Genomic DNA, 95,240 nt, shown 5'->3' with positions numbered 1-95,240 from the left:
TTCGTAGATATAATTTTCATAACGAATTGTGTAATTACGTCCCATTTCTTTAAATGGTAGCCGTTCCGTTGGTGATTTTTTACACTGAACACAATTAAATTGGCGGCGAGGGACTTCTAAGTAAACTCCTTGGCCACAAATGGCTAAATCTCGGACTAAATTTGGTCGATTTTGGTGTAACTTATCAGTATAGTGTCCGCAAAATGGGCAGTTAATTCCTTCATTTAACAACTCTAATTTCAGAATGAAGAATCCTTCTTTTTGATAAGCGGTGAAAACCGTAACGTTCGGTAAGTTTAATAAGGTATCTAGATGAAAGTCCATTGTTCTTTTTGGGTAAAATGTAGCGATTGCTACATTTTACCCCATGATGCCGCAAGACCCCTTATGACATCGTTGGGGCTGTTCCTGATATACACGAATTTTGGATACCTAAATTTGAAGAGCTAGCCGCAGGTAGTGAGCAGATTGAAAGAATCATTTGTAAGGAATCAAATATTCAAGAAATTTTTAAAAAGGCTTCAAATACATTCAGTAAAACTCCAAGGAAAAGCATCTCAGGAAACGAGTTAAAAGCCCTTCCAGCTTCTAAGGAAGATGTAGAAAATAATACAGAAAATGAAAGTAACCCTTGAACCTCAACAAAAACTCCTACCGTTTTAGGGAAAGATATTTCAGTCCCAGAGATCGCACTTCAGCGTTGGCGAGAATAGGGATATTCCCACTCCAATAGATACAGATACTCATGAAAATAATTCTAGTGCGATCGCCTACCGCCGTAGCTTGGGTTGACGCTCTTGTAAGCCAACGCCTACTCCCGTCCAATATCTACGCCAAATGCAGCGATCGCATTTCAGCATTGACGAGGATAGCGATCGCTTAATTTATCAATCGCGCCAGATCCTAATTGGTAGGCATCAGAAATGCACTCGGTAAAGATGGCATTTAAGTCAAATCCACCGAAAAATTGACTCTGCTGAACTAAAATGTAGCGCTCATCTTGAAACTGGTAAATTTCAATTTTCTGTCGGCGGATGCTCCAGAGTTCACTGACTCGATAGGGCAGATAATCATTAACGCTGGTGAATGAAGTAATATCACACTCAATTGCCAAATTGGGTGGAGGATCATTACTCCAGTCAATTCGACGTTTTCCTACTACTGGTAACTCACCGATATAGAAAAAATGGTCAGGGATGACACCACTATGCTCAGGCAAATCCATCGTGGTTTCATGGTAAGAATCGAACCTCAGCCCCCGGTGGCGTAGCAACACCTTTACCATATCCACGATAATGTCGAGTTGCTTACCATGTTCAGGCAAAGGAACCATCAGTAATAGTTCTCCATCGCGGTACTTGATGCGAGGGGAAGTGCGATCGCCTAAATGTTCAAGCATTGCTTGATAATCCTGCCAAGTTCCAGGGACTCTTACCACTGCCCCTGCTGGCAATTCGATGGCATCGGGTTTAACGATCACGTTAATCATCGGCAGCCTGCTCGATCACTTAAGAATTATTATCGCTCTTTAGTAGATGTTAGGTTTCGCAATGCCTAACCCAACCGACAGGCGATATTCGATCTGCTTGGCTTTACTAGCGCGATCGCACTGCACTCCTCTCCGACTATCCCTCTTGCACCCGATCTCTGAAACTCATAGATGGAGCCATTCCATCTTGACAAACTACTCTCAAAATGAGAGTATAAATTTATGTGTTTTTGCTTATTGCGTATGAAAGTAAAGACAAATGCACCTAATTTCGATTCGCAACCTCCGCGTTGATGCGGCCCAGTACCCCGATGTCAAAAAGCAAATCGACGCATGGTACGCAACCGTTAACAAGGCAGAATGGCAGAACTTGGAGGACGTTCGTAAGATTTACCGAGATGCTGAAGCAGTTGGGAACTTCACCGTCTTCAACATCAAAGGCAATGACTATCGCCTGATTGTCGGTATGGACTACGAAGACCAAACGGTTTTCTACAAATATTTTTTAACTCATGCCGAATACGACAAGGGCAACTGGAAAAATGACCCTTACTTTTGATCAAGCCGCTTATCGCAATCTACTAGCAGAAGTCGCTCCCAAAGTGATTGAGACAGAAGAGGAGTACGCTCGCATTTTGGCAGTGACAGAAAGGCTTACGTTTGCAAAAAACCGAACTCCAGAGGAGCGAACTTTGCACAAGTTGCTAGTGATGTTGATTGAAGCGTATGAGGCACAGAACTATCCGATGGATCAAGCTGCACCTCATGAAATCCTCCAACACATTCTGGAATCCAGTGGCACTCGTCAAGCTGACTTGGTGGGTGTTATTGGATCGAGTGGCGTAGTGTCCGAGGTTGTGAATGGCAAGCGCTCAATTAGTAAGGCACAAGCCAAGGCGCTTGGCGATTACTTTAAAGTGTCGCCGACGCTGTTTATCTGATGCGTCTGTCAAATTACTGAGCTTGATATTGGAGGGATAAATCTTTCTGAACCATTGGAAAAATACTATCCATCATCCCAAAATCTTGCTTGCCTGGATGTGTTTGACTTAATTGCGATCGCATTTCAGGATTGAGGGGGATAGCGAAGCTGCTACGCTAATGCTCAATTTATCAATCGCGCCTGATCCCAATTGATAGGAATCAGAAATGCGCTCGGTAAAAGCCTATCTCGCTACGCTCAACTGTTGACTCAAAAAAATTCATTTCCTAATCTCTATCTAGAGAGATATTGACCCAGTTACATCTAACTTGTAAAAACTGGACGGGAGCGTATTTGCTGGCTCTTCATTACCGCAACGCTACCGCGCCTTTAGACAGCGAAAGCACTGAAGGATACACCACCAACAACAGAAAGGGAGAAAGCGATCGCACTATGGCTAAACCCGTAATTATGACAGTTGATGATGATCCGGAAGTCCTCAGAGCGATCGCCCGCGACTTACAGCGAGAATATGGCGATCGCTTTCGCGTGTTGCGTGCCGAGTCGGGAGCAGTAGCACTGGAAGCACTGCAACAATTGAAACTCCGCAACCAATCCCCCGCACTGTTTCTAGTAGATCAAAGAATGCCGCAAATGTCCGGCGTAGAATTTCTCGAACAAGCACTCTCACTATTCCCAAATACAAAACGCGCCTTGCTCACCGCCTATGCAGACACGGATGCAGCCATTCGCGCCATCAACACAACCCAGATCGATTACTACCTGATGAAGCCTTGGGACCCGCCAGAGGAAAGCCTGTATCCAGTTCTAGACGATTTGCTCGATGACTGGCTGGCAAGCTTCCGGGCGCCCTTTGAAGGCATTCGCGTGATTGGGAACCGCTGGTCGCCCCATTCCCATCAACTTAAAGACTTCCTAGCTCGAAATCAAGTGCCTTTTGAATGGTTGGATATCGAATTATCACAAGAAGCACAACAACTCATTACCTACGCCGACTGTCATCAGCGACACCTGCCCCTCGTACTCTTCCCCGACGGTACGAGAATTGAAAAGCCAACAAACATACAAGTTGCCGAGAAGATTGGGTTACAGACGCAAGCTGGAAAGCCATTTTATGACCTAATTATCGTTGGTGGCGGCCCCGCAGGCCTAGCCGCAGCAGTCTACGGCGCATCCGAAGGGCTGCACACCGTCATGGTGGAACGAGAAGCCCCAGGTGGACAAGCAGGGACAAGTTCCCGCATTGAAAACTATCTCGGCTTTCCAGTCGGTTTAAGTGGAAGCGATTTGGCGCGGCGTGCAGTGACACAGGCGAGACGCTTTGGCGTGGAAATTCTCACACCCCAAGAAGTAACAGGCATTCGCGTCCAAGACCAGTATCGTTTTATTACCTTCGCAGATGGTAGCGAAATTAGTTGTCACGCCCTGATTCTGGCGCTTGGCGTGTCGTGGCGAAGGCTTGATGTGCCTGGGCTTGACCGTCTGACTGGGGCAGGTGTTTACTATGGTGCAGCCCAGACAGAAGCGCTATCTTGTCAGGATGAAGATGTTTACATCATTGGTGGGGCAAACTCAGCCGGACAAGCGGCGATGCACTTTTCTAAGTACGCCCGCCAGGTGACGATGTTGGTGCGGGGCGACTCTCTAACTAAGAGTATGTCTCAGTACCTGATTGACCAGATTGAGGCGACACCGAACATCACAGTACAGGTGCATTCCAGCGTTGTTGAGGCAAAAGGCGAGACGAGTTTGGAAGGTCTTACTATCGCCAATACTATGACTGGGGAAATGCAAAGTGTTGGGGCGACTTCCCTGTTTATTTTTATTGGCGCAGTACCGCGAACCCAGTGGTTAGATGGCGTCGTGCAGCGAGACGAGCGCGGTTTTATCATAACTGGGCCAGACTTGAAACAGGATGGACATCGCCCGAAGGGATGGACGCTGGATCGCGATCCGTTTTTGCTGGAAACGAATATTCCCGGTGTCTTTGCAGTGGGCGATGTGCGTCATGGTTCGGTGAAGCGGGTAGCTTCGGGAGTGGGCGAAGGTTCAATTTGCGTTCAGTTTGTTCATCAATATTTGAGTAAAGTTGTGTGATGGAGAATTGGCTAGCTCGAAAAAGTAATGCTTTCCCAGGCATTCAGGGAAGCATTAACGTGTTCACCCTTTCATCTTAAACGCCCTAAAATAAACCATACAAGCGCTCGTTCTGTTGAAGAATGTTTGCGATCGCTTTGACAATAGCAGATAGCGGTTGAGAGGTTAGCGATCGCTCTGGTGTCTGCGTACAGCAAAAGCTAATCTATGCGCTCGCTCTGTTGAAGAATGTTTGCGATCGCTTACAGATAACTGGCAATCTTAAGCTCTTTAAGTTCTTGCTCTAGATATGGGCTGCTCAAACCCATGCTGGTGTCGGAATTATAGTATGGGTGAGCGCTCTCCAATCTTAGGTAGCTTGCATAAGCAATGGGAATCTAAGAATACAAGCTGCTAATCATGCCAACGGTCTATAAATTTCAGCATATTGTTTTCAGATATTAGCTTGACTGATCTATTTTTCTGCTGTTCCCTCAGTATCTCCGATATCTCGCTAAAACTCTGGAAAGGCTTATGATTTTTACACTTGCTAACTTCTTGTGCTTGCGCTATTATTTTTTTTGCTTTGTTGGCACCTAGAAATTCCAGCTTGTGTTGTACCCGAAGGGCAATTTGTGGTTCTAAAATGCGATTAAACGCATCCAGAGGAGGTATAGGTTGAGGTAATTTTGCCTCAAATTCTGCAAGTAATTCAATTTTAAGTTGTTCAAGCGCCGTAGAAAAATTATGATTAATGTTATTGATGGAATACTCTATATTCTTAATCTGTAAATCAATTTCAGACTTATTTAAAATTGTAGACTGAGATGGTTTTTCTTGAGTATCTTCAATTACTTTCAATATCTCTAATTGCTGACGAATAGCTGCTTGGTTCTTAGTGTTGGACACAAAGACCGTGATACGCTCAGGCAGACGAGGATTAAGTTCACGTGCTTTGAGGTAAGCATAATATTCCAGATAGCCTGAAATCAGTTCATAGTCATCGATGCTAATCTGCTGTACTACTGGCACATTGACTAAGCCACTTAAATCGATAATCGTATTTGCCAAAGCCTCAATTTGAGCAGCTTTTTGTACAGGATCAAATGGTGGGCTTTTTATCTGGATACTGTCGAGGTCAACAATTGAGGTTAAAAGATCCATTTTTATTGCCTTGAACTAACTAGATGCGTACAAGCTGCATGACTTCCTGCGCTAATTTCTCAAATTCCTCCGCTGCTTGAGATTTAGGGTCGTAATCTAAGATAGAAATTGGGTCAGGGATTATCAGATCACCAACCTCTATTGTTCTTTCAATTGCTTCAGAGGTTTTGCGACGCTCAAAAATTTTTGAATTCAGTACTCGAAAACCATAATGCTGCTCAACAATTTCTATCATTCGAGGTAGCGTATATTCTACAAATTTTGGCGCAGTTCCTAACTTAGAGGCAATCACACCAAGAATCTCAATTGGCTCTTTTTTGATTGAATCTCGAAATTCATTCACGTCGTTTACAAAACGACGAACATTTCGTAAACCTTCATTAGCAAAAGGGCGGAGATCGGATGGAATCAACAGATAGTCTGCTGTAATCAGTGCAATTCGCGCATATAGATTGAGTGATGGCGGCGTATCAATTAAAACCACATCATATTGACTACGAACATCAACCAGCTTTTTTAAAATTCTAGTGAGAGCTTGTGGCTGCTGAATTAATTCTTGTTCATGTTCCATTAAATCAATATGACTAGGAACTACATCAAAAGGTGGTTTTGAAAATTCCGATTTTTGAGCAACCGCTGCGATTGAATAATCATTTCTTGATGCGATTACTTGGTAGATATAGTTCTCTTTCAATGTGTCATTTAGATCATATTGAAATTTAACCAATCCGGTTGCAAAAGTTGTGTTAGCTTGACTGTCCAAATCAATTACTAAAACTTTCTTATTCTTCTTACTTAGTGCCGCAGCCAGATTAATGACTGTTGTGGTTTTTCCAACGCCACCTTTATTGTGGTAGACCGCAAGCACTTTCATTAAATTACTCCTTATCAATAAATATCTTTTGATGAACTAGCGTTTTGGGAGCTTAAATCTGTTCATTTATGACTCTTGGAGCTTATTGCTGTAAGAATGCCATATCATTGTACACGGTTTCTTTTCCAGTCTTCGAGCGCACTAATGAAAAAGCTGGCTGCCGGATGATTGAGGAACTGTTCTAGTGCAGAAGTACTTCCGGCACTAATTGCGCTAAGGATGCGTTGAGCAAGAGAGGGATTACCATTGATAAGCTGAATTGCCTCATTTGCCAAAGCGAATTTTGCTACTGGGGTATCGGTAGAGTAGGTTTGAGAGAGTTGATCTAGGAGCGCTTGAATTTCCTTAGCTGCGTCAGCAAGGCTTTTAGTTTCTGGGCTGTAGTTATACTGATTGGCTTGTTGGCAAGCCTTATCACTTATCTGGTTAGCAAAGTTAGCGATATTTGCACCTTGTAAGTTATTGGTAAATCCCTCAGCATTCGACATGGCAGTTGCCTCCAAATTAAAATTGATAGAATTGGCAGCCTGGAGTTTTGCTATCTCTACAAGTTCAGTATTTTGTCGTTTATACAACTCGATCATTTGAGTACTTGCCTGGAGTGCATAAGTTACTTTAGCAAGTTGAAGCTGTTCTTCATAGAAATTTTTAGTATCTTCTTTATTAGTTGTCGGTAAGAATTCTAAGCGGACAGCAATCGCACTATCATTTTTCGGCTCAAGCTCCTGAATAGCCATCACTTTATCAGTATAGTGCTTTTGTAGCTCTTGGAAGGACTGGAAAAATTCTGTGAGTCCATTAGAGAAAAAGAGTTCTGTGATTTCCGAGGTTTGCTGAAATTGTTTCGTAAATTCTCCACGTTGAAACGTCCTATCTTTAGGGTAGCGACTGCTAAACCCGAAACTGTAAGCCTTCTTGAGGTAAACATAATCACATTGCACATTCCCCAGATTTGTCTTACTATTGATATTCCAATCTTGTATGCAAGCTCCAGTGAGATTTGCTCTCATGAAATCGGTTTTCAATACTTGAACCGCGCTCAGATCAGCATTCTGAAGATTAGCTGCTTCCATGACAGCTAAACTGAGATCAGCTTCACTTAGGTTGGCTTTACTAAGATTGGTGAAGCTGAGCTTGGCTGCTTTTAGTACAGCTTTACTAAGGTTAGCTTCCTGGAGAAAGGCTTTTCTGAGATAAGCTTCGCTAAGGTTAGCTCCGCTGAGGTTAGCTTTGCCGAGGTTGGAACTGCTAAAATTAGCGGATCTCAAATCAGTTTTGCTGAGGTTCGCGCTGTTCAGATTAGAGTTGCTGAAGTTGGCAAACCTCAAATCAGTTTTGCTGAGGTTCGCGTTGCTCAGATCAACTTTACTAAGATTAGCTGACGAGAGGCGAGTGCCGCTGAATCTTGCTCCGTTGAACTTAGCGCTTCTAAGGTCGGCAAAGCTCAAGTCAGCTAAGCTGAGATCGGCTTTGCTTAAGTCAGCTCCGCTGAGATTAGCTTTTGCGAGGTCGGGAATTATACACGGGTTTTCTCTTCTCCATTGGTTCCAGCTTTTAACCCCTTTGTTTAGCTCAGCAAGATGCTCTGGATTAGCCACTTCAGCATTCCCTAATATCAATTATTTGCATCTGTGATATCGGCATATTTAACAAGATGACACAACTGCCATCGAAGCTGCTAGCCCAAGGCGCGATCGCACTGATGGATGTGGAGGAAGAACGGGGCGATGCGATGGACACAATCAGTAAAGTAGGCGGATGTTTTGATAGCGGAGATATTAGGATGCGGTTATCGAACAAAACCTCTCGATGTTGACAGTGAGGAAGGACGGCTCGAGTTGGAACAAGAACTATAGCTTCAACTGCCTCTGGGAAAGGATTTAGTGAAGGCGATCGCTAATAATCTTTGATGGATTTTGGAAAGTCTGGGTTAGGTGAGATAGCACCTTGCTCTCTAGATGTCGTGCAGTTGCCAGTCGGTGACATCTGCAAGCGAAGTTCTCTCGCTTGCGGATATCCGCATGGGTAAACTATTCATCTGCAACCAAAAACAGCGTTTTGGCAACCTTACGATAGCTAATCCTCAGTTTCAATTAAGGTTATCCGTGATTCTACTTAAAATACCTTGATGCCTCAGTTTTCCTAATACAACAATTCCAGATTACTGATTGAATGATTCCTGTTAATAATAAACTTTTTAGTATATATAAATACCTGTAGACTATTAATCGTTAATTTCATCACTACGCTAAGCGATCGGACAGCTAACTTATCATTCAAACTTATGAAATTGCATTTCATCCCTAGAGGTTGGTGGCGATCGCTCAAGTATCTCTTGTTACTGTTTCTGGCATCATTCATCGCAGTATTGCTGGCTGGCCACCCCATCTCTGCGATCGCGCAAAGCCCAATGCCAGAACCAGAAGCAATCGAGGAAAGCCCAATACCAGAAGCCACCCCTCAGAAAAGTTTTCAGGAAATTCGCGGGGTTTGGATGACCAACAATGACACTAAAATCCTCAGAGATCGCCCCAAACTGCAAAATGCTGTCAGTCAACTGGCGCAGCTAAACTTCAACACAATCTATCCTGTAGTGTGGAATTCTGGCTATACGCTCTACGAGAGTGCGATAGCAGAACGGGAAGGCATTCAATCTTCTGTCAGCAAAGGCTTACAGGGTCAAGATATTATCGCTGACTTGATTGCCCAAGGCCATCGCCAAGGCTTGCTAGTGATTCCCTGGTTTGAGTTCGGTTTCATGGCTCCCCCGCTCTCGGAACTGACATCAAAACATCCTAATTGGATTACGCAACGCCGTGATGGTAGCCAAACTTGGATTGGCGCTGCGGGTGAAGTTGTGTGGCTTAATCCCTTCCATCCACAGGTGCAGCAGTTCATCACCGATCTGGTGCTGGAAGTCGTAACTAAATATGATGCCGATGGTATTCAGTTTGACGATCACACCAGTTTGCCTAATGAATTTGGCTACGATCGCTACACGCTTGCTTTGTACAAACAGGAAACCAAGAAAGATGCGCCTTCCAATCCCAAAGATCCTGCATGGGTGCGCTGGCGTGCAGATAAAATCACGGCATTCATGACACAACTCAATAAAGCCGTAAAAGAGAGAAAACCCAACGCCATTTTCTCTGTTGCCCCTAATCCCTACGTCACCGCTTACAATACTTATCTGCAAGATTGGCTGACTTGGGTGCGAAAAGATATCGTTGACGAGTTAATTGTGCAAGTTTATCGTCCCAATCTGCAAAGTTTTCTCGACCAGCTTACCCGCCCGGAAATTCAAGAAGTGCAACAAAAAATACCAACCGGAGTTGGTGTTCTCACAGGTTTAAGAAGGAAGCCTGTTGCGATGCAACTGATTCAATCTAAAGTGCGGGCAGCTCGCGATCGCGGTTTGGGTGTAACTTTCTTCTATTACGAAAGCCTTTGGGACGATGCACCAGAACCGATAGCGGAACGGCAATCTAACTTTCAAAGTCTCTTCTATTTCCCAGCTTCCCGCTTTGCAATTAGATAACCTGGCAATCTTTTAAGCAAGCGATCGCACGCTTCGCCTCCATGCAGCCAAAACCCACCGATATGAGCGATCGCTTGCTTCATTCACGCAAGCGATCGCTTTTTGCTTTCAACCTATCAATAAAGCTGATTACCTGACGGGGTGACAACCTCGTCAGTGCCATGCCCCTCCCCTACTGTTTGACCACGATTCAGCCTTCCCTAAGTAAGACTAGCTATAAATTAGAGCCGTCCCTCTGGTAGAGGATCTAGATGAAGGCGATCGCTAATATTTTTAGTGGATTATCGAAAAATTTGGGTCAGGTGAAATAGCACCTTACTTACTTCTGCTGGGTTGAGTAGTTTGGAGACTTGAAGCTATGCGCTGGGAATTCGGTCGTAAAAGCAGCAACGTTGAGGACAGGCGCGGGGGTGGGGTTTCTGGCCCTCTAGTTGGGGGTGGCATTGGGACAATCGTTCTGGCGGTGATTGTTGCCCTGTTGGGAGGAGATCCCGGTGCAGTGTTGCAGCAAGGACAAGAACAAGTACCGAGCGATCGCACTTCTTCCCAGTCTCCTCGAACACAATCATCTGCTGCGAACGATCGCATGGCTGATTTCGTTTCGGTTGTCTTGGCGGATACAGAAGATACATGGGGTACCCTGTTTCGCCAAAACGGAGAAAACTATGTCGAGCCTAAGTTAGTTCTCTTCTCAAATTCGGTACAGTCGGCTTGTGGTTCTGCAAATTCTGCTGTTGGGCCGTTTTATTGCCCTGCCGATCAAAAAGTCTACATTGACTTAAGTTTTTATCAAGATTTGAAGTATAAACTCAACGCACCCGGAGACTTTGCCCAGGCGTATGTAATTGCTCACGAGGTTGGGCATCATGTGCAGAATTTAATGGGAATTTCGAGTAAAGTTCGTACATTACAGCGTCAAGCTAGTCGCGCTGAGGCGAATCAACTTTCAGTCCGGTTGGAGTTGCAAGCAGACTGTTTTGCTGGCATCTGGGCGCATCATGCCAATCGTTCCCGGCAAATTCTGGAAGCAGGGGACATTGAAGAGGCGCTAAATGCTGCCAGCAGTATTGGCGACGATCGTTTGCAGAGTCAGTCAACAGGGCGTGTTGTCCCAGATTCTTTTACTCACGGCAGTTCAGCGCAGCGAGTTCGCTGGTTTAAGCAGGGTATTCAGACGGGAGATCCTGCACAATGCAACACCTTTGCCGCAGCAAATCCGTAACAATATCTGGTGTCTGAATTTTAATAGGAAGCGATCGCATCGAGCTACTCTGGATTAGCAAAGCAACTGCCATTTTCGTAGAATGGTTTGTTACATCAAGCTTCCCGCCTACGCCGTACCTCAAAACAAGCATCAGCCCGATAGAAACACACATCAAATTCTAGGAAAAAGTTTACATGACCTAGAATTACTGGAATGTTCGACGAGCGTGCCCAGGCAAATGCCAAACGAACTGGGGGAATTTCCCCCAGTATCGCTGTTAAGACGATGCCTCGTGCCTCGATATTACTTAAATTACCCGCCAGTTGCAATGCTGCCGTCTGTTGCTCCCATATTGCTCCCAACTGTAATCCCAGTTCGTAAGGCAACACATTCACCGTTGAACCTGTATCCAGCAACGCCTCCAAATCGACAGAAGTGTTTTGATAACTCAATCGCAACGGCAAATAAGGCAACTCCCGTTGATGGAATGAAAAACGTTGTGCTTCAGGCATCCTGCTGATCCTGCTCTGCTGCCAAAAGTTGCATCAAGGTTTTTGCTGCTTCCGGTGCATCACAGGGTATCCATACTTCGTAAAGTTTTCCCGTTTCTAAAGGATGAATGCTGTTTATCCCATCTTTATCTAACAAATTTTGCTGTTGCAGGACGTGTTGAAACTCTTGTGCCGAAACATCTGCTAAATGCTGTGCCTGGTCAAAATTTAGAATCTTCCGCGTGTATAGTTGTAATGCAAGTTCTAGCCGAATTGCTTTTTCTCCTAGCTGAAGAGATGCTGAGGAAACGCTTAAACTAATAGGCTCTTGAACTGAGTTCATGGGTAATAACTAAAAGGCAGTATAACTCTATGCTAGGCGATCGCTCATCGACAACTTGCAAGACAAGCTCTGTAAGTTCTTGCTCCAGACATGGGGCTACTCCAACTAATGCTGGTGCCTGAATTCTAGTATGAGCGATCGCGTCAACGTGCTGGAGACATTCGGTTGAGAATTGCAGATGACTGTTGAGAAGCTAGCGATCGCTATCTTTTATTCATGGTTGCGCTCGCGTAGCTGACAAGAAGCGATCGCGTTAAATTATAGGTGGGAGCAGCCTTTCAAAGTTGTATGTTAGCGCTCAATGCTAAGTTAAAGCTCTGAACCCTTGCCATACGCTCCGTAATAAAGGCAGTTTTATGAACTCGCGCATTCAATCATCTCTACGAGTTGCAGCGAGTCACCAACGCGACACAGAACGAATAGGTTCGTTTCTCGCCACCTTCACCCCTTCCAATGACAATCCTTTTCTCAACTATGCCATTCCCGATGACCATGCCACACCTTCACCCGCAGACGTGACTGCCCTCATCGCGGCTTATGAAAAACGTTTGCGGAAGCCGCGCTTGGAGTATATCGCGCAGTTAGCGCCTGCCGTCGAAGGGGTACTGATCGATTTGGGTTTTCGCATTGAGGGTCATCTGCCGCTCATGACGTGCGCTCCTGGAGCAGAACAGATCCTTCCCATACCTCCAGGTATTGAGTTGGTTTTGCCAGCATCTGATGCTGACTTGCTCTCCATAGTCACAGTTCAGCAAGAAGCTTACGGTGATCCTACACCAGACCCCGCAGCTGTCACCCGACTCCGAAACAGTCTTGCAGCAGGTGGAATCGCTGTCCTTGCTAGGATTGCGGCAACGGGTGAGCCTATAGGAGCAGGTGTATGTTCTGTACCGAGCGATCAAACAACAGAGATTGCAGGTATTGGTGTACGTGCTGCTTTCCGCCGTCGAGGTGTGGCAGGAGCGCTCACAACTCGATTGGTACAGGAAGCCTGCGGGTATCTCTCTACCCTTTTTAATGGCTGCCCATGAAGCAGAAGCACGGATCTACGCTCGTGCAGGCTTTTCGGCGATCGGTGGGATTCTACATATCTCGTATTTACAAGCCTAGACAACGCTGTTCACGTCGAGAGGCGATCGCAGCGGTATAGTTAATAGTTAGAGTGAGAACTTTGTAGGTAAAAGTAAGCTCTCAGACCAGTTAAGTATGCTAAGGGATGTTAAAGATTCCTGAATTGACAGCACAGCAAAAAGCTCTGATTGCTGACTATCGAATGAAATGGTATTCAATGGCAATCTCAACCCAGCCAGTTGATAAAACAAGAGCCTTTTCCGCAATCAAGGCAGTTTACAAGAAAATATCAAACGCAGAAATACCGGACATATACTATTTTGACAGTCCGCGTAGTGTAGCCAACCTCAGCTTTATAAGCCATATTCATCCGGCTGCAAACTTATTCAATCAACGTAAGCTGAACAACATCATTAGAAAAGTTAAAAATCAATTAATCAAACATGGATTTTTTCGTGATTCTTTTCGTAGACATATTGTTTGTCCGCTGATTGAACTTGTGGGACAGCAGTTCGATATTGAGCTATGGAACAGTTTGCATAAACAATTTAGTTTCTCGTCCCCACTCAATAGCTTGATACCTTTAAGCCTACGTGATAGTGAAAAATTATCTTTAATCTGGAAATCCGGTAAACCCAATCATCAAAGGCAAATTGAGCAATTTTGGTTCTATTTGACCACAGGTTTGGTTTCACCAGATACAGAATGTAGTATTTGTGGATTGCTAGATTTCTGCACCTCTGAGCTAGGATGCTTCATAGAAGAAGACTTATGGCACACACTCAGAACATACGTTTCTGAGTGTGGTTGGACATTTTTATTTCAAGATTTCTGTTTCACCTGTCAACGTCCACATAAAGTGCTGCTTGATGAGCAAAATCAACCTCATGCAGAGAATGAAGCAGCCATCGAATTTTTAGATGGTTTCAGTGTATTTGCCAAGAATGGTATGCTAGCTCTCGATTGCGACCAGTCTAACAATCCGCCTGCACCTGACGGAACGTGATTTGTCAGTTTAAAGTAAAAAGATATCTGCCGCCTTGACTCTACACCCCAAAAGAGCGATCGCTATCTTTTATTCATGGTTGCGATCGCATAAATAAGAATTAGCCCCCTGCCTACTGCGTTGAGCCGTGCCGTAGGTTATTGGTGGCAGGTAAACTGAAGTTGAAGTTGGTTTTAACTTCGGAATTTAGTCATGCTTCTTCAAACTGATCGCCTGCTGCTGCGCGAATTTACGGAAGGCGACTGGCCAGCCGTTTTAGCATATCAATCCACCCCTGCATACCAACGCTTTTATCCATCCGGGCGCACTGAGGCGGACGCTCGTGCCTTCGTTAATCGCTTCCTCCAGTGGCAGCAGGAGAAGCCCCGATGGAGGTATCAGTGGGCAATAGCTCTACAAAAACAGGAGAAGCTGATTGGTAACTGTGGCATCCGTAAGAGCTATCCCGATGCCCCAGAAGCAGAAATTGGGTGTGAATTGGCTCCTGAGCATTGGGGTCGAAATTATCCGGTTGAGATGGGTCGCCTGCTACTGCGCTTTGGCTTTACAGAGATTCGCCTGCATCGCATTTATGCACACTGTATCGCTGAAAATAGAGGGGCGGTGTCATTGGCGCAGAAGCTTGGCATGAGCCAAGAAGGTCGGTTGCGAGAGAATGTAAGCATCCGGGGACAGTGGCACGACACCCTCGTATACGGCATCTTGAAGCAGGAATGGGAGGCAAAGGTTGAATAACAGCAGGCTAACAAGGCGCTGTGTTAGCGTGCGACCTTAACCTAATTCTCATTAGGACTCTGACAAATAAAATCAGAACGAACCCAAGCAACCCATTGGTTTGTCCCGGCTTAGATACCAGCGTTCATGTGTGCCGCCATCGGTGGAGGAGTTAGGATCGAGTGTGGGAGCAACAGGAGAGAGCCATGCCCTATATTCAAGGATACAGTCGCACCAAAACACGGCAATTTCCACGTTGAGCAAGTATTTGAATAGCTTAGGGTAGGTTAATGAGAGTAGACGCTTGAGCGGCTTGTCGTCAGACATGGCACCAACAAACATCTACAGTTAAAACCAACCTACGGCAAAATAAAAGGGAGGTCAACACTGGGGCGGCTATGTCTAAGAAGAAAAAGCACAATCTCCAATGGCTTAAGGAAACCTTAGAGCTAAAAGAAGACCACAACTGGAAATCAAAGCCAGGAAATCGGATCTTCGTAGCAGGACGAGGGGCGTTGCGCTTCGATGTCCCTGAGGATTGGCATTTTGAGCCGGATGAGAAGTCATTCCGGTTTCTAGACAAAAAGCCACCGAACGATGATGCTCGCTTAGAAGCTTCTTTTAATTTATTGCCCCCTGGCAACTGGGCAGATTTTCCGCTGGTTCCGCTATTAAGGAAGGTGGTTAAAGATGATGAGCGTCAGCCGATCGCGCAAGGGGAAATTATTCAACTCAAGCGCCAAACTGCCCGCATCGTTTGGACTCAATTCAAATTTATTGATCCTGAAGAAAAGCGCGAAGCTTATTCCCGAATCTGTATTGGGCTAGGTTCTGGTGTTCAGTGTCTGATTACTTTTGACTACTGGGTGGACGATGCAGATCGCCTGATTCCTGTGTGGGATACGGTTATGGATTCGTTAGTTCTAGGGCTTTATATCCGCGATCCTCGAACCGGACTCGCATTACCCGACTAGAGGTTAGGAAGTACAGGAGTGCGTGCAGCAAAAACTGATTTATGCGATCGCATTCTTGATGAAGTTAGAGCGATCGCGCTGGCATTCATTCATAGTTATACCCCTAAGCTTGCTCAGTCCGTCTCGCATCCCCTCAATGCCGTTAGACAGCAGCGCTGACTTGTTGACGGATGGGAATCTGAATCGCAAACTCGCTTCCCTCACCAGGAGTGGAGAAGCATTCCAATTTGCCGCCATGCTTTTCCGTAATAATTTGATAGCTGATGGACATCCCCATCCCCGTTCCCTTCCCAATCGGTTTAGTTGTAAAGAAGGGATTGAATATCCGTTGCTGAACGTCTTTTGGAATACCAACGCCATTATCTGCGATCGCGATTTGCACCCATTGCGAATCAATCACTGAAGTGGAGATAGTAATTTGATCGGGATGGTCTTTTTTCTCCTGATAGGTGCAATTGGCTTTGGTTTCTTCCAGTGCATCAATCGCGTTTACCACGATATTCATTAAGACTTGGTTGAGTTGTCCCGGATAACACTCCACAAGGGGCAACTTTCCATAGTCTCGAATCACTGCAATCGCTGGGCGGTCTGGTTTTGGTTTTAGGCGATGTTGCAAGATCAACAACGTACTTTCAATTCCTTCATGGATATCCACTTCTTTCATGTCCGCTTCATCCAATCGAGAGAACGTTCTTAGCGATTTAACAATTTCTCGTATGCGTTCAGTCCCCAATTTCATAGATGAGAGTAACTTCAACATATCTTCGTTGATAAACTCTAAATCCATATCAAAAATTTTGGCTTCAATTGCAGGTGTGGGAAGGGGATATTCCTCCTGGTAAAGCTGCACTAACTCTAGAAGATTCTGAGCATATTCATCGACAAAGGTGACATTGCCATGAATAAAGTTGACCGGATTATTAATTTCATGGGCTACTCCCGCAACTAATTGCCCCAGACTGGACATTTTTTCGGTTTGGATCACTTGTGCTTGAGTACGCCGCAAATCAGTAAGAGTTTGTGAAAGTTCTGCCGTCCTTGCTTCAACTCGATTTTCCAATTCGGCGTTAGTCTGCGCCAGTTCGTTAAAGGAATCTTGTAACTGAGAAGCCATGTGGTTAAAGGACTGTGCTACCGCATCTAACTCTTTGATGTTGGTCGTTTCCACCGTTTGGTCTAACTGTCCAGTCGCGATCGCTTCGGATGCTTGGCTCAACTTTAAGATCGGACGAGTAATCCAACGTGAGGTGTAGATCCCTAAAATCGTTGCTACTGCCAATGCTCCCAGACACAGGAGAATCGTTGTGCGAGTGTTGGCATTAATTTGAGAATTGAAATCAGATTCCGGCACGGTGACAACCACCAGCCAGTCTAACCCAAAGCGATCGCGCCAGTGAGTTACCTGAATAAACTGGCGCTGCCCGTTGAATTTCACCTCAAGTTCTTGAGTATTTTGAAGGGTTGTGAAATTATTAAATTGTTGTTTTAATTTTTCTGCCACGGCGCGAATCAATGGATCTGGGGTTTCTAGCGCACTCAGGCGTTTTGTCTCACCATTGACTTTGTGTACAACTGGTTGAGTGCTGGAACTGCCAATCAGCAAGCCATCGCGTTCCATGATAAAAACTTGTCCGGAAGGGCTAACTTTCAGGTTGTGAAGAAATTCACTCACATTTGTTAGCAGCAAATCTACCATCAAAAGGCTGCGTAACTTGCCCTTCTGGTCATAAATGGGATATCTAGCAGGAACTGCAACATAGTAATTAAGACCAATATCCGAAGTGCCGCTTTGGCTTTTTATTGCCTTACCTGCTTCCGTAATCTGTACCGTATTCTCAAATGCGTAGGTATAGATAGCAGCCCAGGCTGGCTTACCTTTTTTGATAATGTCTTTCACTCCGGGTGGCAATAAAGGATCAGCCTGATAACTCTGCACCAGGCTTTTCCGGTTTCCCTTTTGATCGGCGGTGTAATCCGATGCTGCACCGTTTCCAGGGAGATTTTCATAAACTAGGAGATTCACGCCATTAACCCAACGCCCAGCGCCTGATTCGGCACCATTCGGTAGAGCATAGCCAATATAGCTAAGTGTTTCAAATGCTCTAGCTTGACTCCAGAAATACTGCTCGCTAGATTTGGGGTCATTCAGATTCAATCGTCCAGAAGCGATCGCATCTGCATTGATTTGGTTCAACTGCTGTGGCAGTGCCAGATATGTATCCAAGTGTTCGTCAACCTGCTGACTGGCTTTGTCAATCAGTTGATTAGCTAGGTCATTGACTGCTTTCTGCCCGTTGATAAATGAGAGATAGCCAACTAGCCCTACCGCGGCAAATATTTGTAATAAAAAAGGAACTATCACAATCAGCCGCAGGGGGAACTGTTGAGTAGCCTTAGCAGCATAGCCAGGTTTGGCATTCATTGGCGTTACTCAGAGAACACAACGTTATACATAATTTTAGAGTTCCCAAATAGGTTAGTTTCCTAACGGCTTTTGAAGATATCGTTCAAATTTAGGGTGAATGGCATTGTCAAGTTAATCATGCAGCAATGCCAAAAGACAATACCTTACCCCAACAAAGCCAAAGTGAGGATTCGGGGCTTGCGGCTTAACAAATCGAAATATTGTGAAGTTAGTGTGAATTTGGTTGCTGATTGGGGAAAACAAATTCCAATATTGTGAAGTTAGTGTGAATTTGGTTGCTGATTTGGGAAAACTACTAATAAGGTCACAAGATTTTCTGCTGCTGGCACTGATAACGTGGCTATACCGTTAGACCTGGGTAAACGTACTTCCAGGTTATTTAGTGCTGGGCGGGGATTTTGGGGCTGATTCAATCAGGGTCATGCAAGCAAAGTTGTAGGTAACTAGCTATGGAATTTTGTGGAACTCACCTTCTTGTTGAATTCAGTGATTGCCGTAACACAGAGCTTTTGGATGATCTAGACCAAATAGAAGAAGTGATGCGAGAAGGATTGAAAGTAGCCAATTTTACATTAGTGCAACTATTCAGCCATAAATTTTATCCAATTGGGGTGACTTCAGTGGCGATCGTCAGTGAATCTCATGTTTCGATACATACTTATCCTGAGACGGGTCATGCCTCAATTGATATCTTTCATTGTTCAGATGGTTCACTTCAACTTTTACGCCTGATGGACTATCTAAAGCTTCACTTTGAGCCATCTCAGTTTTCCTATGCTGAGGCTACACGAGGTCGCCATTTAAAAGTCTCGACAAGCACTTCAGCTTGTTTGCTTCACTCTGTAGCTTAAAAGTCAAGTAGCGCCAACTTTTAGAACTCCACAACTAAAACAACTCTCCGAGATTTCCAAAATGAAAGTATGCGTTCTGCAACCTGACTATTCTCCATCGACGGTAAACTTTGACTCCTACACTTCACCGAGTTATTTCTCAAATCTCAAACCAGAAGATGAAGTAAACTCTGTACTTCTGAATAAAGCGACGATCTACCGTCAGTTAAAAGAGTTGAAGAAAGAGGGTTACGATATCTTTGTCAATCTTTGTCGAGGTTATAGACATTGGGATGTTCCTTCTTGCCATGAAGTAATGAGCGCATTGGAAGCGCTGAACCTTCCTTACACGGGTTCTGCGACAACTTTGTATGATTCTCCTAAGCAAGAAATGAAGCATATTGCTTATTTTGCCGGAGTTGATACGCCAGCATTTTGGGTTGCCCAAACGCTGACTGATGTAGAAAATGCCTCTGTTGAACTAAATTTTCCTTTGTTTGTAAAACCAGCAGCGTCCGGAGATGGTCTGGGAATTGATGCGCGATCGCATATAACTACAAAAGAGGCTCTGTTAAGCAAAGCCACTGAATTAATTGCTGACTTCGACACCATCCTGATTGAAGAGTACATTGCTGGACGGGAGTTCACAGTGCTTTTGGTTGCTAACCCAGACGATGCTTGTTCGCCTATTGTGTATCAACCAATCGAGTTTGTTCCGCCCAAGGATGAGCATTTTCAATCTTACGATCTAAAACTCCGCCAAAGTCATCCAGAATGCTATGTTCCTTGTAACGATCCGCAGCTTGAATTAAGTTTGCGAGATGCGGCTAGACGGCTATTTTTGGAAATGAATCAGGGGGGTTATGCTTCGATTGACTTGAGAGTTGACGAGAATGGAGAAATCTTTTTCCTAGAAGTCAATTCTCCTTGTGCTGTTTTTGGTACTCAGGGTAATGAAACGGTAGCGGATTATATTCTGAAGTTTGATACAGCAGGTCACGCGGGATTTATTAACCAGATAATTGCCGAGGGAATTACCGGACACCAACGCCGTCAAAAGAAATATCGGGTAGGCAAAAGTGCGATCGCAACTTATGGCATTTTTGCGACTCAGGATTTCAAAACTGGCGATGCAATCGTGCCAGGAGAAGCAAGAACACAACGCATTGTCACCCGTTCTCACGTTCAATCTCACTGGACTGAAGCAGAGCAAGGATCTCTATTGCGTTATATCTATCCTTTGGATGAAAATATTCTGGTTTTGCGTGACTCAAATCCAGGGAACTGGATATTACAAAACCACTCTTGTGACCCCAACACCGGGTATCAGGGACTCGATCTGATTGCGCTACGGGATATCAAGGCGGGTGAGGAATTAACCGTAGATTTTGCTGCATTCTGTGGTGAAGACATGGAGGGATTTCAGTGTATGTGTGGATCTCCTAAATGTCGCGGAGACATTCAATTTGCATCTTGTTGCAAACCGGGAAAAAATTCCACCTATTCCCTAAATTTGATGCAGACAGAAATGCTTGCACAACGGGTATTGGAAGCTTCCACTCAGCCTTGATAGTTGTCAATGATACCAACAAAATTCTGTATGCAAATGACAGATCAACATCAAACAAATTCAGCCGAAGTGGAATTGACCCAAGCAGTCCATCACTTGGCATATCGATTAATCAGCCAAGCTGGTCAGCGTGTCAGCGAACGGTTGACCGCGTATATGGCGCTACCCCACCAACTGAATCAACTGAATGCAGACATAGTTGCTGCGGGTCAACTGGATCTCAACAACGCGATCGCTAGCGAGCAGCATTTATGGAGGCTTGCTAAAATCTTCCCCAGTATTAGCTATATTGGTTTTGCCTTAACTGATGGCAGTAAAGAATCAGGCGCTGGAAGATGGATTGAGAGAACCCAATTGTCAGTCTACGAAAATCGGAATTTCAAAGGCTGCGATTATGCAACCGATGAGCAAGGAAACCGCACCCATCTAATCCAAAGCTATGATTATGATGCCCTGTCGCAGCCTTGGCATAAACAGGCGCTTGCGGCAGGTAAACCGATTTGGACTCACATTTTCACGGCTGATATTGATGATGTAGAGGTTGCTGATGAAGAGTCTGTGCAACCTGAAGATACCTCTTCTAATGTCGGTTATCAGAATTATGTGGCGGTTAATGCCGAACGTCCACTCTATGACAAAGATGGCAAGCTGTTTGGGTTAGCAATTGTTGATGTGCTACTAAGCGAAATCAGCAAGTTTCTGGGTACACTCAAAGTCAGTCCTTCGGCACAAATTTTTATTATGGAGCGCGATGGAATGTTGGTTGGCAGTGCTGATGAGCATTCCATTGTCCATAGAGTGGATGGCAGATTGGAACGGTTTAATGCTCTCAACACGCCAAATCTAGGAATTCGTTCCATTGCTGAAGAGTTGCAAAAACGGTTTAACAACTTTCAAACGATTCAGGAGCAACAGTTTGATTTCTCATTAAACGGCGATCGTCAGTTTGTTTATGTAACTCCTTGGCAGGAGGAATATGGATTGAACTGGCTTGTGGTTGTTGGCGTACCTAAATCGGATTTGATTTGATTGCGGATAGCCATCCTGCTTTAATGTGAGCAGTAACATTTCTTTTGTAGAGACGTGCTATGCCCGTCTCTACAAAGATTAAAAGGTCTAATTATTGTTTGAATGTGAGGTTATTAAACAATGCAAGGGTGGATCTTACCAACATTAGGCGCTTTAGTCGTGTGGGGATTTTGGGGGTTTATTCCTAAACTGACCACGAGCTATTTGCAGCCAAGAAGTGCGATTGTTTACGAAGTAGTGGGCGCTTTAATATTAGGGATAATCGTCCTCGTTTCTTCGCGATTCCAACTGGACGTACATCCCAAAGGGATTGCATTTGCTATAACCACGGGGATGCTAGGTTTTCTAGGTGCTTTTTGCTTCCTCATGGCAGTTTCTAAAGGCCCAGTCACTTTGGTGGCAACGATATCTGCTCTTTACCCCGTTATCAGCATCCTTCTGGCGGTATTTATATTACATGAATCAGTCACACTTCAGCAGAGTGTGGGAATTGCGCTGGCTATTTTAGCAATGATTCTAGTAACCGCTTAGGGATTTATCAAAATAGCTAGTTGCAACGGGTCTTTGAGCTAGTTATTAATAGAAGGCGGGAATTTTAAGTTAATTGCTAGGGCGCGATCGCGAAGTGGGGCGTATACTCTCTCGCGCTTCCCAAAGCTACGCCAACGCGCCCTTCAGGGGTTTGATGGTTTGGCGAATGGGTATCTCAATTGCAAACTCTGCTCCTTGTCCGGGTGCGGAATGGCAATATAATTTCCCGCCATGTTTTTCGGTCACAATTTGATAACTGATGGAGAGTCCTAAACCCGTTCCTTTGCCAATCGCCTTGGTGGTGAAGAAGGGATCAAAAAGTTTGCTTCGCACATCCTCAGCCATTCCTTGACCGTTATCGGCTATGCGAACAATCACCCAATTAGAATGACTTAATTCTGTAGAAATTTTAATGGTACTTGGATTACTTGCAATCTCTTGAAAGGTACGTTTTTTATCGGATTCATGCAACGCATCAATTGCATTCGATAGTACATTCATGAACACCTGGTTGAGTTGACCCGGATAGCATTCTACCAACGGCATTTGGCTATAGTCTTTAAGGACTTGAATACCTGGATGATCAGAAGTGGGTTTCAAGCGGTTGAATAAGATTAGTAATGTGCTATCTAATCCTTCATGAATATCCACTTCTTTGAAGTCTGCTTCATCTAAACGGGAAAAGTTGCGGAGAGATTTGACAATTTCCCGAATGCGCTCGGCTCCTAGTCGCATTGAAGCCAACAACTTGGGAAAATCTTGCCTTAAAAAGTCGAGGTCTATCTCTTCGATCTCATCTTGAATGTTTGCAGTGGAATTGGGATATTCCTGCTGATAAAGATTTACCAGATTCAGCAAGCTTTGGGCATATTCTTCTGTATGTATTAAATTTCCATGAATAAAGTTAACCGGATTATTAATTTCATGGGCTACTCCCGCAACCAATTGTCCCAAACTGGACATTTTTTCGGTTTGGATCAGTTGTATTTGGGTATGCTGCAAATCAGTAAGAGTTTGTGAAAGTTCTGCCGTCCTTGCTTCAACTCGATTTTCCAATTCGGCGTTAGTCTGCGCTAGTTCGTTAAAGGAATCTTGTAACTGAGAAGCCATGTGGTTAAAGGACTGTGCCACCGCATCTAACTCTTTGATGTTGGTACTTTCAACCGTTTGGTCTAACTGTCCGGTGGCGATCGCTTCGGATGCTTGGCTCAACTTTAATATGGGACGAGTAATCCAGCGTGATGTGTAGATTCCCAAGAGGGTTGCTACTGCCAATGCTCCCAGACACAGCAGGATAGTTGTGCGAGTGTTGGCGTTAATTTGGGAATTGAAATCAGATTCCGGCACGGTGACAACCACCAGCCAGTCTAACCCAAAGCGATCGCGCCAGGGAGTGACCTGAATAAACTGACGCTGCCCGTCGAAAGTCACCTGAATTTCTTGAGTTTTTGAAAGGGTTTTGAAATTATTAAATTGTTGTTTTAATTTTTCTGCCACAGCGCGAATCAACGGATCTGAGCTTTCTAGCGCACTCAGGCGTTTTGTCTCACCATTGACTTTGTGTACCACTGGTTGAGTGCTGGAACTGCCAATCAGCAAGCCATCGCGTTCCATGATAAAGACTTGTCCGTCAGGGCTAACTTTCAGGTTGCGAAGAAATTCACTCACATTCGTTAGCAGCAAATCTACCATCAGAAGACCCAACAGATTACCCTTCTGGTCATAAACTGGATATCTAGCGGGGACTGCGACATAGTAATTGATCCCAACATTGGAAACGGTGTTTTGGCTTTTCAGTGCCTTGCCTGCTTCAGCGATTTCTACAGTGCTTGTCTCAAACGTAGAGATCCCAGACCAGCCTGGTCTACGTGTTTTTAGCACTTGTTTATTCCAAAGGTTCGCTAACGGATCGTTCTGATAGCTTTGCACAAGACTGACACGATTTCCCTGCTCGTCAGCGAGATAGTCTGATGCCAGACCGCCTCTGCGGGGATTTTCATAGACGAGAAGATTCACGCCATTAGCCCAACGCCCCGCACCTGATTCTCTGCCATCCGGTAAGGCACAGCCAATGTAGCTAAGATTTTTAAAAGCTCTGGCTTGACTCCAGAAATACTGCTCACTCGCTTTGGGGTTATTCAGATTTAATCGTCCAGAAGCGATCGCATCTGCATTGATTCGGTTCAACTGCTGTGGCAGTGCCAAATAAGTATCCAAGTGTTCGCCAACCTGTTGACTGGCTTTGTCAATCAGTTGATTGGCTAGGTCATTGACTGCTTTCTGCCCGTTGATAAATGAGAGATAGCCAACTAACCCTACCGCGGCAAATATTTGTAATACAAAGGGAACTATAAGAATTAGACGCAGGGGAAACTGTTGAGTAGCCTTAGCAGGACGATCTGTTTTGATGTTCAAGGGAGTGGCTCAGCAGAAAGTTTCAAGTAAGTACACAAAAGTAGTCAATCTTAGTTTATAGTTCCCGAATGGAGTGGAAAAATACCATTTGAGCTTAAGTTTCAGTAGAAAGGCTTAAACGAGAGCGATCGCAGCTTAATTCCAGCCCCGTTGCCAGAATTGCCTGGTTTCGCTTCAGTCTGCAATGAAGCAGCCTCCCTGACTTGTCGCCGGATGGAATGGATCGCCAACTCGGTTCTCTTACCACGGGTGGAGAAGCACTTCAGTTTTTTCCCAAGCAAAAGTTAAAGTATGCGATCGCCCCTCACCTTAGATTGAGTTGAACATATCTAAACCCATTGCACTGGATCTAGTTGGTAGTAATGTTGTAGTTGTTCGTAAAGTGCCGGATGCTTCTTCAGCAATTGGTGCGGTTTTTCAAAGAAAGTCTCTGTCGCTACGGCAAAAAATTCTGCGGGATTCGTTGCACCGTAACTATTCATTACCGTCTTTACGCCTCGTTGAATATCATTGCAAAGTTGTTGATATTCTTCCGTCATCACCTTTGCCCAAATAGGATAATCTGAGTTTCGGTGCAAAATAGGAACACCCTCAGCTTTACCATCTTCTTGATCCAACTGATGGGCAAATTCATGAAGCACAACGTTATGTCCATCCCGCCAATTGTAAGTATCGTGTTTCACCTGTTCCCAAGACAGTACCAGTTGGTCATTTGTCCACGATTCCCCCAGTCTGGCTACACGCCTTTCTTCCACAATAAAATTACCTGTATAAGCTGTTTCATTAACAAGATACGTGCTGGGGTAAACTAGAATTGAACGAAGTTTAGGAAAGTAGGTTTCTCGCTGGTTGAGTAGGAGTAAACACGCGACAGCCGCGATAATCACCTTCATTTCTTCCGTTACGTCTAATCCTCCACAACCAATAAATTGTTTTTCTGCTAAAAATACTTGAATGTGTCCCTGAAGCCGTTTTCGTTCAACGGGAGAGAGAAGAAGGTAAATAGGAAGATTATTCTCAACAATCGCATTCCACAGGGGCGGAAAAGGACGATGTTTGAAACGATTTCTGCGTCGTTTAACTAGGGCAGGATTAACTAAAATCCCAGTGATGATCAGTCCAATGATTAGAAAAATAATTATTGCTTCAAACATTGACTTTTAAGCAGTTTATGCTGTCTGATTTACAGATAAGCTTGTGGGATAAAATATCCCTGAATTACTCGATAGGATTACATCTTGATTGTCCGTCAGGAAAAACAGAGCGATCGCACTGATGGGAATGAACGGCCAGAGCGATCGCGGCTCGTCTCCTTGCCGAGCTACAAGATGAGCGAGCGCGGAAGGCGCATGAAGCTACGACAGATGACCAAGGGGATCGTCTAGCCCAGATGGTACATCAGGAAATTGCTGCTGGCTTACAGTTCTCTAAAATTTGTAGTTGCAGACGCGATCGCTCAGTAGACTCTCAGCCCTCAATCCCGGCACCTATTTCATCTATGCATCATGCCGAATAACCTGCCTATTATAGAGAAGACTCTCTTGAGATGGATATAACTTTACTCTCACATGATTGCCCCTAGCGAGTTTCAGTGCTATCTACAAAAAATCTGCCATCGCTACGAGCAGTGGTGGGCTGTGGATGCGTTGACTGAAACAATCGCGGCTCAACAGGCAGCCTTCTCATTTGAGCAGATGGTGCAAACTGAGGAGAAGAAGCCAGGGGAGAAGCCGGAAATAGTCTCGCTGCCAATATTCAAAGGAATCCAGAACTACGTCGAATCTGAGCATATTTTGCTGATAGGTTCACCAGGTGTCGGCAAATCAACCGCGCTTTTGCGTTGTTTGGTCAGTTTTGCAAAAGAAGAGCTTGGGAAAGCAGAACCTCGAATTCCCGTGCTGGTTCCGTTGAAAAGATACAACGTCCGTTTTTCTAGCTCTGAAGATCCTTCAGGCATACTAGGGCTAATTAAAGATAATCTTGAGCCAGAACTCTGGCTAGAAATTTCAGACATTAAAAGACTGCTGTTTCAAGACAAACGCCTGATTTTGATATTGGATGGCTTAAACGAAATGTCAGCAGGGACAGTCCGCACAGAACTTGAGGAATTTCGTAAAAAGTGTGAACGTTGCAACGTCCCTTTCATCTGCACAGCACGAGAAGGCAGCGGCACTCTGGGCATCAAGAGGCGATTGGAAATTCAATCTCTCAATTCTTCAGAAATTGATCGCTTCTTGCGAGAATGTATGCCCAGTCAAGGGCAACAGGTGTTGCAATTGTTGAGCCGAGATAATCGAGAGTTAAGCCGCACGCCCTTTGTTTTGTGGATGCTGTATCACTTGTTTCAGGAGAAGGGCGCTGTTGTAGAGACTTTGGGAGACGCATTCCGTCAATTTTTTCGCTCTTTCAAAAAATACAAGGAAGACGCACCCGTTACAGATGAGCGTCGCGAAGCCTGGAATCCTTGGCTGGAACATCTGGCGTTCACAATGCTGGACTCCCCGGAGCCAAACGATCCTAGCTTGGCAATCGCTGATGAGCGAGCAGAAAAAGTCCTTGCTGAAAAGTTTAACGATCTTCATGGTGCTTCATCCCGGATTGAAGAGTTACTCAAATATCACTTTTTGGAAAGAGTCTCTGATAGGGAAGTTAGTTTTCACCATCAACTAATCCAGGAATACTATGCGGCTGAATACTTACTACAATATTTACCTGAACTTCTGAGGGATGAGAAAGGTGAGACGAAACTGAAGTGTCATTATCTCAACTACCTGAAATGGACAGAGCCGATTGCCATCATGCTTGGGCTGCTGGAGATAACTGACAATGAAAACCAGGCAAAAAAAATAATAGAGATCGGGCTGGATATAGATTTGAATTTAACTGCAAAACTAATCCAATCTGCACGACAGAGCCATCTTCCAAAAATTATCACCCTCTTAGAAAATTGTCATTTGTCACCTCCAGTTCAATATTGGTTATTCGGAAAGGCAAAACTTCAGACAAAAGTTCATGAGTTAATGCAACTAGCAAGTAGTGAAGACCAGGAAGTCTGCTATTCTGCTGCTTCTGCTTTGGTAGAAATATCTTCCGAAATAAATAATTCCGAACTAATTGAATTTCTTGAGAACAAAGGTTTTATTAGAGTTTTAAGATTTGACAAAACTGATAGTACAAGCTTTACGGTTAGAGATATTATCGAAAAACAGAGGCGATTTGAACAGAGTATGACTGTTCGTGAGAAGTTATATCATCTGAGCATTGGTTCCAATATTGCTGATTTAATTTTTAATTTATGGAACATCTGTAGCCCTATAGCAATCCTCACCTTATTAAGAGTGTTATTTGAGGAATGGGGAAATCCATTCTCTCTCGATCATTTTCAGGAGTGTCAGACGTTCATTGGAAGCCTAAGTACAGCTCAAGAAGGAAATTATCGGGATGAAGAGTTACTGCTGGCTCTGAAAAATAAAGAGGGGTGTGTAAGGGATATTTTTGTAACTCTTCTCAGGCTTGCAGAGTTGAATTTACAGGAGGCAATAGATATTTTCGTTTTTGCTGTAAAATTTAAGACTTCTGAAGTTATTCAAGAAGATAATAAAGGCTTATATGAAATTACCTCTGTAGCATTTTCTCAACGTCTTCTTGAAACCCTGAATGAAAGGTTTATTAGAGATATATTTGAACTAATTCTTTACATCCAATCACGCTGCCAGTTTTACAACTATGAAATAGCCCAATCTCCTCCACCAGCAGTGCGAGAGACAACAGATTTTGACCTATCAACTTTAGGAGTCACTATCATGACTGACAAACAACCAATCGTCAACTTCAATCAACATAATCCGACTATCGGTGTTAATTACGCTGCTGAAGGTAGCAATATCAAATTTCAACAAAATGTCAAGAACGTAACCGAACAAGACCTTGCCGAAGCTGCCCAAAAGATTCAAGCTCTCTTAAATCAACTCGCTCAAACCTATCCCATTACTACCGAACCACAAAAGCAGACCTTCATCCAAAAATTCCTCGAACTGATCGAATCCACTCCTGATCTCACCAAAGTTCTCCTTGCAGGTGGCATCGAATGGCTAAAAATTCTATGTCCCCCTGCTGGAATCCCTATTGAAATGTCACGTCGCCTCTACCAAGCTGTGCAAGAACGTCACAATCAACCGTAAGCAAAGGAAAACAAATCATGCAAATCACGATCGAACTCCCTGACAACATCGCCAATCAACTGCAACTGCAACCTGCCAACATCTCCCGTCGAATTTTAGAACTCATTGCGGCTGACAACTATCGCCAAGGACGCATTGGAACTGCCGAAGTCCGCCGAATGCTCAACTTCTCATCCCGTTGGGAAACCTATGAGTTCCTCAAGCGCGAAAAAGCCTACTTACCCTACACTGAAGACGATCTAGAACAAGATGTCCAAGCGATTCGCAATGTTTTAACCAAGGAATGATTATTGTCTCCAACACTTCTCCAATCAACTACCTTATTTTGATTGGGTACATCGATCTATTAACCGAACTGTTCAAGCAAATCATCATTCCCCAGGAAGTTTACAGCGAGTTATCTGATGCGGCAGCACCTCTACCCGTGCAAAACTGGATTGCTACACCACCCGAATGGCTCAAAATTAAACCTGTCAACCAACCTTCGGATGCGATCGCAGATTTGCTCGATCCCGGAGAACGTGCAGCTATCCTTCTAGCCCAAGAACTCAAGGCAGACTTAGTTCTGCTAGACGACATGAAGGCACGGCGCGCTGCGACAGACAGAGGCTTGGTCATCACGGGTATCCTGGGAATTTTAGATCAGGCAGCAACTATGAAGCTCATCGATCTACCTGCCGCTGTCCAAAGCCTTCAAAACACATCTTTTTGGGCATCTGACAGTTTGTTTCAAAGGTTGCTAGACAAGCACTCTTAAAACTTCAGTGTGTAAATTAAGACACCTTACAAGGTTAAGCCTACGTACCATGCAACCAGGCTAATAAATCGATGCAGCCGACCGTATAGAGGTTATCTGTGAGAGTCAAAGGTTATCTGCGGGGACTCATCTAAGTCGTTAAACAATCTTGCACCAAGCCCTCAAAATGGAATTCTGGGGCTATTGCATTCTAAGTCCGCCTGCCTTGGCTAACCGAAAATTAAGGGTTTGTAACCTGCGTAGGCAGGTTTCGTTTGTTTAGCTGCGGTTTCAACCGCCTAGTGCAAGATGTGAGTCGTTAAACAATCTTGCGATCGCTATCTCTACAGACAGATAGCTCAAGAAACGCAACCTTTAGATAGATTATTGTGTCAACCTTTGATCAACTCTAACTTCTGGAGATTAGATTAAAAATAGGTTGAGCGTTGGGAATTCGGGAGGAGTTGTGGCGTGGATAGAACCGCGATGAACGTGCAGGAAACACAGGAGCAACAGAGCATCCGTCCTGGGGACTTTACATGGCATTTCTGGCCTGCTTTGCCACTCTATCCATACGGCACCCGGCGGACACTCCGCAAAGAAGTGGTCAAGGACACCATCTGGACTTTCGACCAAGTGCAGGGCATTCTCTATGCTGTCGTACCGATTCGGATGACCGTCGTTAAGCTCAAAGCAGGCGGCCTTCTCATTTATGCGCCAGTCGCGCCGACAGGAGAGTGTATCCGACTCGTCAAGGAGTTGGTGGAACGATACGGCGATGTTAAGTACATCATCCTGCCAACGCTTTCCGGTTTAGAACACAAGATTTTCGTCGGCCCCTTTGCCAGACGCTTTCCGAACGCAGAAGTCTTCGTGGCTCCGAATCAGTGGAGCTTCCCGGTGAACCTCCCTTTAAGCTGGCTCGGTTTTCCCACTAAACGCACCCACATTCTCCCAGAGGACAGCGCTGAAGCGCCCTTTGGCGATGAGTTTGACTACGAGGTGCTGTACATCAATCTGGGACGGGGGTCGTTTGGGGAAGTAGCATTATTTCACAAGCGATCGCGCACGCTACTTGTGACAGACTCCGTGCTTTCTGTGCCAGAAGATCCGCCGGAAATCGTCCAACTTGACCCGTACCCCTTGCTGTTCCACGCCAAGGACGATGTATTTGATGTCGTTGAGGACAATGAGGAAAGTCGCCGCAAGGGATGGCAGCGTATCTCCCTGTTTGCGTTCTACTTCCGACCGAGTGCGCTAGAGGCGACCAAATTAGGCAAGTCGTTTCGCGATGCCCTGAAAGCGCCAGATCGGTCAAAGAAGGCTTATTTCGGTTGGTTTCCCTTCCAATGGAAGGAAGATTGGAAACAATCGTTTGATGCACTGCGAGGCGGCGGTCGCGTGTTTGTAGCACCGATTCTACAGACGATTATTCTCAACCAAGCACCAAGAACAGTGCTGGGATGGGCTGACAAGGTAGCCCGTTGGGATTTTGAGCGGATTGTTGGCTGCCACTTTGACTCGCCCATTCAGGCAAACCCGCGTCAGTTCCGGCAGGCGTTCGATTTCTTAGAGAAGAAGCTATCCGTAGCTGAAGGAGGATTTGCGAGCCATCAGCGCCTACCTGCGGCGGATTTTGAATTTCTCAGAGAACTTGAGGAGATGCTGACAAAGCTCCGCATCACGTCGCCGCCAAGGGAAAAGCTGTAAGGAATCTGGCAAAAGAACGTCAATCATGACGAAATTTCTGTTACTCGCCTCAGCTGTACGCCAAACTTGAAAAAGACACCGATCGTTGCGCTTTTGGGTGATGAAAACACTAATAACGCTTTTTGGTAAAGAACGCAACCAACTGGAGACAGAGATTGACAAGGCAACTAACCTGGAACAGGTAGTTCAGCTGGTGCAAAGCCGACTCGATAATCTTGAGAGGAATTACATCGGTGAGTTGAGCGTGGGGCAGATTCGTCTAGCTTCCTTTTTTCTGGACACGCTACGACAGTCTATCGCTACTCTCACGGCTGCCAACGAAACGAGATCCCAGCCACAGCCTGAGAAAATCGTTAAGCAAGTCAGAGGTTTCTCCAACAGCTTAATCCTGAAAGTCTTACAGGGACTCATCAGTATAAGCATCTTAGGTTCGTTATTTTCCTTGACTCAAGATACCGTTGGGGCTTGGATGGACATCTTGTTGATGACTGTGCTGGTAGGGCTGGAAGTTGTGTTCCAACTCGAAGGAGGCGGCGAAAATCGTTCCGACTCTCAGCAGCCTGTCGCACCACCCAAGCTGATTATGCAAGTTGATAGCAAGGCCTTTTTGGACAACCTTGGTGATGCTCTCAACACTATCGATCTTGCAGTCGCCTCGGCTGAACAAGTGAAAAAACCACTGGAAGGTAGTGGAATAGAAGAGTTGCCCGAACTCCTGAATGTTGTTCAGAGGCTAACGGGTGCGTCATTTCTGCAAAAACCCCAGATGGCGCTTGAACTGACGAAACTTCTACCCCAGATTTTAATGGAGCAGGGAATACGAACCCAGATTTATCAACCAGGCGACAAGCATAGTGGGCGCGAGTATTTTGACTTTGAGCCAAGTATCGACCCTGAAGCCAGAGATTATGTAACTATAACTCCTGCCTTGATGAAAGGTGATCGCTTACTCCGAAGAGGTCGAGTTGTTGAGCCAGCTTACTCTGAGACTAGAGAGTAAATTGTCTTGTTGTTACAGCTGTGCATGAGTGCCAAAGTCTTCATTTAAAAAGTTTTTTGGTATAGCAATCCTATTTGATTTGTGACTACCTTTTTTAAACGAACCGCAAAGACCCAGAGAACAGGGAGGAAGAGAGAGAATTTGATAAATGGATTAGGATTGCTATAGCATCCCATTTTTTTCAATTCCTCGGACAGACATCTCGCCTGTCTGTGGATATAGCGTAGGCAAGATGCCTGGGGCGAGATTTTTGCAAAATGGAAATGCACCCAGTGTTTCCCCTTCAAAATAAGAATTAGGGGATAGAAAAAGTATGGAAATTTTAGAAACAATTGGTTTCGATTTGGGACACGGTGAAACAGCTGTGGCTAAGGCGAGGGTTGAAAGCATCGAACCTCCAGAGATGCTTGAGGTTAATAATAAGAAGGTTCAAGTAACTGCGCTTGGCTGGCATCCGGAACTGGGTTATCTTGTTGGAGAACAAGCCTTAATTCAAGCTGGCGTTACTCAGCTAAAAATTTCTTTTAAGCAAAAACCCAACAACGATCCAAATTACAGAGAGACTATCCGCAGTTTTGTGGAAACCTACTACCGCCTTTTAAAAGAAAGCAAACAGATTGAAGGTGGAGAGACTAGCCAGTTTTATGTTGGGTGTCCGTCAGGATGGTCGGTAAGCGATCGCGAAGAATACCAAAAGCTACTGAAGGAATCTGGCATTGGTTTACTGAGTGTTGTACCGGAGTCGCGGGCGGCTTTCATGCAAGCCAAGGAAGCTGGTAAACTGGACTTCGACAAGCTCAAATCGTCGGTGCTAATTGTCGATATTGGCTCCTCAACTACGGATTTTACTCTGGTCAAGAGCTTGCACGAGATCCCGATAGATTTCGGGAGCAACGCCCTAGGAGCATCCCTAATCGACAAGGCGATTTTTGCCCGGACTCTCGCCAACCACGAAGAGAAAGCGTTACTCGAAAGAGTTTTTGGGCAGTTTCCTCATCACCAAGCTCGTTGCGAACTCGCCTGTCGCAAAGCTAAGGAAGATTACTTTTCTAACGAACAACTGTACAAGCATCCGCAAACATTTGCACGCGGCTTCGAGTCAATTAACGAACAAATTTACTTTGTTCCGCAAGTTAATCAAGCGATCGCGCAGGAGATTTTGAACCATCCCTTATCTGAACTAGAAGACAAGAGTTGGATTCAATCTTTTCGGGAGGCGGTGACTGAGGCGAAGGAAAAACTCGACCAACAGGGTATTGTTCCGAAAGTTGTGCTGATGACTGGCGGCGCATCTCGCATGAACTTTACCCGCGATATTTGCCAGGAGATTTTCCCCGAACCCGAAACACAGGTTCGCCCAGATCCAGAACCTGAACGGTGCATTGCACTAGGTTTATCGCGGGTAGGACGATGGGATATGCGTGCGAGTGCATTTAAAGAAGAAGTCAAGCAACTGTTCGACTCGAAGAAGCTGAAAGAACTCGTTGAGAGACATATCCCAGAGTTAATCGAACAGCTGACGTTACCTTTATCGCAGGGTTTGATTGAAAATGTAGTTAAACCAGGTCTGAAAGATTGGCGAAACAACAAAGTACGGACTTTAGCCGATTTGGAAAATGCCTTGAAGGGAAGCGCAGAGGAGTGGATTAAAAGCGATCGCGCCAGACTTATCATCAAAAATCAATCCGTCACTTGGTTTAACAGCAAAATTCAACCCGACTTAGCCGCAGAAACCGACCCGATTTGTCGAAAGTTCCAAATACCCAGAAGCAGCTTGAGGTTTGAGGAAGGGATCGACCCTGCCGTAGTCAACCCGGAGCTGTCAATTGGGGATGCTATCCTTGCTGATACAGTGGGATTTATCGTCAATGTGGTGATTGGTGGAGGTACTATCGGTAGCATCATCGCTCTGGTTCTCACGGGGCATTTGACTTGGCCGATTGTGCTAATATATGGTGCTTCTGTACTTGCTGCCGGAGTGGAGATAACTCGGAGCAAAACCCAAGAAGCCATCAAGGAAAATGTGGATGTTCCTAGTTGGAGTCGTGGCGTTCTTTTAAGCGATAGCAAACTTGATTCTATCTGCGAACAAATGAATCCTGAGTTAGAAAATGTTTTTAGAAAACAGTTGACAGAGAATCGGGAGACTTTTAACGAACTGATTGCGAAAGTTGGGCAAGAACTTCAAAAAGCCTTAAATACTAAAGCTCAAGAGGCAATCATTCTGATTCAATAGAAGTAAATTTTGATTAATTCTAGGTTGGGGGTGGCTCCCCAACCTACGGTCACTTGGGGATTTTTAACTTATTCGTGAACCGTATTAGGATTAGAACGCGATCGCTATTTAGCTTGAATAACCTAACCACATGAACACAAAACCTATTCTCCCACAGCCACCTTATGCCGCACTAATTTTTGACTGTGATGGGACTTTGGCTGATACCATGCCTATTCATTTTCAGACATGGACAGCGACGCTGCGCTCGTTCGGTGTAGAGTTAAATGAAGAATGGTTCTTTAAGCGAAGTGGCATATCTGCAAAGGAACTTATCCGCACGCTTAACAGCGAATTTGGTTATAGTCTTGATGAAAAATTGACATTTGCAGATAAGCAGCGTCGTTATATTGCTTTAGCACATACGGCAGTGGAAATTCAGGCAGTAGCTGATATTGCCCGGACTCACTATGGTAAAGTGCCGATGGCTGTAGCTAGTGGTGGTCATCGCCCTCTGGTGGAAGCAACCCTGGATGCTATTGGCTCGCGATATCTTTTCGATACTGTTGTAACTGTGAATGATGTAGCGCAGGGTAAGCCTGCTCCCGACATCTTCTTATTAGCTGCGAAGCGTTTGGGAGTTGCGCCAGAAGAATGTATTGTCTATGAAGATAGCGACGGAGGAATAGAAGCCGCTAATCGCGCTTTAATGCGGGTAATTGATGTGCGCGTCCTCTGGCGTTCTGAAGCTGGTACTTTTTGACACTTATTGGATGCGATCGCATCCACTAAGTGTCGCCAAATTCGCACCAAATAACCGATTTTTGATGTCAAGATAAATCTAGGAATACAGAGGTTATAGCCATGCAGCAAATAAATGTCGAGGAAGCATCTAAACATCTACCCGACTTAATCGAAGCAGCACTTAGAGGCGAAGAAATCGTCATCGCCAAAGACGATCGGCCTGTTGTCAAATTAACTCCAGTGTCGCCAGCTAAACGTCGCCCCCAGTTTGGCAGTGCTAAAGGCTTGGTTACAATATCCGAGGATTTTGACGATCCTATAGAAGACTTTAAGGACTATATGTAATGAGGCAACTGCTGGACACTCATAGCTTTATTTGGTTTGTTATGGGCAATCCTAGAATCAGCCCCAGATTGCGATCGCTAATTGAGGATAACCAAAATCTGCTCAGTACAGCTAGTATCTGGGAGATGGCAATTAAGCATAGCAGTGGTAAACTAAATTTTGGTCTACCCTTTAGGATATTTATAGAGCAGCAACTTAGTTTAAACAGCATCGAGTTGCTTTCTATCAATCTAGACCATATTGATGTTATTGCGGCGCTACCTTTTCATCATCGCGATCCATTCGATCGGCTTTTGATTGCACAGTCTATGGTGGAAAGGATACCGATCCTGAGTGCTGATTCTGCCTTTGATGCTTATCCAGTTACTCGGCTGTGGTAAGTAGCACACAAAAAGAGCGTTCTGAGGCTGGTAATTTATAAACACATTCTGGGCAAATCGCGCATAATCATTGAGAAAGCGATCGCATGGGGAAGGTGTGATAATGCTCGACATCAAAGACGCTTTACGCCAAGTGCCACTCTTTACAGAATTACCGGAAGCAAACTTGGACTGGTTGTGCGAACAGGGTAGAGAAGTATGGCGACAAGCAGGTGAAATTCATCGGGCAGAAGGAGAGCCCGCCGATCATGTTTTTGTGCTGCTAGAAGGTGAAGTGCGGATAACGCAGAAGGTTGGCGAACAAGAAATCGTATTAGCTACCTACGAACCGCAAACGCTGTTTGGCGAGTTACCCGTTTTAATGGGTCAAGAATACTTCTGGGCTAGTGGACGCGCCGTTACTCAATGCCATATTTTTGAGTTACCAAAAGACGCATTTTGGCAACTGCTGGCGGCTTGTTCTTGCGTGACTAAGGTTATTCTCCGCACGATGGCGTTGCGGATGCAAGATTTTCAAAATTTGTCACAGCAGCGGGAAAAACTGGCAGCACTCGGCACTTTGGCAGCTGGACTGGCTCACGAAATGAATAACCCCGCCGCAGCGGTGATTCGGGGTGCAACTAACTTGCAAGATATCTTTGAAGAGTTGCCTTGCATGGCGCTGAAGCTGAATCAACAGCAGATGACAAAAGCCCAACTTGAGTTTCTTGCCGACTTGCAATGCGACGTAACAAAGCGTGCTACTCTAGCGCCTCGCCTCGATCCTCTGACGCAAAGCGACAAGGAGGAGGAAGTTACTGATTGGTTAGACGCGCACGATGTAAGCGATGGTTGGAAACTCGCCCCCACCCTGGTACAAGCAGGACTTGACACCCAATGGCTGGAAACTGTTGCAAAAAACGTGTCCGCCGACTCACTCTCCGATGTGCTGACTTGGATTACAACGACGCTGACAGGCGTTGGGGTGTTATCCGAAATCGAGCAGGGTTCGGCGCGGATATCCCATCTGGTGAAAGCGATTAAGGATTACTCTTACATGGATCAAGCCCCACTGCAAGAGATAGACGTGCATGAAGGGCTGGAAAGTACGCTGACAATTCTCAGTCACAAGCTGAAAAAAGGTATCGTGGTGAGGCGGGAATACGACCTGAATCTGCCGCGCATCACGGCTTATGGCAGCGAACTAAATCAGGTGTGGACGAATTTGATTGATAATGCGATCGCTGCGCTGGGATTGGTGGCTAGGGACTGGGGACTAAAGACTGGGAATCCCCAATCCCTAATACCTACTATTTTGATTCGTACCAAGCACGAACACGATCGCGTTCTGGTGGAAATTGCCGATAACGGATCAGGTATACCGCCGGAAATTCAGCATCGCATCTTTGAGCCATTTTTCACTACCAAAGGTGTAGGAGAAGGCACTGGTTTAGGTTTAGATATGACTTACCGTATTGTCGGCAAACATTACGGCAATATAAGTTTAACCTCAAGTCCGGGTGACACACGCTTTTTGGTTCGTCTTCCTATTGCTGCTAATAACAAGCTCATAGAAAGAGAAATTGCCTAACTAAACGGAAGAATTGCTGTCAGCTTTAACTACATTTCGTCTTCCCCACGGCTTAAGAACAGAAATAGCAATGATTACTAAAAGGCATAAAGTCTGAATTCCGCCACCAATAATTACTCCTTTGACATCAAACATATAAAGCGGATTTTCCAGCGCTTTTAGTCTTTCTGTATCGGAAATAGAGGTCATTGCGTTTGTCCACGGGCCAAGCCAAAAACTACCGAAGGTAATAAGTACAAGTGTGGAAATCCACTTAACAATAACCCAGTAAAATTTCACAAATCCCCAGACTGTTAACCAGGAAAGCAGTCCACCAGTTAACAACGAACCGACTGCGGCCGGAATAACAATAAAGTCATCTAGCAACTTCACTATTGAATTAATCGCGTATAGTTCATCGCCATTTGTTGTATTTCTGTTACTTAAAGCGATGATTACCATGCTTAAAGCTGTTCCAAACCAAAGTCCGATAAAACCAACGTGGGAAGACAATAACCAGTTTTTTTGCTTGACAGTTAGTTTGTTCATGAAGCGTGATGATCTAGGTTGAGATAATTCGCTGCCATACTATATGGCTCCTTACTAAACTACCATAATTTGCCATATAGTATGGCTCCTTATCAAATTATGGTTCGCGCATGGCAGGTGTTCCAGAGCCTAACTTTGCCAGCAACTCAATCAGTGTCTTCTTTTCAGCCTCAGTGAGATTAGCCATCAGGCCAGTGGTGCGGCAAAAGTGATCTGGGAGCATTTCATCAAGCAATTGCTCTCCCTTTTCTGTCAGTTGCACACTCAGCATCCGCCTGTCCGCCGGATGAGGTCGGCGTTTCACCAATCCGTCCCGTTCTAGTCCGTCAAGCAACCCAGTTATTGTGCCTCTAGTGACACCAGCACGTTCAGCGCATTCTGATGGGGTTAGTCCCGACTCGCCTGCTGGCAGTAGCTGCATCAGAAGGGTAAACTTGCCCATTGAAAGGCCATAACGAGCAAAGTGAGTATCAAAAGCTTCATAGACATCAGCAGTGGTGTTCAGAAAAGCTAGGCAAGTTTGTACTGAAGCCATATCTAGTTCTGGGTAGCGACTGGCAAGATTCAGTAGTATCTGGTTATTTGGGAGTGTGCGTAGTATGAACATGAGTTGCTGCTGATTAATTGGGAAGCTTATTTTATGGTGGCTTAATTCAGAACTCACCCAGAAATAAGGGGATTGCCCTATGGTAGAAGTCAGAGTTAAACAAAGGTGTTGCGATGCTGCACGATCCAAACCAGAACGCGCTGTTTCCGAAGTTACCTGATGAGGCGTTGCAGCAGATGAAGCAGCATGGGACTGAGATTCAGCTTAATGCGGGTGATGTGCTGTTTTCAGAAGGTGAGGAGAATTATAGTTTTCACGTTGTCCTAGAAGGTGAAATCGAGATTGTTAAGCTTGTTGGTGGCGAGAAGAGACTGCTGGCTATTCATCGCCGGGGCGAGTTTATGGGTGAACTTTCGATGTTAACAGGTTCTGGATCTATTGCCAGCGCACGCGCGATCGCTTCCTCTCGTGTTCTGCGGATTGACATGGACACTTTTAAGCACATCATCGCCGAATGTTCTCCGATAGCTGATGTGGTGCTTTCGGCTATGGCGGGACGAACTCAAGACGTTGAAGCGCAACTCAGGCAACAGGAGAAACTGGCAGCACTTGGTAAAATGTCAGCAGGTCTGGCTCACGAGTTAAATAATCCAGCTTCTGCGGGACAAAGGGCTGCTGGACAATTGCGCGAGAACTTCCAAAACTTGCAATCTCTGGCTTTGCAGCTGAATTCCTTGTCCCCAGCGCAATTAAATTTTATTGTTGATGTTCATAAGGATGCGATCGCTCACGCTACCACATCATGCCCACTCGATCCTCTAACACAAAGCGACAAAGAAGAAGAGGTGACAGACTGGCTAGAAGCGCACGATGTCAGCAACGCCTGGAAACTCGCTCCGACACTGGTTAACGCCGGAATTGATACCAAAAAACTGGATACTCTTACCGACAATATCACCCAAGAATCTCTTAGCAACGTACTCTTGTGGCTAGAAGCGACACTTGCTTCCTCTGGATTATTAAACGAAATAGAGCAGAGTACCGCCCGCATCTCTGACTTAGTGAAAGCAGTTAAAGCCTACTCCTACATGGATCAAGCGCCCCTGCAAGAAGTCGATGTGCATCAGGGCATCGAGAACACACTGACCATCCTCAATCATAAGCTCAAGAAGGGAATCGTCGTCAAGCGCGACTACGACAAAAGTATTCCCCGCATCTGCGTTTACGGCAGCGAACTTAATCAAGTATGGACGAATTTGATTGACAATGCGATTGATGCGATGGATGGGAAAGGACAGCTGACGATCCGCACGTCCAGAGGCAATAACTGCATACTGGTAGAAATTGCTGATAATGGGTTAGGTATCCCGCCAGCAATTCAATCTCGCATCTTTGAACCGTTTTTTACGACTAAAGGTGTGGGGAAAGGAAGCGGGTTAGGTTTGGAAATTGCCTACCGCATTGTTGTTAAAAGGCACAAAGGCGACATCCACTTTGAGTCTAAGCCTGGTGACACCTGTTTTCGCGTTTATCTGCCCATAGAATGTTTAGATAATTAAGCAAAAATACCAGGAGAAAAGGAAATCGCGGCTACGCCAACCCCCCTTACCCCCCTTCAAGAAGAAGGGGGGCAGAAGTTGCTTCGCTTTTATTCAACAAAGTCCGCCTGCGCGGACTCAATTCAGCCTGGGTCGGCAGGCTTTGGCAGGTTTTGTCAAAAGATTTCTTAGACAAAAGCTACTAAAAATAGGTAATTTCCCTCTTGATTTTATTAGCTAATAATTGCTAAATAGCAATCCTAAATTATTCGTGAACCCCTGAATGGACACGGCGGTACCGTGTCCATTCAGGGTGAATAATCGTTCACAACTTAAATAGGATTGCTATATCAACCCTAATACGGTTCGGTTATAAATTTGCGTATGTTAGCTGAAATAAGATTGCCATAGCTGCCTTCTAAGTGAAATTTACTAGGGTAGATTTTATTTGAATATGCTATTTTAGGTGCTTGAGAGAACGATAGTTCTTAAAACTGTTCTGACAAGCAATCGAGGAAAAGACAAAATTTAGTAATATCCGATAAAATATATTACATAAATATGCAAAACATTTTATTACTCAATGACGATACCTATTTTTTTTGTCCAGAATCTGAAAAATATTCCAAATTAAAGAAGATTTGTCTTATTTAAAGATTTTATTCTTACTTTAGATAGAGGATAGATTCATAATAGATATTACCTGCGAATAGGGGTGAAGTTAGGGAAGTTATGATGAAATATATTCCTTAATAATAAAATTTACCTTAATTGTTAGCAGTCTGCGACATTCAAAAAGAGATGGATAGCCCAATGGCAGGCACTTACAACTTAGGCTTAGTGACGCTTTCCTTTGCGATCGCGCTAATTGCATCTTACACAGCCCTAGACTTAGCAGGGCGAGTAAAATCTGGCTGGGAACGGGGACGGCGGCGCTGGCTGTTGGGTGGAGCAGTGGCAATGGGAAGCGGGATTTGGGCAATGCACTTCATTGCCATGCTGGCGTTCCATTTACCTGAGTCCGTTAACTACAACGTGTGGATCACCTTGCTTTCCCTGCTGTGCGGAATTATTGCCTCTAGCATTGCTTTGTGGTTGGTGAGTCGTAGCTTGATGTCAACACCGCTTTTAATCGGTGGTGGGGTGTGCATGGGAATAGCGATCGCATCGATGCACTATACTGGCATGGCAGCGATGCAACTGCCAGCGAAGATAGAGTATGACTGGATATTGGTTAGTCTGTCTGTTGCGATCGCTCTGAGTGCCTCTTTTGCCGCCCTTTGGCTGTTTCGGCTACACAATCAATCTTCGCAAGGGCTTTTTTGGCAAAAACTCGGCAGTGCCTTTGTCATGGGAGTTGCCATCAGTGGAATGCACTATACCGGAATGCGGGCAACTCACTTTATTCCCAACAAAGTCTTGCCAGTACACCAATCCCCTGCAATAAATCAGTCCTGGCTAGCGGTTGCCATTGGGATTGCTAGCCTATTTATTTTAAGCTTAGCTTTATTAACATCCCTATTTGATAAGCGTTTAACGGCTCAGTTAGTCCGAGAGCAGGCTTTACAGGAAAGCGAGAAAAGCTTTCGGATGCTGATTGGCGAAATGCAGGTGGGAGTATTGCTGCTGAATGCTAATGCCGAAATTCTCGTTTGGAATCAAGCGGCGATAAATCTTCTCAATCTCAATGTAGAGGATGTAAGGCATCAGGTGTTTGGTGTTTGTTGGCATTTGCTACACGAAGACGGTACACCCTTCCAAACAACAGAGTTACCTGTGCAAAAGGCGACCCTAGAGCGGCAACCGATTCATAATATTGTTATGATAATTGCGCCTCCTGGGAAAGAAGAAACTCAGCCTCCAGTCCCCAGTCCTCAACATCCAAATCAATGCTGGCTGCTGGTGAATGCCGATCCGCAGATAGCAGAGGATGGTAGTGTAGAGCGAATTATCTGCACCCTTAGCGATATCACCAACCAAAAACAAGCAGAAGTGGCACTTCGCCAAAGTGAGGAACGATTTGCCTTAGCTGTAGAAGGAGCCAATGACGGGATTTGGGACTGGAATCTGCAAACGAGTCATGCCTATCTGTCCCCGCGTTGGAAAAGTATGTTGGGCTATGAAGGCTCAGAAATTAAGAGTCACATAGATTCTCTGTTCAAAATTATCCACCCAGAAGACTCAGAGCGAGTAATGGGGGTGCTGCGTGACTATTTAGCTAAGAAAATCCCCAGCTACAAAGAAGAGTTCCGGGCATTGCACAAAGATGGCAGCTATCGTTGGATTCTAACTCGTGGAGTTGCATTGTGGGATGAAACAGGCAAAGCCTATCGCTTGGCGGGTTCCCATACTGATATTAGCGATCGCAAGCACACAGAAGAAGCACTGCAATTAATTGTTGAGGGGACAGGTTCTGCAACTGGCAATGAATTCTTTCATACCTGTGTTCGTTATCTCGCCGAAGTTCTAGGAGTTCGTTACGCTTGGGTAAGTAAGTTTGCCAACGATGCTAAAACTAGAGTGCGTACCTTGGCATTTTGGAAGGGCGAAGATGGCGAAAACTTTGAGTACGACCTAGCTGGCACTCCCTGCGAAAATGTCTTGCAGGGGACGAGCCGTTTTTACCCGTCAGAAGTACAAAAACTCTTTCCTGACTTTGGCGATTTAGTTGAGTTAGGCGCACAAAGCTACTGGGGAATCCCGCTGTTGGACTCCGCCGGGAATGTAATCGGCAATTTGGGGGTGCTAGACGTGCAGCCAATGGCTTACGATCCTGGCAAAGAGATGATTTTGAAAATTTTTGTTGCCAGAGCAGGAGCTGAACTGGAGCGGAAATTAGCAGAGGAATTGCTTCAGAAACGAGCGGAAATGGACAGTTGCTTGAGCCGTATTTCCCGGATGTTGATGATTTCCATCCCTAATAGGGATTTAGATCGTAGTTACAATTTACACCAATTCACACATAGGTTTATTGACGAAAACTTAGATAATGCGATCGCTTTCACCCTGCAAACAGTCGGTGAGGTTCTGGGTAGCGATCGCGCCTATCTTTTCCAATACGATAGCAACCACAGCTGCTTAAAAATGACCCACGAGTGGTGCAGCTTTGGCATAGAGCCATTAATCGATAAATTTCAAGGATTGCCAGTTGAGAATGATAACTGGGTTCACAGCCAAATCTTGAGTGGCAAGACTGTCCAAATTCCGGCTGACATCCCACCTGAAGCCACCCAAAAAGCTGAATGGGTTGATATCAATCGACTTGCCGTTCCCACGCTCCATTCTGGCAAAGTTGTAGGATTTCTGGGTCTGGATATCGTTCGTTCCTCGTCAATCTGGAGTCAAGAAGAAATTAATTGGCTCAAATTAGTCACCGAGTTCATCGCCATTAGCCAGGGACATCTAGAAGCACAAGCCGCACTGCAACGGAGCAATACTCGGTATCAGAATTTAGCACAGAACGTACCGGGGATGATTTATCAATTCATTCTTAAACCTGATGGCTCAAGGGCGTTTCTCTATGTCAGCGGCGGTTGCCGAGAACTCTTTGGACTAGAGCCAGAGGAATTGCTTCAGGATGCCCCCCTGTTTTGGAAGCTTACTCATCCTGATGATATCGCTCTTCTAAATCGGTCGATTGCTATCTCAGCTCAAACCCTGAAGCCTTGGGATTGCGTCTGGCGAGTTTTCGTCTCCGGTCAAATTAAGTGGCTGCAAGGAAATTCTCGCCCGGAACGGCAAGCTGATGGCAGTATTATCTGGGATGGTTTGGTGACTGATATTACAGAACGCCAGGAAGCAGAAGAAGCATTACGGGAAAGTGCCGAACGGGAAAAAGCGATCGCTTTCGTAATTCAACGGATGCGCCAAACGTTGGATATTGAGCAGATTTTTAGTGCCACAACCCAAGAACTGCGGCAAGCCTTACATGGCGATCGCGTCGCTGTTTATCGTTTCCACCCTGACTGGAGTGGAGAGTTTGTATCCGAATCAGTAGCAGAGGGTTGGAATTTGCTACTTTTGAAACAAATCGATCAACCCGATCTCAAAAAAGTAGCAGTTAACCAAAGTGATTGTGTTATCAAAACCTTAGATAGCTTACAATACCCAGTACAAGATACTTATCTGCAACAAAATCAAGGCGGTTTTCATCGCCAAAAAACAAGTTACCGCTGTGTCGCAGATATCTACTCCGCTGGATTTGACGATTGTTATCTGCAACTTTTAGAGCAATTTCAAGCACGGGCATACATCATTGTCCCCATCTTCTGTAGCAATCAACTTTGGGGATTACTGGCAATTTACCAAAATTCCGCTCCCCGCCAATGGCAAGAAGCAGAAATCAAGATGGTAGTTCAAATTGGGGCGCAGTTAGGAGTCGCCATCCAACAAGCTGAATTATTAGCGCAAACTCAAAAGCAGTCGGTTGAACTGATAAAGGCTAAGGAAACCGCCGATGCTGCCAACCGTGCTAAAAGCGAGTTTCTCGCTAATATGAGCCACGAACTAAGAACGCCACTCAACGCCGTCCTAGGCTTTACTCAACTGATGAGCCTTGATACCTCGCTATGCCCTGAGCATCAGGAATATTTAGACATTATCAGTCGTAGTGGGGAGCATTTACTGGAATTGATTAACGGTGTTCTGGAAATGTCAAAAATCGAAGCAGGGCGAGTCACCCTGGTCGAAAATAACTTTGATTTGTATAGTCTGCTCGATAGTATTGAACGGATGCTACAACTCAAAGCTACATCCAAAGGCCTCCAGTTAATATGCGATCGCGCCCCCCAAGTTCCTCAATATATCAGAACCGACGAAAGCAAGCTACGTCAGGTTTTAATCAACCTGCTTAGTAATGCCATCAAATTTACTCAAGAAGGTAGCGTCACCTTGCGCGTGTCAGCGGACAAGGGTATAAAACAACTGACACTCTATTTTGAAGTAGAAGATACAGGTTTCGGCATTGCCCCAGAGGAGTTTGATAAGTTATTTGAAGCCTTCGGACAAACTGCAACAGGATTGAAATCAAATCAAGGAACAGGTTTAGGTTTACCTATTAGCCAAAAGTTTGTACAACTGATGGGGGGAGAAATTACTGTCACCAGTGTTCTTGGTAGGGGAGCCAAATTTACTTTTGATATTCAAGTGAGTTTGCTTGAAGAAACTCCGATTGAAACAACTCAACCCACCTTTAAAAAAGTTATCGGTTTAGCCCCTAATCAGCCTATCTATCGCATTTTGGTTGTGGAGGATAGGTTAACAAATCGTCTTCTGTTAGTTGAGCTTCTCAGTCCGTTGGGCTTTGAGGTGCGGGAAGCTTGTGATGGTCAAGAAGCTGTAGCTATTTGGGAGAGTTGGCAACCACACTTAATTTGGATGGATATGCGGATGCCCTTAATGAACGGTTATGAAGCTACCAAAACAATCAGAGCTTCATTGAATGGTCAGGCAACTGTAATTATTGCCCTAACTGCTAGCGCTTTTGAAGAGGAGCGACAAATTATTTTGTCTGCCGGATGTGACGACTTCGTGCGTAAACCCTTTCGAGAAGAGGAGCTTCTTTTCAAAATGAGCAAATATCTGGGAGTGCGATATCTTTATCAAGAGGAAGCACGCCAGATAGAAAGCAGAAAGCAAAACTTACAAGAGGTTCGCAATTGCAGCAAAGAAATTGAGATTACCAGTATGCCCCCCCAGTGGATAGAACAAATACATTATGCAGCTTCCCAAGGCAGCGATCTGCTGATTTTTGAGCTGATTAAACAAATACCAGCAGAAAATTCGGCTCTCATTAATGCTTTGACGGATTTAGCCGAAAACTTTCAGTTTGAGGAAATCATAAAATTAGCTCAATCAAGTGTAAGCTAGCAATTAGAGCATATAAGAAAAGGTCAAAGAAATGGCCAGAACAATACCAGGGATAAAAATAAACTTGAGATGAATTCTCTTGCGATGGGCATGACTAAAGAAGACATCCTTATCGTTGATGACACACCAGAAAACTTGCGCTTGCTCTCGAAGATGCTGACCAAAGAGGGGTATAACATCCGCAAGGCGTTGAATGGGCAAATGGCACTGACGGCTGTGCAAAGTGTTGTGCCAGATTTAATTTTGCTCGATATTATGATGCCAAACATGGATGGCTATCAAGTCTGTAAACATCTGAAAGCAGATCCGAGAACTGCCGAAATCCCCGTAATTTTTCTGAGCGCTCTGAGTGATGCTTTTGACAAAGTAAAAGCCTTTGGTGTCGGTGGCGCAGACTATATCACTAAGCCGTTTCAACTTGAAGAAGTTTTAACCCGCGTTCAGAACCAACTGACTCTGAAAGCAGCAAAAATCCAAAACCAACAAATTAATGCCCAACTTGAAGAGCGAGTTAAAGAGCGTACTCATCAGTTAGAACTAGCTAATCAGGAACTGAAGCGGCAAATTTCTGAACGGATGCTTCTGCAAGAGCAACTGCTGAAAATGGCTCTCTATGATGCTCTGACAGATTTACCCAATCGATTTTTATTCATGGAGCGCCTAGAACAAGCTCTTAAACGTGCCAAGCAACATCCAGATTATCGGTTTGCGGTGTTGTTTCTCGATTGCGATCGCTTTAAAGTTGTCAATGATTCCCTCGGTCATTTCGTGGGCGATGAACTGTTGGTCGCCCTTGCTCGTCGTTTAGAAGCATCTCTAAACCAAACTGATACTCTGGCTAGATTGAGTGGTGATGAATTTGCAATTCTCTTAACAGAAATTGAAAATATTAACAGTGTAACTTTGGTAGCAGACCAAATACTTAAAGCCCTCTCTCTTCCATTCCCGTTAAAAAGACAAGAAGTTTTTATCAATGCCAGTATTGGTATTACCCTAAGTAATCTTAATTACGAGCAGTCAGAATATTTATTGCGGGATGCGGACACCGCTATGTATCGTGCCAAGACGTTAGGAAAAGGTCAATACCAAATTTTTGACGCGGAAATGCACAATGCTGCTATTCAAGTTTTACAACTAGAAAACGACCTGCGTAGAGCTGTCAATCAACAAGAATTTATCGTCCACTATCAGCCAATTGTTGCCCTCACCACAGGCAAAATTGTTGGGTTTGAGGCACTGGTACGCTGGAAGCATCCTCAACAAGGGTTAATTTCTCCAATCTTGTTTATTCCTATAGCAGAAGAAACAGGTTTGATTAACCCTATTGGTAACTGGGTTTTACGAGAAGCTTGCTATCAGCTTCAGCAATGGAATCACCAAAGGCTCACTGATTATCCCCTCACCATGAGTGTCAATCTTTCAGCGCGGCAATTTGCCCAGCCAGATTTGATTGAGCAAATTGATAAAATTCTGGCAGAAACGCAGCTTAATCCCCAAAGTTTAAAGTTAGAAATTACCGAAAGTGTCATCATGAAGAATTCTCAACCTATCAAAGTAATTCTTCAGCAACTTCAAGAACGCCAAATTCAATTGTGTATTGATGATTTTGGCACAGGTTATTCTTCCTTAAGTTATTTACATAATTTCCCTATTGATAATATTAAAATTGACCGCTCTTTCATTAGTTCTTTAGATGGAAAATCAGACAATTTAGGGCTTATTTCAGCAATTATGAATATTGCTCAGGCTCTAAAAATGAGTGTAACCGCTGAAGGCATCGAAACATCGCAACAATTAGACCAACTGAGAGTTTTAAACTGCGATTTTGGTCAGGGATATCTGTTTTCTAAACCTTTAGATGGCAAAAATGCAACAATTTTAATTAAATCGGCTACCCAGTGGTAAAAAATGAGTAGAATTTAGTTAATGCTAAGGTAGTTAAATTATTAATTATTTATAAGCCTTCAATGTAGCGAAAAATTATAAACAACTCTTATGCTAATCCTATCTAATTTGTGACAACCACTTTTTTAAACAAAATACTACAAGCGTAGAGAATACCCTGCCAAAGAAAAAAAGAGAATTTTATAAATAAATTATGATTATTATATTATAAAATTTATGTTAAGAATAAATGATTTAAATTATTATTAAATTATAGCTCACAAAATTTTTATTAAATTAAAAATAAACTTACAATGAATTACAAACCGGATACTATCTTCAAAGCAGACATTCTGATAGTTGACGATACGCCGGACAACCTTCGCTTTTTATCTTCTCTGTTGTTAGATGAGGGGTATAACGTTCGGAAAGCTACCAATGGGCAGATGGCATTAACCGCAGTGAAAACTGTTCCTCCTGATTTAATTTTACTGGATGTTAATATGCCACAAATGAGCGGTTATGAGGTATGCGAACTTCTGAAGAAGGATTCTCAAAGCAGCTCTGTACCCGTAATTTTCTTAAGCGCTTTAGATGATGTAATGGATAAAGTTAAAGCTTTTAAAGTTGGAGGTGTAGACTATATCACCAAACCTTTTAAAATTGAAGAAGTTTTAGCTCGAATTCAAAATCAACTGACAATTAAAAATCTTCAAAATGAGCTGCAAGCGCAAAATACCCAGCTTCAACAAGCATTAAATGAGCTTAAAAAAACTCAAGCACAATTGGTTCAAAAAGAAAAAATGCTCGGCTTAGGTCAGTTAGCCGCAGGGATGGCTCATGAAATAAATAACTCTATTGGCTTTGTTTCTAGTAATCTTGAGCCTGCAAGCGAATATATCCAAGACTTGCTAAATTTGATTAATTTATATCAGCAGGAATATCCTAAGCCTAGTATTCCCATTCAAGAAGCAATTCAGGAGATTGATTTAGATTTTTTAAGTTTAGATATAAAAAAAATTATGGGTTCAATGCAGACGGGGGCGGAGCGTATCTCTACAATGATTCTTGCCTTACGCATTTTCTCTCGCCTGAATGAATCCGATATTAAACCTGTAGATATCCATGAGGGGCTTGATAGCACTTTATTATTGTTGCAGCATCGACTCAGGAAAGAAAGGAAATGCCCAGAGATTAAAGTTATCAAACAATATGGAAATTTACCATTGGTTACTTGTTATGCTAGTCAGCTTAATCAGGTATTTTTTAATTTGTTGAATAATGCTATTGATGCTATAGAATCTGGGCTGGAAAAAGGTATCACTGAATTATCAAGTCCGACGATTTGGATTAAAACCGAGTTAACTTCCTATAAGACTGTAAGTATTCAGATTAAAGACAATGGTATTGGCATTGATGAGAAAGTGCGATCGCGTTTATTTAATCCTTTTTTTACAACTAAGCCTGTAGGTCAAGGGAGCGGTTTAGGGTTAGTGACGAGTTATGAAATTGTAGTGGAAAAGCATAAAGGGGAACTGCGTTGTAATTCCGCACCTGGGCAGGGCGCAGAGTTTACAATTGAAATTCCAGTGCAGTTAATTAAGGATATAAACTGTTAGATCAGGGTGTTTAAAATGTGTGAATAAAATAATTCGCAGGTAAGACTAAAAAGGAAAAAAATTCATATCATATCCGGTAGATTACTATGGGCAATTCTACGAATTTGATATCAGGCGTTTATACTGCATCAAGCTGCTTTCGGGCAAAATTCCTTACTGTCGGTACCGCTTGAGGTTTAATTTGATCCTTGGCTCATAAGTCAGGTATTATATAGTACATTTATACTATTTAGATCCCGAGAGTTGAGATCGTATGGAACTAATCAAAAGGACTACGCTGATCTATCAAGCCGGGAGTTCCGATAAAGTCTACGAAGTCGATCTCTGTCAAACTGGTGAAAACCGTTATTTAGTCAATTTCCGCTATGGAAGGCGGGGCGCAATGAAGGAAGGTACAAAGACGGTTCAGGCTTTGCCATTAGCCCCAGCGCAGCGAGTGTTCGATAAGCTGGTTGACTCCCAAATTCAGAAAGGTTATCGGGATGTCACCGCTGGGACGCTTAGCGAGACAGTCGCACCAGTCCAAAATGCAAGTAATATACCAGTTACCAGCGACCCACGCTACCAAGCTATCTTAAACCGTTTGGCGAACCGGGACAATAGAAAATGGCCTCTGGAAAGGGCGATTTGGCGGGCTGGCGAACTTAAAATCGGGGAAGCTACGCCGTTGTTAATTCAACTCATTAGAACTGGCGAACCTTTGAGAGACTATTGTATAGCTTGGGCGTTGGGTTGGTGTGGGGATGAGAATGCGATCGCGTCCCTGAATCGCCTTTATCATCCTTCTAACCCAGATTTTATTCGCCGCATTGCTTGGGAAGCGCTATTTAAGTTATCAAACGAACCAGCACGGGCGACGATGCGTTCTGAAAAGATAGAAGAATTGCCCTCAGAATTGCGCGATCTAGCCCGAACTGGAACAGCAGAAGCATTTGCAGCTGCACTTCGCGATTATTTAAATAGCAGCGACTACAGGCGTTTTGCCGTCCTCGATACTATTTATCAAATCGATAACGAGTACGTGCGTCCAGCACTACTGGATATTTTATCCGAAGCACCTTTTAAACCTAATTATTTTCAGCGGATTCGCCATATTTTCAAAATTGCTGAATATCGCCATGATGCAGAAGTTTTTGGCATTCTTGCTTACGCTTTCGAGAAAGAACCGGGAACATTTAATAATAAGCGTACAGGTTGGAGATGGGATTCTGTTAGGCGTAGATACTATAGTACCGGGGAACGTCGCTACACTGAAGAACTGAAAAAAACGCAGTCAAATAAAGCTTACAGCGAACAAACTCGCGAATATCTGCGGCGGAGAGTGTGGCGCACTCTCAAAACTTTGGGTGAAGAAGGCGACTCTAATTATGTCAATCTAGCTGTTAGCATTCTCTTACAGTATTCGGATGATGACGCACAGGAAATCAAACAGTCAAGCTTCACGAGATGGAACCAACAACGCCGCGCTACTGAACGTTTTACTAGATACTGGGATTCTTTTGCTGGCTATGTAATTTTTAATCATATTCTCTACGAAAACAGTCCCCGCTATGCCTCCCATCATAAAGCGTGGCGTTGTCGAGACGGTTACAAACCGGGAGATCCAGAACCGCAAGTAAGAGAAGAAGCGTTTCCCGAACTTTGGCAACAAAACCCAGCAGCACTTGTACAGTTATTAATAGAAAGTGATTGTCGTTCCGTTCATCATTTTGCAGTTAAAGCGTTGCGCGTCTGCAAAGAATTTTGCGATCGCCTCGACATAGACACATTAATCAAATTCCTGAATAAACTCTACGAAATAACCGCCGAATTCGGTTTTTTACTCGCACGCGATCGCTACAACCCCACCCAGCCCAACAGCACATTAGTTTTGGCTCTTGCTAATTGTGCATTCCCAGAAGCACGTACACAAGCCTATCGTTGGATCGAACAGCAACGAGAATTCTTTTTTGAATCTAGCGACTTTATTGCGGGTTTAGTGACCAGTCAACAAGCTGATACCCGTGCTTTTGCGCGAAGGTTACTAAGTTCGTCTATTTTAAGCGATACAACAGCTAGGGTATTGATTGGCAGGATTATTGCAGAGTTGCTGGCGTTATCGGTAGATCCCCCCCAACCCCCCCTTAAAAAAGGGGGGCTAGTTTCTCACCCTTATCAAGGGGAGTTAGGGGGAATCGTAAAAGAAATTGGCGAAACTTTGCTGCTCGGTTTTGCGCCGCAACTGCGTAATTTGGGGTTTGGTGTAATCCTTGATTTACTTAATCACCCGATGCCGGAAATTCAAGAATTAGGCGCAAGAATTCTATTAAATCATGATATTCGTGCTGTTGATCTACCGCCAGATTTAATTGAAGCACTTCTTTCCTCTCCTTATGAGTCGGTGCGGGGTATTGGGGTGAGGATTTTTGGACAACTACCTGATGAGAGATTGTTAAGCGATCGCATCCTCATCGTCGCAATGGCAATTAACGCCGTTACTGATATCCGCAATGCAATTCGTCCGGTGATTCGGCGTTTGGCAAGCAATCATCCAGATTTTGGCACCGAGTTAGCAGCTGATTTTATTGATGTCTTGATTACAGCAGAGAGACACGAAGGTGTCCACAAGGATGTAGTACAACTGATGCGAGAAGACATCCCCGGATGGATGTCTAATATTAGCAAAGAACGCGCGATACAGATGCTTCGTGCTAAATCATCAGTCGCACAGGAATTAGGTGGTTTGGTATTGAGAGAAAATAGCGATCGCTTTCTTCCCGACTTCGAGACAAGTGAGATTGTCAAGCTGGCAAATCACGAAATTTTATCAGTGCGTGAAGCAGCAAGAGAGATGTTTTTAAAAACCTTAAACCGCATCCGCAGCGACTCTCAAGAAATGTTATCAGCAGTGCGGTTACTAGAGTCAAAGTGGGATGACTCGCGGGAGTTTGCCTCCAAAATCTTTAATACCGAATTCACTAAGGAAGACTGGACTCCCGAAGTCATAGTCAGCGTCTGCGATAGCGTTCGTGAAGATGTTCGTTCCTTCGGACGCGATTTAGTCACTCGCAATTTCCAAGAAAGTGATGGACAAGAATACCTGCTCAAATTCAGCGAACATCCTTCCGCCGATATGCAGATGTTTGCAACTAACTATCTAGAAAACCATGCTCTAAATAATTCCGAACGTTTGAGGAAACTAGCGTCCTATTTTGTCACCGTTTTATCTAGTGTTAATCGTGGGAGAGTTGCCAAAAAGCGCATCTTTGCCTTTCTGGATTCTGAAGCCCAAAAAAGCGAAGAGGCTGCCAGAATTATCGCTGAAATCCTCACGCGGCAATCTGCCACAATGGCAATTGGCGACAAAGCATCAGCAGTTCAAATAATGCTGAGAATTCACAAAAATTATCCTCAGATATCCTTACCGATTCAAGTAAAATCGGTTTCAGAAATAAGGAATTAGTCTAATATAAATTAAAAAAATTGCCATTTGTCCCTTACTCCTTATCTAACTATGACTACCGTTACTCCGAAACGCTTTACCTTAGATGAATATCACCGTTTGGGCGAACTAGGTTTCTTTAGTCCAGATGACCGAGTTGAACTAATTCGGGGAGAAATTATCCAAATGCCAACAAAAAAAACACCACATTCAGTCTGCAATACTCGCTTGTGGAAGGAATTATTTAAACTCGTGGAGGAACGAGCCGAACTACGAGTACAAGAACCCATTATCCTACCATCTGATAGTGAACCTCAACCCGATTTAGTTATTTCACGTAATAGTTCTGATGATTATTTATCTTCTCACCCTTCTCCCGCTGATGTATTAATGGTAATGGAAATTTCAGATTCTACTCTGAGATACGATCAAACAACAAAATTATCTTTATATGCTGAAGATGGAATTTCAGATTATTGGATATTTAACCTGATTGAAAATTGCCTAGAAATTTACAGCGAACCTTATCAGGATATGCAAGGTAAATTCAGTTATCGCCTGAAACGAATTGCTTTGCCAAATGAAGTAGTAGCACTCGCCTGTTTTCCGGATTTATTTCTCGATTTATCCTTGGTATTTCCGATGCAGCCTAATGCTTAATCAAGCCACAATTTTTCCAGAAGGAGATGGCAAAACTCTTCCAGAACCTAAGACGTTTGGAAAGTCTTTGCAACTTACCTAAATTTATCAAACGGTTGTTAAAAAAAATCTCAAATTTTATGGAATTTAACTACAGCTACAACGGAAATACATCTGTTAATGAAAGCGGCGCAAACACCCAGATGTCCTTTTCTCCCGATACTAAACGCGAACCCACGTACTTTATTGGAGAATTGCGTCAGAATGTCGCCTTTCGGGAAGCGATTAGCGCCTTACACGATGTTGTCGTCTCCGATATGCGGTTCAAACCCAAAGACAAAACGGCATATAAAGAATGGGCAGCAAAACAGCAGGATCTAGACTGGCAACTCATCGCCGCGCAACACCAAGAAGTTGCGAATCAAATCAAGCAGTTGCAGGATGAACTCAATCAATTAAACCAACATAGTTACCAGCGGCGGGAACCTTTCTACAAGGCACAACGCCGCTATTTTGATTACATTTATCAAAAAGACCGTGATGCTTGGTTTGTTCTCGATCCAGTGATTACAGTTCATCCCGATGAAGTATTTTTTGAATGTTTCAGTCAGGATGAATCAAGTTATGGTCGTCTCGGTGCCAGCTACGAGGTTTTTAAAAATATCAACGAGTTTGCCTGCGGTACGACTAATATTGATTACTCAGCGGCACTTTACGACGAGTTTCAAAAAATCCGCAGTTATAAGAATACCAAATTTGAAATAGATCCCTCTGGTTTTGAAGTTCAAACTACGCACGAAGAAACTTTTAAAGAAGTCAAAATCGATTTACCCGACAGTTGGGTAAGAGGATTTTTGCAAGTTAGTTCGGCGATGTCTTTACCAGCAACGCGAGTTGATTTGCATCCGATGGATATTTACAATATGTGCTTTGTCCTGCGTCGCCACAAGGAAAAGCAAGGGCCTCGCAGTATGCGCTACCATCTTAAACCTGGGGAACCCGTGCGGATAACTTTCGATCCGTGGGGAATTGAAATCGTTTGTGCGCGATCGCTCTACACTGGATCGCAATCACAAGAAATCCGCGTTTGGGGACGCCGCCGCCTCCACATCCTCGAACGTCTCATCCCCGTCGCCAAAAAGTTTACCGTTCACCTACTCGGTACGGGTATGCCTTCCTTCTACGTCGCTGACTTAGGCGATATGTCTTTTACCCTCGGTTTATCGGGATGGACAGCAAACGACTGGTCGCAATCTGGTAACTTTGACTTGATGGCACCCCGCGCCGACATCGACAAATGGACGCAGCAACAAATTTTCGAGGCGCTGAAGAAGAACTGGGTAGAAAGTCCCGACTCGCTTGCGGAACGTCTTGGTTTAAATCGTGCTGTAGTTCTCGGTGCTTTAAGTGCTTATACACAAGCGGGACGTGCGATTTATGACTTAAATAAGCAAGTTTATCGAGTGCGGGAACTGACGCGAGAACCTTTACCGATGGAACGCCTGCGCTTTGCCAATGAGCGAGAAGAGAAAGCTACCCGTTTCTTGATTTACAATGCTGTGCAGGTGACTAATGTTACCAGCGATGCTACAAGAGCGTTTACCCTGCAAGGTAATGTTTCAGACAAGGGTAAAACCTTGAATCCCTCATTGACAGTTGACGCAGATGAGCGTATAGTAGGCGCAGAATGTAGCTGCAACTGGCATCAACAGAATAAACTGTACAAAGGCCCTTGCGAACACATTCTGGCGTTGCGAATGCAACACGCCCGTCAGTATTGACGAATCACGCGCACCTAATCAGTTGGTAAACAGCCTTGCAATCCGGACGATGGATCGTCGTCCTTGCGTTTAGTCTAGCCATGCACCACTAGCCTGCTCTTAACTGTGCGGTCATTCGGTACTACCGGAAAATCCGGTTTGACTTCCATGAAGTGAATTGATTCCGGTAGTACCGAGACCGCTTGAGTTGAGCAATCTAGTCCAGAGGGGTTTACGAAGGGGCAACCAACTGATAGCGGCGCGTAATTTTTTTATTTTTAGCTTTTATTAGTGCAGACTTTACATACATAAGAATTACGCAAATCTAAACTTTAATGACATCTGCATCAGATAGAAATTACTTAAACGTTAAATACCTCAAGCTGGTAAACCATACTATTTGTAAAAGAGAAGAGTGGTCTTACAAGGAATATCCGAGTATTAGCGATGAGTTCAAGTTGCATTGGGCAATGAACGAAAGCAACAAGCAAGGTAAGAGCGAGGAAGAAATTAAGAAGATACTAGCGCGTAAAGAAGGAGATGCCAAAAAAGCCAGTAAGGGCGATCGCATAGTCTTGTGTCAAAATCATTTCTCTTATGGTCATCGCGTAACCCATGTGGTTGAAATAGTAGATCATCCTGATGAAGCTGAGTGCCAAAATGATATATGGACACGTCGAGTTCAGGTAGTGTGGGTGGTTCCAAGACCTTTGGAGGAGTGGCATGAGAAAGCACCGTGGACAAAAGAGGTAATCGGCGAAGAATTTTTATTTAAGAGTGGTAACTTAGTCAGCGTTAATGCACCAACTATTCACCTTAACTTAGACATACTGAGGACTCATTTGGTAGGGGGGCGTGACTAGACAATTAGACACTACATATAGGGGTTTGTTACGATGCCTACGCTATATGTAGCGCTTATCACGAAAATCCTGCTACAATCTCATTGCGCGCCTTAGCTCAATTGGTAAACAGCCTTGCAATCCGGACGATGGATCGTCGTCCTTGCGTTTAGTTTAGACACGCATCACTAGACTGCTCTTTACTAAGCGGAGCCACCCCGGAGTATTACGGTTTGGTTTCCGTGAAATTACTAGCCTACCCAGAGCATTACGGGTGAGTTTCACCAACTAATGACTCCACTGGTTAGGGGTGGCTCCGCTGAGTAGAGCAATCTAGTCCTGAGGGGTTTACGAAGGGGCAACCAACTGATCGGGGCGCGTGATTTTTTTATATTCTCTCGTTCCCAAGCTGATCCTGGGAATGATTTTTTGGAGGCTCCAGCCTCCATACTTCAAGGTTTCAGGGATTATTGTGCTGTTGACATAAAGTACATATGTACTATAATTGCGGAAACGCATCGCTACTTCTACAAATATGTCAGATCAGCCTCGTACCCGCCAGGAACTCTACGATCGCATCCGACAAACGGGCAAAGAGGAATTTATCCTCGAAGAGATGATACGTTATGGTTTCTGGCCTGCACAAGGCGAGATACCGCAAGATCCAGCCGATGAAATTCGGCGAATGGGTGAGATTCGGCGAGAACTGGAGCAACTGCGGCAGGAAAGTTCGCGCCTTCACAACGAAAAGCAACTTCGCAAGCAGCTACTCAAACAACGCCTCGCCGAGTCGCGGCGCAAGCGACAGGAAACGAAGGAACGGCGGGAACGGGAACGGCAAGAACGCGCGGAAGATTGGCGGCAAAGAAAAGAGCGAGAAATCCTTTATCTCGGAGAAGATGTCTCAGGTGGACTCAACTATACTGAGTGCGATGAGGAAAGGTTGCGAAGTTATGGATTGCCAATGTGCGGTACACCCTACGAAATTGCCGCTGCAATGGGAATTACTGTGGGACAATTGCGCTTTCTCGCTTTTTCCCGCAAGACTTCGACAATTTCTCACTATATCCGCTTCAAGATTCCTAAAAAAACGGGTGGAGAACGGTTGATTTCGGCACCGATGCCACGCTTGAAGCAGGCGCAGCATTGGATTTTGGGCAATATTTTGGAAAAGCTGGAGCTTCACGATGCAGCGCATGGTTTTAGACGCGATCGCTCTATCGTCAGCAACGCTCAACCTCACGTAAAACGTGACGTAATTATCAATTTTGACCTGAAAGATTTCTTTCCCTCAATTTCTTATAAGCGAGTTAAAGGACTTTTTCACTCATTCGGTTATTCGGAAGCTGCGGCAACAATTTTCGGCTTGCTGTGTACCCAACCGGATATCGAGGAGGTTGAATTAGACGGTAAAACTTATTATGTAGCACTCACAGAGCGACATTTACCCCAAGGTTCGCCAGCTTCTCCAGCAATTACGAATCTAATGTGTCGCCGCTTAGATAAACGACTTACCAGTATGGCTGAACAATTGGGTTTTGTTTATACTCGCTACGCTGACGATTTAACTTTTTCTGCTTCTGGTGACAGTCTCCGAAATATCTGCAACATTCTCAAACGCACTCAGTCAATCGTGACTCACGAAGGGTTTACGATTAACGAACAGAAAACTAGAATATTGCGGAAAAATCGGCAGCAGGAAGTTACTGGAGTTGTGGTAAATGATTATCCAAATGTTTCTAAAAAAGAGCTAAAACGCTTCCGCGCTACTTTATTTCAAATTGAGAAAGATGGCTTGGAAGGTAAGCATTGGGGAAATTCTGATAATGTGATGGCTTCGATTCAGGGTTATGCCAATTTTGTCGCTATGGTTAATCCGCAAAAGGGTGTTGAGTTTCAAGAGCAAATTCGACGAATTCGGGATAAATACAGACGCTAATACTGAAAAAAATTATCACGAGTTAGCGATATCTCTCTAGGGGCATGACAATGCCATGCCCCTACAATTTCTTAGGCAACGAAACCCAACTCTATTAAGCATTTGTTGGGTTTCGTTGCCTCAACCCAACCTACAAATTTTGATTTTGTTGGCATTTCAAAACTAGGCAATTTTCTCCATAAAAAATCCGAAATTTCCATCTCAACTCTTGTAGTTTATGTAAGTCACAAATCACCAAAACGGCATTCTCGACTCGACGCTAGAAACTGCACAAAATATCTAGAGGGCGCTACAGATGAAAGCAACTTACTCCCTGAGTCAATCGCTTATTGCAGCCGCTACCCCGTCCACTGTAGACTTGATTGTTAGTTTCCAGGCTGAAGAAGAAACGCGCAACAAAGTACCGCGTCTTCCGCTTAATTTGAGTGTAGTAATTGATAGATCGGGTTCGATGGCGGGAGCGCCACTTAAGAATGCTATTCAAGCTGCACAAAGGCTTGTGGAATATTTGACCCCGGAGGATTTTCTTTCAGTTGTAATTTATGACGATACGCCAGAAACAATTCTTCCGCACCAACTGGTTCAGGATAAAGCTGCCATTCGTTCGCTAATTGGTAAGGTAAAGGCTGGCGGGTGTACTAACTTGAGTGGCGGCTGGTTGATGGGATGCGACAATGTAAAATCTCAGCAGTCCACAGAACGCATCAATCGCGTTTTATTATTAACAGATGGACAGGCGAATGTTGGCATTACTGATTCTCAGGTATTAATTAACACTGCAAGACAACAAGCCGAACAAGGGATCATTACTACAACTTTAGGGTTTGGAACTTATTTTAATGAAGATTTGCTCATCGGCATGGCAAATGCTGCCGGGGGAAACTTCTATTTCATCCAATCACCTGACGATGCTACTGATGTATTCAGGATTGAACTAGAAAGCCTCACGTCTGTTGTCGCGCAAAATCTGACGGTGACGCTGCAACCAGAAGATTCTGTAAAAATTACCGGGATTCTCAACAATTACCGATCCAATCCGATTGGCAACAACCTGGAAGTTTTCTGCGGCGATGTTTATGAGGTAGAAAATAAGCAGCTAGCCGTAGAATTGTCAATCCCTCCGCAAACAAATATTGGCGTAACAAATATTGTCACCATTGCTTATAAATATCAAGCGGTTGTCGATGGCAGCATTCAACAATTCACTGACGAAATCCCAATTAGTATAACGGTTGCTGATGCTGAATCAGCCAGCAGCGCGCAGCCAGATGCAGGGGTTGTGGAGCAAGCAAGTAAGCTGAGGATTGGTAAGGTAAAAGATGAAGCGATCGCACTCGCTGACAAAGGAGATTATACCGCCGCATCCCAGAAACTTCGCAAGACGATTGAGGATCTCAAGCTCAAAGCATTGCATGAATCCTTTGAAGTTGCCGAAGAGATGGAACAACTGGATTATTATGCACAACGCCTGGAGAGCAAAAAGTTTGATAGTGTCAGTCGCAAGGAGATGCGAGATCAATCTTACCAGGCTCTTACACGCGATCGCGGCGATTTAAAATTGCGCGGACTTGCTGCGAGTGCCAACAGCTTACAAGCAGTTTCCAGCGTGGATGCGGGAGTTTTGGTAAAATGCGATCGCGTTAGTGGTAAATTGCGGATTCACGTCATTTCTGACGGTTACAATCCTGATTTCAATGTGCAATTCCCCCGCAATATTCGGGAAGAAGGTGTCACCTACATCGTTGATGAAATCAATCTATCTGCTGACGGTAGCTTTTATCGCGTCTCCGGTAACATTCGCCGCTTAGTGCAACCCGGACAAGAACGCGCCGCATCATCTCAAAATGGTACATCTTCTTCCAGTCCAAAACGACAAAAGTTGAATGCACCAGCTTCTGCTGCCGATTTAGAAACGATTGATACTGTAGGTGATGGAGTTCTCGTGCAGTGCGTGAAAGAAGGCAGTAAATTGAGAGCCAGAGTCGTGTCGGATGGATACGACCCTAACTACAACATCCGCTTTCCCCGCGACATTCGAGAAGAAAATGTTCTCTATGTGGTTGACGAAGTAGAAGAGGCGAAGAATGGCGGATCTTATGTCGCTTATGGGAAGATTCGCAGGTTAGTTCAATAGGAATTTTTTAACGCAAAGGTACGCAGAGGTAATCGCAAAGGTACGCAGAGAGTGTCTGTGTTCTTTGCACTATCCTTTATCCGAGATTCTTTTTCACATCCGCAAGTGTTACCATCAGCGTCAAGGGATGAACCGGAGAGGGGATGAAACCACACTTATCTACATAGAATCTTTTCGCCTCTTCATCAAGTGCGTGAACCATAATAGCTCTAATCCCGGCAATCTCTGATGCTTGTAAAGTACGCAATATTGCATCCTTGACCAAGCCTTTACCGATTCCCTTCCCTTTGTGGTTAATATCAACTGCAAGTCTGCCCAATACCATAACTGGAATTGGATCGGGCATATTCCTTTTGATTTTGCCAGGAGCCTCACTATGAATGACACTACCATTCGCTAAGCTGTAGTACCCTACTACCCGATCTCCACAGCAGACAACGTATGTACGAGACGCTCCGGTTGCCTCGTTTTCAACAGCGCGTTTCCTCAACCAGTCATTTAGAGATGGCTTACCACAATCGAATGTCTCTACATCGTGTGTCTGCTGAAGGGGTTCTGGTGGGGTGTATTTTATTCCCAAGGGGTTGGTGCCTGAAGCAACTCAATTAACTTTTCATTTTTCGTTGGAGAGGTGTCAAGAGCCTTGTTAAAAGCTTTCCACTGTTCATCACTAAGACGAAACAATCTGCGATCGAGCAAAGCCTCTTCTGCCGCTCGATATGCCGCATCTAGCATGAAAGCACTCCGAGTTTTACCAGAAAGACTCGCCGCACTATCTATGAGGTCGAGCTGATTTGGCTCAACTCTCATGTTTACGACCTCGGATCGCTTAATTTTTTCGGTTTTATCAAGTACTGCCATAGCGACTCACCCTCTCTATAGTGCTTAGTGTCTGATATTATAATATACACATTGTACATACATAATTTCCGAATAGTCAATGCTGAATTGTGATGATGTAGAGGCGGCTATCTAAAAACTGCACCGACAATGCACAACCGCAACCCGTGGCAAGTTTCCATATGCGATCGCGTTCACAAACCAGGAAATACACGATTTAGATCGAGCGACAAGTCAGGAAAATTAGGGAGTGTAACCGTTTCATTGGGTAATGCAATCTCTCTAAGCCGATAGCCGAAATTCCCTTGAGTGTCTTGATAAGGCTGACTGTAACGTTCTAGTTGATTAGCAACCAAATTGACAATCCAATAATTCTGAATTTGGTTTTCTGCATATAGGGATAGCTTTACAGTCCGGTCATATTCCAAGGTTGAGTTTGATACTTCAATTACTAGCAGAATATCGTTTGGATAGGGATGATTCGACAAGTAATCATCCGGCTGTCCTTGTGCGATCGCAACATCCGGTTCTGGTTCGCTGTCGGCAGGCAGTGTAATTGGTTCCTGTCCTCGTACCACTGCACGGTTGCCAACCAATCTATCTAACTCCCGTACTAACTTGGTATTGCAAACAGAGTGAAGCGTGCCTTTTGCAGCCATTTGCACTAGCTCTCCCCGAATCAACTCCACGCGATCGCCCTCGTTTAGACAATCCAATTCAATCAGGCGATGATACTCAGCTAGTGTAAAACGTTTAGTTGCGGCCTGGATCATAATGACTCAGCAGGAAACGACACTTTCATTTTCGCGTATGTTAGAAGGTTCCACGAAGCTGCAACTCATAGTCCTGGCGAGGGAAAATAAAGGAACCAAGGTTATATGTCCACCAATCCCGATGAAACTGCTGGAAATCAGACCAGGTGACGGTGGTTTCTGTCAGTGAGATACGAGCAAGCAGAAACCAGCACTCAAGGATGCCGCAAGTGCAACCAAGAATAGTGGTTTTCCCTCTGCGTGAATCTTCAGGTTTCAGGATAAAACCTTCCTCGGCAATCCTGTAGGGTTCGTCAAGCAGATGTTTAGAAGGAAACATCACCATCTTAGGAGGGAGGTAGCTATAATCCCCAGCAATTAAATCCACTTTACTTGGATTCTCTCCCCTTGTATTCCGCTCGTTATATTCCTCCTGGGCAAAAGGTAACTCAACTTCCCGCACAAGGTCAATTAGAGGTCGCTCATTAATGCGGATTTCTCCACTTGGCAGAATTGCAAATCGATCGAGGGGACTCACGAGAAAAAAAGCCTAGTAATGGTAGGTTGGGCTTCACTATTATTCAACTCAACCAATACGAGCGCAACTACTGAAAATGATAAGACTTTTCAAGAGCGATCGCATTCTGTAAAAGAGGCGCGATCGCATAAATTAGAGCAAGCGATCGCGCAGCCTACAACTACTACACTAATTTCTTGATATCCCCAAAGGCACGATAAAATCCACCGCGAGAAGATTCGCGCACCTCTTCCACCAGATAACGCGCACCTTCGGAGCGAATCTCCTGGGGAAATTGTACTTTCCAATTGGGATTGTAACCAGGAGAAACAGCGCGAATTCTTAACTTCCCGCCTTCTTGGAAACATTCTACAATTACACCGTGAGTAGCGTTTGATGTCGTGTCTAAAGTATTAGAAGGAATGGCTGCGGCAACGGCGGTGGGTGCTTTAATGTTAATAGCCTGGGGAACTGTACCCGCTTGCGCCGCTTTAATTGCGGTTTCACTAGCATCGATGCAAGCAAGAGAACCATCGGTAGTGACGATGTAGAGATGGTCATCTAAAAATTGCATGGAGAAGGCAGAACCGCAGCCAGTGGCTAGTTTCCAAAGACGCTCCCCTTGTTGACTAAAACAATAAATTGAGGAGCAATTATCGCCTGCAAAGACATATTTACCTTCTTCAGCAGTGGCGCAAGAATAAACGGGCGCATCACATTGATAAATTGTGCTAACTTCGCCTTTCTTAGTGAAGCAATAAACTTGATTCTCACTGGTACTAGCATATACAAATGCTTCTTCTTGCCAGCCAAATAGTACCTCACCGCGAGTTTTCTGGTTCCAGATTTTCGTTCCATCTTCCCAGTCATACATGGTTACGCCCTTGCTGTGACCGTGATAGATACCAATCTCATCGCAGCGCACCATCCAGCCATACTCGCCACTACTTTTTTTAGTCCATTGAGACTCATCTTCGTGATTGATAGTTGTAACATTTCCAGTGTCATCAGAAACACCGAGGATGGCATCTTTAATATCAAGCCAGAAAATATTTACATCGGGGGCAATTTCATAAGCGACACGCGGAATTTTTCCGGTCAAATCGTATACTTTGCCATCATCGCATCCTGCATAAAGCCAGCCTTCATCAGCAACAATACACTTCACGCCGTCAGGAAGCCGAAACTGATTTTGGACAATTCCTGTATGGCTGAGAGCAAAAATTTGACCCGCTTGATTGCCAACCCAGCAGCGCGATTTGTCAATAAAGATGCCGAAAGCAGGAGAAGAAGAGGCAAATTTCCAAACGACAGGTGCTTGGTTTGCAGTTGAGCGATCGCTCTTTATTTCCCGCCGAGTCACGGGACGTTTACTCCTCACTCCCATAACTGCTTGTTCGTAACCTTTCTTCAGTTTCTCGTTAATTTTTTTCGTCGCCTCAGCTTTGGCTTTTTCCGGGGTTGGATAGGCTTTTACCTGAGTTTGTCCTGAGTCGCCTATGCGACCGTAGCGAATCGATACTTCCGTACCGTTGACAATTACTTCATAAAATTTGTGAGAACTAGAATCTGATTCAGATAGCTCTAAATAGGTTTTTTCTTCCATTATTTCTTCCTCACTCTATGTATATATCTATGTGTTCCGTCTAAAATTGAATATGCAGATTATAACAATTTACTTAGGGTTATAAAACCCTTTTTTATGTTATCTTTAAGATGCAGGGAAAAAGTTTAGGCAAGATGCCTGTTGCTCTCGTGACGAGAAAGCGCTACAAACAAAAAAAAATATTTCACAACTCGTTTAGGATTGCTATATTCAGCTTACTAGCAGGGTGGATAACCTTTCTGCTAGTGCGGTGCATCGAAAGCGCAAATCGCAGAAATAATTACAATTAAAGAATGCTAGAACTACACTCCCACACAACTTACTCAGACGGAACTCTCACCCCAAGCGAACTCGTTGAAGCGGCGGTGAATGCTGGAGTTTGCGCCCTCGCCATCACCGATCACGATACGATGAATGGCTGGGATGAGGCGTTTACGGCTGCTAAACCGCACAACCTGGAAATTGTCCCCGGACTTGAACTGAGTACCGTTCACAATGACTGCTCATTGCATATTTTAGGATTTTATCCTGATGCCCAGAAGCTTCGAGAACCTTTGCGCGATCGCATCGAAGGACGCAAACGCCGTTCTCAAGAAATGGTAGCGAAATTGGCAGAACTAGGCTACCCAATTGAGTTACCCCAGTTAGGAGAAGGTATGGCACCAGGTCGTCCTCATATTGCCACTGCCCTCGTAAAAGCGGGTTATTTCCAATCGTCGCGGGAAGCTTTCGACATTCTGCTGGGCGATGACAAACCCGCTTACGTGCATTACGAGAAGTTCTCGATTGTTGAGGGTATTACTCTGTTACGTTCTTGCGGTGCAGTTCCAGTCTGGGCGCATCCTTACTTGTTCCGAGGCGGTAAAGTTGAGGAAGTGCTGAAGGAATTGGTTGCAGCTGGTTTAATGGGCGTTGAAGTTTATCATCCTAACCACAGCCCGAAAGAAATTAATAATTTAAAGAAATTGTGCGCTGAGTATGGTTTACTGATGACGGGTGGCAGTGATTATCATGGCCCCCATTCTGATTCTGTAGGCCCAGAACGTCACTCACTCAATATGCTTCACGTACCTTTGGAGTTGCTGGCACCTATTAAACAAGCGGCTGAAAGTTTGCGTTAATCGCTAATAGTTAAGAAAAAGGCGAAATTGAAGAATTCTTTTGCCTTTTACATAATTACCTTTTTATGGAATCTCCCATCCTTCAAAACTTTCTCAACGAGTTGCATCTCAAATATAAGTCAATGCGTGACGGCGTATTGGCGAACTATATCCCGGAATTAGCGAAAGCAAACCCGGATTGGTTCGGCATTTGTATTGTTACTGTAGATGGTCAAATATATGAGGTGGGCGATTACGAACAATTATTCACCATCCAGTCCATTTCCAAGGCATTTGTGTATGGAATGGCATTGGAAGATCATGGACGCGATTACGTTTTGACGCGGGTTGGGGTGGAACCAACAGGAGATTCTTTCAACTCGATTGTGTTGGATGAATCGTCAAAGCGACCGTATAATCCAATGATAAATGCAGGCGCGATCGCTACCACCAGTTTAATCAAAGGATCGGGGCCTACTGAACGTCTTGTGCGGATGCTGGATATGTTTCAGCGCTACGTGGGACACAATCTCTTTATAGATATGCCCGTGTTCATGTCTGAACGCACTACTGGACATCGTAACCGAGCAATGGCGCATCTCATGCTGAATTTTGGCATGATTGACGCAAAAATTGAAGAGGCGCTGGATTTGTATTTTCAGCAGTGTTCCCTAATGGTTAATTGTCGCGATTTGGCAGTAATGGCAGCGACTCTCGCCAATAATGGTATTAACCCGATTACTAAAGATCGTGCCGTTGATTCGCGCTATGTCAGAGATATTTTGACTGTGATGTACACTTGCGGAATGTACGACTTTGCCGGAGAATGGGCTTATACAGTCGGTCTTCCCGGAAAAAGTGGGGTGTCGGGTGGATTGCTTGTAGTTGTGCCGCAACAAATGGGAATTGGAATTTTCTCGCCTCCCCTCGACTCTCACGGTAGCAGTGTTAGGGGAATGCAAGTTTGTAAGGAATTGTCTGAACGGTTTGGGTTACACTTGTTTGACCTACAAACAGATAGAGCGAAATTGCTTGAGACTTTGTGCAATCTAAGTCAGGCTGACTCGGATAGCAGCATTGTACCTTAAAGTGGTGCTATTTCTTGCCTTTTCTATGAAAGAATGTAGAAAGGAACGTAGGTTGGGCGCTTGGAACGCAAACCAACATTCAGTAGATGAAAGCGAGTCGTTGGATAACACTTGCGTACCGCTACACCCAAGCAAGCTACAACCCAACCTACGAATTACTATAAATTACTAGGCATTTGTTTCATGCCTTTTGCCTTTAGCTGTTGGCTTCTTGTTGCACCCGGAAAAACTTTCTAAAAGGCTGTGGGACGAAAGCTTTGATAGATGCTGGTTTCAAAAACAGCCAACTTACAAAAAAGAAGGAAGCTGTAAACAACTGAGTAATATCTAATGCAGAAAGGTAGCCATCAGCGAAGGACGCAATACTTCTATCAGTGATTCCAAATAGCCAAGAGGATACACCGAAGATCCATAAACCACTTTTGAGGCTTCCTAAAAAATCATTAGCTTCCGTTGTTTGCGGATTATTCATAATTTCAGCCCTTTCCCTTTAAGGAACTTGTGTTGATGTGGTTATTCAAGGGCTTGAGGACTAATTCTTATTCCTTAAACTCCCTTTGTTGCTTCCCATGTTAAAAAATGTTTCATTTTCTTGCCATATGTCCAAAGAGGTAGTTGTAAAATACCAGAGATGTATCCTAAATGCAAGGAAAAAAGTATATAAAAATACGTAATGTGTCAGAAGCGTTCGGCTGCATAGGGTTTGGCAACCTTCAGACACAACAAGCCAAAGGAAAACAGCATCCTGGTAAAATGCTTTGAAAGACCTTATCCCGGCGTGTCGGTGAACTGATCCTGAATGGCGATCGCAATTGATTTTGGAACTAGCAACACCGTAATTGCTCGCTGGAACGCAGCAACCCAGCAGCCAGAAACCGTTAGCCTACCTGGTTTATCGGTAAAGTTTGAGCAGAATCCTCCGCTGATTCCCAGTTTGCTTTATGTTGAGAATGCAACACTATCAACGGTTGTGGTCGGGCAAGCAGTGCGCGATCGCGGTCTTGACCTCAGCGCAGATCCCCGCTTTTTCCGCAACTTTAAGCGGGGAATTGGTGCTAACATCCAAGGCTTCATCCCAGAACTGGACGGGCAGATAATTACTTTTGAGCAAATTGGGAAATGGTTTCTCCAGCAAATTATTGAGAAACTTGCAGAAAATAACCCCTCTCCAGCCCTCCCGAACAGTGGGGGCGGAGTAGAGTCGCTGGTGTTAACTGTGCCAGTAGACAGCTTTGAAGCTTACCGCAACTGGCTTTCAGCAGTATGCGATGATTTGCCAGTAGAACAGGTGCGGATGTTGGATGAACCCACAGCAGCAGCTTTAGGTTACGGAATGGCAGAAGGGGGCGTGTTGCTGGTGGTCGATTTCGGCGGCGGGACGCTGGATCTTTCCCTAGTGCGGTTGGATATTAAGGCAGATAAGAAGCCGTTGGGTTTTATCCTCAAGTGGGGTAAGAAACCTTTGAATGAATCAGCGCAGAAGGCAAAAACTGCCCGCGTGTTGGCGAAAGCTGGGCAAAATTTGGGGGGTTCGGATATTGACAATTGGGTGGTTGATTACTTTGCCAAAACTCAGAGGTTGAAGGCGACACCGCTAACGACGCGACTGGCGGAACGGTTAAAGATTCAACTGTCTAGTCAAACTCAAGCGAGTGAGGTGTATTTCAATGATGAAACATTTGAAAGCTACGAGCTAGAACTAGATCGTTCGCACTTTGAAACTATCCTCAAAGAACACCAATTTTTCGACCGTTTAGACGAGTCGATGACTCAAGTTTTGCAACAAGCGCGTCGCCAAGGTATCGAAGTTTCAGACATTGATGCAGTTTTATTAGTTGGCGGTACAGTCCAAATTCCGGCTGTGCAGACTTGGGTGCAACAATATTTTGATATTAGTAAAATTAAATGCGATCGCCCGTTTGAAGCGATCGCATCCGGCGCACTCCAGCTGAGTTTGGGTGTCGAACTGCAAGATTTTCTCTACCATAGTTACGGCATCCGCTACTGGGATCGGCGTAACAATCGCCACAACTGGCATAAACTGATTAACTCCGGACAAGCTTACCCGATGAGTGATCCGGTAGAACTACTCTTGGGTGCTTCGGTGGAAAACCAACCCAGCATTGAACTAATTATCGGCGAAATAGGAGCGGAAACTGGCGGTACAGAAGTATATTTTGAAGGCGATCGCTTAGTTACTCGCCGTCTTGGGGGTGATACATCAGTGCAACCCCTCAACGACAGAGAAGGCGCGCGTAGCATTGCCCAACTCGCACCGCCTGGTTATCCAGGGAGCGATCGCGTTAAACTCCAGTTTCAAGTAGATCGCGATCGCTTCCTCAGAATCACCGTTCAAGACCTGCTAACAAACCAAACCTTATTAGAAAATCAGTCTGTAGTTCAACTTAGCTGACTTTCTCGTTCCGAGTCTCTGAGTTGAAAATCAATCGTTTGACCTCTCCCCAACCCCTCCCCTTGAAGGGGAGGGGCTTCTGGCTTTCCTTCCGCATATAAAATTATTCGGCTTCCCTCTCCTCTTAGGAGAGGGTTAGGGAGAGGTGGGAAGGAGTTCGGGGTAGGGAATAGATAAGACTTTTCCCAATCCCCAATCCCCAATCCCCAATCCCCAATCCCTAATCCCTAATCCCCAATCCCCAATCCCCATTACCTCTGCACAACCACCTTAGTCCCTACTGGCGCCCAGCTGTATAACCTTCTAGCTGCTGCTATCGGAAGATTGACGCAGCCGTGGCTGACAGGTCTGCCAAAACGATTGTGCCAATAGGCTCCATGAATCGCATAGCCTCCAGAGTAGTACATTGCATGAGGTACATTCGGAACGTTGTAGTCTCTGCCGCGCATCCGAGTTGAGCGATACTTTCTTTGAATAGCGAAAGTTCCGAGGCGAGTGGGAGTTGAACGCTTACCGCTGGAGATGCGGTAGGAATAAACTCTTTTCTTTCCTTCCCAAGCAACCAATCTTTGACTTGATAAATCAACTTGTATCCAGCGTCGTCCCTTGGCAGCTTTTTTGACTCGAACTTTTTTCCTCGCTTTTCTAGTAATTTTGTTGAACTGTAGTGATGGCGCACCAACTTGTGTTGATCTTGATGATTTGGACGCCGCCTCAGTTGGTGTTATCCAAAAACACGAAGCTGTAAAAAACAGTGCCACAACTGTCCAGAAAGTTCCACGCCGACGTAACCAAGAAAACCTAATTAAGTTTTCCACGATTCACCCCTCACATCATTGTTACTTTTGTTTACTTGGAATTAGAGTTTTGATTTGGGAATTTCCCCCTTCCCCAATCTCCAATCTCTTCATTTATGAACAACCACTGGCGTTCCCACTGAAGCCCAGTTATATAGCCATTTAGAATGATTCACTGCCAGATTTATGCAACCGTGGCTGACGGGAGTGCCAAAGCGACGATGCCAGTAGGCACCGTGAATTGCATAACCTCCGTAGTAGTACATCGTATAGGGAACGTTAGGAACATCGTAACCTTCGCCGCGCATCCGGTTATAGCGGTGCTTAGATTTTATGGCAAAAGTACCGATGCGGGTGGGAGTGGAACGCTTGCCAGTGGATACAACGATCGCATACACAGGTTTTGAGCCTTCCCAAGCAATCAGGCGTTGCTTTGTCAGATCGATCTGAATCCAGCGTTGATCCGATTGTTGCAACTCCTGCATTTTGCTGGAGATTATCGCGCCTTGTGGTTGTGTCAAAGCTGGTTTTACCCAGGTACTCATCGCCGTAAGCGTCAGCACTGCACTAGCAAATAAAGCCACTGGGCGACTTTTTAAGGCAGGACAAATGATGCTTTTCATGGCTCTTCGGCTGATTTGGTGTGTCAGAACAGAGAAATTCAACGAAAAACTCTTTCTAACTAATGGCATCAATGGATATCGGAATTTTATTAGCTTAATCCTAAATCAGCCTGTCTGGTAATTTACTAAGTTTTGCATCAGAGTTTGGGCGCGTTGAGCGATGAGCGCATATTGCTCAGATTCAGAATGTATAGTATGCCCCTTTTCGGGGAATAAACTGCCGGAAACTCCGACTGCGATCGCTCCCGCTAGTAGAAATTCTTTAGCATTTTCCAGGGTTACGCCGCCTGTGGGAATTAAGGGAATGTGTCCCAATGGCCCTTGCAAACTTTTTATATATTTCTGTCCGCCTACAGCGCCGACGGGGAACACTTTCACGCAACTGGCACCTGTAGCCCAAGCAGTGACAATTTCCGTGGGGGAAAGCGCCCCAGGCACCATCGGTACGCCGCTATCATTTGCTGCTTTAATCAGGATGGGGTCAACGTGAGGAGTGAAGACGAACTGGGTGCCAGATGCGATCGCGCTCTTTAGCTGTTCTAGATTTAATATCGTTCCTGTGCCAATTGTGCAATTTGGTAATTCGGAACGCAAATGGGCAATTAACTCTGCTGCTTTGTCGCTATTCCAAGTAATTTCAATTAGCTGCATCCCTCCCGATGCCACAGCTAGAGCCATTTGGCGACCAAGTTCCATCTGTGGCGCTCTGATGACTGCGATCGCTCGGTGTTTTTCCACCAGCTTTAACCATGACTGATTATACATCCTCACTATCTATCATCCGGCAGATTTATTTTTTAGCCTTTTCTTATATACTTCTATTCCTTATCTTTGTCAAAAATATTAAGTTTTTGATATCTATAAATAAGCATCTATATATATTAGCTGGCTCGGCTCAATTAATATACTTAATATTACTTAAAACTGCTGCTTGTTCTAGGCCCAAGACTCAACCTCAATATCCAAAATTCGGGACATTTAAGCATTATCATCAACTGTTTTACACCTTTGGATGAGCTTGATTATCTTAGGGAATTCAGTCGCTAGGGAGAGGAAGCAAATTTGAGATATTTGTAAAGTAAATAACATAGAGATGTAACAAGTTAAGGAAAAGTAGCATGGCTCTTTTAAAAATCGAAGATTTTGATCCAAACTACCGGGAGACTTTTGGTGGCAATGACCTTCAAGGGATGAGTGTCTATACTGAAGCATCTAATGAAGAAAAAGTTGGCAATGTTACCGACGTTTTAGTTGACGAAGAAGGTCACTTACGGTATTTAGTAGTTGACTTAGGATTTTGGATTTTTGGCAAAAAAGTTTTGCTACCAATTGGTCGTTCCAGAATTGATTATAATAGCGATCGCGTATACGTTAGTGGCATGACTAGAGAGCAAGCAGAAGCTCTACCAGAATATAGCGATCGCATGACAGCTGATTACGATTATGAAGAACAGGTAAGAGGAGTTTATCGCGCTCCAACTACGGGTGCATCTGTTAGCCCGGTAGCTGATGCCACATATGACCGCAGCACCTATAACTATCAGCAAGAACCCTCTTTGTACGAGATAAATGATCGCGATCATCAAACTCTCAAACTGTACCAAGAGCGCCTTATTGCTAACAAAACCCGCGTAAAAACAGGTGAAGTTACAGTAGGTAAGCACATTGAAACCGAAACAGCACGAGTTTCAGTGCCAATTGAAAAAGAGCGAGTTGTAATTGAGCGAGTTACCCCAGCGGATGCAGGTCAAGCAGTTGCTCCGGGAACTGTTAATTTCCAAGAAGGCGAAGTAGCACGCATGGAAATTTACGAAGAAACTCCCGACATTCACAAAGAAGCTTTTGTGCGTGAAGAAGTGCGAGTCAGCAAAGTAGTAGACCGCGAAACAGTGGATGCTGAAGAAACCATCCGTCGCGAAGAGTTAGATGTTAACACCACCGATCAAACTTTTGTAGATCGTTCTACTAACTTACCCACCGACCGAATTTAATTAGCCCTCGTAAATATACGGTTGTTGAGTTGATTTTGATAGACAATTAACCGTGTAAGCGGGTGTATCCTATTTTTGGCACTATACCCCCGCACCGTTAAAGGTGTGACTACACAAACCAAGCCGTAGAGAGAACAGGCTAATAGAAAAAGCTCGCCGGCGCGGGCTTTGTTTGAGTAGTCGCGACTTTAGTCGTCTGGCGTTTCTACAAAAGTAGGATACTCCCGTTTCTCAGTGCCTGACAAGGTATCTGTAAGACGGCAAACCATTTCCAGTGAACCCCAATTTAGGCATCTTCTATGTTTCTCAAAGATAAAGAATCCGGCAGTTTGATTGAAATAACCGATATTCAGCCTCTAATTAGCCCTACTTCAACTGCTGTGACTGGAAGAGACCAAGCAGGACAAGAGGAACAGGAACCGATTACTTATCAAAAGGAAAAATTGGTTTTTCCTTCAGGCGAAAGCCTACCGATTTGTTGGATGGATGAAAATTACACCACCTAATTTTTAGGATAATCGCAACATAATTTGGTGTTTGTAAAGTAAATTATTGGCGAACGTTGTCGAAATCAGTAAGCTTTACAAACACCCGTTAACGAAGAGATAATTAATAGGTTTTTGCGTCAAAAAAATTTAGTAAGCTCTGTAAAATGAACAACGAAACATTGGCAAAAAATCAGGGTTCAGAAGAAAACGATATTCGAATCAATGTCTTGTTGAGCAAGTTGAAGAATAAGCTAAAAAATTATACCGCCAAGGATAGGCAAGGTGTACTGTTAGGCGAGGTGAAGGATGTAATTCTAGACCCAACTCGCCAGTTAAACTTAGTCATATCTCCGGCTAAAGCTGATCCAGTCTCCAGCCTATTATTAATCAGAAGCAAGCACATCCAGCAAGTAGACTCAGCAGATAAAACGCTCTATGTAGATGTCAGCCAATTGGAAATAGAGTATTCAGCAGATTATATAATACCAAATGGGGATGAGGAAATTGCCGAAATTCCACAATCATCGGTAATGCCTGTACGCTCATCAACTGAAGGCTCTCCGGCATCTGTCACCCCAACAGCAATACAATTAAATAATAACCAAAAGCAATCGGAGAAACTTATGTCAGATTCTAACACTTCAGATGCAGAAGTTGTAGAACAAGAAATCATTCGTTTGCTAGAAGAACGATTAGTCGTAGACAGTAGCAAACATAAAGTAGGCGAGGTTATTGTTCGCAAAGAAATCCAAACGCGGATGGTAGAGATTCCAGTTCGACGGGAGATTTTGATTGTTGAACAAGTCAGCCCAGAACACAAACAATTAGCAGAAATTGATTTAGGACAAGGAGATATATCTGGACTTGAACTGACTGAAACGGTACGTTTAAACAATGGATTTGCAAGCGCCAACAGTCAGCAAACAGTAAGGGGCGAGTTTGATTCGCCGAAAACAGCTAGTAGAATTTTAGATGCGATCGCGCATCAGCGGCCTCATGGTTGCGCGAAAGTGCGAGTGGAAATCATTCTTGAAGATGCAAAACATCAACAAACTTACCAGGAATGGTTCGACCGCTGCACAATTAAGCCACAGGGTAAATCTGGAAAATAATATCATCAAAGCATCTCGTTACCTCATTCCCAGCATCTGACTGGGAATGAGAAGTAGTAAAGTTACATATCGCGTTTAGTAGAATAGGTAAAAAGCCTATTCTTTTTTTTATAGCCAGCTAAAAGCCGCCACATACAACAACCATTGCATTTTTCAGCCTACCTTGGGGTGTATAATTTACAATTCCCGCCGTATAGTAGGGATAACACATTCTGTAGCTATGTATGAGCTACTGCATCAACCCCTTCTGCCCCAAGCCAAACGATCCCGCCAATACCAACAACCGTATATGTCGCAACTGTGGCTCAGAGTTGTTGCTCCAAGGGCGCTATCAGGTGATGCGCCTGCTGAGTGACAACAGCGGATTTGGCAATATATATGAAGCCTATGAGGGAGCAGCTCCCCAAATCCTGAAGATACTAAAACAAGAACATAACAAAAATCCCAAAATTGTTGAGCTATTCCAGCAAGAAGCAGATGTATTGAGCCAGCTAAATCATCCAGGTATTCCCAAGATGGAACCAGATGGCTATTTTCAGTTTTATCCCAGAAACTGCAAAGAGCCAGTGCATTGCATCATCATGGAGAAAATTGACGGACTTAACTTAAAGCAGTGGATGAAGCAGCAGGGCGATTGCCCGATTAGTCAGCAGCTTGCTCTTAACTGGTTAAAACAACTGGCACAAATTTTACATATCGTACATCAAAAAAACTACTTTCACCGCGATATTAAACCAGCCAATATTATGATGCGTTCCACAGGGCATCTAGTATTAATAGACTTCGGCACTGCTAGAGAAATGACATATACCTATCTTGCAGAAGTCGGCGGCGCAGGTAGAGTCACTAAGATTAGTTCCGCTGGTTACACACCACCAGAGCAAGAAAAAGGTCATGCAGTACCGCAATCAGATTTCTATGCTTTGGGGCGTACTTTTGTTTATTTACTGACAGGAAAGCAAGCAACAGATCATGCTATTTACGAACCGCTAACCGATCAATTCCACTGGCGACGTCATGCGCCTGATATTTCACCTCAGCTTGCAGATTTAATTGATAAACTGATGGCGCGTACAGCAGCGGCGCGTCACAAGAATACTCAGGAAATTTTAGATGATATAGATAAGATTTCGCGGCAATTGTCTGGGCATAAACTATATGCCAACAATCTTATGGGTATAGGTGCGGTTAGTTCTATATTTCTATCTTGGAAGTCACCCAACTCGCCAACTAAAATTGGTCAAACTGATAAAAATAAATGGCTAGTTGGGGGCGCGATCGCGATCGCTATCGGATTAGGCGCATATGGAATTTCGCAATACAACCCAGCATCGCCCAAAACAATCCCCTATGTAAATCTTTCTGTAGCTAGAACTTTTTCCGGACATACCAGCCATGTTAATTCCCTCAACATTAGCCCTGACGGGGAAATTTTAGCAAGTGGCAGCGCTGATAAAACTATCAAAATTTGGGATAGATATACTGGCAAAATAATCCGCACCATCAACGGACATGATAGCTATATTAATTCTATTGCCATTCACCCAGATGGGCAAACCTTAGCCAGTGGCAGTGCTAATAAAACTGTGAAAATTTGGAATATATCCACAGGTAAAGAAATCCGCCGACTAGAGGGACATTCCGCCCCAGTTAATTCCGTTGCTATTAGCAACGATTGGCAAACTTTAGCCAGTGGCAGCGCTGATAAAACTATCAAAATTTGGAATATATCTACAGGCAAAAATCTTCGCACCCTCGCCGGAAATTCTCAGCCTATTAATTCTGTTGCCATTAGCCCGGATGGACAAATATTAGCCAGTGGCAACGCGGACAAAACTATCAAAATTTGGGATATGTCCACAGGCAAAAATCTCCGTACCCTCACCGGGCATTCTCAACCTATTAATTCTGTTGCCATCAGTTCAGATGGACAAATATTAGCAAGTGGTAGTGCGGATAAAAGTATCAAAATTTGGGATATGTCCACAGGCAAAAATCTTCGCACCCTTAGCGGACATTCTAGCTATATTAATGCCATTGTTATTAGCCCAGATGGGCAGACATTAGTTAGTGGCAGTGTGGACAAAACTATCAAAATTTGGAATATTCCCACTGGGGAACTAATTCGCAATCTCACGGGACATTCCGGTTGGGTTAAGTCGATTGCTATTAGCGCCGATGGACAAATAATTGCTAGTGGCAGCTTTGACAAAACTATTAAAATTTGGCAGGTGCCAAGATGAATGGGTATGTCTTCTGATGGTATTTTAAAATCTGCCAATGGATAGATGCGAAGTAAAGTATTACATAAAAATAGGAACAAACGGTTCGGAAAATAAACTTACCACGTAAAAGGTTGGTCATGGTTATAACAAGTTGGGTAATAGAAATACTGACCTAAGAGAGAGTTTAGATTATTCATTTTCTATTAAAATTAACCACGGTTTGTTGTATATGTGAACAAGTAATGAATCTAGGAGAATCAGTATCAACAGCGTGGGATAAGATTCAGGGGATGATCGGCGGTTTTATCGTCCTGCTGCCAAACTTGGTATTAGCAGTAATCGTATTTGCACTATTTTGGTTCGGCGCGATCGCGATCAGATCGCTAGTTAAACGCCTTACCCGCAGGTATCGCCATGCTCGAAATTTGGGGCTGGTACTTGGGCGGTTATCGCAAGGGTTAACCATATTAATAGGTTTATTTGTCGCCTTATCTATTGTCATTCCGACATTCAAGGCAGGGGATTTGGTGCAATTGTTGGGTATCAGTGGGGTAGCAATTGGTTTTGCGTTCCGCGATATTCTCCAGAATTTCCTAGCTGGTATCCTGATTCTCTTAACTGAGCCTTTCCAGATAGATGACCAAATTGTTTTCAAAGACTTTGAGGGAACGGTTGAAAATATTCAGACACGCGCCACAACAATCAGAACTTACGATGGTCGTCGGATTGTGATTCCTAATTCTGAACTGTTCACAAATTCGGTGACAGTTAATACTGCCTTCGAGAACCGCCGACTACAGTACGATATCGGCATTGGCTACGGCGACGATATCGACCGCGCGAAACAACTGATTCTGGAAGCGATCGCTAGCGTCGATGATGTTTTACCAGATCCAGCTCCTGACGCCCTTGTAGTGGATTTGGCTGAGAGTAGCTTGAACATTCGCGCCCGTTGGTGGGTAAAGCCGCCGCGACGTGCAGATGTTCTTGATAAGCAAGATAAAGTTCTCTCCGCAATTAAGAACAAGTTGCTTGCCAACGGCATCGATATGCCCTATCCGACGCGACAAATCTTGTTTCACGACCAAACCGAAGAGACAGATGGCGATCGCGCACGTCAGCGTGAAGGATGGCCTGCTGGGAATCAAGAAGTGCCAAAACCGCGTAGTATCGGCGGTTCCTTAAGAAAGCTGGCGGAAATGCGGGCGCAAAGAGACGGGAATGGCAGCCATAGAGACGAGAACCCAGATCGCCTTCAAACTGCCGACGATAGCCGACGATAATTGATGAAAAACATCAAGCTGGGCAAACTTTGGGACTCGCTCCACTCTAGCTACTGGTTTGTGCCAACCCTGATGGTGGTAATAGCGATCGCGCTGGCATTAGGAATGTTAAGCCTTGATCGAGCAGGCAAATCTGGCCCGCTAGAGTCGTTGGGCTGGATCTACACCGGCGGGCCAGATGGGGCGAGAACGCTGCTTTCAGCCGTTGCTGGTTCGATGATCACCGTTGCTGGTACCGCCTTCTCGATTACAATTGTTGCCCTCACCCTCGCTTCCTCCCAATTCGGGCCGCGGCTGATGCGTAACTTCATGCAGGATACGGGCAATCAAGTCGTCCTAGGCACGTTTATCGGTACATTCATCTACTGCTTGCTGGTACTGCGAACCGTCCGGGGAGATGACTACAACGTATTTGTGCCGCAAATCTCCGTCACGATCGGCATGGTGCTAGCGCTCGCCAGTATTGGCGTCCTGATCTACTTTATCCATCATGTCTCAACCTCGATGCAGGCATCCCATATCATCAGAGATGTTGGCAGAGAGTTAGACAATGCCATCGATCGCTTATTTCCCCAGAAGATCGGGCAGGGTAAATCAGTACCAAAGCAGCGGTCGGTGGCGGAAATCCCCGCCGGGTTCGATAAGGAAGCGGCTCCCCTCTTGGCGAAAGAAAGCGGTTATCTTCAGGCAATTGATAACGAGCAGTTGATGAAGATCGCCACCTCAAAAGACCTCCTCCTGCGTCTAAAATATCGCCCCGGCAAGTTTGTTGTGGAAGGAAGCGAAATGGTGATGATTTGGCCTGGAGAACGGGTGAATAAAAAACTCACCCACCACCTGAACCAAGCATTTATTTTTGGCGAGCAACGCACCGAACAACAGGATGTAGAATTCCCCATCAATCAGTTAGTTGAAATTGCCGCTCGTGCCATTTCTCCTGGCATCAACGATCCGTTCACGGCGATCCAGTGTATTGACCAGATGAGCGCTGCACTTTGCCGTCTGGCGGAAAGAGATTTTCCCTCGCCCTACCGCTATGACAACGACAACAACCTGCGAGTGATCGCTAATCCGGTGACGTTTGCAGAATTACTTGACGCTGCCTTTAACCAGATTCGACAGTACAGCAAACCCGATGTAGCGGTGGTAATTCGATTGCTGGAAGCGATCGCTCTCATCGCATCGCGCACCGAAAACAAAAAAGACCGCGCCGCACTACTACGTCATGCCCAAATGATCCAGCGCAGTAGTCAGGAGAATATATCTGAAGAGTTAGACCAAAAAGATGTTGAGGAGCGATACCTAACCGTAGTGAAGACGCTAGAGCAGTGATGAATAATCTTAATACATCTGAAAAAAGGGAACTCCAAAAAGAACGACTCGAAGTTCTCGAACAGCTGGAAGATTGGCTGGAAACACCGATGCTATTCCTTGGCTTCGGGTGGCTTTTGTTGTTAGTCGTCGAACTGATTTGGGGCTTAAATCCGCTGCTGGAAGTTATCAGCAACACGATCTGGATTGTTTTCATACTCGACTTCGTATTGCGATTCACTTTGGCAGATCGCAAACTCGTTTATATCAAGCACAATTGGTTAACTGCCCTTTCCCTGGTGTTGCCAGCATTGCGCGTCTTCCGGATTAGCCGCGTGATTCGTATCCTCAAAGCTAGCCGGGGACTGCGACTGGTGCGCGTCATCAGTTCTCTGAATCGGGGAATGCGATCGCTCAGAGCTAGTATGAGTCGTCGCGGCTTTGGCTACGTCATGGTGCTGACGCTAGTAGTGACACTGGTGGGAGCAGCCGGGATATATGCTTTTGAAAGCAACCTTCCTAGTGGTGGTGGACTGAATAACTACGGGGAAGCACTATGGTGGACAGCAATGCTGATGACAACGATGGGTGGCGAATATGTGCCGCAGACTCCAGAAGGTCGCGTTTTACACCTAATTCTGGCACTGTACGCCTTCACAGTATTTGGTTACGTAACAGCAACACTCGCCACCTTCTTTATCGGGCGCGATGCCGAAAACGAAGAAGCTGAGTTAGCAAGCGCCAAATCCATCGCCGCCCTGCACCAGGAAATCGCCGCCTTACGGGCCGATATTCAAGCCCTTTCAAGTCAGAAACCAGAACCATAATATAGATTCAAGAACTTCTCCCTTTCCTTCTTCCTTCGCGCTCTTTGCGTCTTTACGGTTCATCTAAAAAAGTAGCTTTCACAATAAAATAATACTCCAATCGCAGATTAAATTAATTGCTTCATTTATAGTTTATTAGTAATCCATAATTATGAAATTTATGAGGAAAAAGCCATGCTGAATACTGACTGGCGGGGTTATCGAATAGCGGCTTGGGTTGGACAATTTTGCCTAGCGATCGCAATCGTCTTTACAGCAAGTCAACGTAACTGGCAAGGTTCATTTTTACTCGCCTGCTTCCTAGCTGCTTCGTTCCTGTTTGTCACCTTAGAAAATCAACTACCAACCTTATTTGATTTTCTGTTTGTAGTAGCAGCGTTGCTGAATGCCGCAGGCTGGGTTTGGGGCTTATTTTACCTACCAGGGCCATACGATGAGATTACCCATGTCTTTACAACCTTTTCCGTCACGCTTGCACTGAGTTTTTTAGTGTATAGATCGATGCTAACTACCTTCCGCAACCATCTGCTGATTTATATGTTAGCGATCGCAAGTTTCGGAATCGCCATCGGTGCTATTTGGGAAATAACGGAATGGGGGATCGGAGTTATCAATAGCATTGATGATACAATCATTGACCTAATTATGGACACTTTTGGCGCTAGTTTAGCAGCACTGGTGAGCGTCTTTGCATTGCCGGAGCGATCGCCTTCAGAATCAAGTTCTGAAGATCAATAAGCGACTAGAGCGCGTTAGGAAATAATTTGAAAAAGCTGCATTCCGGCAAAGACAAAAGCAGTAAATGTTTTTGTTTTATTACTGATTATGTATCCACTTTAGCAATCCCAGTGAAGTGACAATCCCCACAAAGTGACCAGCAATACCATTAATATTCGCTACTGCTACAAAAACATCAAGCGCACGAATAATCATATTGGGGTCAGTAAGTGCTACCCCTGGAGGTTGGGATACAGCTTTTGCCACCAGCACTCCTACAGTCGCACCCGAACCTAAGAGGCATAACAATATTCCCACCAAACTCGTGATTACTGACATTCTCAAAATTTGGACAGTATCAGCTTTTCTAGGATGACGCTCTGGATTAGGATTGCTTAAACCCTTGGCTAGGCGAGTATAACGGAACGCTAAAAATGTATTAAAACATAACGCTAAAAGTCCAGCTACAGCCCAAAAAATACCTACCCCAATGCCGGGATTTGTTTCAGTAGCGAAGTTACGACCAGAGATAGAAAACAATAAAGCTATCCCAGAAGCAATAGTCAAACCCAACTCTATCCAGAATGAAATCCAACCTACTAGGCGAAATATGTTGGCAATTTTTTGTTTAGTTTCCGAGGTCGAGGATTCTGAGTGAGTTTGCATATCTGTCCCTTCTCGTAGCGACTGGGATACACGACCTTTGAATAATACCTTTAACTGCTCTTGTTGTACCCCCGCCTACAGTAATAAAGCGCCTCTGCCTAAAGATGAGAATTTTTTCTCAAAGTCGGCTTGTCTCAACAATAAAATTCCTCATAAAAATATGCTATTAGGAGGAGGAAATTGCGTCAAAATCTTATCAAGCTGGAGAGAAAAAGCGACGATCCCAATTGGTCTTGGGAGCAATTTCTGCTAATTTAGTAAAGATATCAGCCGGAAAAATATTAAAGGTTCTTGATTAAAATGGTGTTTGCAGTTGCAGAGCCTTCAGTATCGAGTCCTAGTGCAGTCATCTTGTCTGCAATTCTGGCAGTTTGTCTGGCACTTGTGCATCTTTTTTCTGGCAAAATACGCTTTTTGGACAGGATTCCTCGCAGTCGGTGGCTTTCCGCCGCTGGTGGGGTATCAGTTGCCTATATTTTCGTTCACGTTTTCCCCGAACTCAACCAGGGACAAAAGGTAATTGAGGAACGGGAGGGTTATTTAATTGAATTTTTGGAACACCACGTTTACCTGGTGGCGCTTTTGGGTTTTGGTGTGTTCTACGGATTAGAAAGACTTGCCAAGCGATCGCGTCAGCAAAACCAAAAAGAAAACCAGGAAGATACCACCGATGCAGGGGTTTTTTGGGTGCATATGGCTTCGTTTTCGATTTACAACGCCCTCATCGGCTATCTTCTTCTCCATCGGGAAGAACGAGGTATTTGGGATCTGCTATTATTTTTCGTTGCAATGGCTTTGCATTTTGTGGTGAACGATGACGGCTTGCGCGAAAACCACAAAGGAGATTATAACCGGGTTGGACGCTGGATACTGGCGGCGGCGATTATTGCCGGATGGGTGATTGGGCGGGCGACAGAAATTTCTGAGGCGGCGATCGCAGTCATTTTCGCCTTCATCGCCGGAGGAATTATTCTCAACGTAGTTAAGGAAGAATTACCAGAGGAACGGGAAAGCCGTTTCTGGGCTTTTGCTTTGGGTGCGGCTGTCTACTCGGCGCTTATGGTGGCAATTTGAAGAAGTAGACTAAGGGCGCGATTTTATATTATGGCAAAATTGTCCAATCTTCAAATATTAAATCGGGTACTTGTGCAAAATCGCGCTGGTTGCGAGTAACCAGGATGCTATTTTTGGAGAGCGCGATCGCGGCAATTTTTAAATCTTGCGTACCAATGCGTATTCGTTGACTACGTAAGTCTGCATAACGAATGTAAGCCTCTTCATCAAACTTGAGAATGTTGATGCTTTTGAAATCGTCCAGTGTCTCCCCTAGCCTTGTATAAGCTAATACCAGCCTGTCAGCTTGAGAACCGTTGGTGGAAGCTTGCCTGATGCTATCGAGCCGTCCACGACATTGTTCCTCTACTGTTACGATTGTCACAGCAATATCTCTAGGATTGATTGTAGCGACACGCTGCACAACAAGTGGATGATTCCGCTGCAAAAATCTTAAGTGATCCGTATCAAGAATGTACTGACTCACTTTGCCTCATCTTGCGCGTCAAGTTCACGATAATATGCTTCTTGTTCCGTGTCGAGTTCGCGACGATAGGCTGCGATATTTTCCAAGAACTCATCGAATAGCGGATCGTCCTTATACTTACCCGCAAGTTTTAACCAGGGATTATCAGATTGGGTTGATCTAATTTTTACAGGAATGATTTCAGCTTCAGCTAGAAGCGCATTCACCATATCCTGTAAGCGTGAAACTGCGTCTTGTGGCGTCTTCCCCATAGCTTTGCATTCAGGCCATCCTAACAATGTGGCGCTAACGCCTCCCTCTGGTTCATTTTTCAGCAAGACGTGATAAGTTGCCTCATCACCCCAAAATTTACTTTGTGCGGCGTCAAAGTTGTCAAAAACAGCGTTTCCTGTTTTTAGGGGTTCTGGTGCCAATGGGCTGACTTGTTCATCAGGTAAAAGGCTTGGTTCTAATCCTACTGTGTTGATTTGTACGCTAATAGAAGGGGAAAAGCTCTGCTTTAATAAAGCTTGCTCTTCTGGAGATAAAGCCTCAATTTCTTCAATTAGTGTTTGAATAGATTTAGTATCGCTCATTGGTAATTTGTCATAAGTAATTATTTTTAATTTTACTGATTATCTAGGAGTGATTCTAAAAAAAATCGGGGCAGTTCTAGAAAAAATCCTAGAATTGCCCCGACTAGAGATTTTAGATTTTATCTAAAATCCTTGCTTTGAAAATTGACTACGCGATCGCTGCCATTTTCACATCGTTATTTGCCAGCACTTCTTGCAGTTCATCCGCATCTACAGTTTCTTTTTCAATCAGCATTTGTGCTAACTGATCCAGAATGTGACGGTTATTCAGCAATACATCTTTAGCGCGGCGATACGCTTGATCTACCAAGCTGCGGACTTCATTATCAATGGTCGCAGCAGTTTGCTCGGAGAAATCGCGTTCGGCGGCGATGTCGCGACCCAAGAACATATTGCCTTGCTGACGACCTAGAGCAACTTGACCCAAGCGATCGCTCATACCAAACCGCATCACCATTTGACGCGCCACACGAGCCACCTGCTGCAAGTCATTCGATGCACCAGTTGTCACCTCTTCCTCACCGAAGATGATTTCTTCAGCAATTCGACCGCCCAAAGCTACCGCCATCTGATTTTGCAGATATGAGCGGCTGTACAGACCAGAATCCATCCGGTCTTCACTCGGTGTAAACCAAGTCAAACCACCAGCACGACCGCGAGGGATAATGCTGATTTTCTGCACTGGGTCATAATCTGGCATCAACGCACCAACTAGCGCGTGACCAGCTTCGTGATAAGCAACCAAAGTTTTGCGCTTCTCGCTCATCACCCGGTCTTTCTTCTCAGGGCCAGCCAGCACCCGGTCGATGGCATCATTGATTTCATCCATCGAGATTTCCGTCAGACTGCGACGAGCCGCCAAAATTGCTGCTTCGTTCAGCAGGTTGGAAAGGTCAGCGCCTGTGAAGCCTGGGGTACGACGGGCAATCTTCTCCAGATCCACATCCTTCGCTAGGGTCTTACCACGAGCGTGAACGTTGAGAATTTCCAAACGACCAGCGTAATCAGGGCGATCTACGACCACCTGACGGTCAAAGCGGCCCGGACGCAGCAGTGCTGCATCTAGCACGTCTGGGCGGTTCGTAGCGGCAATGATAATAATCCCAGTGTTGCCCTCGAAACCATCCATCTCGGTCAGCAACTGGTTGAGGGTTTGTTCCCGCTCATCGTTACCGCCGCCTAAACCTGCACCCCGTTGACGACCAACGGCATCAATTTCATCGATGAATACGATACAAGGAGCATTTGCTTTGGCTTGTTCAAACAAGTCGCGCACGCGAGATGCACCCACACCGACGAACATTTCCACAAACTCAGAACCAGAGATGGAGAAGAAAGGTACGCCAGCTTCCCCAGCTACAGCACGAGCCAGCAAGGTTTTACCAGTTCCCGGAGGGCCAACTAGCAGCACGCCTTTGGGAATTTTGGCACCAATGGCGGTGAAGCGGTCAGCGTTCTTGAGGAAGTCTACAACTTCGTTCAATTCCAGCTTGGCTTGGTCAATTCCGGCAACATCCCCAAAGGTTACTTGGGTTTGCGGTTCCATTTGCACTCTGGCTTTGGATTTGCCAAAGTTCATGGCTTGAGAGCCTGGGCCACTTTGGGCGCGGCGCAACAAGAAGAACAATCCCACCAGAAGCAGAATTGGGAAAAACAAACTGCTTAAGATGCGGAACCAGAAGCTTTCATCACTCTGGGGCAAAACTGCAATGTCAACATTTTTACTGGTCAGAATGTTGATCAGGTCTGGATCGTTGGGTAGGTTGACTACAACCTTGTCGCCGCTTTGAGCTGTGACCAGCGCTTTGGTGCGGTCAGAACTTAAGCCAACTCTCTCGATCCTGCCTTGTTGAACTTCCTCAATCAGTTTGCTGTATTTCCAGGTCTCCCGACTCTGGGGTTGTTTTTCTAAAAATGTTGTTCCTAAGGCGATGACAACTATCGCTAGCAGTGCATACAGCCCTGCGTTTCTCCACCGCTTATTCACGCTTATTCCTCCTAAGCTTTAGGATGTGATTGGATTTTTATTTGTATTAACTAATGTTAACCTTTCTCAGAATCTCTTGACACATTTTAGGTACATTAGCCTGCAAAATAGGATTTCCCGAAGGTCGTCTCTACTACTTTGATACTAACCAACCCGGTAAGATTTCAGTCCTTGTGGCTGCGATCGCTTTGGTGGAGGCGACGCAATTGCTCTAGGCTGCTGTGAGTCGCATCGTAGGTAATCTGGCTTTCTGAGGTGATAACGGTATGGATGGGAACGACTTCCACGACGCTATTGCTATAAGCCACAGCAGACAATCCCTTCACCCACTCGGCATCGAATGCGACTTCCCCCACTGGTTGATTCTGACTTACCAGCCAACTAATCAGTTGCGATCGCATAATTCCCGGCAAAATTCTCCCATCGATTGGCGGTGTCCACCACTTCCCATCCCGCCATCCCCAAAGATTCCCCGTGCTGGTTTCCAGCCAATTTCCCCGCTCGTCAACTAATATCGCTTCTTGTGCCTCAAATTTCTTGGCTTTGTTCATTGCCAGCCACGCACCTAGGTAGTTACCAGTTTTATGCTGTGGCAATGACCGCTCAATAACCCCAGGCGGCGGGGTTAGGCAGGGTTCTATAAGTAAAGCGCGTATACCATATTTTTGTCGTTGTGTCAAATCAACAGGTAAGAATCGCCCAGTAATCCACTCGCGCCCATCGGGAAAAATTGTGATTCTGAGGATGGGAAACTGTTTTGTTAAAGTTTCTGCACCATAGCGCGATCGCTCCCAGTCTGGTTGCTGCCAACCAAGCGCCAGCAAACTCGAACGAATGCGATCGCAGTGTCCATTCCAGTTAGTCAATGGGTTATCCAACGACTGATAAACCCGCAGCGTGGAAAAAACTGTAGCACCGTACAGCAACCCCGGATCGTCAATAGCTAATTCCAGGGTTTCACCGTCAATCAGTTTGCCGTTGTACCAGTACAATTTAGTATCCCGATATATCCCCTGCGCGATTCCCCACAAAAAGGCTAGGCGATCGCATGACAAATTATTTAACCAATCAAAGAAGTTCTAACTAAACTAGCGATCGCCGCAGCTAACTTAGCTGGCTCCACTGGCTTAGCTATGTGTCTGTGGAAACCTAGCGAAATAGCACGCTGAGAGTCTTCACTCCTAGCATACGCTGTCACAGCCAGAGCGAGAATCTCTCCTCCTCGCTCTGGCTCCAAGGCTCTAATTTTGCGGATCAGCGTGTATCCATCCTCACCGGGCATCCCAATATCACTCACCAAGACATTTGGCTTCAGCTGTTGGAATGCCTCAAATGCCTCGCTTGCTGATGCAACTGCCCTCACCCTAGCGCCATACTGTTCGAGGGCTATGGTGAGAAAATCTCGGCTATCAGGCTCGTCATCGACAACCAGCACTTGCAAACCATCAAGTACAGCACTAATGATTGCGGACTCAGGAGTGGGTGCGGATTCAGGCTCAGTTTCCATTTCATGCCCAGGCGCTAACAGCCCGTTCCCGTGAGTCGTAATTATCAGGGGCAGCTGCACTGTAAAGATTGCCCCCAGCCCCTCGCCTGGGCTGTCAACATGGACAGTTCCGCCGTGCAGTTCTGCCAGGTGACGCACAATTGCCAAACCTAAACCAAGTCCGCCATGCGATCGCGTGCTGGTACTATCAGCTTGGCGGAAGCGCTCAAAGACATAAGGCAGAAAGTCAGCGCTAATTCCTTTTCCCGTGTCACTTACGCGGATCTGGGTGTGGGAGTCACTGCACTCCAGCCTTATTTCCACCTTTCCCCCTTCAGGAGTGAACTTAATGGCATTGGAGAGCAGATTCCAGACAATCTGCTGCAAGCGGTTTGGATCGCCTGACACCAAGCCTACTGAAGGATCTAGTACCGACTCAAGTTGAATGTTCTTAGCGCCAGTGGCTAGCTGCACCGTTTCAATAGCTGCCTGAATGATTGGTATCAGCTTAACTGGGCAAACCTGCAAAGACAACTTGCCTCGAATCAGGCGCGAGACATCGAGAAGATCCTCAATTAGCTCTGAGAGTAACTTGGCGTTGCGCTCAATTGCTTCCAGTGCGCGAGCCGTAGTCACTGCGTTTAACTTCTGAGCGCGAAGCATCCGAGACCAGCCAAGAATGGGGTTGAGTGGCGATCGCAACTCATGAGAAAGTACAGCTAAGAAATCATCCTTCATGCGGTTAGCTGCCTCCGCCTCCCCACGAGCCACTTGTTCGCGAACCAACAGTTCGGCGCGTTCTTCCTCCCTTCGCTTGCGCTCTAGTTCTGCTGTCGCACGGGTAGCAAAGATTGTTAGTAGCGATTCTGCAAGCTGGATATTTTCCAACGGTTTTCTAGCCATCACCCCAAGCAATCCCAGCACGCAGCCTGTGGAATCTAGAAGCGGAGCTGCGATATAGCTTTCCACTTCCATCTGTACCAGCAAATGATTATCAGGAAAGTGCGCTTGGATGCCACGGGGATAATAGCATGGCTTCCCCTGCTCAATAACCTGTTTGCAAGGTGTATTCAGCAAGGAATATTCAATGTTGTCTACCATCTCATAGTCGGCACATAGAGCAATAGTGCTAATTTTTTCCCCAGCCAGTTCCCCCAGAAAAGCGTAATCAACACCCAATGCCTTTGTGAGGTGTTGCACCAGTGAGTAGAAAAACGCCTCGCCTGTCGCTGCGGAAACTCCCTTAGTCACCTCGATGAGGGCGGCATCCATCTGAGCAATTTTGCGAGCCGCCAGCCGCAACTCTAACTCATCAACGACTATAGCCGCTAGGTCGGTAAGGCTTGCTCGCTGCTCGGCACTCAGTTCATGGCGCGGCTTGCTGTCAAGAAGACACAAAGTGCCAAGATTATAGCCATCCTTGTCGATCAGTGGAGCGCCTGCGTAGAAGCGAAGGCCCGGTTCGCTAAGCGCAAAGGGCATACAAGCGAAGCGCGGGTCTTTTCTGGTATCCGGAACGACTAAAACATCGTCACACAAAACTGCGAAGCTACAAATTGTTGATTCGCGACTGACTTCGCGAGACTCAAAGCCATAGGAGGATTTAAACCAGGCTCGAAATTCGTCAACTAAGGAAACCAGGGTAGTTGGCACGTCAAAAAGACGTGCCGCGAGAGCTGTGATGCGGTCGAAGCTCTCTTCAGGAGGTGTATCGAGGATATTGTATCGCCGCAGTGCCTCCAGGCGTTGTACTTCGTTGGGCGAGATAGGCGCAGTGGTCAATATTACCTCCAGAAAACACTCCTCAAATACAGTTGCGACTATGATAGTTTGGCGCTTACCTGTGGAAGAGTATGCTATTTAGACTTATTTGAATTTTATGGCATTCTCAAGTCAAACTGAGTAGATTAGCACAATTAAAGCAATACATACATTAATTCTTGGCATTATTGGGAAATTCCGTAGTGCGATCGCGCTCTTTTCACCAAGTCCGGGGGTTAATCAACAGTGAGTGATTTCCTAACAATTGCTAATAAACGCTCATCTTTGAGTATTTGCAATAGCATCCTGATTGTTCCTGTTTTGGTTGCCCCCGTCGCTTTGCAGTAAGCCTCAAGAGTCTCTATATCCTCTTCTGGAAGTCTTAAATCTAGTCGCTTAGACATGGCGCTTGTCCGTTTAATGCTGTACAATAGTGGCTATGATACTAGGATTTAAGACGGAACTCAAGCTCAATAACAGTCAGCGCACCGTGCTTCTTAAACACGTAGGAACTGCACGCCACGCTTACAACTGGGGACTTTGGTTTACCAAGAATCTTCTCTCGCATAACAAAGCCAATCCAGAAGAGAAAGTCAAATTCCCCAGCGCTATTGACTTGCACAAACTATTAGTAGCATCAGTCAAACCTCAGAATCCTTGGTACTACGAAGCATCAAAATCCGCTCCTCAGTTTGCTCTAGGGGCATTACGAGAAGCGTGGGATAGTTGTTTTAAAAAGAAATCGGGAGTGCCAAGGTTTAAAAAGAAGGGGTTGCATGACAGCTTCACGCTTGATGGTACTATTAAGATTGTTAATAGCCATAAAATCCAAGTTCCCGTTATTGGTGCGTTGAAAACTTACGAGCAACTACCAACAGGAATTAAACCTAAAAGCGTCACGATAAGCCGTCAGTCTGATAAGTGGTTCATCTCTTTTAAAATCGAGCTTGAAGCCCAAACAAGTGAGAAAACCAATCTGAGCGTGGGTGTTGACCTTGGAGTGAAAGAGCTTGCCACACTATCTAATGGTGAGGCTTTTAGTTGCCCGAAAGAGTATCGGCAGATTAAAGCCAAGATAGCAAAGTTGCAATACTTGAGCCGTCACCAAGAAAAGGGTTCTAGTAACAGAAAAAAGTTCACAGCCCGAATAGCTTCTCTTTATTACAAAGCCGCCTGCATCCGAAAGGATAACCTGCACAAACTAACTACTCATCTTGCCAAAAACTTCAAAGTCATCTGTATAGAAGACTTGAACGTGAGAGGCATGATGGCTAATCACAAATTAGCTGGGTCGATTGGCGACATGGGGTTTTATGAGTTCAGGCGACAACTTGAATACAAATGTAAGTTGTACGGCTCTGAGTTAGTTGTGATTAGTCGATGGGAGCCTTCTAGTAAGATACATCACAGGTGTAATTGGAAAAATGAAGGACTCACCCTTAAGGACAGAATTTTCTACTGTCCTTGTTGTGATGAGTCTATCGACAGGGATTTGAACGCCGCCCTAAACATAGAGCGTTCCGGGCTGAGTCTCAGTTCGTTAAGGCTTGTGGATGGAGTAGTGCCGACACCTCCAGTTGAAGCAAGTAAAAACCAGTTTGTGTAAGCAAATGTAAGTGTTTTAGGTACGGAACATACTTGACATGAGCCACGCCTAAAGGAAAAAGATACTTTTGGAGAAATTGGCTAAACTTATGTCCCCAGAAACGGCAATTATCCGGTGGAAACGATTAGGTGCGGTATATGGTTTGCTGTTGCTAATGGTTTATTGTGGCATCCAGGGAGCGGCATCGGGGACGCTCAAGCTAAGAAAGCGCCACAAGGCGTAAACAAAGATGCGATCGCAAAGCGTATGCGCGTTAGCGCTACTCGCCCCCGATCCGGTTGGAAAATTACCCTTGACTATCCTCAACTGAAACTCATAATAGATCGAGTATTATCTGTTGGATAAGTATTCACAGTCTGGGTCAAGACGGAAAGGTTGAGGTGGCATGGATCGGGAAAAAGAGAAATGGTTTCAAGTTGCTTTGCGACTTCGAGGTTCGGTAATTTCAGCAGTTTTACCTAGAGTAATATTGTGTGGAGCATTTGGTTTTTTTGTTGCCCTACTTCACAAATTTGGAGTATCGGTATCAATGCCGTTTCTGAGTGCATTAATCCCCAATATTGTCTTAGGCTTATTACTGGTTTTCCGAACAAATACAGCTTATGAGCGATTTTGGGAAGGTCGCAAAGCTTGGGGTAGCATAGTTAACAGTGTCCGTAACCTATCTCGTCAAATTTGGGTATCAATTGACGAAAAGGAACCAAAAGATAGAGAGAAGAAAATTTCCGCCCTGCGATTATTGATTGCTTTTGCGATCGCTACTAAGTTGCATCTCAGAGGGGAGTCTGTGAACAGCGAGTTAGAGCCATTTATGCCACAATCTCGCTATTTTAAGCTAAAGACGATGAACAATCCACCGCTAGAGGTTGCCTTCTGGATTGGAGATTATCTACAGGATCAGTATAACCACAAACACCTCAATGCTCACCAGTTGACTGCTCTACAAAGTTTGATAAATATCTTAGTAGACAATTTAGGAGCCTGCGAACGCATTCTTAGAACACCTATCCCTATTGCGTATGCTATCCATTTGAAGCAGTTGTTGTTGCTTTATTGTTTAGCATTGCCATTTCAAATGGTTAGAGATTTAACTTGGTGGACTGGGCCAATTGTTGCTTTGATTAGTTTCACTTTGTTTGGCATTGAAGAAATTGGCATTGAAATTGAAAATCCTTTTGGTCACGATGCTAACGACTTGCCCTTAGATGCGATTTGTGCAACCATGAAACGAAATATTGAAGATTTAATCTCGCTTGCTCCCAGTGTTCGCGATTGGAACAAAACAGGAATAGAGCAAATGGAATAGGGTATATGAACGATAAGCGATCGCCATATGCGATCGCTCTAACTATATATATATACAAATTTTTTCTATTAGCTAATGTATATTGACGTACAAGACAGTCTTGAATACCATCTAATAAATAAATTTCGCGAGGGCGGTAGTCGCAACTAATGTAATGCCTGTTTACCGCACTGATGACCATTCTTACTGGCGTGGGTAGATTTACAGCTTGGATTCATCCCTTTCTTATGCAACTGCCTACCCAGAGGATGATTTAGGTGAACGAATACCCTACGTTGGTGATTGGCCAGGCTTTGATGTTCATGTCGGGTCGAGAACTAGAGTTGAACATCAAAGGAGCATTCCTGCACATGGGGAGGCGACGCGCTGGTGTCTTTGGGTGTGGTACTGGCGGGTATCGCCATTTTGACAACGGGCTAGCTGTGGTTTGATCCAGTTGTCAGCTTAATTATTGTTGTGGTTATTGTGGCTGGCACTTGGGGCTTGCTGCGAGATTCGATTAATTTGGCGCTTGATTGCCGTACCAAGAGGAATTGAGCCGCAAGCCGTCCGACGTAGCAGAGCTTCCCGGTGTGGTTGAAGTTCACGACTTGCATATTTGGGCGATGAGTACTACCGAGACGGCACTCACAGCTCACTTGGTCATGCTTACAGGGAACCCAGGCGATGCTTTCCTATCCAGAATTAGCATGGAGTTGCACAATAATTTTGGCATTGAACACACCACGATTCAGGTAGAAACGGGTAATTTTATGCCGTATTGCGGCCAAAAGTCTTGTTGTGAGGAGTGAACATAGACGTAGCTATCCTAGCCAGGAAGCGATCGCTTCTTTGACACAAGGAGAGCTGGTGACGCACAGCAGAGTAGAGAAATCAATGCTTAAGTGAAGGCAGTAGCTCGTTATACGGAACTGAGCCGACAATTGCATAAGTCACTTGCTCAGAAAATTGCTGATTCCTTTTCATCAGCCAGACCAGCATATTGTTCATAAAGGAGTATTTCCTCAAAGACTTTATCCGCAAAGCAGCGCGGATATCCTCCTCAAAACAGGTTTCGTAAAGACGTTGCCAATTATCGGCTGTCTTTTCTGGACTGCTACTCATATTGATAGCTTGCGTAACATATAAACCACTGAGAATGGCATTGGCAATTCCCTCCCCAGTCAGAGGGTCTGTCAGATTGGCAGCGTCGCCAATTTTTAGGATTTTTCCATCGCTAACTCTGTTCCCTTTGAGAGCAGTTGCTAGAGGGTACGCTTTAGGTTTTTGCTTACTAACAATCTTACTTAACAGTTCCTTCATTTGCTCATTACGCTGAACGAATTCGTCAAAAATCCGAATAATGTTTTTGTTCATTTTCGTGTATTCATCTATCCATATACCCACTCCAACATTGAGTTTCACCAATCCAGCTTTTATATCCACTGGAAATATCCAACCGTATCCGTTAACTCCAAGAGACTTGTCAAAGTAAATTTGAGCCAGTGAAAGGTAGGCTTGAGGAAAGTCTTCTAACTTGACGCTCCAGTAAGCTCTGATAGCGATCGCATTTGCGTCGCCTGCATAGACTCCGCGTGCATCTATGATGAAATCAAAATCGTTGTACAGCTCCTGATGGTGGCGGTCGATGTTGGAAATCCTTTGGGTACTTGGCACACACCCTGCGTTTATAGCTCTTTCATAGAGTAGATTGTCAAATACAAACCTGGGGATGCAATACCCTTCAAGCTCAGTGGTCTGCATATGGTAATTTCCGTTGGAAACTCCAAGCACAAGCCCATTGATAGGCGTAAATTCGGACACCTTGCGTTTGATATCCTGCGGGTAGATACCCATTGTGGACAATGCCTGGACTGACTGAAGACTGACTCCGTCTCCGCAGATTTTGTCTCTAGGAAAGCTCTCTTTGTCGATGAGGGTTACTTGATGCCCGCTTTTAGCAAGATGGTATCCTGCTGAGCATCCTGCTGGGCCGGCCCCAATAACAGCGATTTTGGACATAACTATGAGCCTTTTGCGACTTTATGTAGCGTTTCAGGTTGGTGCTGAGGGTAAAAGTGCGGGAGAAATACATCCTAATTCTAGGGTCTGACTGTTCAAACCGATGCGATCGCTACACAAGCAGTTAGCAGTAACGAAGACGAGCCATCACCAGACGATTTAAAAAGAAAAAGAACGTCGAGCCACCACCCAGACTAATGAGTTGTCTCGCGATTCCTTGAACTTCCTTTTGTCTTCTCACTTTCTCATCTGCTAGATAAATGCCCAACAAGGCATGATTAATCATCTGATGAAAATTTGTATTGGGTAATTGAGCAACACTTTCCTTAGCCTTATTAACAAAGTGTGTAAACCGCTCCGTCATTTCATCTTTGTTCTTATAGTAAGAACAAAAATTTAGATCGCCGCCGAGGCTATCTTCCTCTTGATCGATAAGGTAATCCAGTAAAATATGTAATCCTTGTATCCAGGGAAAATAACCATTTTTTACTTTCCGAATTAATTCTTCTGAACAATCTTCATGGGAAGCATAGGCGATAAGACAGAAGATTCCAAGGGTTGAGCCAGCACAGGCCGAAAATTCATACCAGCTCATCTCAGGAAGGTTTTCCTGATGCGATTTAAACCAAGCTTTTAGACGCGGAATACGCTCTTCAACTTGCACATGCTTATGGACTTGTAAATCACAATAATAACTGGCTAATTCATGAAGAGCTGAAGATATTTTTGGATAACCTGGAAGCTGCTTTAACACAGTTTGACAAGTTTTAACCAGTTCTCTTAAATAGCCTCCATCCTCTTGCTCCTTACGAAAACGATAATAATCTGTGCATTCTGCTCCTGGAGTTAAGGCATGAAAGATGGATTCATGAAGAGCGCGAAAATCCTTAGGATCGAGTGAGGTACTTCGGTCACACAAATTATCTAAATAATCGCTCATTGTTTGATAAGCAACAATAAAACGAATTGTTTCATCGCTGTGGTTTTTAGCTAACAATCCATAGATGGCACCTCCTGCACAGTGAAACGTTTTTGTTTCGATACTCATTAATGCTTGTTTACGAAGTTCTGGATTAGGGATTTGATTGGCTCGTTCTTTCCATTCGCCTAAATAGCGATGAACGGCTGGAAGGACATTGCGGTAAATTCCTGACATCAACGTCCAAGGGCGAGTCGGAATTTTCATCAACTCAGTCATGGGAATATTTTCCAAATTATTCTTGTCAATAAATACCTTGAAGAGGCAGTATCTATGCTCCTTCGGTTTCACTATAAGAGGTTGTAAATGCGATCGCGTCTGCCTAATGGCGTGATAATTATTTTTTCTAATTCCCTATTGTTAATCTGTTAACAAGTCGGGAGAAATGAGTTGTTTTTGGATGGCTAAGACTGCCGCTTGAGTGCGATCGCGTACCTCCAGCTTCTTCAAGATGGAATGGACGTGAACTCTAACAGTACCAGGGGCAATATAGAGAAGGTCTGCAATTTCCTGATTGCTCCGTCCGGCTGCAATCATTGCCAAGATTTCCTGTTCGCGCCTTGTGAGTGGATTTTCAGGTAATTTTTCAGCCTCTGATGGGGTAGAAGCCGCTTGTGCGTGCATAAAAGTAGATTGAATCTCCGTGGTTGCTGCTTCGTCCCACCAGGAAGCTCCCGCTGCTACAGAACGGATCGCCAGGATTAGAAGTTCTGCCCTAATACCCTTGAGGCAGTAGCCTTTGACACCGATTTCAATTAACTTAGCAATCAGAGGTTTTTGGAAACGAGAGGTTAAAGCTAGGATGGGTAGTTCTGGGCGTTGCTGCTTAAGTTGTTCACAAGTCTCAATACCACCAATTCCCGGCAATCCTACATCAAGTAGCACAATATCGAGTGGCTGTTGAAGAGCTAATTCTATAGCTGTCTCACCGTCTTCAACCTCAGCGACGACTTCAAATCCAGGTTCCTGTTGCAACCGCATAGACAAACCGAGGCGAAATAGTTCGTCATCTTCAACAAGCAAAATCCGTAGTGCATTTGAGGTCATCTTTACCAGACACAAGCAGCTAAAGCCGCATACAGGGGCAAAACTAGAAAGGGCGTGCCAAAATCATGCCAAATCACCTTTTAAATCTTGCATTAAAAAGCTTTCGCTTCACAAGAAAACAACAGCCGACTCCAGAGCCGGCTGTTACGGATGTATTAGGCATGATCTAGCTAACTCTCAATATGAAGCACCGATACTCACCGTTCGCTCATTTGGATGACCCAGTAGCCAAATAACCAGCCTCAAGTGTAGTCTGACTAAGCAATTACAGGATTTGGCAGACGCTTTAGGGGGCGGAGATTGAAGAGA

85 protein-coding genes and 1 pseudogene are annotated in these 95,240 nt (G+C 44.8%); 53 read left to right on the top strand and 33 right to left on the bottom strand.

Features of this window, described 5'->3' with window-relative positions:
- Window positions 1-324, bottom strand: a 324-nt coding sequence (locus H6F74_RS04645) for a transposase family protein (protein ID WP_190437027.1), incomplete at its 3' end; no start/stop codon positions are given.
- 421 nt (window positions 325-745) lie between these two features.
- Between H6F74_RS04645 and H6F74_RS04640 the strand changes: the two genes are divergently transcribed.
- Window positions 746-883 carry a hypothetical protein gene (locus tag H6F74_RS04640; protein ID WP_190437024.1) on the top strand — a complete coding sequence of 46 codons (138 nt, stop codon included), beginning with the start codon at window positions 746-748 and terminating at the stop codon, window positions 881-883.
- Here H6F74_RS04640 and H6F74_RS04635 read toward each other — a convergent pair.
- Entirely contained in the window at window positions 854-1,489 is a 636-nt protein-coding gene (locus tag H6F74_RS04635) for a Uma2 family endonuclease (protein WP_190437021.1), read from the bottom strand. The two genes, H6F74_RS04640 and H6F74_RS04635, sit on opposite strands and share 30 nt — an antisense overlap.
- Before the next feature lie 259 nt (window positions 1,490-1,748).
- On the opposite strand from H6F74_RS04635, the gene H6F74_RS04630 reads away from it, so the two are divergent.
- From H6F74_RS04630 to H6F74_RS04620, 3 genes are all read left to right on the top strand, one after another.
- Complete coding sequence (locus H6F74_RS04630) at window positions 1,749-2,048, top strand: type II toxin-antitoxin system HigB family toxin (protein WP_190437019.1); 300 nt, start codon at window positions 1,749-1,751, stop codon at window positions 2,046-2,048.
- On the top strand, window positions 2,032-2,430 hold the full coding sequence (locus tag H6F74_RS04625; RefSeq protein ID WP_190437016.1) for a transcriptional regulator: 399 nt from the start codon (window positions 2,032-2,034) through the stop codon (window positions 2,428-2,430). The genes H6F74_RS04630 and H6F74_RS04625 overlap by 17 nt, the downstream gene beginning before the upstream one ends.
- A gap of 434 nt (window positions 2,431-2,864) precedes the next feature.
- The gene (locus H6F74_RS04620) at window positions 2,865-4,529 is read left to right on the top strand and encodes an FAD-dependent oxidoreductase (RefSeq protein ID WP_190437045.1); all 1,665 of its coding nucleotides are present in this window, start codon (window positions 2,865-2,867) and stop codon (window positions 4,527-4,529) included.
- A 71-nt stretch (window positions 4,530-4,600) separates the two neighbouring features.
- Here H6F74_RS04620 and H6F74_RS30395 read toward each other — a convergent pair whose 3' ends face one another.
- The 4 genes from H6F74_RS30395 to H6F74_RS30390 form a co-directional block, all read right to left on the bottom strand.
- Window positions 4,601-4,726, bottom strand: a complete 126-nt coding sequence (locus H6F74_RS30395) for a hypothetical protein (RefSeq protein WP_277875757.1) — start codon at window positions 4,724-4,726, stop codon at window positions 4,601-4,603.
- A gap of 196 nt (window positions 4,727-4,922) precedes the next feature.
- Window positions 4,923-5,672, bottom strand: a complete 750-nt coding sequence (locus H6F74_RS04615) for a hypothetical protein (RefSeq protein WP_190437014.1) — start codon at window positions 5,670-5,672, stop codon at window positions 4,923-4,925.
- A gap of 19 nt (window positions 5,673-5,691) precedes the next feature.
- On the bottom strand, window positions 5,692-6,546 hold the full coding sequence (locus H6F74_RS04610; protein ID WP_190437010.1) for an AAA family ATPase: 855 nt from the start codon (window positions 6,544-6,546) through the stop codon (window positions 5,692-5,694).
- A 104-nt stretch (window positions 6,547-6,650) separates the two neighbouring features.
- Window positions 6,651-8,144 carry a pentapeptide repeat-containing protein gene (locus H6F74_RS30390; protein ID WP_190437007.1) on the bottom strand — a complete coding sequence of 498 codons (1,494 nt, stop codon included), beginning with the start codon at window positions 8,142-8,144 and terminating at the stop codon, window positions 6,651-6,653.
- A 56-nt stretch (window positions 8,145-8,200) separates the two neighbouring features.
- Between H6F74_RS30390 and H6F74_RS04600 the strand changes: the two genes are divergently transcribed.
- From H6F74_RS04600 to H6F74_RS04590, 3 genes are all read left to right on the top strand, one after another.
- A complete protein-coding gene (locus H6F74_RS04600; protein ID WP_190437003.1) occupies window positions 8,201-8,362 on the top strand; it encodes a hypothetical protein in 162 nt (53 codons plus the stop codon).
- 468 nt (window positions 8,363-8,830) lie between these two features.
- On the top strand, window positions 8,831-10,084 hold the full coding sequence (locus H6F74_RS04595; RefSeq protein ID WP_190437000.1) for a glycoside hydrolase family 10 protein: 1,254 nt from the start codon (window positions 8,831-8,833) through the stop codon (window positions 10,082-10,084).
- A 358-nt stretch (window positions 10,085-10,442) separates the two neighbouring features.
- Window positions 10,443-11,306, top strand: a complete 864-nt coding sequence (locus tag H6F74_RS04590; RefSeq protein WP_190436996.1) for a neutral zinc metallopeptidase — start codon at window positions 10,443-10,445, stop codon at window positions 11,304-11,306.
- Window positions 11,307-11,401: 95 nt separating this feature from the next.
- On the opposite strand, the gene H6F74_RS04585 is transcribed toward H6F74_RS04590, so the two are convergent.
- Both H6F74_RS04585 and H6F74_RS04580 read right to left on the bottom strand, forming a co-directional pair.
- The gene (locus H6F74_RS04585) at window positions 11,402-11,800 is read right to left on the bottom strand and encodes a retroviral-like aspartic protease (protein WP_190436993.1); all 399 of its coding nucleotides are present in this window, start codon (window positions 11,798-11,800) and stop codon (window positions 11,402-11,404) included.
- Window positions 11,793-12,122 carry a UPF0175 family protein gene (locus H6F74_RS04580; protein ID WP_190436989.1) on the bottom strand — a complete coding sequence of 110 codons (330 nt, stop codon included), beginning with the start codon at window positions 12,120-12,122 and terminating at the stop codon, window positions 11,793-11,795. Before H6F74_RS04580 ends, H6F74_RS04585 begins: the two co-directional genes overlap by 8 nt.
- Before the next feature lie 356 nt (window positions 12,123-12,478).
- Between H6F74_RS04580 and H6F74_RS04575 the strand changes: the two genes are divergently transcribed.
- From H6F74_RS04575 to H6F74_RS04555, 5 genes are all read left to right on the top strand, one after another.
- The gene (locus tag H6F74_RS04575) at window positions 12,479-13,153 is read left to right on the top strand and encodes a GNAT family N-acetyltransferase (protein WP_190436986.1); all 675 of its coding nucleotides are present in this window, start codon (window positions 12,479-12,481) and stop codon (window positions 13,151-13,153) included.
- Window positions 13,154-13,338: 185 nt separating this feature from the next.
- The gene (locus tag H6F74_RS04570) at window positions 13,339-14,199 is read left to right on the top strand and encodes a hypothetical protein (RefSeq protein WP_206756288.1); all 861 of its coding nucleotides are present in this window, start codon (window positions 13,339-13,341) and stop codon (window positions 14,197-14,199) included.
- Between the two features lie 192 nt (window positions 14,200-14,391).
- A complete protein-coding gene (locus H6F74_RS04565; protein ID WP_190436979.1) occupies window positions 14,392-14,934 on the top strand; it encodes a GNAT family protein in 543 nt (180 codons plus the stop codon).
- Between the two features lie 377 nt (window positions 14,935-15,311).
- Window positions 15,312-15,887, top strand: coding sequence for a hypothetical protein (locus H6F74_RS04560; protein WP_190436977.1), 576 nt, complete (start codon window positions 15,312-15,314; stop codon window positions 15,885-15,887).
- A gap of 18 nt (window positions 15,888-15,905) precedes the next feature.
- On the top strand, window positions 15,906-16,046 hold the full coding sequence (locus H6F74_RS04555; protein WP_190436973.1) for a hypothetical protein: 141 nt from the start codon (window positions 15,906-15,908) through the stop codon (window positions 16,044-16,046).
- On the opposite strand, the gene H6F74_RS04550 is transcribed toward H6F74_RS04555, so the two are convergent.
- Entirely contained in the window at window positions 16,030-18,309 is a 2,280-nt protein-coding gene (locus tag H6F74_RS04550; RefSeq protein WP_190436971.1) for an ATP-binding protein, read from the bottom strand. The genes H6F74_RS04555 and H6F74_RS04550 overlap by 17 nt on opposite strands.
- 452 nt (window positions 18,310-18,761) lie before the next feature.
- On the opposite strand from H6F74_RS04550, the gene speD reads away from it, so the two are divergent.
- From speD to H6F74_RS04530, 4 genes are all read left to right on the top strand, one after another.
- Window positions 18,762-19,163 (top strand): adenosylmethionine decarboxylase, encoded by a 402-nt coding sequence (speD, locus tag H6F74_RS04545; RefSeq protein ID WP_190436967.1) that lies wholly within the window; start codon window positions 18,762-18,764, stop codon window positions 19,161-19,163.
- Between the two features lie 61 nt (window positions 19,164-19,224).
- Window positions 19,225-20,712, top strand: a complete 1,488-nt coding sequence (locus H6F74_RS04540; protein ID WP_190436964.1) for an SET domain-containing protein-lysine N-methyltransferase — start codon at window positions 19,225-19,227, stop codon at window positions 20,710-20,712.
- Between the two features lie 36 nt (window positions 20,713-20,748).
- A complete protein-coding gene (locus tag H6F74_RS04535) occupies window positions 20,749-21,741 on the top strand; it encodes a cache domain-containing protein (protein WP_206756287.1) in 993 nt (330 codons plus the stop codon).
- Window positions 21,742-21,861: 120 nt separating this feature from the next.
- A complete protein-coding gene (locus H6F74_RS04530) occupies window positions 21,862-22,272 on the top strand; it encodes an EamA family transporter (RefSeq protein ID WP_190436958.1) in 411 nt (136 codons plus the stop codon).
- A 126-nt stretch (window positions 22,273-22,398) separates the two neighbouring features.
- Here the strand turns inward: H6F74_RS04530 and H6F74_RS04525 are convergent, their stop codons facing one another.
- The 3 genes from H6F74_RS04525 to H6F74_RS04515 form a co-directional block, all read right to left on the bottom strand.
- Entirely contained in the window at window positions 22,399-24,687 is a 2,289-nt protein-coding gene (locus H6F74_RS04525) for an ATP-binding protein (RefSeq protein WP_199300822.1), read from the bottom strand.
- 101 nt (window positions 24,688-24,788) lie between these two features.
- A complete protein-coding gene (locus tag H6F74_RS04520; protein ID WP_190436954.1) occupies window positions 24,789-24,968 on the bottom strand; it encodes a hypothetical protein in 180 nt (59 codons plus the stop codon).
- A gap of 48 nt (window positions 24,969-25,016) precedes the next feature.
- Window positions 25,017-25,841, bottom strand: a complete 825-nt coding sequence (locus H6F74_RS04515; protein ID WP_190436951.1) for a M90 family metallopeptidase — start codon at window positions 25,839-25,841, stop codon at window positions 25,017-25,019.
- A gap of 414 nt (window positions 25,842-26,255) precedes the next feature.
- On the opposite strand from H6F74_RS04515, the gene H6F74_RS29180 reads away from it, so the two are divergent.
- The 10 genes from H6F74_RS29180 to H6F74_RS04460 all read left to right on the top strand — a co-directional run bounded on the left by H6F74_RS29180 (window position 26,256) and on the right by H6F74_RS04460 (window position 37,568).
- The gene (locus tag H6F74_RS29180) at window positions 26,256-28,868 is read left to right on the top strand and encodes an NACHT domain-containing protein (protein ID WP_199300821.1); all 2,613 of its coding nucleotides are present in this window, start codon (window positions 26,256-26,258) and stop codon (window positions 28,866-28,868) included.
- A gap of 17 nt (window positions 28,869-28,885) precedes the next feature.
- Complete coding sequence (locus H6F74_RS04500) at window positions 28,886-29,155, top strand: UPF0175 family protein (protein WP_190436949.1); 270 nt, start codon at window positions 28,886-28,888, stop codon at window positions 29,153-29,155.
- Window positions 29,152-29,625 (top strand): DUF3368 domain-containing protein, encoded by a 474-nt coding sequence (locus H6F74_RS04495; RefSeq protein WP_190436947.1) that lies wholly within the window; start codon window positions 29,152-29,154, stop codon window positions 29,623-29,625. Before H6F74_RS04500 ends, H6F74_RS04495 begins: the two co-directional genes overlap by 4 nt.
- Window positions 29,626-30,090: 465 nt before the next feature.
- Window positions 30,091-31,314: a DUF4336 domain-containing protein gene (locus tag H6F74_RS04490; protein ID WP_190437039.1), complete on the top strand. Its 1,224-nt coding sequence runs from the start codon at window positions 30,091-30,093 to the stop codon at window positions 31,312-31,314.
- Window positions 31,315-31,414: 100 nt separating this feature from the next.
- Window positions 31,415-32,314, top strand: coding sequence for a hypothetical protein (locus H6F74_RS04485; protein WP_190436944.1), 900 nt, complete (start codon window positions 31,415-31,417; stop codon window positions 32,312-32,314).
- Window positions 32,315-32,627: 313 nt separating this feature from the next.
- On the top strand, window positions 32,628-34,550 hold the full coding sequence (locus H6F74_RS04480) for a hypothetical protein (protein ID WP_190436941.1): 1,923 nt from the start codon (window positions 32,628-32,630) through the stop codon (window positions 34,548-34,550).
- A 130-nt stretch (window positions 34,551-34,680) separates the two neighbouring features.
- Window positions 34,681-35,292 (top strand): HAD family phosphatase, encoded by a 612-nt coding sequence (locus H6F74_RS04475; RefSeq protein WP_190436938.1) that lies wholly within the window; start codon window positions 34,681-34,683, stop codon window positions 35,290-35,292.
- A gap of 101 nt (window positions 35,293-35,393) precedes the next feature.
- Window positions 35,394-35,618 (top strand): type II toxin-antitoxin system Phd/YefM family antitoxin, encoded by a 225-nt coding sequence (locus H6F74_RS04470; RefSeq protein WP_190436935.1) that lies wholly within the window; start codon window positions 35,394-35,396, stop codon window positions 35,616-35,618.
- The gene (locus H6F74_RS04465; RefSeq protein WP_190436930.1) at window positions 35,618-35,998 is read left to right on the top strand and encodes a type II toxin-antitoxin system VapC family toxin; all 381 of its coding nucleotides are present in this window, start codon (window positions 35,618-35,620) and stop codon (window positions 35,996-35,998) included. Before H6F74_RS04470 ends, H6F74_RS04465 begins: the two co-directional genes overlap by 1 nt.
- A 103-nt stretch (window positions 35,999-36,101) precedes the next feature.
- Window positions 36,102-37,568, top strand: a complete 1,467-nt coding sequence (locus H6F74_RS04460) for an ATP-binding protein (RefSeq protein ID WP_190436928.1) — start codon at window positions 36,102-36,104, stop codon at window positions 37,566-37,568.
- Here the strand turns inward: H6F74_RS04460 and H6F74_RS04455 are convergent, their stop codons facing one another.
- Window positions 37,569-38,096, bottom strand: a complete 528-nt coding sequence (locus H6F74_RS04455) for a hypothetical protein (protein ID WP_190436923.1) — start codon at window positions 38,094-38,096, stop codon at window positions 37,569-37,571.
- Between the two features lie 97 nt (window positions 38,097-38,193).
- Entirely contained in the window at window positions 38,194-38,703 is a 510-nt protein-coding gene (locus H6F74_RS04450) for a MarR family transcriptional regulator (RefSeq protein ID WP_190436919.1), read from the bottom strand.
- 113 nt (window positions 38,704-38,816) lie between these two features.
- Between H6F74_RS04450 and H6F74_RS04445 the strand changes: the two genes are divergently transcribed.
- From H6F74_RS04445 to H6F74_RS04400, 10 genes are all read left to right on the top strand, one after another.
- Complete coding sequence (locus tag H6F74_RS04445) at window positions 38,817-40,202, top strand: ATP-binding protein (protein ID WP_190436916.1); 1,386 nt, start codon at window positions 38,817-38,819, stop codon at window positions 40,200-40,202.
- A 780-nt stretch (window positions 40,203-40,982) separates the two neighbouring features.
- Window positions 40,983-46,049, top strand: a complete 5,067-nt coding sequence (locus H6F74_RS04440; RefSeq protein ID WP_206756286.1) for an MHYT domain-containing protein — start codon at window positions 40,983-40,985, stop codon at window positions 46,047-46,049.
- A 69-nt stretch (window positions 46,050-46,118) separates the two neighbouring features.
- Window positions 46,119-47,954: a GGDEF domain-containing response regulator gene (locus tag H6F74_RS04435; RefSeq protein ID WP_190436908.1), complete on the top strand. Its 1,836-nt coding sequence runs from the start codon at window positions 46,119-46,121 to the stop codon at window positions 47,952-47,954.
- A 293-nt stretch (window positions 47,955-48,247) separates the two neighbouring features.
- On the top strand, window positions 48,248-49,552 hold the full coding sequence (locus H6F74_RS04430) for a hybrid sensor histidine kinase/response regulator (protein WP_190436906.1): 1,305 nt from the start codon (window positions 48,248-48,250) through the stop codon (window positions 49,550-49,552).
- A 253-nt stretch (window positions 49,553-49,805) separates the two neighbouring features.
- Window positions 49,806-52,994: a HEAT repeat domain-containing protein gene (locus H6F74_RS04425; protein WP_190436902.1), complete on the top strand. Its 3,189-nt coding sequence runs from the start codon at window positions 49,806-49,808 to the stop codon at window positions 52,992-52,994.
- A gap of 51 nt (window positions 52,995-53,045) precedes the next feature.
- Window positions 53,046-53,633, top strand: a complete 588-nt coding sequence (locus H6F74_RS04420) for a Uma2 family endonuclease (protein WP_190436899.1) — start codon at window positions 53,046-53,048, stop codon at window positions 53,631-53,633.
- 119 nt (window positions 53,634-53,752) lie between these two features.
- Window positions 53,753-55,393, top strand: a complete 1,641-nt coding sequence (locus H6F74_RS04415; RefSeq protein ID WP_190436895.1) for an SWIM zinc finger family protein — start codon at window positions 53,753-53,755, stop codon at window positions 55,391-55,393.
- A 314-nt stretch (window positions 55,394-55,707) separates the two neighbouring features.
- Window positions 55,708-56,235, top strand: a complete 528-nt coding sequence (locus H6F74_RS04410; protein ID WP_190436893.1) for a hypothetical protein — start codon at window positions 55,708-55,710, stop codon at window positions 56,233-56,235.
- A gap of 514 nt (window positions 56,236-56,749) precedes the next feature.
- Entirely contained in the window at window positions 56,750-58,153 is a 1,404-nt protein-coding gene (locus tag H6F74_RS04405) for a reverse transcriptase family protein (RefSeq protein WP_190436891.1), read from the top strand.
- 295 nt (window positions 58,154-58,448) lie between these two features.
- Entirely contained in the window at window positions 58,449-60,287 is a 1,839-nt protein-coding gene (locus tag H6F74_RS04400) for a VWA domain-containing protein (protein WP_190436888.1), read from the top strand.
- Window positions 60,288-60,363: 76 nt separating this feature from the next.
- Here the strand turns inward: H6F74_RS04400 and H6F74_RS04395 are convergent, their stop codons facing one another.
- From H6F74_RS04395 to H6F74_RS04380, 4 genes are all read right to left on the bottom strand, one after another.
- Window positions 60,364-60,861 carry a GNAT family N-acetyltransferase gene (locus H6F74_RS04395; RefSeq protein WP_190437037.1) on the bottom strand — a complete coding sequence of 166 codons (498 nt, stop codon included), beginning with the start codon at window positions 60,859-60,861 and terminating at the stop codon, window positions 60,364-60,366.
- A complete protein-coding gene (locus tag H6F74_RS04390) occupies window positions 60,858-61,148 on the bottom strand; it encodes a DUF1778 domain-containing protein (RefSeq protein ID WP_190436885.1) in 291 nt (96 codons plus the stop codon). Before H6F74_RS04390 ends, H6F74_RS04395 begins: the two co-directional genes overlap by 4 nt.
- 173 nt (window positions 61,149-61,321) lie before the next feature.
- Complete coding sequence (locus tag H6F74_RS04385) at window positions 61,322-61,900, bottom strand: Uma2 family endonuclease (protein WP_190436882.1); 579 nt, start codon at window positions 61,898-61,900, stop codon at window positions 61,322-61,324.
- Between the two features lie 40 nt (window positions 61,901-61,940).
- On the bottom strand, window positions 61,941-62,417 hold the full coding sequence (locus H6F74_RS04380; protein WP_190436879.1) for a hypothetical protein: 477 nt from the start codon (window positions 62,415-62,417) through the stop codon (window positions 61,941-61,943).
- A gap of 18 nt (window positions 62,418-62,435) precedes the next feature.
- Between H6F74_RS04380 and H6F74_RS04375 the strand changes: the two genes are divergently transcribed.
- Window positions 62,436-62,597: a hypothetical protein gene (locus tag H6F74_RS04375; protein ID WP_190436876.1), complete on the top strand. Its 162-nt coding sequence runs from the start codon at window positions 62,436-62,438 to the stop codon at window positions 62,595-62,597.
- Here the strand turns inward: H6F74_RS04375 and H6F74_RS04370 are convergent.
- Entirely contained in the window at window positions 62,581-64,005 is a 1,425-nt protein-coding gene (locus H6F74_RS04370) for a WGR domain-containing protein (protein WP_190437035.1), read from the bottom strand. The genes H6F74_RS04375 and H6F74_RS04370 overlap by 17 nt on opposite strands.
- Window positions 64,006-64,295: 290 nt before the next feature.
- Between H6F74_RS04370 and H6F74_RS04365 the strand changes: the two genes are divergently transcribed.
- Both H6F74_RS04365 and glsA read left to right on the top strand, forming a co-directional pair.
- The gene (locus tag H6F74_RS04365) at window positions 64,296-65,123 is read left to right on the top strand and encodes a PHP domain-containing protein (protein ID WP_190436873.1); all 828 of its coding nucleotides are present in this window, start codon (window positions 64,296-64,298) and stop codon (window positions 65,121-65,123) included.
- A gap of 65 nt (window positions 65,124-65,188) precedes the next feature.
- Window positions 65,189-66,190 carry a glutaminase A gene (gene glsA, locus H6F74_RS04360; protein ID WP_190436870.1) on the top strand — a complete coding sequence of 334 codons (1,002 nt, stop codon included), beginning with the start codon at window positions 65,189-65,191 and terminating at the stop codon, window positions 66,188-66,190.
- Window positions 66,191-66,386: 196 nt separating this feature from the next.
- On the opposite strand, the gene H6F74_RS04355 is transcribed toward glsA, so the two are convergent.
- Window positions 66,387-66,662, bottom strand: a complete 276-nt coding sequence (locus H6F74_RS04355; protein WP_190417557.1) for a hypothetical protein — start codon at window positions 66,660-66,662, stop codon at window positions 66,387-66,389.
- Window positions 66,663-66,989: 327 nt separating this feature from the next.
- On the opposite strand from H6F74_RS04355, the gene H6F74_RS04350 reads away from it, so the two are divergent.
- Window positions 66,990-68,603 carry an Hsp70 family protein gene (locus tag H6F74_RS04350; RefSeq protein ID WP_190436867.1) on the top strand — a complete coding sequence of 538 codons (1,614 nt, stop codon included), beginning with the start codon at window positions 66,990-66,992 and terminating at the stop codon, window positions 68,601-68,603.
- Window positions 68,604-68,854: 251 nt separating this feature from the next.
- On the opposite strand, the gene H6F74_RS30385 is transcribed toward H6F74_RS04350, so the two are convergent.
- From H6F74_RS30385 to H6F74_RS04335, 3 genes are all read right to left on the bottom strand, one after another.
- Window positions 68,855-69,421, bottom strand: a complete 567-nt coding sequence (locus H6F74_RS30385) for a L,D-transpeptidase family protein (protein WP_190436864.1) — start codon at window positions 69,419-69,421, stop codon at window positions 68,855-68,857.
- A gap of 89 nt (window positions 69,422-69,510) precedes the next feature.
- The gene (locus tag H6F74_RS04340; protein WP_190436861.1) at window positions 69,511-70,023 is read right to left on the bottom strand and encodes a L,D-transpeptidase; all 513 of its coding nucleotides are present in this window, start codon (window positions 70,021-70,023) and stop codon (window positions 69,511-69,513) included.
- A 105-nt stretch (window positions 70,024-70,128) separates the two neighbouring features.
- Window positions 70,129-70,788 (bottom strand): bifunctional 4-hydroxy-2-oxoglutarate aldolase/2-dehydro-3-deoxy-phosphogluconate aldolase, encoded by a 660-nt coding sequence (locus H6F74_RS04335; protein WP_190436858.1) that lies wholly within the window; start codon window positions 70,786-70,788, stop codon window positions 70,129-70,131.
- Window positions 70,789-71,141: 353 nt separating this feature from the next.
- On the opposite strand from H6F74_RS04335, the gene H6F74_RS04330 reads away from it, so the two are divergent.
- The 8 genes from H6F74_RS04330 to H6F74_RS04295 all read left to right on the top strand — a co-directional run bounded on the left by H6F74_RS04330 (window position 71,142) and on the right by H6F74_RS04295 (window position 79,998).
- Window positions 71,142-72,014, top strand: coding sequence for a DUF2382 domain-containing protein (locus H6F74_RS04330; protein ID WP_190436855.1), 873 nt, complete (start codon window positions 71,142-71,144; stop codon window positions 72,012-72,014).
- 299 nt (window positions 72,015-72,313) lie between these two features.
- Window positions 72,314-72,520, top strand: a complete 207-nt coding sequence (locus tag H6F74_RS04325; protein ID WP_190436853.1) for an acetyltransferase — start codon at window positions 72,314-72,316, stop codon at window positions 72,518-72,520.
- A 146-nt stretch (window positions 72,521-72,666) separates the two neighbouring features.
- Window positions 72,667-73,614, top strand: coding sequence for a DUF2382 domain-containing protein (locus H6F74_RS29845; protein WP_190436850.1), 948 nt, complete (start codon window positions 72,667-72,669; stop codon window positions 73,612-73,614).
- Between the two features lie 224 nt (window positions 73,615-73,838).
- Window positions 73,839-75,857: a serine/threonine-protein kinase gene (locus H6F74_RS04315; protein ID WP_190436847.1), complete on the top strand. Its 2,019-nt coding sequence runs from the start codon at window positions 73,839-73,841 to the stop codon at window positions 75,855-75,857.
- Between the two features lie 224 nt (window positions 75,858-76,081).
- Complete coding sequence (locus H6F74_RS04310) at window positions 76,082-77,122, top strand: mechanosensitive ion channel family protein (RefSeq protein WP_190436844.1); 1,041 nt, start codon at window positions 76,082-76,084, stop codon at window positions 77,120-77,122.
- 3 nt (window positions 77,123-77,125) lie between these two features.
- Entirely contained in the window at window positions 77,126-78,454 is a 1,329-nt protein-coding gene (locus H6F74_RS04305; RefSeq protein WP_190436841.1) for a DUF2254 domain-containing protein, read from the top strand.
- On the top strand, window positions 78,454-79,260 hold the full coding sequence (locus H6F74_RS04300; RefSeq protein ID WP_190436839.1) for a potassium channel family protein: 807 nt from the start codon (window positions 78,454-78,456) through the stop codon (window positions 79,258-79,260). The genes H6F74_RS04305 and H6F74_RS04300 overlap by 1 nt, the downstream gene beginning before the upstream one ends.
- 174 nt (window positions 79,261-79,434) lie before the next feature.
- The gene (locus H6F74_RS04295; protein ID WP_190436836.1) at window positions 79,435-79,998 is read left to right on the top strand and encodes a hypothetical protein; all 564 of its coding nucleotides are present in this window, start codon (window positions 79,435-79,437) and stop codon (window positions 79,996-79,998) included.
- A 78-nt stretch (window positions 79,999-80,076) separates the two neighbouring features.
- Here the strand turns inward: H6F74_RS04295 and H6F74_RS04290 are convergent, their stop codons facing one another.
- On the bottom strand, window positions 80,077-80,643 hold the full coding sequence (locus H6F74_RS04290; protein WP_190436833.1) for a DUF3611 family protein: 567 nt from the start codon (window positions 80,641-80,643) through the stop codon (window positions 80,077-80,079).
- A gap of 300 nt (window positions 80,644-80,943) precedes the next feature.
- On the opposite strand from H6F74_RS04290, the gene H6F74_RS04285 reads away from it, so the two are divergent.
- Window positions 80,944-81,717: a hypothetical protein gene (locus H6F74_RS04285; protein ID WP_190436830.1), complete on the top strand. Its 774-nt coding sequence runs from the start codon at window positions 80,944-80,946 to the stop codon at window positions 81,715-81,717.
- A gap of 28 nt (window positions 81,718-81,745) precedes the next feature.
- On the opposite strand, the gene H6F74_RS04280 is transcribed toward H6F74_RS04285, so the two are convergent.
- The 6 genes from H6F74_RS04280 to H6F74_RS04255 form a co-directional block, all read right to left on the bottom strand.
- Window positions 81,746-82,183 carry a PIN domain-containing protein gene (locus H6F74_RS04280; RefSeq protein ID WP_190436827.1) on the bottom strand — a complete coding sequence of 146 codons (438 nt, stop codon included), beginning with the start codon at window positions 82,181-82,183 and terminating at the stop codon, window positions 81,746-81,748.
- Window positions 82,180-82,758 carry a hypothetical protein gene (locus tag H6F74_RS04275; RefSeq protein ID WP_190436825.1) on the bottom strand — a complete coding sequence of 193 codons (579 nt, stop codon included), beginning with the start codon at window positions 82,756-82,758 and terminating at the stop codon, window positions 82,180-82,182. The genes H6F74_RS04280 and H6F74_RS04275 overlap by 4 nt, the downstream gene beginning before the upstream one ends.
- Before the next feature lie 148 nt (window positions 82,759-82,906).
- Complete coding sequence (gene ftsH3, locus H6F74_RS04270) at window positions 82,907-84,745, bottom strand: ATP-dependent zinc metalloprotease FtsH3 (RefSeq protein ID WP_190436823.1); 1,839 nt, start codon at window positions 84,743-84,745, stop codon at window positions 82,907-82,909.
- Between the two features lie 164 nt (window positions 84,746-84,909).
- Entirely contained in the window at window positions 84,910-85,737 is an 828-nt protein-coding gene (locus H6F74_RS04265; RefSeq protein WP_190437033.1) for an aminotransferase class IV, read from the bottom strand.
- Window positions 85,738-85,805: 68 nt separating this feature from the next.
- On the bottom strand, window positions 85,806-88,013 hold the full coding sequence (locus tag H6F74_RS04260) for an ATP-binding protein (RefSeq protein WP_242021800.1): 2,208 nt from the start codon (window positions 88,011-88,013) through the stop codon (window positions 85,806-85,808).
- Between the two features lie 215 nt (window positions 88,014-88,228).
- Window positions 88,229-88,396 carry a CopG family transcriptional regulator gene (locus H6F74_RS04255; protein WP_190436809.1) on the bottom strand — a complete coding sequence of 56 codons (168 nt, stop codon included), beginning with the start codon at window positions 88,394-88,396 and terminating at the stop codon, window positions 88,229-88,231.
- 35 nt (window positions 88,397-88,431) lie between these two features.
- On the opposite strand from H6F74_RS04255, the gene H6F74_RS04250 reads away from it, so the two are divergent.
- From H6F74_RS04250 to H6F74_RS30865, 4 genes and pseudogenes are all read left to right on the top strand, one after another.
- Window positions 88,432-89,598: an RNA-guided endonuclease TnpB family protein gene (locus H6F74_RS04250; RefSeq protein ID WP_190436806.1), complete on the top strand. Its 1,167-nt coding sequence runs from the start codon at window positions 88,432-88,434 to the stop codon at window positions 89,596-89,598.
- A gap of 114 nt (window positions 89,599-89,712) precedes the next feature.
- Window positions 89,713-89,943, top strand: coding sequence for a hypothetical protein (locus H6F74_RS04245; protein ID WP_190436804.1), 231 nt, complete (start codon window positions 89,713-89,715; stop codon window positions 89,941-89,943).
- Window positions 89,944-89,983: 40 nt separating this feature from the next.
- On the top strand, window positions 89,984-90,904 hold the full coding sequence (locus tag H6F74_RS04240; RefSeq protein ID WP_190436802.1) for a bestrophin family ion channel: 921 nt from the start codon (window positions 89,984-89,986) through the stop codon (window positions 90,902-90,904).
- A 284-nt stretch (window positions 90,905-91,188) separates the two neighbouring features.
- A pseudogene (locus H6F74_RS30865) lies at window positions 91,189-91,695 on the top strand (cation diffusion facilitator family transporter); the annotation flags it as partial.
- Between the two features lie 82 nt (window positions 91,696-91,777).
- On the opposite strand, the gene H6F74_RS04230 reads toward H6F74_RS30865, so the two are convergent.
- The 3 genes from H6F74_RS04230 to H6F74_RS04220 all read right to left on the bottom strand — a co-directional run bounded on the left by H6F74_RS04230 (window position 91,778) and on the right by H6F74_RS04220 (window position 94,931).
- Entirely contained in the window at window positions 91,778-92,905 is a 1,128-nt protein-coding gene (locus H6F74_RS04230; protein WP_190436799.1) for an FAD-dependent oxidoreductase, read from the bottom strand.
- Window positions 92,906-93,029: 124 nt separating this feature from the next.
- Window positions 93,030-94,103 (bottom strand): tetraprenyl-beta-curcumene synthase family protein, encoded by a 1,074-nt coding sequence (locus tag H6F74_RS04225; RefSeq protein ID WP_190436796.1) that lies wholly within the window; start codon window positions 94,101-94,103, stop codon window positions 93,030-93,032.
- 141 nt (window positions 94,104-94,244) lie between these two features.
- Window positions 94,245-94,931: a response regulator transcription factor gene (locus tag H6F74_RS04220; RefSeq protein ID WP_190436793.1), complete on the bottom strand. Its 687-nt coding sequence runs from the start codon at window positions 94,929-94,931 to the stop codon at window positions 94,245-94,247.
- Window positions 94,932-95,240 lie beyond the last annotated feature (309 nt).

Origin of the sequence: Trichocoleus sp. FACHB-90, assembly GCF_014695505.1 — a bacterium.
Classification (GTDB): domain Bacteria; phylum Cyanobacteriota; class Cyanobacteriia; order Cyanobacteriales; family FACHB-T130; genus Funiculus; species Funiculus sociatus.
The sequence above is the reverse complement of the archived record's forward strand: the minus strand, read 5'-3'. Positions and strand labels throughout refer to the sequence as shown.

Coding starts and splice junctions, on each gene's coding strand:
- H6F74_RS04640 (WP_190437024.1), top strand. CDS start 746: ATGAAAATAATTCTAGTGCGATCGCCTACCGCCGTAGCTTGGGTTGAC.
- H6F74_RS04635 (WP_190437021.1), bottom strand. CDS start 1,489: ATGATTAACGTGATCGTTAAACCCGATGCCATCGAATTGCCAGCAGGG.
- H6F74_RS04630 (WP_190437019.1), top strand. CDS start 1,749: ATGCACCTAATTTCGATTCGCAACCTCCGCGTTGATGCGGCCCAGTAC.
- H6F74_RS04625 (WP_190437016.1), top strand. CDS start 2,032: ATGACCCTTACTTTTGATCAAGCCGCTTATCGCAATCTACTAGCAGAA.
- H6F74_RS04620 (WP_190437045.1), top strand. CDS start 2,865: ATGGCTAAACCCGTAATTATGACAGTTGATGATGATCCGGAAGTCCTC.
- H6F74_RS04615 (WP_190437014.1), bottom strand. CDS start 5,672: ATGGATCTTTTAACCTCAATTGTTGACCTCGACAGTATCCAGATAAAA.
- H6F74_RS04610 (WP_190437010.1), bottom strand. CDS start 6,546: ATGAAAGTGCTTGCGGTCTACCACAATAAAGGTGGCGTTGGAAAAACC.
- H6F74_RS04600 (WP_190437003.1), top strand. CDS start 8,201: ATGACACAACTGCCATCGAAGCTGCTAGCCCAAGGCGCGATCGCACTG.
- H6F74_RS04595 (WP_190437000.1), top strand. CDS start 8,831: ATGAAATTGCATTTCATCCCTAGAGGTTGGTGGCGATCGCTCAAGTAT.
- H6F74_RS04590 (WP_190436996.1), top strand. CDS start 10,443: ATGCGCTGGGAATTCGGTCGTAAAAGCAGCAACGTTGAGGACAGGCGC.
- H6F74_RS04585 (WP_190436993.1), bottom strand. CDS start 11,800: ATGCCTGAAGCACAACGTTTTTCATTCCATCAACGGGAGTTGCCTTAT.
- H6F74_RS04580 (WP_190436989.1), bottom strand. CDS start 12,122: ATGAACTCAGTTCAAGAGCCTATTAGTTTAAGCGTTTCCTCAGCATCT.
- H6F74_RS04575 (WP_190436986.1), top strand. CDS start 12,479: ATGAACTCGCGCATTCAATCATCTCTACGAGTTGCAGCGAGTCACCAA.
- H6F74_RS04570 (WP_206756288.1), top strand. CDS start 13,339: ATGTTAAAGATTCCTGAATTGACAGCACAGCAAAAAGCTCTGATTGCT.
- H6F74_RS04565 (WP_190436979.1), top strand. CDS start 14,392: ATGCTTCTTCAAACTGATCGCCTGCTGCTGCGCGAATTTACGGAAGGC.
- H6F74_RS04560 (WP_190436977.1), top strand. CDS start 15,312: ATGTCTAAGAAGAAAAAGCACAATCTCCAATGGCTTAAGGAAACCTTA.
- H6F74_RS04550 (WP_190436971.1), bottom strand. CDS start 18,309: ATGAATGCCAAACCTGGCTATGCTGCTAAGGCTACTCAACAGTTCCCC.
- speD (WP_190436967.1), top strand. CDS start 18,762: ATGGAATTTTGTGGAACTCACCTTCTTGTTGAATTCAGTGATTGCCGT.
- H6F74_RS04540 (WP_190436964.1), top strand. CDS start 19,225: ATGAAAGTATGCGTTCTGCAACCTGACTATTCTCCATCGACGGTAAAC.
- H6F74_RS04535 (WP_206756287.1), top strand. CDS start 20,749: ATGACAGATCAACATCAAACAAATTCAGCCGAAGTGGAATTGACCCAA.
- H6F74_RS04530 (WP_190436958.1), top strand. CDS start 21,862: ATGCAAGGGTGGATCTTACCAACATTAGGCGCTTTAGTCGTGTGGGGA.
- H6F74_RS04515 (WP_190436951.1), bottom strand. CDS start 25,841: ATGTTTGAAGCAATAATTATTTTTCTAATCATTGGACTGATCATCACT.
- H6F74_RS29180 (WP_199300821.1), top strand. CDS start 26,256: ATGATTGCCCCTAGCGAGTTTCAGTGCTATCTACAAAAAATCTGCCAT.
- H6F74_RS04500 (WP_190436949.1), top strand. CDS start 28,886: ATGCAAATCACGATCGAACTCCCTGACAACATCGCCAATCAACTGCAA.
- H6F74_RS04495 (WP_190436947.1), top strand. CDS start 29,152: ATGATTATTGTCTCCAACACTTCTCCAATCAACTACCTTATTTTGATT.
- H6F74_RS04490 (WP_190437039.1), top strand. CDS start 30,091: ATGAACGTGCAGGAAACACAGGAGCAACAGAGCATCCGTCCTGGGGAC.
- H6F74_RS04485 (WP_190436944.1), top strand. CDS start 31,415: ATGAAAACACTAATAACGCTTTTTGGTAAAGAACGCAACCAACTGGAG.
- H6F74_RS04480 (WP_190436941.1), top strand. CDS start 32,628: ATGGAAATTTTAGAAACAATTGGTTTCGATTTGGGACACGGTGAAACA.
- H6F74_RS04475 (WP_190436938.1), top strand. CDS start 34,681: ATGAACACAAAACCTATTCTCCCACAGCCACCTTATGCCGCACTAATT.
- H6F74_RS04470 (WP_190436935.1), top strand. CDS start 35,394: ATGCAGCAAATAAATGTCGAGGAAGCATCTAAACATCTACCCGACTTA.
- H6F74_RS04465 (WP_190436930.1), top strand. CDS start 35,618: ATGAGGCAACTGCTGGACACTCATAGCTTTATTTGGTTTGTTATGGGC.
- H6F74_RS04460 (WP_190436928.1), top strand. CDS start 36,102: ATGCTCGACATCAAAGACGCTTTACGCCAAGTGCCACTCTTTACAGAA.
- H6F74_RS04455 (WP_190436923.1), bottom strand. CDS start 38,096: ATGAACAAACTAACTGTCAAGCAAAAAAACTGGTTATTGTCTTCCCAC.
- H6F74_RS04450 (WP_190436919.1), bottom strand. CDS start 38,703: ATGTTCATACTACGCACACTCCCAAATAACCAGATACTACTGAATCTT.
- H6F74_RS04445 (WP_190436916.1), top strand. CDS start 38,817: ATGCTGCACGATCCAAACCAGAACGCGCTGTTTCCGAAGTTACCTGAT.
- H6F74_RS04440 (WP_206756286.1), top strand. CDS start 40,983: ATGGATAGCCCAATGGCAGGCACTTACAACTTAGGCTTAGTGACGCTT.
- H6F74_RS04435 (WP_190436908.1), top strand. CDS start 46,119: ATGAATTCTCTTGCGATGGGCATGACTAAAGAAGACATCCTTATCGTT.
- H6F74_RS04430 (WP_190436906.1), top strand. CDS start 48,248: ATGAATTACAAACCGGATACTATCTTCAAAGCAGACATTCTGATAGTT.
- H6F74_RS04425 (WP_190436902.1), top strand. CDS start 49,806: ATGGAACTAATCAAAAGGACTACGCTGATCTATCAAGCCGGGAGTTCC.
- H6F74_RS04420 (WP_190436899.1), top strand. CDS start 53,046: ATGACTACCGTTACTCCGAAACGCTTTACCTTAGATGAATATCACCGT.
- H6F74_RS04415 (WP_190436895.1), top strand. CDS start 53,753: ATGGAATTTAACTACAGCTACAACGGAAATACATCTGTTAATGAAAGC.
- H6F74_RS04410 (WP_190436893.1), top strand. CDS start 55,708: ATGACATCTGCATCAGATAGAAATTACTTAAACGTTAAATACCTCAAG.
- H6F74_RS04405 (WP_190436891.1), top strand. CDS start 56,750: ATGTCAGATCAGCCTCGTACCCGCCAGGAACTCTACGATCGCATCCGA.
- H6F74_RS04400 (WP_190436888.1), top strand. CDS start 58,449: ATGAAAGCAACTTACTCCCTGAGTCAATCGCTTATTGCAGCCGCTACC.
- H6F74_RS04390 (WP_190436885.1), bottom strand. CDS start 61,148: ATGGCAGTACTTGATAAAACCGAAAAAATTAAGCGATCCGAGGTCGTA.
- H6F74_RS04385 (WP_190436882.1), bottom strand. CDS start 61,900: ATGATCCAGGCCGCAACTAAACGTTTTACACTAGCTGAGTATCATCGC.
- H6F74_RS04375 (WP_190436876.1), top strand. CDS start 62,436: ATGGTAGGTTGGGCTTCACTATTATTCAACTCAACCAATACGAGCGCA.
- H6F74_RS04365 (WP_190436873.1), top strand. CDS start 64,296: ATGCTAGAACTACACTCCCACACAACTTACTCAGACGGAACTCTCACC.
- glsA (WP_190436870.1), top strand. CDS start 65,189: ATGGAATCTCCCATCCTTCAAAACTTTCTCAACGAGTTGCATCTCAAA.
- H6F74_RS04355 (WP_190417557.1), bottom strand. CDS start 66,662: ATGAATAATCCGCAAACAACGGAAGCTAATGATTTTTTAGGAAGCCTC.
- H6F74_RS04350 (WP_190436867.1), top strand. CDS start 66,990: ATGGCGATCGCAATTGATTTTGGAACTAGCAACACCGTAATTGCTCGC.
- H6F74_RS04340 (WP_190436861.1), bottom strand. CDS start 70,023: ATGAAAAGCATCATTTGTCCTGCCTTAAAAAGTCGCCCAGTGGCTTTA.
- H6F74_RS04335 (WP_190436858.1), bottom strand. CDS start 70,788: ATGTATAATCAGTCATGGTTAAAGCTGGTGGAAAAACACCGAGCGATC.
- H6F74_RS04330 (WP_190436855.1), top strand. CDS start 71,142: ATGGCTCTTTTAAAAATCGAAGATTTTGATCCAAACTACCGGGAGACT.
- H6F74_RS04325 (WP_190436853.1), top strand. CDS start 72,314: ATGTTTCTCAAAGATAAAGAATCCGGCAGTTTGATTGAAATAACCGAT.
- H6F74_RS29845 (WP_190436850.1), top strand. CDS start 72,667: ATGAACAACGAAACATTGGCAAAAAATCAGGGTTCAGAAGAAAACGAT.
- H6F74_RS04315 (WP_190436847.1), top strand. CDS start 73,839: ATGAGCTACTGCATCAACCCCTTCTGCCCCAAGCCAAACGATCCCGCC.
- H6F74_RS04310 (WP_190436844.1), top strand. CDS start 76,082: ATGAATCTAGGAGAATCAGTATCAACAGCGTGGGATAAGATTCAGGGG.
- H6F74_RS04305 (WP_190436841.1), top strand. CDS start 77,126: ATGAAAAACATCAAGCTGGGCAAACTTTGGGACTCGCTCCACTCTAGC.
- H6F74_RS04300 (WP_190436839.1), top strand. CDS start 78,454: ATGAATAATCTTAATACATCTGAAAAAAGGGAACTCCAAAAAGAACGA.
- H6F74_RS04295 (WP_190436836.1), top strand. CDS start 79,435: ATGCTGAATACTGACTGGCGGGGTTATCGAATAGCGGCTTGGGTTGGA.
- H6F74_RS04290 (WP_190436833.1), bottom strand. CDS start 80,643: ATGCAAACTCACTCAGAATCCTCGACCTCGGAAACTAAACAAAAAATT.
- H6F74_RS04285 (WP_190436830.1), top strand. CDS start 80,944: ATGGTGTTTGCAGTTGCAGAGCCTTCAGTATCGAGTCCTAGTGCAGTC.
- H6F74_RS04275 (WP_190436825.1), bottom strand. CDS start 82,758: ATGAGCGATACTAAATCTATTCAAACACTAATTGAAGAAATTGAGGCT.
- H6F74_RS04255 (WP_190436809.1), bottom strand. CDS start 88,396: ATGTCTAAGCGACTAGATTTAAGACTTCCAGAAGAGGATATAGAGACT.
- H6F74_RS04250 (WP_190436806.1), top strand. CDS start 88,432: ATGATACTAGGATTTAAGACGGAACTCAAGCTCAATAACAGTCAGCGC.
- H6F74_RS04240 (WP_190436802.1), top strand. CDS start 89,984: ATGGATCGGGAAAAAGAGAAATGGTTTCAAGTTGCTTTGCGACTTCGA.
- H6F74_RS04230 (WP_190436799.1), bottom strand. CDS start 92,905: ATGTCCAAAATCGCTGTTATTGGGGCCGGCCCAGCAGGATGCTCAGCA.
- H6F74_RS04225 (WP_190436796.1), bottom strand. CDS start 94,103: ATGACTGAGTTGATGAAAATTCCGACTCGCCCTTGGACGTTGATGTCA.
- H6F74_RS04220 (WP_190436793.1), bottom strand. CDS start 94,931: ATGACCTCAAATGCACTACGGATTTTGCTTGTTGAAGATGACGAACTA.